Annotated in this window: 104 protein-coding genes, 1 other RNA gene and 5 pseudogenes; 56 read left to right on the plus strand and 54 right to left on the minus strand. The window is 70.3% G+C overall.

The window, feature by feature from the left end; genetic code table 11:
• Both MFF21_RS17320 and MFF21_RS17325 read left to right on the plus strand, forming a co-directional pair.
• Positions 1 to 209, plus strand: a pseudogene (locus MFF21_RS17320) (porin family protein); the annotation flags it as partial.
• A gap of 302 nt (positions 210 to 511) precedes the next feature.
• Positions 512 to 1,267: a DUF2076 domain-containing protein gene (locus MFF21_RS17325; protein WP_238312549.1), complete on the plus strand. Its 756-nt coding sequence runs from the start codon at positions 512 to 514 to the stop codon at positions 1,265 to 1,267.
• A 96-nt stretch (positions 1,268 to 1,363) separates the two neighbouring features.
• Here MFF21_RS17325 and MFF21_RS17330 read toward each other — a convergent pair whose 3' ends face one another.
• Positions 1,364 to 2,137 (minus strand): L,D-transpeptidase, encoded by a 774-nt coding sequence (locus tag MFF21_RS17330; protein ID WP_238312550.1) that lies wholly within the window; start codon positions 2,135 to 2,137, stop codon positions 1,364 to 1,366.
• Between the two features lie 222 nt (positions 2,138 to 2,359).
• Here MFF21_RS17330 and MFF21_RS17335 point away from each other — a divergent pair, with 222 nt between their 5' ends.
• Genes MFF21_RS17335 through moaD form a run of 4 tightly spaced genes read left to right on the plus strand, consistent with a single transcriptional unit; the run spans position 2,360 to position 6,097 of the window.
• Complete coding sequence (locus MFF21_RS17335; protein ID WP_238312551.1) at positions 2,360 to 3,070, plus strand: chemotaxis protein; 711 nt, start codon at positions 2,360 to 2,362, stop codon at positions 3,068 to 3,070.
• Between the two features lie 53 nt (positions 3,071 to 3,123).
• On the plus strand, positions 3,124 to 5,175 hold the full coding sequence (uvrC, locus tag MFF21_RS17340) for an excinuclease ABC subunit UvrC (protein WP_238312552.1): 2,052 nt from the start codon (positions 3,124 to 3,126) through the stop codon (positions 5,173 to 5,175).
• A gap of 59 nt (positions 5,176 to 5,234) precedes the next feature.
• On the plus strand, positions 5,235 to 5,834 hold the full coding sequence (gene pgsA / locus MFF21_RS17345; RefSeq protein WP_238312553.1) for a CDP-diacylglycerol--glycerol-3-phosphate 3-phosphatidyltransferase: 600 nt from the start codon (positions 5,235 to 5,237) through the stop codon (positions 5,832 to 5,834).
• Between the two features lie 11 nt (positions 5,835 to 5,845).
• Positions 5,846 to 6,097, plus strand: a complete 252-nt coding sequence (moaD, locus tag MFF21_RS17350; RefSeq protein ID WP_238312554.1) for a molybdopterin converting factor subunit 1 — start codon at positions 5,846 to 5,848, stop codon at positions 6,095 to 6,097.
• 8 nt (positions 6,098 to 6,105) lie between these two features.
• On the opposite strand, the gene MFF21_RS17355 is transcribed toward moaD, so the two are convergent.
• Together MFF21_RS17355 and MFF21_RS17360 are read right to left on the minus strand one after the other, a co-directional pair.
• Positions 6,106 to 7,047, minus strand: a complete 942-nt coding sequence (locus tag MFF21_RS17355; protein ID WP_373325047.1) for a metal ABC transporter substrate-binding protein — start codon at positions 7,045 to 7,047, stop codon at positions 6,106 to 6,108.
• Between the two features lie 69 nt (positions 7,048 to 7,116).
• Positions 7,117 to 8,655 carry a YifB family Mg chelatase-like AAA ATPase gene (locus MFF21_RS17360; protein ID WP_238312555.1) on the minus strand — a complete coding sequence of 513 codons (1,539 nt, stop codon included), beginning with the start codon at positions 8,653 to 8,655 and terminating at the stop codon, positions 7,117 to 7,119.
• Positions 8,656 to 8,827: 172 nt separating this feature from the next.
• Here MFF21_RS17360 and MFF21_RS17365 point away from each other — a divergent pair, with 172 nt between their 5' ends.
• From MFF21_RS17365 to MFF21_RS17380, 4 genes are all read left to right on the plus strand, one after another.
• Entirely contained in the window at positions 8,828 to 9,091 is a 264-nt protein-coding gene (locus tag MFF21_RS17365) for a PepSY domain-containing protein (RefSeq protein WP_238312556.1), read from the plus strand.
• Positions 9,092 to 9,224: 133 nt separating this feature from the next.
• An RNA gene (gene ffs / locus MFF21_RS17370) (signal recognition particle sRNA small type) lies at positions 9,225 to 9,321 on the plus strand.
• 59 nt (positions 9,322 to 9,380) lie between these two features.
• Complete coding sequence (locus tag MFF21_RS17375) at positions 9,381 to 11,207, plus strand: DNA polymerase III subunit gamma/tau (RefSeq protein ID WP_238312557.1); 1,827 nt, start codon at positions 9,381 to 9,383, stop codon at positions 11,205 to 11,207.
• Between the two features lie 201 nt (positions 11,208 to 11,408).
• Entirely contained in the window at positions 11,409 to 11,732 is a 324-nt protein-coding gene (locus tag MFF21_RS17380) for a YbaB/EbfC family nucleoid-associated protein (RefSeq protein WP_238312558.1), read from the plus strand.
• A gap of 75 nt (positions 11,733 to 11,807) precedes the next feature.
• On the opposite strand, the gene MFF21_RS17385 is transcribed toward MFF21_RS17380, so the two are convergent.
• The 3 genes from MFF21_RS17385 to MFF21_RS17395 all read right to left on the minus strand — a co-directional run bounded on the left by MFF21_RS17385 (position 11,808) and on the right by MFF21_RS17395 (position 15,172).
• A complete protein-coding gene (locus tag MFF21_RS17385; RefSeq protein ID WP_238312559.1) occupies positions 11,808 to 13,424 on the minus strand; it encodes a phosphoenolpyruvate carboxykinase in 1,617 nt (538 codons plus the stop codon).
• Positions 13,425 to 13,700: 276 nt separating this feature from the next.
• A complete protein-coding gene (locus MFF21_RS17390; RefSeq protein ID WP_238312560.1) occupies positions 13,701 to 14,171 on the minus strand; it encodes an opioid growth factor receptor-related protein in 471 nt (156 codons plus the stop codon).
• The gene (locus MFF21_RS17395; RefSeq protein WP_238312561.1) at positions 14,168 to 15,172 is read right to left on the minus strand and encodes an NAD(P)H-dependent glycerol-3-phosphate dehydrogenase; all 1,005 of its coding nucleotides are present in this window, start codon (positions 15,170 to 15,172) and stop codon (positions 14,168 to 14,170) included. Before MFF21_RS17395 ends, MFF21_RS17390 begins: the two co-directional genes overlap by 4 nt.
• 368 nt (positions 15,173 to 15,540) lie before the next feature.
• Between MFF21_RS17395 and MFF21_RS17400 the strand changes: the two genes are divergently transcribed.
• Positions 15,541 to 17,016 carry a methyl-accepting chemotaxis protein gene (locus MFF21_RS17400; protein ID WP_238312562.1) on the plus strand — a complete coding sequence of 492 codons (1,476 nt, stop codon included), beginning with the start codon at positions 15,541 to 15,543 and terminating at the stop codon, positions 17,014 to 17,016.
• Positions 17,017 to 17,073: 57 nt separating this feature from the next.
• On the opposite strand, the gene MFF21_RS17405 is transcribed toward MFF21_RS17400, so the two are convergent.
• Together MFF21_RS17405 and tsaD are read right to left on the minus strand one after the other, a co-directional pair.
• Positions 17,074 to 17,967 carry a GNAT family N-acetyltransferase gene (locus MFF21_RS17405; RefSeq protein WP_238312696.1) on the minus strand — a complete coding sequence of 298 codons (894 nt, stop codon included), beginning with the start codon at positions 17,965 to 17,967 and terminating at the stop codon, positions 17,074 to 17,076.
• A gap of 50 nt (positions 17,968 to 18,017) precedes the next feature.
• Positions 18,018 to 19,067, minus strand: a complete 1,050-nt coding sequence (tsaD, locus tag MFF21_RS17410) for a tRNA (adenosine(37)-N6)-threonylcarbamoyltransferase complex transferase subunit TsaD (protein ID WP_238312563.1) — start codon at positions 19,065 to 19,067, stop codon at positions 18,018 to 18,020.
• 121 nt (positions 19,068 to 19,188) lie between these two features.
• On the opposite strand from tsaD, the gene MFF21_RS17415 reads away from it, so the two are divergent.
• The 4 genes from MFF21_RS17415 to MFF21_RS17430 all read left to right on the plus strand — a co-directional run bounded on the left by MFF21_RS17415 (position 19,189) and on the right by MFF21_RS17430 (position 25,061).
• Complete coding sequence (locus MFF21_RS17415; protein WP_238312698.1) at positions 19,189 to 19,899, plus strand: uroporphyrinogen-III synthase; 711 nt, start codon at positions 19,189 to 19,191, stop codon at positions 19,897 to 19,899.
• A gap of 141 nt (positions 19,900 to 20,040) precedes the next feature.
• Entirely contained in the window at positions 20,041 to 22,128 is a 2,088-nt protein-coding gene (locus MFF21_RS17420; RefSeq protein WP_238312564.1) for a hypothetical protein, read from the plus strand.
• Between the two features lie 135 nt (positions 22,129 to 22,263).
• Positions 22,264 to 23,802, plus strand: a complete 1,539-nt coding sequence (locus MFF21_RS17425) for a heme biosynthesis protein HemY (protein ID WP_238312565.1) — start codon at positions 22,264 to 22,266, stop codon at positions 23,800 to 23,802.
• 197 nt (positions 23,803 to 23,999) lie between these two features.
• A complete protein-coding gene (locus tag MFF21_RS17430; RefSeq protein ID WP_238312566.1) occupies positions 24,000 to 25,061 on the plus strand; it encodes a hypothetical protein in 1,062 nt (353 codons plus the stop codon).
• A gap of 9 nt (positions 25,062 to 25,070) precedes the next feature.
• On the opposite strand, the gene MFF21_RS17435 is transcribed toward MFF21_RS17430, so the two are convergent.
• From MFF21_RS17435 to MFF21_RS17445, 3 genes are read right to left on the minus strand one after another with little or no spacing between them, the layout of a single operon-like run.
• Positions 25,071 to 25,412 carry a DUF1491 family protein gene (locus MFF21_RS17435; protein WP_238312567.1) on the minus strand — a complete coding sequence of 114 codons (342 nt, stop codon included), beginning with the start codon at positions 25,410 to 25,412 and terminating at the stop codon, positions 25,071 to 25,073.
• 46 nt (positions 25,413 to 25,458) lie between these two features.
• A complete protein-coding gene (locus MFF21_RS17440; protein ID WP_308445688.1) occupies positions 25,459 to 26,148 on the minus strand; it encodes a peptidoglycan-binding domain-containing protein in 690 nt (229 codons plus the stop codon).
• A gap of 58 nt (positions 26,149 to 26,206) precedes the next feature.
• The gene (locus tag MFF21_RS17445) at positions 26,207 to 28,096 is read right to left on the minus strand and encodes a sensor histidine kinase (protein WP_238312568.1); all 1,890 of its coding nucleotides are present in this window, start codon (positions 28,094 to 28,096) and stop codon (positions 26,207 to 26,209) included.
• Between the two features lie 360 nt (positions 28,097 to 28,456).
• Between MFF21_RS17445 and MFF21_RS17450 the strand changes: the two genes are divergently transcribed.
• Positions 28,457 to 28,729: a hypothetical protein gene (locus MFF21_RS17450; protein ID WP_238312569.1), complete on the plus strand. Its 273-nt coding sequence runs from the start codon at positions 28,457 to 28,459 to the stop codon at positions 28,727 to 28,729.
• A 178-nt stretch (positions 28,730 to 28,907) separates the two neighbouring features.
• Positions 28,908 to 29,951 (plus strand): cytochrome d ubiquinol oxidase subunit II, encoded by a 1,044-nt coding sequence (gene cydB, locus MFF21_RS17455; protein WP_238312570.1) that lies wholly within the window; start codon positions 28,908 to 28,910, stop codon positions 29,949 to 29,951.
• 119 nt (positions 29,952 to 30,070) lie between these two features.
• Here the strand turns inward: cydB and dgcA are convergent.
• Positions 30,071 to 31,055 (minus strand): annotated as a pseudogene (dgcA, locus tag MFF21_RS17460) (N-acetyl-D-Glu racemase DgcA).
• Positions 31,056 to 31,063: 8 nt separating this feature from the next.
• The gene (gene dgcN, locus MFF21_RS17465) at positions 31,064 to 32,077 is read right to left on the minus strand and encodes an N-acetyltransferase DgcN (RefSeq protein ID WP_238312571.1); all 1,014 of its coding nucleotides are present in this window, start codon (positions 32,075 to 32,077) and stop codon (positions 31,064 to 31,066) included.
• Positions 32,078 to 32,256: 179 nt separating this feature from the next.
• On the opposite strand from dgcN, the gene maiA reads away from it, so the two are divergent.
• The 5 genes from maiA to MFF21_RS17490 all read left to right on the plus strand — a co-directional run bounded on the left by maiA (position 32,257) and on the right by MFF21_RS17490 (position 36,360).
• Positions 32,257 to 32,901: a maleylacetoacetate isomerase gene (gene maiA / locus MFF21_RS17470; RefSeq protein WP_238312701.1), complete on the plus strand. Its 645-nt coding sequence runs from the start codon at positions 32,257 to 32,259 to the stop codon at positions 32,899 to 32,901.
• A gap of 116 nt (positions 32,902 to 33,017) precedes the next feature.
• On the plus strand, positions 33,018 to 34,349 hold the full coding sequence (locus MFF21_RS17475) for an NAD(P)/FAD-dependent oxidoreductase (RefSeq protein WP_238312572.1): 1,332 nt from the start codon (positions 33,018 to 33,020) through the stop codon (positions 34,347 to 34,349).
• A gap of 10 nt (positions 34,350 to 34,359) precedes the next feature.
• Positions 34,360 to 34,554, plus strand: a complete 195-nt coding sequence (locus tag MFF21_RS17480) for a DUF1192 domain-containing protein (protein ID WP_238312573.1) — start codon at positions 34,360 to 34,362, stop codon at positions 34,552 to 34,554.
• 121 nt (positions 34,555 to 34,675) lie between these two features.
• Complete coding sequence (locus tag MFF21_RS17485) at positions 34,676 to 35,602, plus strand: ABC transporter ATP-binding protein (protein WP_238312574.1); 927 nt, start codon at positions 34,676 to 34,678, stop codon at positions 35,600 to 35,602.
• Positions 35,599 to 36,360: an ABC transporter permease gene (locus MFF21_RS17490; RefSeq protein ID WP_238312575.1), complete on the plus strand. Its 762-nt coding sequence runs from the start codon at positions 35,599 to 35,601 to the stop codon at positions 36,358 to 36,360. Before MFF21_RS17485 ends, MFF21_RS17490 begins: the two co-directional genes overlap by 4 nt.
• Before the next feature lie 6 nt (positions 36,361 to 36,366).
• On the opposite strand, the gene MFF21_RS17495 is transcribed toward MFF21_RS17490, so the two are convergent.
• Entirely contained in the window at positions 36,367 to 37,143 is a 777-nt protein-coding gene (locus MFF21_RS17495; protein WP_238312576.1) for an alpha/beta fold hydrolase, read from the minus strand.
• A gap of 90 nt (positions 37,144 to 37,233) precedes the next feature.
• On the opposite strand from MFF21_RS17495, the gene MFF21_RS17500 reads away from it, so the two are divergent.
• Entirely contained in the window at positions 37,234 to 38,070 is an 837-nt protein-coding gene (locus MFF21_RS17500; RefSeq protein ID WP_238312577.1) for an FkbM family methyltransferase, read from the plus strand.
• Here MFF21_RS17500 and sfsA read toward each other — a convergent pair.
• On the minus strand, positions 38,057 to 38,773 hold the full coding sequence (gene sfsA / locus MFF21_RS17505; protein WP_238312578.1) for a DNA/RNA nuclease SfsA: 717 nt from the start codon (positions 38,771 to 38,773) through the stop codon (positions 38,057 to 38,059). The two genes, MFF21_RS17500 and sfsA, sit on opposite strands and share 14 nt — an antisense overlap.
• Positions 38,774 to 38,797: 24 nt before the next feature.
• A pseudogene (locus MFF21_RS17510) lies at positions 38,798 to 38,941 on the minus strand (IS481 family transposase); the annotation flags it as partial.
• Between MFF21_RS17510 and MFF21_RS17515 the strand changes: the two are divergent.
• A pseudogene (locus MFF21_RS17515) lies at positions 38,937 to 39,561 on the plus strand (IS5 family transposase); the annotation flags it as partial. The pseudogenes MFF21_RS17510 and MFF21_RS17515 overlap by 5 nt on opposite strands.
• 99 nt (positions 39,562 to 39,660) lie before the next feature.
• On the opposite strand, the gene MFF21_RS17520 reads toward MFF21_RS17515, so the two are convergent.
• The gene (locus MFF21_RS17520) at positions 39,661 to 40,560 is read right to left on the minus strand and encodes a transporter (protein ID WP_238312579.1); all 900 of its coding nucleotides are present in this window, start codon (positions 40,558 to 40,560) and stop codon (positions 39,661 to 39,663) included.
• A 218-nt stretch (positions 40,561 to 40,778) separates the two neighbouring features.
• Entirely contained in the window at positions 40,779 to 42,026 is a 1,248-nt protein-coding gene (locus tag MFF21_RS17525) for an acyl-CoA dehydrogenase family protein (protein ID WP_238312580.1), read from the minus strand.
• Positions 42,027 to 42,229: 203 nt separating this feature from the next.
• Here MFF21_RS17525 and MFF21_RS17530 point away from each other — a divergent pair, with 203 nt between their 5' ends.
• Complete coding sequence (locus tag MFF21_RS17530) at positions 42,230 to 43,249, plus strand: helix-turn-helix domain-containing protein (RefSeq protein ID WP_238312581.1); 1,020 nt, start codon at positions 42,230 to 42,232, stop codon at positions 43,247 to 43,249.
• A gap of 476 nt (positions 43,250 to 43,725) precedes the next feature.
• On the opposite strand, the gene MFF21_RS17535 is transcribed toward MFF21_RS17530, so the two are convergent.
• Both MFF21_RS17535 and MFF21_RS17540 read right to left on the minus strand, forming a co-directional pair.
• Positions 43,726 to 43,935 carry a hypothetical protein gene (locus MFF21_RS17535; protein WP_238312582.1) on the minus strand — a complete coding sequence of 70 codons (210 nt, stop codon included), beginning with the start codon at positions 43,933 to 43,935 and terminating at the stop codon, positions 43,726 to 43,728.
• 101 nt (positions 43,936 to 44,036) lie between these two features.
• Positions 44,037 to 44,314: pseudogene (locus MFF21_RS17540) on the minus strand (IS630 family transposase); the annotation flags it as partial.
• Between the two features lie 94 nt (positions 44,315 to 44,408).
• On the opposite strand from MFF21_RS17540, the gene MFF21_RS17545 reads away from it, so the two are divergent.
• Both MFF21_RS17545 and MFF21_RS17550 read left to right on the plus strand, forming a co-directional pair.
• Positions 44,409 to 45,143, plus strand: a complete 735-nt coding sequence (locus MFF21_RS17545) for a competence/damage-inducible protein A (RefSeq protein WP_238312583.1) — start codon at positions 44,409 to 44,411, stop codon at positions 45,141 to 45,143.
• Between the two features lie 85 nt (positions 45,144 to 45,228).
• Positions 45,229 to 46,107: a formate/nitrite transporter family protein gene (locus tag MFF21_RS17550; protein ID WP_238312584.1), complete on the plus strand. Its 879-nt coding sequence runs from the start codon at positions 45,229 to 45,231 to the stop codon at positions 46,105 to 46,107.
• 16 nt (positions 46,108 to 46,123) lie between these two features.
• Here the strand turns inward: MFF21_RS17550 and MFF21_RS17555 are convergent, their stop codons facing one another.
• Entirely contained in the window at positions 46,124 to 47,635 is a 1,512-nt protein-coding gene (locus tag MFF21_RS17555; RefSeq protein ID WP_308445689.1) for a glucosamine inositolphosphorylceramide transferase family protein, read from the minus strand.
• A 269-nt stretch (positions 47,636 to 47,904) separates the two neighbouring features.
• Between MFF21_RS17555 and msrA the strand changes: the two genes are divergently transcribed.
• Complete coding sequence (gene msrA, locus MFF21_RS17560; RefSeq protein WP_238312586.1) at positions 47,905 to 48,567, plus strand: peptide-methionine (S)-S-oxide reductase MsrA; 663 nt, start codon at positions 47,905 to 47,907, stop codon at positions 48,565 to 48,567.
• An 81-nt stretch (positions 48,568 to 48,648) separates the two neighbouring features.
• On the plus strand, positions 48,649 to 49,152 hold the full coding sequence (locus MFF21_RS17565; protein WP_238312587.1) for a TIGR00645 family protein: 504 nt from the start codon (positions 48,649 to 48,651) through the stop codon (positions 49,150 to 49,152).
• A gap of 227 nt (positions 49,153 to 49,379) precedes the next feature.
• Here MFF21_RS17565 and mepA read toward each other — a convergent pair whose 3' ends face one another.
• A complete protein-coding gene (gene mepA, locus MFF21_RS17570) occupies positions 49,380 to 50,309 on the minus strand; it encodes a penicillin-insensitive murein endopeptidase (protein ID WP_238312588.1) in 930 nt (309 codons plus the stop codon).
• Positions 50,310 to 50,406: 97 nt separating this feature from the next.
• On the opposite strand from mepA, the gene MFF21_RS17575 reads away from it, so the two are divergent.
• Positions 50,407 to 50,787: a PRC-barrel domain-containing protein gene (locus MFF21_RS17575; protein ID WP_238312589.1), complete on the plus strand. Its 381-nt coding sequence runs from the start codon at positions 50,407 to 50,409 to the stop codon at positions 50,785 to 50,787.
• Positions 50,788 to 50,806: 19 nt separating this feature from the next.
• Here MFF21_RS17575 and MFF21_RS17580 read toward each other — a convergent pair whose 3' ends face one another.
• Positions 50,807 to 51,154, minus strand: coding sequence for a PetM family of cytochrome b6f complex subunit 7 (locus MFF21_RS17580; protein ID WP_238312590.1), 348 nt, complete (start codon positions 51,152 to 51,154; stop codon positions 50,807 to 50,809).
• Between the two features lie 179 nt (positions 51,155 to 51,333).
• On the opposite strand from MFF21_RS17580, the gene MFF21_RS17585 reads away from it, so the two are divergent.
• Together MFF21_RS17585 and MFF21_RS17590 are read left to right on the plus strand one after the other, a co-directional pair.
• On the plus strand, positions 51,334 to 52,044 hold the full coding sequence (locus MFF21_RS17585) for an HAD family hydrolase (RefSeq protein ID WP_238312591.1): 711 nt from the start codon (positions 51,334 to 51,336) through the stop codon (positions 52,042 to 52,044).
• Between the two features lie 383 nt (positions 52,045 to 52,427).
• Positions 52,428 to 52,679, plus strand: coding sequence for a hypothetical protein (locus MFF21_RS17590; RefSeq protein ID WP_238312592.1), 252 nt, complete (start codon positions 52,428 to 52,430; stop codon positions 52,677 to 52,679).
• A 69-nt stretch (positions 52,680 to 52,748) separates the two neighbouring features.
• On the opposite strand, the gene MFF21_RS17595 is transcribed toward MFF21_RS17590, so the two are convergent.
• The 3 genes from MFF21_RS17595 to argH form a co-directional block, all read right to left on the minus strand.
• Complete coding sequence (locus MFF21_RS17595) at positions 52,749 to 53,438, minus strand: invasion associated locus B family protein (RefSeq protein WP_373325048.1); 690 nt, start codon at positions 53,436 to 53,438, stop codon at positions 52,749 to 52,751.
• A gap of 134 nt (positions 53,439 to 53,572) precedes the next feature.
• A complete protein-coding gene (locus tag MFF21_RS17600) occupies positions 53,573 to 53,872 on the minus strand; it encodes a hypothetical protein (protein ID WP_238312594.1) in 300 nt (99 codons plus the stop codon).
• Between the two features lie 97 nt (positions 53,873 to 53,969).
• Positions 53,970 to 55,361, minus strand: a complete 1,392-nt coding sequence (gene argH / locus MFF21_RS17605) for an argininosuccinate lyase (protein WP_238312595.1) — start codon at positions 55,359 to 55,361, stop codon at positions 53,970 to 53,972.
• A gap of 69 nt (positions 55,362 to 55,430) precedes the next feature.
• Between argH and tlpA the strand changes: the two genes are divergently transcribed.
• The 6 genes from tlpA (at position 55,431) to MFF21_RS17635 (ending at position 60,690) form a co-directional block, all read left to right on the plus strand.
• Positions 55,431 to 56,072, plus strand: coding sequence for a thiol:disulfide interchange protein TlpA (tlpA, locus tag MFF21_RS17610; protein WP_238312596.1), 642 nt, complete (start codon positions 55,431 to 55,433; stop codon positions 56,070 to 56,072).
• Positions 56,073 to 56,321: 249 nt separating this feature from the next.
• Positions 56,322 to 56,942: an acyloxyacyl hydrolase gene (locus MFF21_RS17615; protein ID WP_238312597.1), complete on the plus strand. Its 621-nt coding sequence runs from the start codon at positions 56,322 to 56,324 to the stop codon at positions 56,940 to 56,942.
• 102 nt (positions 56,943 to 57,044) lie between these two features.
• Complete coding sequence (locus MFF21_RS17620; RefSeq protein ID WP_238312598.1) at positions 57,045 to 57,617, plus strand: cob(I)yrinic acid a,c-diamide adenosyltransferase; 573 nt, start codon at positions 57,045 to 57,047, stop codon at positions 57,615 to 57,617.
• A gap of 239 nt (positions 57,618 to 57,856) precedes the next feature.
• Positions 57,857 to 58,606, plus strand: a complete 750-nt coding sequence (locus MFF21_RS17625) for an electron transfer flavoprotein subunit beta/FixA family protein (protein ID WP_238312599.1) — start codon at positions 57,857 to 57,859, stop codon at positions 58,604 to 58,606.
• Between the two features lie 58 nt (positions 58,607 to 58,664).
• Positions 58,665 to 59,615, plus strand: coding sequence for an electron transfer flavoprotein subunit alpha/FixB family protein (locus MFF21_RS17630; RefSeq protein ID WP_238312600.1), 951 nt, complete (start codon positions 58,665 to 58,667; stop codon positions 59,613 to 59,615).
• Positions 59,616 to 59,808: 193 nt separating this feature from the next.
• The gene (locus MFF21_RS17635) at positions 59,809 to 60,690 is read left to right on the plus strand and encodes a 3-hydroxybutyryl-CoA dehydrogenase (protein ID WP_238312601.1); all 882 of its coding nucleotides are present in this window, start codon (positions 59,809 to 59,811) and stop codon (positions 60,688 to 60,690) included.
• A gap of 76 nt (positions 60,691 to 60,766) precedes the next feature.
• Here the strand turns inward: MFF21_RS17635 and MFF21_RS17640 are convergent, their stop codons facing one another.
• From MFF21_RS17640 to MFF21_RS17660, 5 genes are all read right to left on the minus strand, one after another.
• On the minus strand, positions 60,767 to 61,048 hold the full coding sequence (locus tag MFF21_RS17640) for a hypothetical protein (RefSeq protein WP_238312602.1): 282 nt from the start codon (positions 61,046 to 61,048) through the stop codon (positions 60,767 to 60,769).
• Between the two features lie 157 nt (positions 61,049 to 61,205).
• Positions 61,206 to 62,219, minus strand: a complete 1,014-nt coding sequence (locus tag MFF21_RS17645; RefSeq protein WP_238312603.1) for an NAD(P)H-quinone oxidoreductase — start codon at positions 62,217 to 62,219, stop codon at positions 61,206 to 61,208.
• A 163-nt stretch (positions 62,220 to 62,382) separates the two neighbouring features.
• Positions 62,383 to 63,024: a uracil phosphoribosyltransferase gene (gene upp / locus MFF21_RS17650; RefSeq protein WP_238312604.1), complete on the minus strand. Its 642-nt coding sequence runs from the start codon at positions 63,022 to 63,024 to the stop codon at positions 62,383 to 62,385.
• 127 nt (positions 63,025 to 63,151) lie between these two features.
• Positions 63,152 to 64,342, minus strand: a complete 1,191-nt coding sequence (locus tag MFF21_RS17655; protein ID WP_238312605.1) for a flagellin N-terminal helical domain-containing protein — start codon at positions 64,340 to 64,342, stop codon at positions 63,152 to 63,154.
• 193 nt (positions 64,343 to 64,535) lie between these two features.
• Complete coding sequence (locus MFF21_RS17660; RefSeq protein WP_238312606.1) at positions 64,536 to 65,717, minus strand: flagellin N-terminal helical domain-containing protein; 1,182 nt, start codon at positions 65,715 to 65,717, stop codon at positions 64,536 to 64,538.
• A 220-nt stretch (positions 65,718 to 65,937) separates the two neighbouring features.
• Between MFF21_RS17660 and MFF21_RS17665 the strand changes: the two genes are divergently transcribed.
• Positions 65,938 to 66,351, plus strand: coding sequence for a flagellar biosynthesis repressor FlbT (locus MFF21_RS17665; protein ID WP_238312607.1), 414 nt, complete (start codon positions 65,938 to 65,940; stop codon positions 66,349 to 66,351).
• Here MFF21_RS17665 and glgX read toward each other — a convergent pair.
• Both glgX and otsA read right to left on the minus strand, forming a co-directional pair.
• Positions 66,306 to 68,438 carry a glycogen debranching protein GlgX gene (glgX, locus tag MFF21_RS17670; RefSeq protein WP_238312608.1) on the minus strand — a complete coding sequence of 711 codons (2,133 nt, stop codon included), beginning with the start codon at positions 68,436 to 68,438 and terminating at the stop codon, positions 66,306 to 66,308. The genes MFF21_RS17665 and glgX overlap by 46 nt on opposite strands.
• Before the next feature lie 108 nt (positions 68,439 to 68,546).
• On the minus strand, positions 68,547 to 69,968 hold the full coding sequence (gene otsA / locus MFF21_RS17675; protein ID WP_238312609.1) for an alpha,alpha-trehalose-phosphate synthase (UDP-forming): 1,422 nt from the start codon (positions 69,966 to 69,968) through the stop codon (positions 68,547 to 68,549).
• A gap of 477 nt (positions 69,969 to 70,445) precedes the next feature.
• Between otsA and MFF21_RS17680 the strand changes: the two genes are divergently transcribed.
• From MFF21_RS17680 to MFF21_RS17705, 6 genes are read left to right on the plus strand one after another with little or no spacing between them, the layout of a single operon-like run.
• Positions 70,446 to 70,919 carry a hypothetical protein gene (locus MFF21_RS17680; RefSeq protein WP_238312610.1) on the plus strand — a complete coding sequence of 158 codons (474 nt, stop codon included), beginning with the start codon at positions 70,446 to 70,448 and terminating at the stop codon, positions 70,917 to 70,919.
• Positions 70,920 to 70,929: 10 nt separating this feature from the next.
• The gene (locus tag MFF21_RS17685) at positions 70,930 to 71,328 is read left to right on the plus strand and encodes a phage holin family protein (RefSeq protein ID WP_238312611.1); all 399 of its coding nucleotides are present in this window, start codon (positions 70,930 to 70,932) and stop codon (positions 71,326 to 71,328) included.
• On the plus strand, positions 71,328 to 71,795 hold the full coding sequence (locus tag MFF21_RS17690; protein WP_238312612.1) for a DUF3618 domain-containing protein: 468 nt from the start codon (positions 71,328 to 71,330) through the stop codon (positions 71,793 to 71,795). Before MFF21_RS17685 ends, MFF21_RS17690 begins: the two co-directional genes overlap by 1 nt.
• Positions 71,796 to 71,842: 47 nt before the next feature.
• Positions 71,843 to 72,580: a hypothetical protein gene (locus MFF21_RS17695; RefSeq protein WP_238312613.1), complete on the plus strand. Its 738-nt coding sequence runs from the start codon at positions 71,843 to 71,845 to the stop codon at positions 72,578 to 72,580.
• Positions 72,546 to 73,310, plus strand: a complete 765-nt coding sequence (pxpB, locus tag MFF21_RS17700) for a 5-oxoprolinase subunit PxpB (protein WP_238312614.1) — start codon at positions 72,546 to 72,548, stop codon at positions 73,308 to 73,310. The genes MFF21_RS17695 and pxpB overlap by 35 nt, the downstream gene beginning before the upstream one ends.
• On the plus strand, positions 73,307 to 74,323 hold the full coding sequence (locus MFF21_RS17705; protein WP_373325044.1) for a 5-oxoprolinase subunit C family protein: 1,017 nt from the start codon (positions 73,307 to 73,309) through the stop codon (positions 74,321 to 74,323). Before pxpB ends, MFF21_RS17705 begins: the two co-directional genes overlap by 4 nt.
• Before the next feature lie 4 nt (positions 74,324 to 74,327).
• On the opposite strand, the gene MFF21_RS17710 is transcribed toward MFF21_RS17705, so the two are convergent.
• Positions 74,328 to 74,879: a hypothetical protein gene (locus MFF21_RS17710; RefSeq protein ID WP_238312615.1), complete on the minus strand. Its 552-nt coding sequence runs from the start codon at positions 74,877 to 74,879 to the stop codon at positions 74,328 to 74,330.
• Positions 74,880 to 74,937: 58 nt separating this feature from the next.
• Positions 74,938 to 75,159 (minus strand): hypothetical protein, encoded by a 222-nt coding sequence (locus MFF21_RS17715; protein WP_238312616.1) that lies wholly within the window; start codon positions 75,157 to 75,159, stop codon positions 74,938 to 74,940.
• Positions 75,160 to 75,508: 349 nt separating this feature from the next.
• Between MFF21_RS17715 and MFF21_RS17720 the strand changes: the two genes are divergently transcribed.
• Positions 75,509 to 75,751, plus strand: coding sequence for a hypothetical protein (locus tag MFF21_RS17720; protein WP_238312617.1), 243 nt, complete (start codon positions 75,509 to 75,511; stop codon positions 75,749 to 75,751).
• Between the two features lie 33 nt (positions 75,752 to 75,784).
• Here MFF21_RS17720 and MFF21_RS17725 read toward each other — a convergent pair whose 3' ends face one another.
• Complete coding sequence (locus MFF21_RS17725) at positions 75,785 to 77,863, minus strand: putative bifunctional diguanylate cyclase/phosphodiesterase (protein ID WP_238312618.1); 2,079 nt, start codon at positions 77,861 to 77,863, stop codon at positions 75,785 to 75,787.
• A 189-nt stretch (positions 77,864 to 78,052) separates the two neighbouring features.
• Between MFF21_RS17725 and MFF21_RS17730 the strand changes: the two genes are divergently transcribed.
• Positions 78,053 to 78,967 (plus strand): alpha/beta fold hydrolase, encoded by a 915-nt coding sequence (locus MFF21_RS17730; protein ID WP_238312619.1) that lies wholly within the window; start codon positions 78,053 to 78,055, stop codon positions 78,965 to 78,967.
• Between the two features lie 62 nt (positions 78,968 to 79,029).
• Here the strand turns inward: MFF21_RS17730 and MFF21_RS17735 are convergent, their stop codons facing one another.
• The 3 genes from MFF21_RS17735 to purD form a co-directional block, all read right to left on the minus strand.
• Complete coding sequence (locus tag MFF21_RS17735) at positions 79,030 to 79,731, minus strand: SDR family NAD(P)-dependent oxidoreductase (RefSeq protein WP_238312620.1); 702 nt, start codon at positions 79,729 to 79,731, stop codon at positions 79,030 to 79,032.
• Between the two features lie 67 nt (positions 79,732 to 79,798).
• On the minus strand, positions 79,799 to 80,254 hold the full coding sequence (locus MFF21_RS17740) for a nucleoside deaminase (protein ID WP_238312621.1): 456 nt from the start codon (positions 80,252 to 80,254) through the stop codon (positions 79,799 to 79,801).
• Between the two features lie 4 nt (positions 80,255 to 80,258).
• Positions 80,259 to 81,554, minus strand: coding sequence for a phosphoribosylamine--glycine ligase (gene purD, locus MFF21_RS17745; protein ID WP_238312622.1), 1,296 nt, complete (start codon positions 81,552 to 81,554; stop codon positions 80,259 to 80,261).
• Positions 81,555 to 81,742: 188 nt separating this feature from the next.
• Here purD and MFF21_RS17750 point away from each other — a divergent pair, with 188 nt between their 5' ends.
• Complete coding sequence (locus MFF21_RS17750) at positions 81,743 to 81,898, plus strand: hypothetical protein (RefSeq protein WP_238312623.1); 156 nt, start codon at positions 81,743 to 81,745, stop codon at positions 81,896 to 81,898.
• Positions 81,899 to 81,965: 67 nt separating this feature from the next.
• Positions 81,966 to 83,621 (plus strand): exodeoxyribonuclease VII large subunit, encoded by a 1,656-nt coding sequence (xseA, locus tag MFF21_RS17755; protein WP_238312624.1) that lies wholly within the window; start codon positions 81,966 to 81,968, stop codon positions 83,619 to 83,621.
• Between the two features lie 22 nt (positions 83,622 to 83,643).
• Here the strand turns inward: xseA and MFF21_RS17760 are convergent, their stop codons facing one another.
• Positions 83,644 to 84,843 carry a patatin-like phospholipase family protein gene (locus tag MFF21_RS17760; protein WP_238312625.1) on the minus strand — a complete coding sequence of 400 codons (1,200 nt, stop codon included), beginning with the start codon at positions 84,841 to 84,843 and terminating at the stop codon, positions 83,644 to 83,646.
• A 308-nt stretch (positions 84,844 to 85,151) separates the two neighbouring features.
• Here MFF21_RS17760 and MFF21_RS17765 point away from each other — a divergent pair, with 308 nt between their 5' ends.
• The 4 genes from MFF21_RS17765 to MFF21_RS17780 all read left to right on the plus strand — a co-directional run bounded on the left by MFF21_RS17765 (position 85,152) and on the right by MFF21_RS17780 (position 87,666).
• Positions 85,152 to 85,640, plus strand: a complete 489-nt coding sequence (locus tag MFF21_RS17765; RefSeq protein WP_238312626.1) for a ComEA family DNA-binding protein — start codon at positions 85,152 to 85,154, stop codon at positions 85,638 to 85,640.
• A 93-nt stretch (positions 85,641 to 85,733) separates the two neighbouring features.
• Positions 85,734 to 85,949, plus strand: coding sequence for a hypothetical protein (locus tag MFF21_RS17770; RefSeq protein ID WP_238312627.1), 216 nt, complete (start codon positions 85,734 to 85,736; stop codon positions 85,947 to 85,949).
• A complete protein-coding gene (locus MFF21_RS17775; RefSeq protein WP_238312628.1) occupies positions 85,946 to 86,449 on the plus strand; it encodes a DUF3016 domain-containing protein in 504 nt (167 codons plus the stop codon). The genes MFF21_RS17770 and MFF21_RS17775 overlap by 4 nt, the downstream gene beginning before the upstream one ends.
• A gap of 392 nt (positions 86,450 to 86,841) precedes the next feature.
• Positions 86,842 to 87,666 carry a metallophosphoesterase family protein gene (locus MFF21_RS17780; protein WP_238312629.1) on the plus strand — a complete coding sequence of 275 codons (825 nt, stop codon included), beginning with the start codon at positions 86,842 to 86,844 and terminating at the stop codon, positions 87,664 to 87,666.
• A gap of 9 nt (positions 87,667 to 87,675) precedes the next feature.
• Here MFF21_RS17780 and MFF21_RS17785 read toward each other — a convergent pair whose 3' ends face one another.
• The 5 genes from MFF21_RS17785 to MFF21_RS17805 all read right to left on the minus strand — a co-directional run bounded on the left by MFF21_RS17785 (position 87,676) and on the right by MFF21_RS17805 (position 95,233).
• The gene (locus MFF21_RS17785) at positions 87,676 to 91,140 is read right to left on the minus strand and encodes a YhaN family protein (protein ID WP_238312630.1); all 3,465 of its coding nucleotides are present in this window, start codon (positions 91,138 to 91,140) and stop codon (positions 87,676 to 87,678) included.
• 15 nt (positions 91,141 to 91,155) lie between these two features.
• A complete protein-coding gene (locus tag MFF21_RS17790; protein WP_238312631.1) occupies positions 91,156 to 92,403 on the minus strand; it encodes a metallophosphoesterase family protein in 1,248 nt (415 codons plus the stop codon).
• Positions 92,404 to 92,590: 187 nt separating this feature from the next.
• Positions 92,591 to 93,373, minus strand: coding sequence for a VOC family protein (locus tag MFF21_RS17795; protein ID WP_238312632.1), 783 nt, complete (start codon positions 93,371 to 93,373; stop codon positions 92,591 to 92,593).
• Positions 93,370 to 94,296 (minus strand): SMP-30/gluconolactonase/LRE family protein, encoded by a 927-nt coding sequence (locus MFF21_RS17800; RefSeq protein ID WP_238312633.1) that lies wholly within the window; start codon positions 94,294 to 94,296, stop codon positions 93,370 to 93,372. Before MFF21_RS17800 ends, MFF21_RS17795 begins: the two co-directional genes overlap by 4 nt.
• 4 nt (positions 94,297 to 94,300) lie before the next feature.
• Positions 94,301 to 95,233, minus strand: a complete 933-nt coding sequence (locus tag MFF21_RS17805; RefSeq protein WP_238312634.1) for a DoxX family membrane protein — start codon at positions 95,231 to 95,233, stop codon at positions 94,301 to 94,303.
• Positions 95,234 to 95,381: 148 nt separating this feature from the next.
• Here MFF21_RS17805 and MFF21_RS17810 point away from each other — a divergent pair, with 148 nt between their 5' ends.
• Positions 95,382 to 96,962: a GMC oxidoreductase gene (locus tag MFF21_RS17810; RefSeq protein ID WP_238312635.1), complete on the plus strand. Its 1,581-nt coding sequence runs from the start codon at positions 95,382 to 95,384 to the stop codon at positions 96,960 to 96,962.
• Positions 96,963 to 96,968: 6 nt separating this feature from the next.
• On the opposite strand, the gene MFF21_RS17815 is transcribed toward MFF21_RS17810, so the two are convergent.
• From MFF21_RS17815 to MFF21_RS17855, 9 genes are all read right to left on the minus strand, one after another.
• The gene (locus MFF21_RS17815) at positions 96,969 to 97,622 is read right to left on the minus strand and encodes an NrsF family protein (protein ID WP_238312636.1); all 654 of its coding nucleotides are present in this window, start codon (positions 97,620 to 97,622) and stop codon (positions 96,969 to 96,971) included.
• Complete coding sequence (locus MFF21_RS17820; RefSeq protein WP_238312706.1) at positions 97,615 to 98,190, minus strand: RNA polymerase sigma factor; 576 nt, start codon at positions 98,188 to 98,190, stop codon at positions 97,615 to 97,617. The genes MFF21_RS17815 and MFF21_RS17820 overlap by 8 nt, the downstream gene beginning before the upstream one ends.
• Before the next feature lie 105 nt (positions 98,191 to 98,295).
• Complete coding sequence (locus MFF21_RS17825; RefSeq protein WP_238312637.1) at positions 98,296 to 98,538, minus strand: hypothetical protein; 243 nt, start codon at positions 98,536 to 98,538, stop codon at positions 98,296 to 98,298.
• Between the two features lie 135 nt (positions 98,539 to 98,673).
• Complete coding sequence (locus tag MFF21_RS17830) at positions 98,674 to 100,056, minus strand: class II 3-deoxy-7-phosphoheptulonate synthase (RefSeq protein WP_238312639.1); 1,383 nt, start codon at positions 100,054 to 100,056, stop codon at positions 98,674 to 98,676.
• Positions 100,057 to 100,484: 428 nt separating this feature from the next.
• On the minus strand, positions 100,485 to 101,894 hold the full coding sequence (gene chrA, locus MFF21_RS17835) for a chromate efflux transporter (RefSeq protein ID WP_238312641.1): 1,410 nt from the start codon (positions 101,892 to 101,894) through the stop codon (positions 100,485 to 100,487).
• Between the two features lie 2 nt (positions 101,895 to 101,896).
• Entirely contained in the window at positions 101,897 to 102,727 is an 831-nt protein-coding gene (locus tag MFF21_RS17840) for a chromate resistance protein ChrB domain-containing protein (protein ID WP_238312643.1), read from the minus strand.
• A 533-nt stretch (positions 102,728 to 103,260) separates the two neighbouring features.
• Positions 103,261 to 103,554 (minus strand): RNA polymerase sigma factor region1.1 domain-containing protein, encoded by a 294-nt coding sequence (locus tag MFF21_RS17845; protein WP_238312644.1) that lies wholly within the window; start codon positions 103,552 to 103,554, stop codon positions 103,261 to 103,263.
• Positions 103,555 to 103,613: 59 nt separating this feature from the next.
• Positions 103,614 to 105,920: an FdhF/YdeP family oxidoreductase gene (locus MFF21_RS17850; RefSeq protein WP_238312645.1), complete on the minus strand. Its 2,307-nt coding sequence runs from the start codon at positions 105,918 to 105,920 to the stop codon at positions 103,614 to 103,616.
• Between the two features lie 89 nt (positions 105,921 to 106,009).
• Entirely contained in the window at positions 106,010 to 106,804 is a 795-nt protein-coding gene (locus MFF21_RS17855) for a hypothetical protein (RefSeq protein ID WP_238312647.1), read from the minus strand.
• Positions 106,805 to 107,020: 216 nt separating this feature from the next.
• Between MFF21_RS17855 and mprF the strand changes: the two genes are divergently transcribed.
• On the plus strand, positions 107,021 to 109,669 hold the full coding sequence (gene mprF / locus MFF21_RS17860; protein WP_238312648.1) for a bifunctional lysylphosphatidylglycerol flippase/synthetase MprF: 2,649 nt from the start codon (positions 107,021 to 107,023) through the stop codon (positions 109,667 to 109,669).
• Complete coding sequence (locus tag MFF21_RS17865) at positions 109,666 to 111,054, plus strand: AcvB/VirJ family lysyl-phosphatidylglycerol hydrolase (protein ID WP_238312650.1); 1,389 nt, start codon at positions 109,666 to 109,668, stop codon at positions 111,052 to 111,054. The genes mprF and MFF21_RS17865 overlap by 4 nt, the downstream gene beginning before the upstream one ends.
• The last annotated feature ends 34 nt before the right edge of the window (positions 111,055 to 111,088 follow it).

Here is a 111,088-nt window from a genome sequence, read left to right on the forward strand (position 1 = left end):
CGTCCGCCGTGACGCTGAAGGTGGAAGGTCTGTACGTGAACCTCGACCGCGGCTCGGCCGGCAACGGCGCCTTCGCGACCGACACGATCGGCCGCACCGTCAGCGTCACCAGCCCGGGCGTCGTGCTCGTCAGCGGCGGCCGTCAGGTCCGCGATACCGAGTTCGCGGTCGTCCGCGCCGGCATCAACTACAAGTTCGGCTCGTACTGAGCCGAAACGACGAGAAACGATCCCCGCGCGACCGCGCCCGATCCGTTCGGTCGCGCGCACTTCCAGAGAAAGCCCGGCGAGAGCCGGGCTTTTTTCGTTCCGATCCTGCTCCGCCGGCGCAGGAGACGGCTTCCGGCGCTTCCGGGGCCAAGTCCCGCTCTCTCGCAGCAAAAAAATTTCGGTTGGCCGGGCGCTCCGCCCCCGTCGAAAACGCTCAAGCCCCCTGACAATTCGCCCTGCTCCCCCCATCTCCTGATCCGACGCAGGGTGGCGCGGCCGCCTGCCTTCAGGAGGAAGGGTCGATGAACAGCGAAGAACGCGAGATCATCAACGGCATCTTTCAGCGGCTCGAGCAGGCCTCGAACCAGCCGCGCGACGCCGACGCCGAGCGCTTCATCGCCGACAAGCTGCGAAGCCAGCCCTACGCGCCCTACGCGATGGCGCAGCTGATCTACGTGCAGGAAGAGGCGATCAAGAGCCTCAACCAGCAGCTCGAGGAGGCGCGTCGCGCCCCGCAGCCGCAATCGTCCGGCGGTGGCGGTTTCCTGTCCAGCATCTTCGGCGGCGGCTCCCGTCCCGAGCCGCAGCAGCAACGGCCGGCCGGCCAGCCCTGGGGCAATCAGGGCGGCTACGGCGCGGCTCCTCCCCCCGGCTACGGCCCGCAGGGTGGCTATGGCGGCCAGCCCGGCTATCCCCCGCAGGGCAGTTATGGGGGGCCTCAGGGAGGCCCATGGGGCGGCCAGCCGCAGCAGCCGGCCCGGGGCGGCGGCTTCCTCGCCACCGCGCTTCCGATGGCGGCCGGTGCCGCGGGCGGCATGCTGCTCGGCAGCGCGCTCTCCAACGCCTTCGCCGGCGGCCATTCCCAGCTCGGCAGCGCGTCCGCCGCAGGCTTGGCGGGCGGGGGCGAGACCATCGTCGAGAACAACTATTTCGGCGGCGGCAGCGACCAGGATCTCGGTTCCGCCCTCGGCGGCGGCAATGACGGCTTCCAGGACGCCTCCTTCGACGATCCGGGCGCCGATTTCGGCGATGGCGGCGGGGACGACGACTGGGTCTGATCTGGTCTCGCCGCTCGCAGGCGTCCGATGAAGAAAACCCCGCCGCCGGTTTCCCCGGCGGCGGGGGTTTTCGTCGGTCCGTAGAGTCCGGACGGGTCAGAGCACCTCGACCCGCGTGCCGACCGGCGTACGCTCGTAGAGGTCGATGACGTCCTCGTTCATCATGCGGATGCAGCCCGAGGAGACGTTCTGGCCGATCGTGTGCGGCTCGTTGGTGCCGTGGATCCGGTAGAGCGACGAGCCGAGATAGAGCGCCCGGGCGCCCAGCGGGTTCTCGGGGCCGCCCGCCATGTGCCGCGGGAGATCGGGGCGGCGCAGGATCATCTCGGCCGGGGGCGTCCAGTCCGGCCATTCCCGCTTCTGGCTGATCGTCTTGGTGCCCGTCCAGACGAAGCCAGGCCGGCCGACCCCGATTCCGTAGCGGATCGCCTGCCCCCCGGACTGGACGAGGTAGAGGAACTTCGCCTCGGTATCGATCACGATGGTGCCGGGACGCTGCCGGCCCTCGAAGGCGACCACCTGCCGGGCGAAGCGTGCGTCGGGCGCGCGGGCGATTCGTTCCTCGCCCGCCATGTCCGGCGGCAGGGCGGCCATCCGCGTGCGACGGGGCTCGGGCATCGGCCGATACGGATCCGCCGGGTCGGCGGCCGCGTAGCGTGGTGCACCCGGGCCGCCGTAGCCGTAGGCGGCCGAATGGCCGGGCAGTACGCCGTCATCCGGCACCCGCGGGCCACCGCGATAGGCCGGGGCCGGACCGCCGCCCGTCATCAGGAACTCGATGAAGCCGCCGCCATATTGACCCGCGGTCTGCGCCTGCGCGCTCCCGCCCACCAAGAGAAGGGCGAGGGCCGCCCCCACACCTGCACGCATCGCCTTCGCTCCGCTCGTCTTCCGACGGGAGCATCGATTCGGCCTGGCCTCGAAGCGGTGAAGGAACGTGGTGAATCGGGCCGAGGGGCACCCGGCGGATCGGGGATTCGAGATTTTCGTCAACGATGCATGAATTCACACTTCCTCGCCGCGCCTTCAGCAAATCGAAAGCACTCTGCGCGAAGTCTGCGTGTCGACCGCTCTTCGCTCGGGCCGCCTGCCATGATGAACAAACGCTATCGGATCGAAGACAGCCTCGGCCTCGGCACGCCCTCGCCTTCCGGCAGCAACGGCAGTGACCCGCGGGTCGGCGAGATCCTGACCGCCATTCAGGATCTCCGGAAGATCACCCTCTCGAGTGCCGGCGAGACCATCGACGCCTGCCGGCGAGAGCTGAACGAGGCCTTCGCGATGCGGGGCGAGCTCGACCTGATGAAGGAGGCGATCACCCGCACGAAGAAGGAGATCGCGACGCTCCACCGCTCCGAGAGCAACGGCAAAGGCATGCGCCGCGTTGCCGGCGAGCTCGACGCCGTCGTCGAATCGACCGAGCGTGCGACCTCCACGATCCTTGGAGCCCTGGAGGAGATCGAGAACAACGCCAGCATGCTGCGCAGCGCCCGGCTGACGAGAGCGCACCAGGGCAACCTCGACGTCATCCTCGATCGTGTGATCATCGCCTACGAGGCCTGCAACTTCCAGGATCTGACCGGTCAGCGCATCAACAAGATCGTCAACGTGCTCAAGTTCATCGAGGAGCATCTCGACCGGATGATCGAGGCCTGGAGCGGTCTCGACAGCTTCCGCGAACTCCTCGACGTCACCGAGGTCGCCCCCGCCATCGACGACGAGAGCTCCCTCCTCAACGGGCCGAAACTCGCCGAGGACCCGGGCCACGTCGATCAGTGTGATATCGACGCCCTGTTCGACTGACCGCAGCGCGACAGGCTCTTCCAAGCGGATTCGCCGAGCCTTACATCGGCGGCATGAGCCGCGTTGCGCCCCGATCCGCCCACGGAGACGTCCCGCCGGAGAATTTCGACGAGCGGGACGACGAGGACCAGGAAGCCCCTGCCCTCGACGAGGCGCCCGAGATCGACTTCGATTTCGAGCCCGGCGCGGTCAAGGCCGGGACGGAGGTGATCCGGCGGTTCTGGTCGACGCTGCCGCCCTCCCCCGGCGTCTACCGGATGTTCGACGCCAAGGGCGACGTGCTCTACGTCGGCAAGGCCAAGAACCTGAAGGCGCGCGTCGCCTCCTATACCCGCGGCACCGGGCATGTGAACCGGATCGCCCGGATGATCGCCCAGACGGCGGCGATGGAATTCGTCACCACGGCGACCGAGACGGAAGCGCTGCTGCTCGAGGCCAACCTCATCAAGCAGCTCAAGCCGCGCTTCAACGTGCTGATGCGGGACGACAAGTCGTTCCCCTACATCCTGCTCACCGCGGACGGGGACGCGCCCCAGATCGTGAAGCATCGCGGCGCCCGCCGCCGCAAGGGCAACTATTACGGCCCGTTCGCAAGCGTCTGGGCGGTCAATCGCACGGTGAACGCCCTGCAGCGCGCCTTCCTGCTGCGCACATGCTCCGACAGCTACTACGAGAATCGCACGCGGCCCTGCCTGCTCTACCAGATCAAGCGCTGTTCCGGCCCCTGCACGGGGGAGATCTCCCTGGAGGATTATGCCGGGCTCGCCGAAAGCGCCCGGGGCTTCCTCTCGGGCAAGTCGAACGCGGTGAAGGACCGCATGCGCGAGGAGATGGAGAACGCGGCCGAGGCGCTGGAATTCGAGCGCGCGGCCCGCTTCCGCGACCGCATCGCGGCGCTCTCCGCGATCCAGGGCACCCAGGGCGTGAACACGCAAGGAGTCGAGGAGGCCGACGTCTTCGCCCTCGACGAGCAGGCCGGCCAGTTCTGCATCGAGGTGTTCTTCTTCCGGAACTACCAGAACTGGGGCAACCGGGCCTATTTCCCGAAGGCCGACCGGACCATGAGCCCCGACGAGGTGCTCGCCTCCTTCATCGGCCAGTTCTACGACGACAAGCCGGCGCCCCGCACCGTGCTCGTCAGCCACGCCATTGAGGATGCGGAACTCGTTGCCGCCGCCCTGTCCATGCGGGTCGAGCATCGCGTCGAGGTCCACAGGCCGCAGCGGGGCGAGCGCAAGGCGCTCGTCGACTACGCCCAGCGCAACGCCAAGGAGGCGCTGGGCCGGCGCCTCGCCGACACCGCCTCACAGGGCAAGCTGCTCGTGGCCCTGGGCCAGTCCTTCGGCCTCGACAAGGCCCCGCGCCGCATCGAGGTCTACGACAACTCCCACATAATGGGCACGAACGCGGTCGGCGGGATGATCGTCGCCGGTCCCTCGGGCTTCATGAAGACGCATTACCGCACCTTCAACATCAAGTCGGAGGAGTTGGTGCCGGGGGACGATTTCGGGATGATGCGCGAGGTTCTCACCCGTCGTTTCAAGCGCTTAGCCAAGGAGGCGCCGCGGGCGGGCCTCGAAGCGGCTGAGGGCGCCCTCGAAGCCGCCGCCCTGCCCGCTCCGGCGGAGCCGGAGGATCCCGACGCCTTCCCCGCCTGGCCCGACCTCGTCCTGATCGACGGCGGCAAGGGACAGGTCGAGGCGGCCCGCACGGCGCTCGCCGAGATCGGGGTGAGCGACGTGCCCCTCGTCGGAATCGCCAAGGGACGCGACCGCGATGCCGGGCGCGAGACCTTCTTCGTGCCGGGCAAGGCCCCCTTCAAGCTGCCGCCGCGGGACCCGACCCTCTATTTCGTGCAGCGGCTGCGGGACGAGGCCCACCGCTTCGCCATCGGCACGCACCGGGCCAAGCGCAAGCGCGAGATGGTGAGGAACCCCCTCGACGAGATCGCCGGCATCGGGCCTTCCCGCAAGCGCGCGCTGCTCCATCATTTCGGGACGGTGAAGGCGATCCAGCGGGCGGCGCTGGAGGACCTCGCCAAGACGCCCGGCGTCAATGCGGCCACCGCGCGCGCCGTGTACGACCACTTCCATGCCGGGAACTGAGCGCAGCCCGGTCAACGCCGCTGTTGACGCTCCTTTCCGCCCATGATTTCACCCCAGCGATGAACGCCGTCCTTCCCCGACCCCGCTCGCAGGCCTGGACGGTCGCGAATTGCCTCACCTACGGGCGCGTCGCCGCCGTGCCGGTGCTGGCGGCCCTGTTGTTCTGGCCCGACGACGTGCGCCTGCGCTTCGCCGCCTTCGCGGTCTTCGTGGCGGCCGGCGTCACCGACTATCTCGACGGCTATATCGCCCGGGCCTACGCCCAGAGCTCGGCCCTCGGCCGCATGCTCGACCCGATCGCCGACAAGCTCCTGGTCTCCGCCTGCCTGCTGATGCTGGCGGCGGACCACACCATCTCCGGCTTCTCCCTCTGGGCGGCGATCGTGATCCTGTGCCGGGAGGTGCTGGTCTCCGGCCTCCGCGAATATCTCGCCGAGCTGAAGGTCGGCGTGCCGGTGAGCAAGGTCGCCAAGTGGAAGACCACCGTGCAGCTCCTCGCCCTGGGCTTCCTGGTGGCCGGGCCGGCGGGCGAGACGATCCTGCCCGGCACCACGGTCGCCGGGCTGGTCCTGCTGTGGATCGCCGCGGCCCTCACGCTCTATACCGGCTGGGATTACATGAGGGCGGGCATCAAGCACGTCATCGACGACCCGCGCTGAGACCTTTTGCGATGAAGCTCGTCTATTTCGCCTGGGTGCGCGAGCGCATCGGCCGTCCGGATGAGACGGTCGAGCCGCCGCCGGAAACCCGCACCGTCGCCGACCTGGTGGCCTGGCTGAAAAGCCGGGGCGAGGAATATGCCTACGCCTTCGAGAACGAGGCCGTGATCCGCGCCGCCATCGACCGGGTGCACGCCAAGCCCGACAGCCCCATCGCCGGGGCGGGCGAGATCGCGTTCTTCCCGCCGATGACGGGCGGCTGAGTCCCCGTTCAACTCTGTCCGAGGGCCTCGCGGAAGGCCTTCAGGTTGGCGCGCATCATGTCGAGATAGGTCGGCGCCGGGCCGTCCTTCGTCGACAGGGCGTCGGAATAGATCCGGCCGCCGATCCGGGCGCCGCTCTCGCGGGCGATCTGCTCCATCAGGCGCGGATCGGCCACGTTCTCCAGGAACACCGCCGGGATCTTCTCCTGCCGCACCTGGCGCACGATGCGGGCGACGTCCCGCGGGCTCGCCTCGCTGTCCGTCGAGATGCCCTGGGGCGCGATGAAGCGCAGGCCGTAGGCCTCGCTGAAATAGCCGAAGGAATCGTGCGTCGTGATGATCCGGCGCTGCGTGGCCGGGATCGCCGCCACCGCCGCGCGGATCTCGGCATTGAGGGCGTCGAGCTTCGCGAGATAGGCCGTCGCGTTCGCCGCGTAGTCGGCGGCATGGGCGGGATCGGCCTTGGCGAGGCCATCGCGGATGCGCGCCACATAGACCTTCACATTGGCCACGTTCTGCCAGGCATGCGGATCCGCATGCGCCTCCCCGCCATGGTCGTGCCCGTGATCGTGACCCGGCTCATGGCCATGGTCGTGCTCGGGATTGGCGGGCAGCGTCCGGATGCCGTCCGAGGCGGTGACCACGGGCGCCTTGGTGCCGGAGGCCTTGATCAGGCGCTCGATCCAGCCCTCGAAGCCGAGACCGTTGGCGAAGACGATGGCCGCACCGGCGAGCGCCCGCGCATCCTCCGGCGTCGGGTTGTAGCCATGGGCGTCGGCATCCGGGCCGACGAGGCTGCGCACGCTGACATGGTCTCCGCCGACCTGGGACACGAGGTCGCCGAGGATCGAGAAGGTCGCCACGGCTTTCGGCTTGTCCTGGGCCGCGGCCGGCGCGAGCAGGGCCGCGAACAGGGCCAGGGACGCGGCCAGTGCGGTGAGGGAACGAATCGGCAAGGGAATCTCCGCGCCAGTGGGGAGGGCGAGCGTGTAGCGGCCTCCAGGGGACGCGGGAAGCGGTCAGGCCGCGGCGGCCGGCTTGTCCCCGCGCGATCGGTAGGACAGGGCCTCGGCCAGGTGCAGGCGGCGCACCTCGGCCTCGCCGTCCAGATCGGCCAGCGTGCGCGCGACGCGCAGCGTCCGGTGGAAGCCCCGGGCGGAGAGGCGCATCGTCTCCGCCGCCTGCCGGATCAGAGCCGTTCCCTCCGCATCGGGCCGGGCGACCTCCTCGATCAGGGTCGCGGGGCAGCTCGCATTGGTGACGGCGGCCGGCAGGCCGCGCCCGGCATAGCGCTCGCCCTGGCGCCGGCGTGCCGCGGCGACCCGGGCGGCGACCTCCGCCGAGCCCTCCGCCGGCGGCGGCAGGATGAGATCGGCGGCCGTCACCGCCCCGACCTCGAGGACGAGGTCGATCCGGTCGAGGAGCGGCCCGGAGATGCGGGCGCCGTATTGCGCCATGCAGCGCTCGTTCGGCCCGCGCCGGCAGGCATAGCCGGGCTCCAGCGCCTGCCCGCAGCGGCAGGGATTCATCGCCGCCACCAGCTGGAAGCGGGCCGGATAGGTGACGCGATGATTGGCCCGGGCGATCATCACCTCGCCCGTTTCCATGGGCTGGCGCAGGGAATCGAGCACCTGCGGCGTGAACTCGGGCAATTCGTCGAGGAAGAGCACGCCGCCATGGGCGAGGGAGACCTCGCCCGGCCGCGCGTTCAGCCCGCCGCCGACCAGGGCCGCCATCGAGGCGGAATGGTGCGGCTGGCGGAAGGGACGGCGGTTCGAGAGGGCGCCCCCCTTCAGGATGCCCGCCACCGACTGGATCATCGAGACTTCGAGCAGCTCCCGCGGCCCGAGCGGCGGCAGGATCGAGGGCAGCCGCGCGGCGAGCATCGACTTTCCGGCCCCCGGCGGCCCGTTCATCAGCAGGTTGTGGCCGCCGGCCGCGGCGATCTCCAGGGCGCGCTTGGCGCCTTCCTGGCCCTTGATGTCGCGCAGATCCGGCATCGGGCCGTCGAGGGAGGCGACCGCGGGCTCGGGCCGCGCCATCATCTGGCTGCCCTTGAAATGGTTGGCGAGCTGGATGAGCGAGCGCGGCGCCAGCACGTCCATGTCCCCGGCGGCCCAGGCCGCCTCGGGGCCGGTGGCGGCCGGGCAGATCAGGCCGAGTCCCCTCTCGTTGGCCGCCATGGCCGCCGGCAGCACCCCGGCCACTGCCGTGATCGTCCCGTCGAGGGCGAGCTCGCCGAGAACGCAGTAGCCCGCGAGCGCATCCGCCGGCAGCGCGCCGATGGCGCCCATGACGGCCAGCGCGATGGGCAGGTCGTAATGCGAGCCCTCCTTCGGCAGGTCGGCCGGAGCCAGGTTGACGGTGATGCGCTTGGCCGGCAGCGCCGGCCCCGAGGCGATCAGGGCGGAGCGCACGCGCTCCCGCGACTCGGCCACCGCCTTGTCGGGCAGGCCGACCACGGTGAAGGCGACGGCGCCGGGCGCGATCTGGACCTGGACGTCGACCGCCCGTGCCTCGATCCCCTCGAACGCGACCGTCGCGACCCGCGTGACCATGTGCCGAACGATCCCCGCCTTCCCAACAAAGGTTAAGCGGGGCCGGGCCGCCTGTCACAGGGGATGGCGGCCAAGCGCGGGCTTTTCCCAAGCCGGCGCCTCGGCAGTGCAACTGGAACCGGAAACCGCGATGGCCGTTCGCCCGCCAGTTCTATCGTAGAGGAGATCGACCATGACCTTGCGCCCCCTTGCCCTCGCGGTTCTCGGCCTCGCGCTGGCCGCGGGCGGTCCGGCCCTCGCCGACCAGAAGCTTCCGCCGGACCAGCAGGCCAAGGTCGAGGCGCTGCTGAAGCAGGAAGGCTTCACCAAGTGGGACGAGGTCGAACTCGACGACGGCATGATCGAGGTCGACGACGCGATCGACAGCTCGGGCAAGAAGGTCGACCTGAAGATCGACCCGAACACCATGGCCATCGTGAAGCGCAAGGCCGAGTAGGTCGCCGGCGCTCAGCGCCGCGAGGCCGAGCCCCCGCCGCTTTTGGGCGCGGAGGACGAGCGGCGGGTGCGGACCCGGCAACCGGGCCAACGCCCCGCTTGCATCGCCGCGCGGCTGCGGCCATATACGGCGCGGGAGGTTGGCGAGGGACGTTTCACTCGCCAACCGGGTCAGGTCCGGAAGGAAGCAGCCCTAACGAGACCGAGCGGGTCTTTGTCCAGCCTCCCACCTCTCGCCTTGCAGCGAGCGGCCGCTTGAAGCGGCGCCTCCACCCGACATCCGAGCCGGCATGGACGAGACTCGCGGCACGCTGATCGACGAGCCGGGTCTTCCCGGCATGCCGGCTCCCGCTGCGGCGCCGACACCCTATCGGGTGCTCGCCCGCAAGTACCGGCCGCAGACCTTCGACGATCTGATCGGCCAGGGCGCCATGGTGCGCACCCTGGCGAACGCCTTCCGGGCCAACCGGATTCCCCAGGCTTGGATGCTCACCGGCGTGCGCGGGGTCGGCAAGACCACCACGGCCCGCATCCTGGCCCGCGGCCTGAACTATGTCCGCGCGGGCGCGCCCGACAGCGGACCGACCATCGCCATGCCCGAGCTCGGGCTGCACTGCCAGGCGATCATGGAATCCCGGCACATGGACGTGCTGGAGATGGATGCCGCCTCGCATACCGGCATCGACGACGTGCGCGCCATCATCGACGGCATCCGCTACGCGCCGGTCTCGGCCCGCTACAAGGTCTACATCGTGGACGAGGTCCACATGCTCTCGGAGAAGGCGTTCAACGCCTTCCTGAAGACGCTGGAGGAGCCGCCGCCCCACGCCAAGTTCGTGTTCGCCACGACCGAGATCCGCAAGGTCCCCGTCACCATCCTCTCGCGCTGCCAGCGCTTCGACCTGCGCCGCGTCGAGGCGGACACGCTCTCCGCCCATCTGCGCAAGATCTGCGCGGCGGAAAGCGTCGCGATCGAGGACGAGGCGCTCGCGGCCCTGACCCGCGCGGCCGAGGGCTCGGTGCGCGATGCCCTCTCCCTGCTCGATCAGGCGATCGCCCACGGCGCAGGCGCCGTCACCGCGGCGGGGGTGCGCGACATGCTCGGCCTCGCCGACCGCGCCCGCATCGTCGACCTGTTCGAGGCGGTGATGAAGGGCGACGTGCCCGCCGCCTTCGCGGAGCTGCGCGCGCAATACGATGCCGGGGCCGATCCGGCGGTGGTGCTCTCGGATCTCGCCGGCTTCACCCATCTCGTCACGCGCCTGAAGCTGGTGCCGGCGGAGGCCGCCGCGGACCCGACCCTGAGCGAGGCCGAGCGCACCCGCGGAGCCGCCTTCGCGGGCAAGCTCTCGGTGCGGGTGCTGTCGCGGGCCTGGCAGATCCTGCTCAAGGCGGTCCCCGAGGCGCAGATGGCGAGCCGGCCCCTCGCCGCGGCGGAGATGGCGCTGGTGCGCCTCGCCTATGCCGCGGACCTGCCGACGCCCGACGAGACGCTGCGGCGCCTGAAGGGCGAGGCCCTGAGCGCGCCCGCGCCGGCCCCCGTCGCACCCGCCGCCCCCCGCGAGGAGCCCGTCGCGGTCATGCCGCCGCGGATGGACGTGCCGCCCCGGCCGGCCCTGGTCGCCACCAGCGCGGCGCCGCGGGCCATGGCCGAACCCGCCCAGCGGGCGCCGGAGCCCGCCGGCCCGCAGATCCGCCGGTTCGAGGACCTCGTCGCCCTGGCCGACCAGCACCGGGATATCGGGCTGCGGACGGCGCTGGAGCGGGATTGCCATCTCGTCCGCTTCGAGGATGGGCGCGTCGAGTTCCGCCTCGCCCCCGGCGGCCGCCAGACCCTCGCCAACGACCTCGCCCGGGCCCTCGACGCCTGGACCGGGCGGCGCTGGATCGTCGCCCTCTCCAAGGAAGAGGGGGCGCCGACGCTCGAATCCCGGGCGCGCAGCGCACAGGAGACGCGGCACCAGAACGCCGCTGCCCATCCCCTCGTCCGCGAAGTCCTCACCCGCTTTCCCGGCGCCCAGATCGTCGACGTGCGCGAGAAGGTGGCCGACGAGCCTGCGGAACCGGATCTCGGTGCCCTGTCCGATGGGTCCCCCCCCGAGGAGGAGGACGCGTAGGAGGCATTCCGACGCGGTGGCTCAGCTCCGCGCGTTTCGGCAACGATCCGGCCGCGCCTTGGATTCGGGCGGCCCTGCGGTCATGTGAGGGATCGGGATCCCCGCGAGCCGCGGCAAGAACCTTTTCTGCGACGCGCTTCCCGACGCCGGCCGGCGTCTCGTCCCGGGAAGCGACCACGACAGCACCGGAGCGGTCACGACATGCGCGACATCATGGGCATCATGAAGCAGGCCCAGGCCATGCAGGAGAAGATGGCCTCGCTTCAGAGCGAGCTCGACCATGTGGAGGTGGCCGGCAGCTCCGGCGGCGGGGCCGTCGCGGTGCGGATGACCGCCAAGGGGCAGCTCAAGGGCATCACCCTCGACCCCTCCCTGATGAACCCGGACGAGCGCGAGATCCTCGAGGATCTGATCGTCGCCGCCGTGAACGACGCCCGCGCCAAGGCGGAGGCGACCGCCCAGGAGAAGATGGCCGAGCTCACCAAGGGCCTGCCCCTGCCGCCCGGCATGAAGCTGCCCTTCTGATCCTCCGGGAGCACGGAACGGAAACGGCGGCGAGAGGCCCCGCCGCCGTCCTCGGACAGGTCGACCGAAGGCGTCTTACGCCGCGATGGAGGTGGCCGGCTCGGCCGCCTTCACGTCGGCATCGACATGGCTCTCGAAGCGCTTGAAGTTGTCGCGGAACATGCCGACGAGGCGTTCCGCCGTCTCCGCGAAGGCGGCCTTGTTGGCCCAGGTCTTGACCGGGGAGAGGATGTGCGGCTCGACGCCCGGCACCGCGACCGGCACCGCGAAGCCGAAATACGGGTCCCGGCGGAACTCGGCCTTCGACAGGGAGCCGTCGAGGGCGGCGGCGAGCAGCCGCCGGGTCACGCGGATCGGCATGCGCCGGCCGGTGCCGACCCCGCCCCCGGTCCAGCCGGTGTTGACGAGCCAGCAATCGACGTCGTGCTTGGCGATCAGCGCCCGCAGCAGGTTGCCGTAGGTGCTGGGATGGCGCGGCATGAAGGGCGCGCCGAAGCAGGTGGAGAAGGTCGCCTCCGGCCCCGTCAGCCCCCGCTCCGTCCCGGCGACCTTGGCGGTATAGCCGGAAATGAAGTGGTACATCGCCTCGGCGCCGGTGAGCTTGGCGATCGGCGGCATCACGCCGAAGGCGTCGCAGGTCAGCATCACGATGTTCTTCGGGTGCCCGGCCCGGCCGGTCGCACTCGCATTGGCGATGAAGTCGAGCGGGTAGGCGCAGCGGGTGTTCTCCGTGCGCGAGGCATCGTCGAAATCCGGGCGGCGCGTCATCGGATCGATCACCACGTTCTCCATCACCGTGCCGAAGCGCTCGGTGGTGGCGTAGATCTCGGGCTCCGCGTTGCGCGACAGGCGGATGGTCTTGGCGTAGCAGCCGCCCTCGAAGTTGAAGATGCCTTCCGGGCTCCAGCCATGCTCGTCGTCGCCGATCAGCTGGCGCGAGGAATCGTTCGAGAGCGTGGTCTTGCCGGTGCCGGAGAGGCCGAAGAACAGGGCCGAGTCGCCGGCCGCGTCGAGGGCGGCATTGGCCGAGCAGTGCATCGGCATCACGCCCGCCCCGGGCAGGATGTAGTTGAGGTAGGTGAAGACCGACTTCTTCATCTCGCCGGCATAGGCGGTGCCCCCGATCAGGACGATCTTCTTCGAGAAGTCGATGGCGATCACGGTCTTGGTGCGGCAGCCGTGCCGGGCCGGATCCGCCTCGAAGCTCGGCAGGTCGATGATCGTCAGCTCGGGCACGTAACCCGCGATCTCCTCGCGCGCCGGCCGGATCAGCAGGTTGCGGATGAAGAGGGAGTGCCAGGCGAATTCGGTGAAGACGCGCGCCTTCACGCGGTGGGCCGGATCGGCGCCGCCGTAGAGATCCTGCGCGAACAGCTCCCTGCCCTCGGCATGGGCGAGGAAGTCTCGATGAAGCACCGCGAACTGCGCCGGCGTGATCGCGCCGTTGTTCTCCCACCAGATCTCGTTCTCGGTGGACGCGTCGCGCACGACGTACTTGTCCTTGGGCGAGCGGCCGGTATGGCTCCCCGTGGTGGCGACCAGCGCGCCGCCCTGGGCGAGCTCCGCCTCGCCGCGGCGCAGGGCCTCCTCGTAGAGGCGCGGCGCCTCCAGGTTCCAGTGCACGGCCTTGAGATGGCGCAGGCCGGAGGCCTCGGCCCCGTGGCCCTGGTTGAATTCGCCGGTATTGGTCACGTTCGCTCTCCCTGGGCCCCTGATCGCGCCGGCCGGCCGCCGCTCCCGGCGTCGGTCTCGTTCGATGAAGGCGTCCACGCGGTCGTTCAGGACCGCCGCGCGCAGGTTCACCGCCTCATCGCCACAACCGGGATATCGGACCGACCTTAGCCGTCAACCGAACTTTGGACGGAGATCCGATCGCGCCGAACCCAATCGAGGTAGAATTTTTGGACGAGCGGCCCTGTCTGTCACCTGAACAAAATTTCACGCCATCCATTAGCCCAGGCTCGAAAATTAGTTTTGAGGAACGTCGAGGGTCCTCCGCCAGAAATCCAGGCTCTCAGGATTGACGGGAGCGCCCGCCTCTCGGTTCCGCTCGGTCACGAACACATGGAATCGCTGCGCCCGCTGAAGGCCGGCCAGCGCGCGGGTGGCGGCGAGGATCCGCGTGATGCGCAGGTGATTGTGGTCGTAGGCGCGCAGCCAGCCCTGCGTGTCGCGATAGAAGCGCGTCATCCGCTCGAGGGCGGCGTCGAGCCCGGCCAGGGCCTGCGGATCGGCGCGGATCGCCTCCGCCTCCTCCGCTCCCAGCACGGGGGCGCCGGGCACCGCCCGGCTCGCCTCGGGCAGCGGGAAGCACCACTGGATGAAGTCGTGCACGCCCTCGATCCGCGCATCGTCGAAGGCGAGCACATCGGCGAGGCGGCGCCCGCTGCCGTCCTTGCCGGATCCCGAGAGAAAGGCGTGGATCGGACCCGCGCTCATTCGAACTCTCCCTTGAGGGGACGCGCCAGCAGGCGGGCGATCACGTCGTCGACGCCCGCCGCGCCCGTGACGATGGCGGCGACGGCCTCGGCCACCGGCATCTCGACGTCCCGGGCACGGGCGAGGCCGACCAGGGCCGCGGCGGTGAAGGCGCCCTCCGCGAGCTTGCCGCCCGCGGCCTCCTCCGGCGAGGCGCCGCGGCCGAGCCGCTCGCCGAAGGCGAAGTTGCGCGATTGCGGCGAGGAGGCGGTGAGCACGAGATCGCCGAGGCCGGACAGGCCCATCAGCGTCTCCGGGCGGCCGCCATAGGCGCGGGCGAAGCGCATCAGTTCGGCGAAGGCCCGGGCGATCAGGGCGGCCCGGGCGCTCTCGCCGAGGGCCCGCCCGGCGACGATCCCGGAGGCGATGGCGAGCACGTTCTTGCCGGCGCCGCCGATCTCGACCCCGCGCACGTCGTCCGTGTGGTAGAGCCGGAAGCTCGGCCCGGAGAGCAGACCCGCGAGCCGCGCGGCCAGCGCCCCGTCCTCCGCCGCGAGCGTCACCGCGGTCGGCAGGCCCCGGGCGACGTCGGAGGCGAAACTCGGCCCCGACAGGACGGCGATCCGGCGGCCCGGCCCCAGGGCCTCCGCGGCGACGGCGCTCATGAAAGCGTCGGAGCCGCGCTCGATCCCCTTGGCGCAGAGCACGAGCGGCGCATCTTCCCGCAGGGCGCCTTCCAGGCGCCCGAGGACGCTCCGCAGGGTCTGGGCCGGCACCACCGACAGGACCGTCCCCGCCGTCGCGAGATCGCCCTCCGCCGCGGTCGGCCGCACGCCGTTCCGCAGCGTCACACCGGGCAGGTAGCGTTGGTTCACCCGCGTCCGCGCCATCGTCGCGGCGGCCTCCGGGTCGCGCAGCCACAGGATCACGTCGCGGCCCGCCGCCGCGGCAGCGTTGGCCAGCGCCGTCCCCCATGCGCCGCCGCCGATCACCGCCACCTGGTTCGCGGCTTCACCCGACATCGCCATTCCGAAACTCCCTGACGCGATCGACCCCCTTTTCGCGTAAGGGGCGCCGGCCGGCCAGAGCGTTCCGCGCGGCCTGCGGGCCGGAGCGCCCGAGAATCACCGCGCGTTTCCGCATGCATCGTTCGTGTGCGGTCGCTCGAAGCGCCCCAAATGTTAGCGAGATACGACATATATTGGTTTAGTTCATCGGGCCGACCGGTTGCATCAGCACTGGTTCATCGTTTCGGCTGAGTTCAGTGACAACAATCACACAGTCCGCCTCAGCTCGCCCGTTCTCAAATTTTTCGGTCGTTCACAAAAAAATAAGCAATCTAAATCAAGACCGGTTGTGCACCATTGAGTGCGAGGAATGGGGGGCGCCGGTGGTATTCTTCAATTCGGACCACGACGCGGTCCTGCGCGCGATCGATCGGTCGCAGGCCCGCATCAGCTTCTCGCGGGACGGCGAGGTGCTCTCGGCCAACGAGAATTTCCTGAAGCTCGTGGGCTACGGCCTCGACGAGATCCTGGGCCGCCACCACAGCATGTTCGTGCCGCCGGCCGAGCGCGAGAGCAAGGCGTATCGCGCCTTCTGGACGAGCCTGAAGGCGGGCGAGGTCCAGTCGCGGGAGTTTCGCCGCATCGGCAAGGACGGCCGCACCATCTGGATGCAGGCCTCCTACAATCCCGTGCTCGATGCCAGGGGCCGGACGGCGAAGATCGTGAAGATCGCCGTCGACATCACGGCGCAGAAGCTGGAGAACGCCGCCCACGAGGCGCAGATCGCGGCGATCAACCGGTCGCAGGCGGTGATCCACTTCGCCCTCGACGGCACCATCACCGACGCGAACGAGAATTTCCTCAAGACGGTGGGCTACAGCCTCGAAGAGGTCCGGGGCCGGCACCACAGCATCTTCGTGACGCAGGCCGAGCGCGAGAGCGCCGCCTATGCCGCGTTCTGGCAGACCCTGGGAAGCGGCAGTTACCACAGCGGCGAGTTCAAGCGCTTCGGCAAGGACGGCCGCGAGGTCTGGATCTACGGCTCGTACAATCCGGTGTTCGACGAGGACGGCAAGCCCTGCGCCGTCGTGAAGTTCTGCAGCGACGTGACCCAGCGCGTCGCCGACCGCCTCCGCCGGGCCGAAGGCCAGCGCGCGATCGAGGCCGATCTCGGCGAGATCACCGTGGCCATGACGGATGTGAGCCGCCAGGCGATCGCGGCGGTGGAGGCGGTCTCCACCGCCTCGGACAACGTGCAGGCGGTGGCCGCCGGCACGGAGGAATTCGCAGCCTCGATCTCCGAACTGAGCCGCCACGCCAGCCAAGCCAAGAACGTCTCGGACGAGGCCGTGATGAAGGCCGAGCAGGCCGGCGCCATCGTCTCCAGCCTGACCTCCGCGGCGGAGCGCATCGGCGAGGTGATCTCGGTGATCCGCTCGATCGCCGATCAGACCAACCTTCTCGCCCTCAATGCCACGATCGAGGCCGCCCGCGCCGGCCAAGCCGGCCGCGGCTTCGCCGTCGTCGCCTCGGAGGTGAAGGCGCTGGCGGGCCAGTCGTCCCGCGCGACCGAGGATATCGGCAAGCAGATCTCCGCCGTGCAGGAATCGACCGGCCAGGCGGTGAGCGCGATCGAGGCCATCGCGGCGACCATCGGCAGTCTGAGCGAGATCTCGATGAGCGTCTCCTCCGCGGTCACCGAGCAGGCGGCCGTGACCCAGGAGATCTCGAGCAACATGCAGATCGCGGCACGCAACGTCGACACCGTGCGCACGAATATGGGGGGCATCGCCCGGGCGGCGGGCGCGGTCGACGAATCCGTGAAGAAGGTCGCGCAATCGGCCCGCGCCATCGCCTGAACCGACGCGACGTCTCGGCACGAACGGGCGTCCGGCGCGAGCCGGGCGCCCATTTCGTCAGGCGGGTGCGAGGGTGAGCCTGTAGAGCACGTGCCGGCTCAGGGGCGAATCCGGCGCCAGGGCCGGATGGTCGAAATCCTCCTCCGGGGCGCGCTGCATGCCGAGGCGCTCCATCACGGCCCGCGAGGGCTGGTTGCCCTCCGCCGTGTAGGCGACGACGGCGGCGATGCCGCAGCGTTCGCGCAGATCGGCCAGGGCGAGCCGGGCCCCGCGCGTGGCGAGGCCGCGGCCCCAGGCGTCCCGGGCGAGCCGCCAGCCGATCTCCACCGTGTCGCCCGGCCGGGCGCCGCCGGCGAAGGGCATGGCCCGCATCACCCGCATCCCGCCGACGAACCCGGCGAAGGGCAGCCCGCCCGCGATCTCGACCGCCCAGGGGCCGAACCCGTCCGCCTCGAAGCGGCGATCGAGGGCGCGCGCCTCCGCCACGCTCTCGTCCCGGCCGCGCAGGGCCGGGAAGAAGCGCATCACCGCCGGATCGGCATTGAGCGCGGCGAAGGCCTCGTCGTCCGCGCGCCGCCAGCGCCGCAGGATCAGATCTCCCGCGCGCAGGACCTCCGGCGCGGCGGGCAGCGGCCGCTTGTGGCGCCAGGCCAGGGAGCGGTCGTTCAGGAGCCGGAGATCCGCCCGTCCTTCGAGCACCGCCTCGCCAAGCTCCAGCGCCAAAGTGAGCCGGTCCTCCGGCATGTTGGCCCAGGCCGGGGGCGCCACGCTCTCGCGCCAGGGGGCGCCGCAGGCATTGTCGAGGAGGATGCGCGCGAAGCAATGGTCGAGGCGCACCGGCCAGTCCGGGCGCGTGCGGGCCGCCTCCGGCAGGCGCCGGTCGACGAGGTCGCGCCAGCGGGCCCGGCGCTCCGCCTCGGTTCCCGGCGCCGGGGGCTCCGGCTCGGACAGGCGCAGGTCGGGCAGGTTGCCGCGACCGTAACGGTAGCGCGGCCGCTGCTTCAAGCCGCGGCCTGCGGCGCGGCCAGCGGCCAGCGGGCCCGGGCGGGCGCCGTGATGTCGTCGACCAGGCCGAGGCGCAGGCGCTCCAGGCCGGCCCAGGCGATCATGGCGCCGTTGTCGCCGCAGAGATTCAGGGGCGGCGCCACGAAGTCGAGCCCGACCTCGCCGGCCTGGGCCGCGAGCGCCCGGCGCACGGCGCCGTTGGCCGCCACGCCCCCCGCCGCGACCAGGGCGGTCGGATGCCCGGCGACGGCGCCGAAGCCGCGCAGGGCCACGCGGACGCGGTCGACCACGACGTCGACCACCGCGGCCTGGAAGCTCGCGCAGAGATCGGCCACGTCGGCGCCCGCGAGCGGCGTGAGCTTCTCCGCCTCGATCCGCAGGGCGGTCTTCAGCCCGGAGAGGGAAAAGTTCGCCTCGCGCCGCCCGATCATCGGCCGCGGCAGGGCGAAGCGCTCCGGGTTGCCGCTCTCGGCGAGGCGCTCGACCTCGGGGCCGCCGGGATAGCCGAGGCCCAGGAGCTTGGCGACCTTGTCGAAGGCCTCGCCGATGGCGTCGTCGATGGTGGTGCCGAGGCGGACATAGTCGCCCACCCCCTTCACGGCGACGAGCTGGGTATGACCGCCCGAGGCCAGGAGCAGCAGGTAGGGGAAGGCGATGCCGTCGGTGAGGCGCGGGGTCAGCGCATGCGCCTCCAGATGATTGACGGCGAGCAGGGGCTTGCGCGTGACGAGGGCGAGCGTCTTGGCCGTCACCAGCCCGATCAGGACGCCGCCGATCAGCCCCGGCCCGGCCGCGACGGCGATGCCGTCGAGATCGGACAGGCGCGTGCCCGCCCTGTCGAGGGCGCGGGCGATCAGCCGGTCGAGCACCTCGACATGGGCGCGGGCGGCGATCTCCGGCACCACGCCGCCATAGGCCGCATGCTCGGCGATCTGGCTCAGCACCTCGTTGGCGAGGATGAGGCCGGGAGCCTTCTCCCCCTCCCCCGGCGAGACGATCGCTGCGGCGGTCTCGTCGCAGGTGGTCTCGATGCCGAGGATCTTCATGACGCGCGAAACCCTGACTTGGAATCCGGACGCGCCGCCTCCGGGATTGCCGGCCGGCGCGGCCCCGGTTTACGGCTTTTCGCGCGGGGGCGACAGGGCCCGCGGCGGCGCGGAGGGCGGCATGCGCATCTGGGTGGCCCGGCCGGAACCCGGCGCGTCGCGCACCGCCGCGCGCCTGACGGAGCTCGGCCATCGCCCGCTGATCGCACCGGTGATGCGGGTCGCCCCGACCGGGGAGAGGCCGCCGGAAGGCCCCTTCGACGCGGTGCTGCTGACGAGCGCGAGCGCGGCCGAGCCCCTCGCCGCCCTCGGCGCGACGGCGGCCCTCCCGGTCTTCGCCGTCGGCCGCCGCACCGCGGAGGCGGCGCGCAGGGCCGGCTTCGCGGAGGTCGTGAGCGCGGACGGGGACGCGCAGGCCCTCGCCGCCCTGGTGGGGCGGACCTGCCCCCCCGGCGCGCGGCTGCTGCACCCGGCCGGGGCCGACCGCAAGGCGGAGCCCGGCGCCACCCTCGCCGCGGCGGGTTTCCGCGTCGCCGTCTGGACGGCTTACGCGGCCCGCGCCGTCGATCGCTTGCCGGCAACGGTTCTCGCCGCGCTCGGGGGCGAAGAGGGTGGACTCGACGGCGTGCTTCACTATTCCCGGCGCAGCGCCGAGACGGCGACGAAGCTTGCGGTAGCCGCGGGCGCCGAGGCGCGCTATCGGGCGCTCCGGCACTTCTGCCTGTCGGCCGACGTGGCCGTGCCTCTGGTCGAGAGGGGGGTCGCGGCCCATTTCGTGGCAGCGCGGCCGGACGAGGACACGCTCCTCGCCGGCCTCGCGCAGGCGCGCTGAGGGCCGCGTTCCGGTCTCGCCGGGGCCGGCGGCGCGACGGGTGTTTCATCAGGCGGCCCCTGGGGCCGCGGGATCGGCGTGCGCGTCGGCGGGTCCTCGGACCGGCCAGGGGCGGCAGCCTGGGAGAAGGACGACAGGTCGGTGACCACGCCCAGCAACGACGGTTCGAAGTCCGGCGGAAAGCCCGAGACCAAGTCCGAGACGCAGAAGCCCGAGGCCAACAAGCCGGTTGCGCCCGGCAAGGCCGGCGCCACCGGCAGTAGCGCGATCGCGTCCTCCGAACCCGCCAAGCCCAGCGCCGAGGCGGCCAAGCCGTCGAGCCCGGCCAAGCCCGGCGCCGCCGGCAGCAGCGCCCTCGGCAGCGGCGGCCCGGCCGCGTCCTCTCCCGCGGTGTCCTCCCCGGCGGCCCCGGAGGCGGGCAAGCCCGCGCCGGCCGCGAAAGAGCCGGTCGAGCCGGTGAAGACGGCCTCCGCCCTCGGCGGCGCCAAGGTCGAGGAACCGGCCAAGGCAGGCTCTACCGGCAGCAGCGCGGTTCCGCCCTCGGCCAAGCCCGGCACGAGCGAGCCGGCGAAGCCCGAGGGCCCCGTGAAGGCGGGCGCGACCGGCAGCAGCGCGGTGCCCCCCATCGGCGGCGCCTCGGCCAAGCCCGCCTCCGGCCCCGAGGCCGCGAAGGCGACGCCTGGCGGCCCCACGCCCGGCGCGGCGAAGGACCGGACCGGCGAGGCGATCACCGACGGACCGATCATCGACCTCAAGGCCAAGCGCATCCCCGATCCGGCCGAGGCCGCGAAGACGGGGCAGAAGACGGCCGACAAGCCGGCGGAGAAGCCCTCCGAGAAGCCGACCGCAGCCGCGGCAGCCCCGGCGGCCTCCAAGGGCGGCGCGGGCTTCGGCTCGATCGCCGCGGCGGGCCTGCTCGGCGGCGTGATCGGCGCGGGGCTCCTGTTCGGCGCGGCCCAGACCGGCCTCCTCGTCCCGCAGGGGCAGACCTCCCGCCTCGACGGGATCGACCAGCGGCTCGCCACCCTGGCCCCCGCCGACCAGCTCGCGGCCTTGGGCAAGCGCGTCGGCGCCAACGAACAGGCCCTGAAGGCCGTGCCGGAGGCGGTCGCGGCCGCCAAGAGCGCGACGGAGAAGGCGGACGAGGCCCTGAAGAAGGCCGGTTCGGCCCCGGCGCCCGCCGCGGGCGAGGCAGCCCCCGCGGCCCCGGCCGACCTCGTGGCCCGGCTCGATGCCCTCGACCAGCGCGTCTCCGCGCTTCAGGAGGAGCCGGGCAGGGACCAGCCCGCCGATTCGAAGCTCGGTACCGCCCAGAGCGGCGAGGCGGCCGGGCAGATCGCGGCGCTCGACACCCGCCTCAAGACCCTCGAAGGGCGCCTGGAGAATGGCGGCCCGAACCCGAGCGATCTCGATGCCCGGATCAAGGCCAATGCCGAGGCCGACAAGTCCCTCGGCCAGCGCCTCGACAGCCTGGAGCAGAGCGTCGACGAGCAGATGAAGTCTGCGAGCAACGCGATCCAGTCCGTCACCCGAGCCATCCGGCAGACGGCCGAAGCCGGCAAGACCCAGGCCGAGGAGAACCTGAAGGGTCTCGACCGCCGGCTTCAGGAGCAATCCGAGAAGCTCGCCGCCCTCGGCCGCACCGTCGACGACAGTGCGAAGGCCGCGACCGTCCAGGCCGCCCTCCGGGTGGTCGCCGCCGACCGGATCGTGAGCGCGCTCTCCACCGGCGCCCCCTATGCGGACGCCCTCGGGACGCTGCGCGGGAACGATGCCGGCAACGGGGCTGCCCTCGAGCCGCTCGCGCCCTTCGCCGACAGCGGCGCTCCGACCGCGGCCGCGCTGGCCGATGCCTTCCGGCCGGTCGCCGACAAGATCACCGCGGCCCGCAAGGCCGCCAAGGCGCGCAGCGTCGCGGAGACCGGCAGCGTCGGCGACCGCCTGTTCAGCATGGCGGAATCCCTGGTGCAGGTCCGCCGGGTGGGCACGCCCTCCGATGCGAGCGGCAGCGGCGACGCTGCCGGCAGCGTCGAGGCCGTGCAAGCGGCCCTCGACCGCGGCCGCATCGCCGAGGCCGCGAAGGCATTCCAGGCCTTGCCGCAGGACGAGCAGGCTCAGGCCGGCGATGTCGGCAGCCGTCTCAAGGCGCGGGCCGCCGCGGATGCCGCCGCGCAGGCGGTCCTGGCCGATGCCTTCAAGGGCCTGTCCGCGCCGGGTACTGGCCGCTGACCATGGCGGAAGGCCGGACGCTCATCGCCGCCCTCCCCGGCGGCCATCGTTTTCGCGAAGGCGTTGCGACGCCGTCGTTTCCCGTTCGGAGCGGGGGCGCCCTGACCGGCGCATCCGCGAGGAGGTTCTGAGACCATGTGGCGCGCCCTGATCTTCCTGGCACTCCTCGCGGCGGCGGCCTACGGCGCCGTCTGGATCGCCGATCACCCGGGCACGGTGACCATCGTGTGGGGTGGCAACGCCTACGAGATGGCCCTCGCGGTGGCGCTTGCCGGCGTGCTGGTGGCGGCCATCGTTGTCGGCCTCGTCTTCGCCATCGTGCGCGGCACGCTCGGCCTGCCGGGGGCGCTCAGCCGCTCCTCGCGGGAGCGGCGCCGGGCCAAGGGCATGACCGCCCTGTCCCGCGGCATGATCGCCGTGGGCTCGGGCGATCCGCTCTCCGCCCGCCGGCACGCCAGCGATGCCGAGCGCCTGCTCGGCGAGCAGCCCCTGACCCTGCTCCTGAAGGCGCAGGCCGCCCAGATCTCCGGCGACCGCGACGCGGCGGAGCGCGCCTTCGAGACCATGGCGAACGAGCCCGAGACCCGCGTGCTCGGCCTGCGCGGCCTGTTCGTCGAGGCCCGCCGCCGGGAGGACGAGGCCTCCGCCCGCGCCTACGCGGCGGAAGCCGCCCGGCTCGCCCCGAGCGTGACCTGGGCGAACGAGGCCGTGCTCGAGGCGCAATGCGCCGACGGCGACTGGTCGGCTGCGGTGGAGACCGTGGAGCGCCGCGCCTCCCTCGGCCTGATGGACCGCAACGCGGCCCGGCGCCAGCGCGCCGTCCTCCTCACCGCCGCCGCGCAGAGCCGCGAGGCGGGCGAGCCGGAAGCGGCAGCGGAGCAGGCCCTCAAGGCCGTGAAGCTGGCCCCCGACCTCGTGCCGGCGGCGGCCATTGCCGGGCGGCTGCTCGCGCGCCGGGCGGAGGTGAAGAAGGCCGCCAAAATCGTCGAGGCCGCCTTCAAGGCGAACCCGCATCCCGATCTCGCCAAGGTCTATCTCGGCCTGCGCACCGGCGACACCGCCCGCGACCGGCTCGCCCGGGCCGAGGCCCTGGCCCGGCTCTCCTCCTGGCATCCGGAGGCCCGCATCGCCATCGGCCAGGCAGCCCTCGACGCCCGGGAATTCGGCAAGGCCCGCGAGGCCCTGGCGCCGCTCCTCGCCGACCGCCCGACGGTGCGCGTCTGCGCGCTGATGGCGCGGATCGAGGAAGCGGAGAACGGCTCCGGCGGCCGCTCCCGGGAGTGGCTCGCCCGCGCGACCCACGCCCCGCGCGACCCGCTCTGGATCGCGGACGGCATCGCCTCCGAGCGCTGGGCGCCGATCTCGCCGGTCTCGGGCCGCCTCGACGCCTTCGTCTGGAAGACGCCGCCGGAGATCCTCGGCGGCCCGGCCGAGGACGAGGCACCGGCCACCCCCGCGGCCGAGCCCGCCCCCCTGGCGGTGGTCAAGGAGGAGGCCAAGCCGGCGCCGGCCGCGCCCAAGACCCCGGTCTCAAATCCCGCCGCCGCCAACCCCGCCGCGTCCAAACCGGTCAGCCCGATCACCGGCGGCAGCCCGACCCCCGTCGTGATGCCCGCCCCGGGTGCCCCGACTCCGGCCGAGGCCGCGGAGGCCCAGGCCCGCAAGATCGCCTGAGGCCGCTTCCGGCCGAGCGGGTCGAGCCGAACCTCCTTTCCCCGCATGCGGGGAGAGGAAAATCCGTCTCGACCCGATCGATCATTCTGAAACAGCACCGGCGCGATCGGGACAGCCGGAGACGGGGCCGCTTAAAGGTCGATTCACGCCGATCCGTATAATCTGCGGATCCCGAGTACCGCGTAAATCGAGCGGCCATGCCCCTCAGAGAAGATGCCGCGCCGGATCTGTCCGGCCTCATCGAGCTGTCCCGCGATCCGGCCCTCGATCTGAAGCCGGTGGTGCTTCGGGTGCAGACGGACCTGTTCGTCGCCGCGCCGCATCGCGATCGGGTCACCCTGCAATCCTTCTCCGCCCTCGCGACCGGGCTCATCCCGATCGTCGACGAGGAGACGGCCCTCATCGTCGCCCACAAGCTGCGGGCCTGCCCGGACACGCCCGAAACCGTGCTCGAGGCGCTTGCGGCCCGCGGCGGCGCCATCCGTGACGCCGTCCGTGCGCCCGCGCCGGGGGCGCAGCCCGCTGCCCCGGCCGCGAAAGCCGGCGGCAACGCCGCGCCCGCCGCCGACGTCGCGGCCGACCTCGCCCTCCTGGAGGATCCCGGCCGTCTCCTGCGCGGGACGTCGCTCAACCGGATGATCGCCCGGGCCCGCCGCGACGGCGCCCTGGCGCGGCGGCTCCTGGCCCGCGCCGAGCTGCCGCCGGCGGAGCTGGCGCCGCTCTTCCTGCATGCCGATCCCTCGATGCGGGCGGCGATGCGCGACGCGGTCGCCATGACCGCCGGCCTGCGCCCCGCCCCCGCGGCCCCGCGGGATCTCGGCCCGCGCCTCACCGCGGCCTCCGAAGAGAAGGACGTGGCGACCTTCGTCGCGACCCTGGCGGAGAGCCTCGGCATCCAGAAGACCTTCCTCGCGGCCGCGCCCGACGCGCAGGGCCGTTACGACCTGCTGACCCTGTGCCTGCGGGCCGCCGGCCTCACCGAGGAAGAGGCGGTCTTCGTCTTCCTCACCCTCAACGAGGCGGTGGCGCAATCGGTGGAGCGGGTCTTCGCCCTGACGGAGCTGTTCCGCTCGACCAGCCGCGCCGCCGCCCGGGACCTCGTCTCCGCGATCCTCGACCAGCCGCTTCCCGAGCGGACGGGCGGGGAGCACGTGCCCTATCACGGCCCGGAAAGCGCCAAGTCCCGCGGCGCGGCTCCGGCCGCCGAGCGGGCGCCCGTGCGCACGACTCTGCCCAGCCGGCCGCGCCGGACCGTCTGACCGGTCGCCTCACTCGGCGAGATCGAGGCGGTGGCGGCCCTCGCGGTCGTCGATCTCCACGATCCAGAGATCCCCGTCGAAGCGGATCTCCTTGGCGATGCGCGCCTCGACATCCGGGCTGTCCGCCCGCTCCATCAGGGGCGCGAAGCGGCGCTCGCCGGAGGTTTCCTGATCGAACAGGGCCTGGGGCGCGGGGCCGTAGAGATCGGCCGTGCCGTCGAGGCGATCCACCTTCACGAAGATCGCCCCCGCCTCCGGCGAGCCGCGACGGCGCTGGACCGCGGGGATACCCTCGACGTCGAGACGGCGCAGATGCGCCGACACCCAGAAATCCGAACGAAGCCGTGCCATGCGCGGCTTGTAGCGGCTTCGTGGCGTTTTGGGAGCTTGGAGAATCCTATCCCTGCGGGAGGCCCGCCTTGGCGGCGAGCTCGCGCAGGGTCTTCCCCGCCGGCTGGCCGGTGACGGCGAGCTTGCGGTCGCGCTCGAACTTCTCGATCGCGGCCCGGGTGCCCGGCCCCATCAGCCCGTCCTCCTTGAGGGGGCCGTAGCCGAGCTTGACCAGGGCGCGCTGCGCCCGGGCGACCGCGGGATCCGCCTTGGGCGTGACCGAGGCGGTCGTCTCGGGGCGGGTCTTGATGATCTCGCCGATCGCGTCGTGCGGGACGGGCTTCGCGGCCTCCGCGGCTTCCTTCGGCCGGGGCGGCTCGGCGGCTTTCACCGCCGCAGGCTCCTCGGGGGCGGCCTTGGCGGGGGGAGGCGCGGCCTTCTTCGGCTCCGCCTTGGCCACGGCCTGGGGCAGGATCGGCGCCGGGTGGCGGCCGACCTGGAAGCCGAGGGCGTTCAGGGCGACGTAGGCCGCCGCCGCCAGCGCGGCGAGGGTGCCCAGGGTCTCGCCGGGATGCGCGATGCCGATGCGGCCGAGCTTGGCGGCGAAGGCGAGCATGCCGCCGGAGGCACCCGCCGCCTGCGTCCGGGGCAGGGGTCGGCGGCCGGGCGGCTTGCCGGCGGCGGGGCGGCTCGCCCGCATGTCACCGGGGACGACGATGTCCCGCTGGTCCCGACGCGGCGTCGGCTCGCGCATCATCTCGCTCCGAGTTCGGGGAAGGCGCGGCCCCGGGAGGCGGCGGTCTGGGACATCCGCTTCACCCCGCGCGCCGCAGGGGCACCGCGCCCTGCCAGTCGTTCAGGGGCGCGGCATCGAACAGGCCCGCCGGGATCCGGGGCACCGCGGGCTCGGCGAAGGGCGCCTGCCCGCGCAGGGTCGCCCGGATCGGAGCCGGCTGGGCCGGGTCGCGGACGCGCCCGCAAGCGAGGGGCAGCGTCACCGCCACCGTGGTGCCCTGGCCCGGCGCGCTCTCCACGGAGACCGAGCCGCCATGCAGGCCCGCAAGCCCGCGCACCACGGAGAGGCCGAGGCCGGTCCCCTCGTGGCTGCGGCCGTAGCCGCCATGGGCCTGGAAGAAGGGCTCCCCGAGGCGCGGCAGGTCGGCCTCGGCGATGCCGACGCCCTCATCGGACACGACGAGATCGAGATAGCCGCCGCCACGGCGCACGAGCACCTCGACGCTGCCGCCGCGGGGCGTGAACTTCACCGCGTTCGAGATCAGGTTGATCAGGATCTGGCGGCAGGCCCGGGCATCGGCCACGAATCCGGCCCCCGCGGGCACCGGGCCGCGCACGAGCCGCACCCCGGCATTCTCCGCCTTCAGCCGCATCAGGTCGCAGCAGCCGTCGAGCAGGGCGGCGATCTCGATCGGTTCGGGGGAGAACTCGAAAGTGCCGCTGCGGATGCGCGAGATGTCGAGCAGCGTGTTCACCACCTCGAGGAGGTGACGGCCGGAATGGCCGATGATCGCGGCGTATTCCTGGGCGCGCTCCGGCGAGAGCGTCACGGCGCCCTCCCCCGCCAGCACGTCGGAGAAACCGATGATCGCGTTGAGCGGCGTGCGCAACTCGTGGCTGACCGTGGCGAGGAACTGCGTCTTGGCCGCATCCGCCCGCTCCGCCTCGGCCCGGGCCTGGTCGAGCTCGTCGGCGTGGCGGCGGTGCTCGCTCACGTCCCGGGTCACCGCGACGACGGTCGAGCCTTCGGCGGCGAACGCTCCCTCGATCCGGTGGGCGCGCATCTCCGCGAAGAGGGTGCGGGTGCCGTCGGCCCGGGGCGCGTCGAGATGCAGGCGGAAGGGCACGCTCGCCGGCTGCCCGGAGGCGGCGACGTCGCTCAGGGCCTTCAGCAGGGCCGGCCGGTCGCCGATATGGACCCGGTCGAGCAGACCGTAGCCCTTCAGCCGGGCGGCGTCCGTGCCCACGAAGCGCGTGGCGGAGGCGCTCGCCTCCAGCACCCGGCCGTTGGCGTCGTGCCAGGTGACGAGATCGTCGATCGCCGAGAGCAGCAGCTGGTCGCGGGCCTCGTTGCCGCGCATGGTGCTGCGCCACTCGCTGTCGCGGCGCATATGCTCGATCGCCTGGGCGGCGACATGGCCGATGGCGGTGATGGCGAAGACGGGCGTGGCGATGCTGCTCGGCCAGCCGATCGCGGCCACGTCCGGGCCGAGATGCCCGACCAGCGCGATGGCGAGCGCCCCGAGGGCGGCGATGAGGGAGGCGGCGAAGGTCGCCCGGCGGGAGCCGGAGGCGATGGCCTCCAGCGGCACCGCCACGAGCCAGATCGCCGCGGCGGATTCCGCGCCGCCGGTCAGGGCGGCGAGGCAGACCACGAGCCCGGTCAGGCCGGCGGAGGAGAGGGCATGGGCCAGCCAGAGGCTGCCGGTGCGCGACAGGACCACGGCGGCGACGACGGGCAGCAGGAGGCTCGCGATGGCGAGCGCCTCGAGGCCGCTCGGCACGCCGCGCCAGAGCAGGTAGGGCGGCAGCGCCGCCATCATCACGGCGCCCGTCGCGAGGCGCGAGACCAGAAACCGCTCGTGACGCGAGCGGACGGCCGGCTCGTCGAGAACCGACTCGTGCACGAGGCCCGCGAGGCGGGCATCGAACAGGCTGGCCAAGGTACCGTTGATACGCAACACCGACACGCACAGCGCTCCCGGCCGCCCAAGGAAGGCGGCCACGATCCGCGCTCCCTCAGCTCGTCGCTTCGACTTGGCCGAACCTTCCCAGAGGCGGTTTAAGCGAGGATGAAAGCGATACGGCGCATCCCCGGAATCATGGGCCGGGAAACCGGAATTTCCCGGCTAACGCCAAGGTCGGGCTACCCGCCAAGCCGCTGATTTCACGCCCCTCGTGAATGCGGGGCCTTCAAAGGCAAGGCTTCGTTCACCACGCCTACGCTTTCGGGCGCGAACACGTCTTCAGGTTCATTTCCCGATGCGATCGTGAGCTTCGAAGAGGCTGCCCGGGAACGGTGTGGCCCAAAGTTGTTGCGGATCCTGACGATGTCGTTCCTGCTGCGTGCCAGCCTCGTGATCGGGGTGCTCTCCTATCTCGCCGCCACGCGCGGGGGCGAGGCGCCGGCCCTGCCGAAGGTCAGCCTCACCGCCTCGGACGCGGCCGCCCTTCTGGACGCGGTTCCCGAGGCGACGCGGCAGCGCCTGCTGAAGGAGGGTTCGGCCGAGCTCGCCCGACGCCTCGCCGCGCCCCCCGCCTCGACCGATACCTTGAACGACAACGACCGGCACCCGGCCTGGCGCGGGGTCGTGGGTCACTGAGACGCGGGTCCGCATCCTGGCCAGGGAGCCGCCACGCCCCTAGGTTCGACGGCATCGGCCAGACCCCCGCCTCGTCCGATCCGATCGGTGCGGAGGCTCCGGCTTCTCGTGACGACGCGCTTTCCGTCGACGAACCGCCTTTGCTTCGTCGGAAAGCGCGCCAGGGAGACGGGCGCGCATGTTCGGGTTCGGGACCGAATACGAAGGTCTTGCCTTCTGGCTTCCCCTGGTCTGGTCCGCCCTGCTGGCGCTCGCCGTCGCCATGTACGTGGTGATCGACGGGTTCGATCTCGGCGTCGGCATCCTGTTCACCGCGGCGCGGCCGGGCAACTGGCGCGACCGGATGATGCTCTCGGTGGCTCCGATCTGGGACGGCAACGAGACCTGGCTGGTGCTCGGCGGCGGCGGCCTCTTCGCGGTGTTCTCGGTCGCCTACGCCATCCTGCTGCCGGCGCTCTACCTGCCGCTGATCCTGATGCTGATCGCCCTGATCTTCCGCGGCGTCGCCTTCGAGTTCCGCTTCAAGGCCGAAACCTCGCAGCCGATCTGGGACAACGCCTTCCATTACGGCTCGCTGGTCGCGACCTTCGCCCAGGGCATGGTGCTCGGCGCCTTCGTGCAGGGCTTCCAGATCGAGGGGCGCGGCTTCACCGGGGGCGCCCTCGACTGGCTCACCCCGTTCAGCGTGATGACCGGCATCGGCCTCGTCTGCGGCTACGGGCTCCTCGGCGCGACCTGGTGCGTGATGAAGACCTCCGGCGAGCTGGAGATCTGGTCGCGGATCAAGGCCAAGCAGTTCCTGGCCGGCACCGTGATCTCCATGGCGATCGTGAGCGCCTGGGTGCCCTTCCTCGGCCGCGACATCCAGTGGCGCTGGTTCTCCTGGCCGAACGTCCTGTTCGTGGCCCCCGTCCCGCTGCTGACGGCCTTCGTCTGCTGGCGGATCTGGAAGAACCTGGAGGACGGCCGCACGGCCTCGCCCTTCCTCCAGACGATCGCGCTGTTCCTGCTCGGCTTCCTCGGCCTCGCGATCAGCCTGTTCCCCTATATCGTGCCGCCGTCCATGACGATCTGGCAGGCGGCGAACGCGACCTCGGCGCTGCAATTCGCCCTGATCGGCTATTCCGTCGTCATGCCGATGACGCTCGCCTACACCGCCTATGCCTATTGGGTGTTCCGCGGAAAGCTCGAAGAGAACGTCGATCCGGGGAGCTACCACTGAGCGCGCCGGGCGGAGCGCGGCGCCTGCTCTGGTTCGCCGCCTTCTACGCGGCGAGCCTGATCGTATTCACGGCGCTCGTCTACCTGCTGCGCCACGTCGTGCGCGGTTGACGGGGCCCTTCAGCCCCAGAGGGCCGGCTCCGGCGGATGGATCGTGCTGCCCTCGAAATGCAGGGCCGGATCGCGGTCGCGGGCGAGCAGGAGCGGGCCGTCGAGATCGACATAGGCCGCCCGGTCGGCGAGCAGCATGGCCGGCGCCATGGCGAGCGAGGTGCCGACCATGCAGCCAACCATCAGCGAAAAGCCCCGCGCCCAAGCCTCCTCGGCGAGCAGGATCGCCTCGGTGAGGCCGCCGGCCTTGTCGAGCTTGATGTTGATCGCGTCGTAGCGCCGGGCCAGGGCGTCGAGCCCGGCCCGGTCGTGCAGGCTCTCGTCGGCGCAGATCGGGATGGTGCGGTCGATCTCGGCGAGCAAGCCGTCCTCGCCCGCCGGCAAGGGCTGCTCGATCAGGCCGACCCCGGCCGCCTTGCAGGCGGCGAGATTGGCTTCCATCGTCTCCGGCCGCCAGGCCTCGTTGGCATCGACGATCAGGCGGGATTCCGGGGCGCCCCGGCGCACGGCGGCGATCCGCTCCGGATCGCCCTCCCCCCCGAGCTTCACCTTGAGAAGCGGCCGCTGCGCGGCGGCGCGGGCGGCGGCCTCCATGGAGTCCGGCGTGCCGAGGCTGAGCGTGTAGGCGGTGGTGGCGGGACGGGGCGCGGAGAGGCCGGCAAGGGCCCAGGCCGGCTTTCCGGACCGCTTCGCCTCGAGATCCCACAGGGCGCAGTCGAGGGCGTTGCGGGCCGCACCCGGCTTCATCCGCTCGAGCAGATCGGCCCGGGTCGCCCCGGCCGCGATGACCTGCGCCTGTTCGGCGAGCAGGGCGCTCACGCTCTCCACCGTCTCGCCGTAGCGGGGCATAGGGCACGCATTCGCCCCGGCCGCGCAGAGCCCCCTCCTCCACCGTGGCGACCACCACCACGGCCTCGGTCCGGCTGCCGCGGGCGATGGTGAAGGCCCCCGCGATCGGGAAGCGCTCGACGGCGACGGTGAGGCGGCGGGACATGGAGGGTCTCAGGGCGCGGGGAACGCGGCGGCGATCCGGTCGACGATGGGCTCGACGCCGAAGCGCACGGGATCGGTCGCGGGCAGGTCGTGCTCGGCGGCGAGATCGGCGAGCAGCCGGCGCGCCTCGTCCTCGGAGAGCGCCTGCGTGTTCACAGCGATGCCGACCGGGCGGATGTCGGGATTGGTCAGGCGGCCGCAAAGAACGGTCAGATCGATGACCTGACGGAGGCTCGGCAGGGGATGCTGCACCCCGCGCATCCTGGTGCGGGTCGGCTCGTGGCAGATCACGAAGGCGTCGGCCTGGGCGCCGTGGAGCAGGCCGAGGCTGACGCCGGCGAAGGAGGGATGGAACAGGGAGCCCTGCCCCTCGATCAGGTCCCAATGCTCGGGCGAAGCGGCCGGGGCGATCCACTCGACCGCGCCGGAGATGAAATCCGCCACCACCGCGTCGATGGCGACGCCCCGGCCGGAGATGAACACGCCGGTCTGGCCGGTCGCGCGGAAATCCGCGTCGAAGCCGCGCGCGCGCATGCCGCGCTCCAGGGCGAGGGCGGTGTATTTCTTCCCGACCGAGCAATCGGTGCCGACGGTGAGCAGGCGCCGGCCGGGGCGCCGCGTGCCCTTGCCCGTATCGAAGGTCTCGGTGGTGTGGCGCACGTCGTGGAGCTGGCGCCCGTGCCGCTCGGCGGCGCGCGCGATCTCGGGAACGGCGCCGAGGCGCACGTGCAGGCCGCTCGCCACGTCGAGGCCCGCCTCGAGCGCGGCCACGATCCGGGAGACCCAGTGCTGCGGCAGCCGCCCCCCCGCATTGACCACCCCCACCACCAGGGTGCGGCAGCCCTTGGCCACCGCCTCGTCGAGGGTGAGGTCCGGGATGCCGAGATCGGCGGCGCAGCCCTCCATGCGCAGCTGGCCGACGCACCATTCCGGGCGCCAGTCGGCGATCCCGTAGGCGGTCTTGGCGGCCAGCCGGTCGGGCACGTCGCCCAGGAACATCAGGTAGGGCGTGGCGATCTGCATGCAGCGGCATCCCCGCGACTCGGTCCCGCCCTCGTCTATGCGCGATCCGTGCCCGTCGCGCCACGGGCTGCGACGCGATCACGCTTCGACGATCTCGCTCCCGCAGCACGGTTCGGGCCTTGCGGTCGTGCCAAGGTTGCGCTTGGCTCCCGGCGCATTCGAGGGAGACCATGCGCGCGATGAAGATGTACGGCAATTGGCGCTCGGCGGCCGCGTTCCGGGTGCGGATGGCGCTGAACCTCAAGTGCATCGCCTGCGAGGAGATCTTCATCGACCTCGATGCCGGCGACCAGCACAAGCCGGAATTCCGCACGATCAACCCGCAGGGCGCGGTGCCGGCCCTGTTCGACGGCGACGGGCCGCCCCTGACCCAGTCGCTGGCCATCCTCGACTATCTCGAGGAGACGCATCCGGAGGTACCGCTGCTGCCGCAGAACCCGCGGGAGCGGGCGCGGGCGCGCTCCCTGGCCCAGCTCGTGGCCTGCGACACCCACCCGCTCTACGTGCCGCGGGTGCGCAACTTCCTGATGGAGAATTACGGCCTGTCGCGGGAGCGCATGCTGGAATTCCTGCGCAACGCCTTCACCACCGGCCTCGGCGTCCTGGAGACGCGGCTCGCGCAGGAGCCGGGCACCAGCCGGTTCTGCCAGGGCGACGCGATCAGCCACGCCGATCTCTGCCTCGTCAGCCTCTGGGTTGGAACGGGCATCTTCGGGATCCCGACCGAGCCCTATCCCACCGTGAAGCGCATCGCCGAGGCCTGCCTCTCGGTCGAGGCGATCGCCCGGGCGCACCCCCTGCGCCAGCCCGGTGCGCCGTCATGACGGCTGCGCGGAGAGGATAGGATTAAATTTTTCCAGTCATGATATGAGCGGTGCCGGGCGAAGCAGCGTTGGCGTGAAGACCAAGGCACGAGCTTCAAGGGGTGAGCGGGGCGCGCATGGTTCCGGTTGAAACGGTCACGGACCTCCACAAGATCGTCGTCGTCGGCGGGGGCGCCGCGGGGCTCGAATTGGTGACGAAGCTCGGCAACCGCTATGGCCGGAAGGGCAAGGCCCACGTCACCCTGGTCGACCGCTCGCGCACCCATATCTGGAAGCCGCTCCTGCACGAGGTCGCGGCGGGCAGCCTCGATATCGGCCACCACGCGGTCGACTACCTGCACCACGCCCACGAGCACCATTTCCGCTACCGCATCGGCGAGATGACCGGGCTCAACCGCGCCGACAAGCTCGTCGAGCTCGCCGCGAGCTTCGACGCGGAGGGGCGCGAGGTCACGCCGAAGCGCACCATCGCCTACGACACGCTGATCATGGCGGTGGGCTCCACCACCAACGATTTCGGCACCCCGGGGGTGCAGGAGCACGCCATCGCCCTGGACACCAAGGACCAGGCGGTGCGCTTCCACCAGCGCCTGATCAACGCGATGCTGCGCGTCCACACCCAGGCCGGCCCGGTGCGGCCCGGCCAGCTCCACGTCGTCGTGATCGGCGCCGGCGCCACCGGCACGGAGCTCGCCGCGGAGCTGCACCGCACCACCCGCGAGGTCGCCAAGACCGGCCTCGACCGGATCGACCCGGCCAAGGACCTGAAGATCACCCTGGTGGAGGCGGCCGACCGCATCCTGCCGGCGGTGCCGGAGCGGCTCTCCGGCGAGGTGATGACGCTGCTCTCGAAGATCGGCGTGGATGTCCGCGTGAAGGCGCGGGTGACCGAGGTGCGCGCCGAGGGCGTGCAGCTCGCCGATGGCGGCTTCATCCCCTCCGAGCTGGTCGTCTGGGCGGCGGGCGTGAAGGGGCCGAACTTCCTGCACGGCCTCGGCGGCCTGGAGACGACCCGCAGCAACCAGCTCGTCGTCACCCCGACGCTGCAGACCACCCGGGACCCCGACATCTTCGCCATCGGCGACTGCGCCTATCTGGTCGAGCAGGGCTCGGACCGGCCGATCCCGCCCCGGGCCCAGGCCGCGCACCAGCAGGCCTCCCATCTGCTGAGCCAGATCCCGAACAAGCTCGCCGGCCGGCCGCTCAAGCCGTTCCGGTACCGCGACTTCGGCTCCCTGGTCTCGCTCGGCGAGTACACCACCGTCGGCAACCTGATGGGCTTCATCCAGGGGAAGAACATGTTCATCGCCGGGCTGTTCGCCCGGGTGATGTACCGCTCGCTCTACAAGATGCACGAGATGGCGGTGAACGGCACCTGGAAGACCGCCCTCGACTCGCTCGCGCGGGCGCTCACCCGGCGCACCGTGCCGCGGGTGAAGCTGCATTGAGGGCGGCCCGATGAGCGCCGAGGAGGACGAGGGCCGCCCGAAGCGCGTCGCCCGGCATGAGGTCGGCCAGCGCCTCGACGACCTCTCCGTCGAGGAGATCGGCGAGCGGATCGCGCTGCTGCGCACCGAGATCGATCGCCTGGAGGCGGCCAAGAAGGCCAAGCAGGCCGCCCGCGCCGCGGCGGGGTCGATCTTCAAGCTGTAGAGGTGCGCCTGCGCACGCGGGCGGCGGCGGGAGGCTCGGAAAGCCGGGCGGGCGTGATAGAGGGGCGCCCGCCGGGATCTCGCCAGGGATCCCGAAAAGAAAACAGCACGTCCGAGCCGCGATGCCGCCGATCATCTCGATCCGAGACCTCTCGAAGGTCTACGCCTCGGGCCTCCAGGCGCTGAAGGCGATCAACCTCGACATCCGCGAGGGCGAGATCTTCGCCCTGCTCGGGCCGAACGGCGCGGGCAAGTCGACCCTCATCAACGTCATCTGCGGCATCGTCACCCCGAGCACGGGCAGCGTCACCGTCGACGGGCACGACATCCTGAAGGATTTCCGGGCCGCCCGCGCGCGCATCGGCCTCGTGCCCCAGGAGCTGACCACCGACGCCTTCGAGAAGGTGATCGCCACGGTGAGCTTCACCCGCGGCCTGTTCGGCCTGCGCAAGGATCCCGGCCATATCGAGCGGGTGCTGCGCGACCTCTCCCTCTGGGAGAAGCGCGAGAGCCGGATCATGACCCTGTCCGGGGGCATGAAGCGCCGGGTGCTCATCGCCAAGGCGCTGGCGCACGAGCCGAGCGTCCTCTTCCTCGACGAGCCGACGGCGGGCGTCGACGTGGAGCTGCGCAAGGACATGTGGCGGCTGGTGCGCCGCCTGCGCGACCAGGGCGTCACGGTGATCCTCACCACCCACTACATCGAGGAAGCCGAGGAGATGGCCGACCGCGTCGGCGTGATCCGCAAGGGCGAGATCATCCTCGTCGAGGAGAAGCGGGAGCTGATGCGCAAGCTCGGGCGCAAGCAGCTGACCCTGCACCTCCAGAGCCCCGTCGCGACCCTCCCCCCGGCGCTTGCGGGATACGACCTCGCCCTGTCGCAGGACGGCCAGACGCTGACCTACACCTACGACACCCAGTCCGAGCGCACCGGCATCACCCCGCTCCTGAACGCGCTCTCGGAGGCCGGCCTCGCCTTCAACGACCTGCAGACCAGCCAGAGCTCGCTCGAGGACATCTTCGTCGATCTCGTCAGGGAGCACGCATGAACTGGCCCGCGGTCAAGGCCATCTTCGCCTTCGAGATGGCCCGCTTCTGGCGCACGGCGTTGCAGAGCATCGTCGCGCCGGTCATCGCCACCTCGCTCTATTTCGTGGTCTTCGGCGCGGCGATCGGCGCGCGGGTGACGGCGGTGGACGGGATCGCCTACGGCGCCTTCATCGTGCCGGGGCTGATGATGCTCTCGCTCCTGACGCAGAGCATCTCCAACGCCGCCTTCGGCATCTACTTCCCGCGCTTCGCCGGCACGATCTACGAGCTGCTCTCGGCCCCGGTCTCCGCCTACGAGATCGTGGCGGGCTATGTCGGCGCGGCGGCGACGAAATCGATGGTGATCGGCCTGATCATCCTCGCCACCGCCGCCCTGTTCGTGCCGCTGCACATCGCGCATCCGTTCTGGATGGTGTGCTTCCTGGTGCTGACGGCGGTGACCTTCAGCCTGTTCGGATTCCTGATCGGGCTCTGGGCGGACGGATTCGAGAAGCTGCAGCTGGTGCCGCTGCTGATCGTGACGCCGCTCACCTTCCTCGGGGGCAGCTTCTACTCGATCGAGATGCTGCCGCCCTTCTGGCGGACGGTGAGCCTCGTCAACCCGGTCGTCTACCTGATCAGCGGCTTCCGCTGGAGCTTCTTCGGCAAGGGCGACGTCAGCGTCGGCATCAGCCTGACGATGACCTTCCTGTTCCTGGCCCTCTGCCTCGCAGCGGTCGCCTGGATCTTCAAGACAGGCTACCGGCTGAAGAGCTGAGCCGGATCAGGGCCGCGCGTCGAGGAAGTCCAGCACGCCCTTGCGGTGCAGCCGGTCGCCGACCGCGGTGGAATGGTCGCGGTTGGGCAGTTCCAGCATCTGCGCGTTGGGGATGAGCGCGGCGAGGCCCGGGCCGGAACCCGCCACCGTGTCGAGGGTGCCGACGGAGACGAGGGTCGGCACCTCGATGCCGGACAGCTCCGCCCGCGACAGGGTCTGGCGCGAGCCGCGGATGCAGGCGGCGAGCGCCCGCAGGTCGCTCTTGGTCTGCTCCGCGAAGGTGCGGAAGGCCGCCGCGGTCGGGTCGGCCGCCGGCGTGCCGGCCGGCGCTTCCAGGGCGTCGGCGATGCCCTGCGGCAGGCCCCGGCCCTCGACGAGATGCATGCCGATGCCGCCGAGCAGGGCCGAGCGCACCCGCGCCGCATGGTCGAGGGCGAGGAACGCGGTGATGCGCGCGCCCATGGAGTAGCCCATCACGTCGGCCCGCTCGATGCCGAGATGGTCGAGAAGGCGCACCGCGTCGGCGGCCATCAGGTCCGTGCCGTAGTCGCCCGGATCGTAGAGCTTGCCGCTCTGGCCGTGGCCGCGATTGTCGAGGGCGATCACCCGGCGGCCCGCCTCGGAGAGGGTGCGCACCCAGAGCGTGTTCACCCAGTTCACGGCATGGTTCGAGGCGAAGCCGTGGATGAGCAGGATCGGCTCGCCCGAGCTCCCCTTCGCCGGCTCCTTCGGGGCCACGTCGATATAGGCGATGGAGACGCCGTCGGAATCGAAGCTCTGCATGGGAAGCCTCTTGCCGCGAGCGGCGTGCAAAAGTCAAAGCTGTGCGAAATGCTTGCGGGGCCGCCCGCGCGCTGGCATCACGCGGCCGCGATGACAGACCTCCAGCCCTACGGCACCTACGCTCCCACCGGCCTCGTCGCGCGCATCGCCGCGCATACGCAGACCCTCTCCCCCCAAAGCTGGCGCGGGCGCCGCACCGCCATGCTCCTGCGCCGCATCGCGATCTCGATGCTGCGGGGCAAGCCCCTCGACGTGGAGCGCTACGGCGCCCGGATGCGGCTGCACCCCTACAACAACAATTGCGAGAAGAAGGTGCTGTTCACGCCGCAATTCTTCGACCCGGAGGAGCGGGCGCTGCTCAAGGCCCGCCTGCCCGAGAATGCGGTGTTCCTCGATATCGGGGCCAATATCGGGGCCTACGCCCTGTTCGTGGCGGCCTTTGCCGGGCGGAAGGCCCGCATCCTCGCCGTCGAGCCGCAGCCCGACGTGTTCGACAAGCTGATCTACAATATCGGCCAGAACCCCTTCGGCACGATCAAGGCGGTCGCCTGCGCCATCGCCGACAAGGCCGGCGAGCTGACCCTGTTCATCGATCCGCGCAACCGCGGCGAATCGAGCGTGAAGATCGTCGGCACCAACCAGGGCGCGGAGATCCGCGTGCCGGCCATGACCCTGCTCGGCCTGTGCCAGAGCGAGGACATCACCCACATCGACGCGATCAAGCTCGACGTGGAGGGGGCGGAGGACCTGATCCTGGAGCCGTTCCTGCGCGAGGCGCCGGGCAGCCTGCACCCGAACCTGATCGTGGTGGAGAACGGCACCGACCAGTGGCAGCTCGACCTGCCGAAGCTGCTGGAGAGCTACGGCTACCGGCGCATCGCCCAGACCCGGCTCAACCTCGTCTTCGAGCGCGTCAGTCAGGGCTGACGATCGGGATCTCCTCCGCGATCGCGACGCCCTCCGGCCCGACCGCGCAGACATAGGCATGGGCCTCGACACCCGCCGCGCGGGCGGCACGGAAGGCCTTGTCGAAGGCCGGGTCGATGTCGCGGGCGACGTCGAAGGCCTCGGCCCGCATCTGCACGACGACGATCAACAGGGCCCGGCCGCCCTGGGCCACCACATCGGCGAGCTCGGCCATGTGCCGGGCGCTCCGCGCCGCCTTGCAATCCGGGAACTCCGCGAGGCCGGCCCGGCGCATCAGGTGGCAGTTCTTCACCTCGACATGGCAGGGCGGTCGCCCCTCCCCCGTGGCCAGGAAGTCGACCCGGCTGGCCTTGCCGTAGGCGACCTCGGGGCGGAAGCCCACATAGCCCGCGAGCGGCGCGAGCCGACCCTCGCGAAAGGCTTCCGCCACCAGGGCATTCGGGCGGCTCGTGTTGATGCCGACCCATTGCGGGCCGCCCGGCAGGTCCGCCTCCACCAGCTCCCAGGAATGGGCGAGCTTGCGGGCCGGGTTGGTGGAGCGGGAGAGCAGGACCCGGCTGCCCGGCGCGTTGAGCCCGAGCATCGCGCCGGGATTGGCGCAATGGGCCGTGATCAGGCTGCCATCGGCGAGTTCGACATCGGCGAGGAAGCGCTTGTAGCGCTGGACGAGGCGGCCCTCGGTCAGGGCTTCGGGGAAACGCATCGGGATACCTTGGCTTTGCCGCGCCTAGCTGTGGATGGTCAACAGGTTGTCCTCGCTTGGACCGAGGCGGCTGATGGGTGTTGTGCTGTTGATGCCACCGTGTGGGCGGTGCCAGTTGTAGCGCAACAGGAAGGCGGGCCGGTCTGCGCGGCGCTGCTCCGAGGTGTCGAGCCGCTTCTACCGCTGGCGCAAGGCCGGTTTGATCGACCGGGGGCTGCAGGCGCAGGCGGATGCACGTGGGGATCTCGACGGGGACCTGCATTGTGGACGCCACGATGGTGCGCGCCCATCAGTACGCCATCGGGAAACGCCGGTCCGGCGCCATCAGGGGGTAAGGCAACGGTCGAGGGCGTGGGCGAGACGCTCGGGCACAGCCAAGGCGGGTTCTCGACCAAGCTGCATCTGCGCGCCGAAGCCGGGGGCAAGCCGATGACGGCGGTGCTGACGGCGGGCGAGCGCCACGCGCCGTTTGCGCTGGATGCTCTGATGGACCGGGGTGCGGTGCCCCGCACCTGCGGCCGCGACGGACGGCAGGTGATCGGGGCTATTCCAGTCCGCCGGCCCGTCGCCGCCTCGGAAAACGTCGGATCGAGCCGGTGATACCGATATGCAACGACCAGCCGCGTCAACCCGACTTCGACAAAGCCGCCTACCGCGAGCGCAGCGAGCTCGAGCGGCTGATCGGCCGGCTCGAGCAGTATCGCCGCATCGCCACACGCTACGAGAAGCGGGCGGCCAACTACCTCGCCATGGTCACGCTTGGCATGACCATGCTCTGGCTCATATGACTTTGCAGAAACGCCCTGGTCTTCATCTTCCAAAGCCCCGGCGAAACGGTCAATTAATCTGGTCCAAAACATCCCCCATTTGGCGGGCCCCTATACTGATTAAAACAATTTCAGAATACGGATTGTTCCGCGAAAATCTTCCTTAAAGCCTCCGCTCGCCGCGATGTCATGCTGTACCATTCCCAAAATCTGCCAATCAGGCGCTACAAATTTCGAGACTTCGAAGCGAATTTGATCGGCACGAGTTGCCGAACCATTCAGAATTCCGTCGAGCCTTTGGGCTCCGCCCATCAATTTCGAGTAACCAATTGCAAATCGCCAAGTCTGATCGCTTGGTGGAGAATAAGAAATCCAAGTCTGAAATTGGTAGCTTTGACTTTGGGTAAGCCTGCCAATGCCGCGCGTGAGTGCGTCTGAATTGGTGCCATACCACATTACATCGCCAGCAAGCTGCCAATTGAAATCTTTCAAAAATTGCTGTTGAAGGCCCGCCTGGAGATCAAACTTCCAGCGGTTTTCGCCCATATTAAGCACCCTGCCAAAATCGTAATTGCCCACCGGGGCGAATAGATAGGGGGTTATGGCAAAGGCTGTTCCAGCTTGCTGGTTGTTTACGAGCCAGACAGGGGCTGCAAAGATCAGATCGGCAACCCCCCATGTTGACCGAATTGGCTGGCCGCCGATTTTGGCATCAAAAAGACTACCGACGGGGATAAGCACTTGCGGAGCAATTGTCACTCCCCCAATATCCATATAGTGAACAAATCGAAATATTTCAACAGATGAGTCTAGGCTTGTTCCGTTCTTGATCTCCTGCCCGCCGATGGCTTGGTACGTGCTTCGTTGTGTGAAAGTCGTATAAAACGCCGCTATGGAAGTTCCATCAGGGGCGGGGATATAATCCATAGAGTTGAGATCGACGGCTTTGGCCGGCGTCGTTAAATGAACTGCAGACAACAATAGCCCACAGGTCAGCAGTTTTTTGATAGCGTATCTCATTTATACCCCCGAAGATTGTCGACAAATCGCAAGCGCTATCGCTTAAGATTCTCGAAGCATCTGCTTATCGAGCGAGTCCGCCTCCCAAGGAGGCGGCATTTTGTAGTATTGTGATAGAATGGGAATTTATTCAGTCGCTATCGAGCGGATAACCACTCGAATCTTATTGAAGCAACGCTAGCGACAGAGGGATGCTGACCCTGCGACGTGCTAGGATATCAGCCTCGTGCTTCAGCCGACTCCATCGGGTCGTAACCGCTGCTGCGGAAGAGTGTATGGAGCTGCCGGCGACGGACTCCCATGTTCCCGCCATCGTATAGCGGGAAGCAAATCGCGTCTTGCAGAAGACCCGCGAGAGGAAACATGTCAGTATAACTATCTATGCCGACAAGTCGCATCGCGTCATATACTGCCTGAACGCAAAGCTCTGAGGCATACACCTTTGTTATAATTGCAAGTTCTTGACTTTTTGTGCCAGAATGATCGAATTGGTGGCAGGCTTTCCAAGTCAGGTAGCGCGCCGCTTCAATTTTCATTTTTATGTCGGCCAACATGTAGCCAACATTTTGGTATTCGATCACCGGCACGCTGCCTGAGCGTTTGTCCGTCTTGGCGAATTGCAGCGCAACGTCGAAGGCGGTCCGCATGACGCCAACGCAGGCGGAGCCAATCAAAGCTGCTGTCCAAGAAAAGGCCGTCTCGACGATCTTGGCTCCCTCGCCGGGCTTTCCGATGATGTTGCTGGCCGGCACGCGCACACCATTGAAGTGCATTCGCGGCGAGTTGGTCGCGCGGTGTCCCATCGTATCAAGGATCCCCGCCACCTCGATCCCCGGAGCATCACCCGGCACGAGAATGACGGCGAGCGACTCATTGGGAGGAAGCGTCGGGTCGGTGCGACAGACCACGCTATAGAGATGGGCACCAGAACCATCCCAGCCCGACCCGTTGGTGGTGTAATGCTTCTTGCCGGTAATGACCCATGAATCTCCATCGCGGTGCGCGAAAGTCTGCACGCCAGCTGATGGATCGGGGCAGTTGTAGTTGGAGCCCCCCGTAACCTCGGTGAAGGCAAGCGCGGCGAGACGGGAGCCGTCTTCCGCGAAGTCGGGGAGGAAGCGCTGCTTCTGTTCCGGTGTTCCGAACCGCAAGAGAGGCTGAAGCCCGAGGCCGGTGCCAAGGAGTGCCGTGGGTGTGTTGATGTCGACGGCCGCTAATTCCTCGGCGGCGATTGCGAAATCGAGTGTGCTGACATTGGTGCCTCCAAACTCCTCCGGCAATAGTGCTTTGACAAATCCTGCCTCAACCATTGCCTCATAGAACGGGCGGATTGCGTAAAAACGGCGATCAGGCTCGGCAATCTTTGCAATGGTGGGCCCGACGCGGCGCAGAACGTCCGCGCCGAATGTACGTGCTCCGCTTTGAAGCGCCTTCTGCGTATCGCTGAGTGTGAAATCGATGGCCACCGTTCACCTCCCTGAGAGGCGGGATATCCGCCCGCTCGAGAAAGCTAGGCGCCTGACGAACGCGGCGTCTTGCACATTCGTGCAAATGTCGTTGCCGATATGTGCAGATAAACCGCCTCAAAGCAGCCGAAACCACATTGGCACGATCGTTGCTGAAAAAGACACAATGATTAAACGTCTTTATTACTACTTGAAAGTGTGCGATGAAGACATGGACAACTCAGGGTGAGCCCCTACATCATCAATTTGGCTTCTGGCGAGAGGTTCTCTGTGAAGCCTTCGTTGCCCTCGACCCAGTGCGCAAGACCAATGAGGCTGGCTTTCGCGGAATGGTCAGCTCTCGGGTATTGAGGGACACGCTGCATAACGACATCATGTCGGATGCTCAGTTCGTTAATCGAGGAATGAAAGAGATCCGCAGAGATCCGTGTGAGTATTATTTTGTAAATTTTCAGATAGATGGCTGTTGTATTGTCGAACAGGATGGAAAAGTATGCGAGGTTCGATCTGGTAATTTCGCCATCGTTGACACCACAAGACCATATTTTCTGGATATGCGGGATCAGTGGAGAATCCGGTCGTTTCGCATCCCCCGCCATCAACTCTCTCCGAGGTTAGCCAACCTCCGTCACTCAACAGCCCGCTGCATATCAGGAGCATCAGGGGCAGGATTGATTGCGGCGCAGTTCATGCGGTCGTTAGACATTATTGAAGAAAACTCTAGTCTAGACGTCCAAGACAATTTGAATCAATCATTGATTGCAGTCATAGCTGCCGCGTTAGGCTCTGCTCTAGAATTTGAGAATCGAGATTGTACACAGTCTCGCTTGGCAGTGAGACGCTCGATCGAGCGCTTTATCAGCGACAATCTGGCAGATCCATCGCTGTCACCGGATAAAATTTCGGCTAAATTCAAGATATCTCGACGACACCTTTACATGATTTTTGCTGATGATCCTAGCTCAATCAGCGAGACCATTCGTAAAATGCGCCTGGATCGATGCGCGCGCGATTTGACATATTATAAAAATGCCAATGTATTCGATATAGCCTTGCGGTGGGGCTTCAATGAGCCATCTCATTTTTCACGCATATTTAAGAGACAATTTGGAATGTGCCCAAAAGACTATGCATCAAGCCTGAAAACGACTAGAGCGGCATCCGATCAGCGCGCCGAGGAGCATACGCGATGCGGACGGGATCAAGTTACAAGGGATGACTGACTAGTGGCGGCCATGGGTAGCCGCCACGGGTCGCGCATACGCTTCGCTTATCATGTCGGCCGTTCTTGGCGCCAGAAAGCTACACCCAGAAGGCGAGCGCCGGGACCAAAAAGGACGATGTGCCAAGCAGGGTCACAACGGAGAAGACGATCATTCGCTTTATCCTCGTAATCTAGGGTAATTGCTTGAGAGAAAGCCGCTGATATCCGGCAAAATCCGTATACGCCCTTAGGTGCTTTGTGGACGTGCCGAAAGACACAATTTCCCACCAAGATGCGTCAGCCTGCGTCATCGACTCAACAACGAGGCGACCATCGACCGAGGCTCAGGCCAGCGGTGCTGCGCGACGTGCTCACCCGACGAGAAAGAGCATCCAACAAAGTGTCTTTACACACGCCGAGAATCGGACAAGGCGAGATATTCAATCATCAGGCCCCTCGCCAGATGCGCTGGCACGGCCGCAAAGCAGGATTGGTTCAAATTTTACCAATTAATGACATGACGATGGAGCCGACATGAAGCTCACCGTTCTTGCTGCCGCAGTCAGCATGGCAGCTTTCAGCCCAGCCCCCTCCTTCGCTCGGATTCTGCCAATATCGTTCGACGACGATGATTCGAAACAGACCATCAGAAGCGAACTGATCCAGAGGCAGAGTGAGGCGAAAATCTCGAAGGAAGTGGATCAAAAGAATCTCTTTGGACGTTTTATTTCCGCGAAACCAATCGCAACGGATATTTGCCCTAGCACAGAATAATATTCATCTCGACGTGGTGAAGTCCGGGCTGTAGGCGGCAGGTAGAGTAGCTTGGCCGCAATGGCCCCGCGCGCACCGGCCACCCTATGAGCCTGCCGGTTGTCGAGGGTGACGGTGTCGCCGGGTCTGAGCACGGGCACGAGCATGTCGGTGACGTAGGCCCGGAAGCAGGCACCGTTGGTCGCTCCATCAAACAGGGTGGTGGCACACGGGCCATCGCTGCGCAGGGCGGCGGGGCCCGACCGTGGCGGCGCGCCATGTCGGTGGCCGCCGCCGTCGCGTGGAGGAAGACCGGCCTGTCGGGATCGAGGGCGTCGGCACCCCGTTGCGCACCGGCAAAGGCTGGTGGCGGCCGGCATTTCCGCTAGCTTCTGCGGCGATCGTCCTCCACCTCAAGAGCCCCGATGCCCGACACCCTCGTTACCGCCGCCATCCTCGTCATCGGCGACGAGATCCTGTCCGGGCGCACCAAGGACAAGAACATCGGCGCCATCGCCGACCGCCTGACCGAAACGGGCATCGACCTGCGCGAGGTGCGCATCGTCCCCGACGAGCAGGCGGAGATCGTCGCCGCGGTGAACGCCCTGCGCGCGCGCTACACCTACCTGTTCACCACCGGCGGCATCGGCCCGACCCACGACGACATCACCGCCGACAGCGTCGCCGCCGCCTTCGGGGTCGGGATCGATGTCGACGAGCGCGCCCGGGCCATGCTGCTGGAGCGAATCAAGCCGGAGGACCTCAACGAGGCGCGCCTGCGCATGGCCCGCATCCCCTTCGGGGCCGACCTCATCGCCAACCCGATCTCGAAGGCGCCGGGCTTCCGCATCGGCAACGTCTTCGTCATGGCCGGCGTGCCGCAGATCATGAACGCCATGCTCGACGAGATCGTCCCGACGCTGACCTCGAACGCGCCGGTGATCTCGCGGACCCTCGAGGCCGCCAACACCCCAGAGGGCACCTTCGCCGGGGCCCTGGCGCTGATCGCCAAGGCCCATGCCAGCGTCTCGATCGGCTCCTATCCCTCGATGACGCCGCAGGGCTTCCTGAACCGCATCGTGGTGCGCGGGCGCGATGCCGCCGCGGTCGAGGCCGCCGCCACGGCGGTCGAGGCGATGCTGGCCGGGCTGACGCGATGAGTTAGGCGAAAATTCTTCCCTCTCGGAGCGGACGGGTCCTTTGTCGCGTTGAGGGGCACGCCTCCCCCCCCCCCGAGAGAGAACCATGGACGACGAGGAACGCGCCCGCGCCGCCGACAAGCGTCAGCACCAGGAGGAGGAGGTCGCCGGCGCCCACCGTCCCGATGCCCTGATCCTGCACGAGATCATCCGGCGCGAGGGCGAGGAGGAACTTCGGCGCACGGCGCTGGCCCTGTCCCTCTCCGGCTTCGCCGCCGGGCTCACGATGGGCTTCTCGCTGATCGTGCCCGGCGTGCTCAAGGCGCATCTGCCGGAATCGCCCTGGGCCGAGCTGGTCTCCAGCTTCGGCTACTCGATCGGCTTCCTGATCGTGGTGCTGGGGCGCCAGCAGCTCTTCACCGAGAACACCGTCACCCCGATCCTGCCGCTCCTGAACGAGCGCAGCCTCGGCAACCTCGCCCGGGTGGGGCGGCTCTGGGCCATCGTGCTGGCGACGAACATCGTCGCGACCTTCGTCATCGCCTCCGTGCTCGCCCATACCGACGCGTTCAAGCCGGAGGTGCGCGAGGCCTTCTCCGAATTGAGCCGCCACGTGGTCGAGTCGTCCTTCGTCACGACCCTGATCAAGGCCGTGTTCGCCGGCTGGCTGATCGCGCTGATGGTCTGGATCCTGCCCGCCACCGGCTCGGCGAGCCCCTTCGTGATCCTGCTGATGACCTGGCTCGTCTCGATGTGCGGCCTCGCCCACATCGTCGCCGGCTCCGTGGACGCCTTCTACCTCGTCCTGACCGGCGAGGCAGGCTTCGGAGACTATGCCTGGAGGTTCTTCCTGCCGACGCTGCTGGGCAACGTCTTCGGCGGCGTGACCCTCGTCTCCGTGCTGAATTACGGGCAGGTCGCGCCGGAGGTGGAGGAGAAGGAGAACCAGGACCGGATGCAGGCTTCCGCCGAGCGCGGCGCCTGAGGCGCTCCCCTCCCGGTCAGGCGCGCGCGCGCAGCAGCGGCAGGCGGGGAACGCGGGCCGAGCCGTCGATGAACTCGTAGCCGCCGGCCGCGCTCAGGGTGTGGAGGCGGGTGCCCGCCCAGAGCGGCCCCGCGGCGATCCGGGTCTCCACCGTCTGGCTGAACCCCTCCAGGTCGAGCCGGTCGATCCGCGCCAGCGCCAGGGCGTTGCCGTAGCCGAAGGTGCAGTCCTGGATCGGGCGGATCAGCTTGCCGCCGCGGGACACGATCGGCCCGGCCGGGCGGGCGGAGGCGATGTCGATGAGCACCGGGTTCTTCGGATGCGGCGTCCACGGCCCGCGGAAATCCGGGGCGGTCCAGAGATGCAGCGTGTCCGAGTAGGAGCCGTGCCCCGCGGGCGCGGTGGCGGGGGCGTGCCGGACGGTGGCGAAGAGCCACCAGCGGCCCCCATGCTCCAGCAGGGTCGCGTCGCTCGCCGCCACGCCCTCCACCAGCGTGCCCTGCTTGACCCAGCCGCCGGGGAAGGCCGTCGCCCGGTAGAGGTCGATGGTGCCGTTGGCGCAGCTCTCCGGCACCATCCAGTGGGCGCCCTCCCGCGCGAAGACGAAGGGATAGGAGAGGTGGTGGGGCTCCTCCAGCACCGGCTCCGGCCGCCCGACCGGCCCCTCCGGGCCGAAGCGCAGGGCGGAGATCACCGCCTTCCCGGTCGCGTGGATGTAATCCTCGACGAACAGGACGCAGCCGTCCCCCTGCGCCACGGCGAAGGGATCGGCGTAGAAGCGCAGCCCGTCATCCGGCAGGTCGGTCCAGCCGGTCCCGGGATGCCGGCGCAGGTCGATCAGGTCCGGGCCGTCCCGGAGGCGGCGCCAGCCCACGCGCCAATGCGGCGCCCGGTAGCAGAGATGATAGAGCCGCCGCGCGAGGCCCCGGGCGAGCATCCGCCCGCCCCGGCGGGCGAGGTCGAGCCGGGTGAGGTGGATCGGCGGCGGGGGCGGCGGCCGGGCGTCGAGGGTCGGTCCATGGCCCGCCACCGCCGCCTGGATCAGGGTGACGGTGCGGGCGAGCCCGTCCTCGAAGGCGGTGAGGATCAGGCCGCGCACCTCCGTCCCGAGCCGGCCGGCGCAGCGCGGGCGCTCCCCCTCGAACAGGGCCACCACCGGCACGCGATTGTCGAGGAGGCTCGCCAGCAGCCCGATCTCGCCGGGCATCCCGTCGAAGGCGAGGCGCCACACGGCCGGCGCGGCCTCGTCCGGCACGTCCCCGCACAGGTCGAGGATCACGTCCGGCGCTTCGGCCCCGGCCCGGGGCCATGGCGTGGCGACGGCCGGATCGAGACGCGCGGCGGGGCCGTCGGCGGGGATCCCGTTGAGCAGCGCTTCCAGGCGGAACAGCAGGTCGGCATTGCCGGGCCAGTCCTCGGCGGAGGGGCGCGGATCGATCTCCACCCGCAGGCCGGGCATGGCGGCGAGACGTGCGACGAGCTGCGCATGCCAGCGGCGGGGGCGGCGGCCGTCGTACCGAAGTCTCACTCGCACGGCGCGCCACTCACCCTTGCCACGACTCCCGTCCGCTGTCCGTCCTCCCCCGCCGCGCGGGGCGCACCGGGCAAGCGGCCGGAGACGCGCTCGGCAAGCCGCTCGCGGCAGGAATCCACCCTATGTCCGGCGAGTTACGATTTTGCTGAAGTGCGTCATGCGGCAAGGCTCGTCCCCGTGCCGCATCGCGGGCGGGCAGGCGCGACCCCATATAGGCGGGAGCCCGCCCCCACGCCCTCCAACGACGCAGGAAGGACGCCGCCATGCTGCTGTTCCGCAAACGCCCCGAGATGCCGAGCCCGGCCGAGACGCTTCCGGGCCGGCCGCAGCCGATCCCCACCAGCGAGCGGCATTTCGTCAACGGCAACCCGCTGAAGGGCCCCTACCCCGAGGGCATCGAGACGATCGTGCTCGGGCTCGGCTGCTTCTGGGGCGCCGAGCGCAAGTTCTGGCAATTGCCCGCGGGCGTCTACGTTACCGCGGTGGGCTATGCCGGGGGCACCACGCCCAACCCGACCTACGAGGAGGCCTGCTCGGGCCTGACGGGTCATACGGAGGCGGTCCTCGTCGCCTTCGATCCCGCTGTGCTGCCCCTCGAATCCGTGCTCAAGACCTTCTTCGAGAGCCACGACCCGACCCAGGGCTACCGCCAGGGCAACGACGTGGGCACCCAGTACCGCTCCGGCATCTACACCGCCGACGAAGCCCAGGCTGCGACCGCGCGGCGGGTGCGCGACGCCTATGCGACGGCGCTCGCCGCGAAGGGCTACGGGCCGATCACCACGGAGATCGCGCCGCTCGACCGGTTCTACTTCGCGGAGGGGTATCACCAGCAATATCTCGCCAAGAATCCCGGCGGCTATTGCGGCCTCGGCGGCACCGGCGTGTCCTGCCCCGTCGGCTCGGGAGTCGCGGCCGCGGAATAGGCGGTTCCAAGCTTCGCCGTCTTGCGGGCGGGCGAACCGTCTGCCACATCCCCCGCGTCCGACGCGGGGGATCACAAAAAAATGATCGAGCGCATCTTCGAGCGGTTCCTGTTCGCCTGCCGCTGGCTGCTGGCGCCCTTCTACGCGGCGCTGACGGTCGGCCTGTTCGTGCTCCTGGTGAAGCTGATCCAGGAGATCGGCCACTTCCTGCTGCACGCCTGGGAGTGGAACGAGTCGCAGACCATCCTGAGCGTGCTGACGCTGGTGGACCTTTCGTTCACCGCCTCGCTGCTCATCATCGTGATGTTCTCGGGCTACGAGAACTTCGTCTCCAAGTTCGACCATACGGACCATAAGGACTGGCCCGAATGGATGGGGACGATCGACTTCACCGGCCTCAAGCTGAAGCTGATCTCCTCGATCGTCGCGATCTCGGCGATCCAGCTGCTCAAGGCCTTCATGGACGTCACCAACAACTCCGACCGCGACCTCGCCTGGTATGTCGGCATCCACATGGTCTTCGTGGTCTCCGGTCTCCTCATGGCCCTGACCGACCGGATCTCGGCGGGGCATCACGAGAAGTGAGCGATGGCGCGGGGCCCGGTCCGGCCGGGTCGGGCCTTCCGCCATGATTTCGCTTCAGCGCGCTTCTTCGTATCCGTTTGCCCACGGAAAGACGGCGAGCCTCCATCCCGTCTCGGGCGAGCCGCATGGCCCAGGTCCAGCCGGGAAGGCTTCGCCAACGCCGCGATCGGAACCGCCCAGGCTTCGCTGATGACCCGGCACCGGACTTCCCCGGGTGCCGACGATCCTCACCGCGCGTGCAGCACGGCCCGGCAGGCATCGGGAAGCGCGGCCATCGTCATCGGGGGGCGGGGCTTGGGCGGGGTTTTGGGCTTGGGCGGGTTCATCACCGCGGGGCTGAACCAGTAGGCGAGCTCGGCGCCGCAGCCGTCGCCGGGGGGCGGCGGGGCCTGGTCGTCGCAGGATTCCTCGCCCCGCGGGCAGCTCAGCCGGATATGGTAATGGTAGTTGTGCCCGTACATCGGGCGCACCTTGTTGAGCCAGGCCCGGTCGCCCCCCGCCTCCCGGCAGAGCGCCTTCTTGATCGCCGGGTTGACGAAGATGCGCGCCACCTCCGGCTGGCGGGCGGTCATGCGGATCAGCGCCGTGTGCTGCGGCGTCCAGACATCGGGATCGATGTCGAGGCGGTCGGCCCGGACCACGTTGGTCGCCGAGGTCTCCTCCCGCTCCGCCCGGCTCAAGCGGCGGTCGGGCATCGGCGTCAGCCACACGTCCACGTCGAGGCCGAGCTGGTGCGAGGCGTGCCCGGTGAGCATGGGGCCGCCGCGGGGCTGCGACATGTCGCCGACGAGCAGGCCGGGCCAGCCGGCCTCCGGCGCCCGGGCGGCGAGCCGCTCGATGAAGTTCACGAGATGGGGCATCCCCCACATGCGGTTGCGCGAGGGGCGCATCACCTGCCAGGTCGCCCCGTCCATCGGCAGGGCCTCCCCGCCGGCGAAGCAGCCCTTGGCATAGGAACCGAAGGATTGGGGCGTGCCCCCCGTGGGCCCGGTCACCCGGCCGAACAGGGCCTTGGCCGGGGTCGAAGGATCGTCGGGATTGGCGAGCGGCGGCAGCGGTTTCGGATGGAGGCTGCCCTTGTCCTGGGCGGCCGCGCCCCCGGAGGCGGCCGCGAGCAGGGCGAGGGCGAGGAGAGCCGGTCGGGCGGGATGCGGCATCGTGGGAAGTTCGTCTCGCAGGCTGAGCGGGTCGCCGGAAACTGGCGCAGGGCTTGGAAGGTTTTAAGGCAGAGCCTCCCTGAATAGCGAGAGAGCCATGGAACCGCAGGCCCCGGAACCCGCCCCGCAGAACCGCCTGATCGCCAGCGACCGCGTCGTCGGCGCGGAGGTGCGCCGGCCCGACGGCAGCAAGGTCGGCCGGATCGAGCGGCTGATGCTCGACAAGCTCTCCGGCCGCGTCGCCTATGCGGTGATGAGCTTCGGCGGCTTCCTCGGGCTCGGCGAGGATTACTACACCCTGCCCTGGGGCATGCTGCGCTACGACCTGTCCTCCGAAGCCTATCTCGTCGACATCAGCGAGGAGCAGCTGCACAGCGCGCCGATCCGCTCGCCGGAGGGCGGCGACCCGGCCGACGAGCGGCAATGGGAGGAGCACGTCCACCGCTATTACAACGCCGCCCCGTATTGGGGGATCTGAGACGGCGTTCGCGGGCGGCTCAGGGCCGGGTCAGGAAGCCGATCGGCTCGCGGGCGGGCTGGCCGAGCCAGAGTAGGAAGGCGCCCAGGGCCAGGGCCACGGCGGCGGCCGGCGCGAGGGTGAGCGGCAGCACCAGGATCTTCCAGACGAGCGGGGCCGCCCCCTCCACCGCCTGCTGCAGCAGGGCGGATTTGTCCTTGGCGAGCGCGATCAGCAGGTCGCTCACCGAGGTGACACGGATCGTGTTGTTGGCGATGGAGCGGCTGCCGTCGTAGCAGGCCAGCACGAAGCCCCCGGCCAGCGACAGGTAACCCAGCGCCCGGGCGAGGAAGGGCAGCCCGAGGAAGTGGATCAACGACCGGAGCATGGTATCGGGCCTGGTCCCTTCCTGGCGGGGCTTCTGGCAAGGCGTCGGTGGCGTCCCAGGGTCTAGTGCGCTCGCCCCGGAAGGGAAAGCCGCTTCGGCACAGGCGGGTGAGACACCCTGACCATTGCCTAGCCGCCCGGCCCCGTGCCACGAGGCGGCCCATCGCGGCGGGGCTCGGCATGCACGGAAACGAGGGAGCGCGGCGGGGCGGGCCGGCCCTGGTGGTGTTCGATTGCGACGGCGTCCTCGTCGACAGCGAGCCGATCAGCCTGGCGACGCTCACGCGGGCTCTCAACGGGATCGGCCTCGCCACCGACATCGACCAGGTCCGCGAGCGCTTCGCCGGCACCTCGATGCGCTCGATCATGGAGCGCGTGCGGGCCGAGGACGGCCTGTCCGCCCCCGAGGGCTTCGTGGAGCGGGTGAAGGCGGAGACGCTGCGGGCCTTCGATGCGGAGCTCTCCGCGGTGGCCGGCGTCGCGGCGCTCCTGCGCGACCTCCCTCTGCCGTTCTGCGTCGCCTCCAGCAGCGACCCCGTGCGCCTGCGGCACAGCCTCGGGCTCACCGGCCTGCTGCCCTTCTTCGAGGGGCGCATCTTCTCCTCGACGGAGGTCGCCCGCGGAAAGCCCTTCCCGGACCTGTTCCTGCACGCCGCCGGCCGGATGGGGGCCGCCCCGGAGGCCTGCCTCGTGGTCGAGGACAGCGTGCCCGGCGTCCAGGCCGCCCGCGCCGCCGGGATGCGGGTGATCGGCTTCACGGGGGGCGGCCATTGGGGCCACGACCGCGGCGGCGCCGCCCTCTCGCAGGCCGGGGCCGATCCGGTCGTGGCGGATCATCCGGCGCTGGCGGCCCTGCTCGCGCCCGCCCGAACCGTCACGGTCGGAAGATGATCCTGAATCTCGACCGTCGACGTCCGAAGGATTTCCTTTTGCCGGAGAAGTTAGGAAGATCGTTCCGTTGATTTTCCGTTGCTGAAAGCGCACCTTATGACCGTGCAGCAGGCGCTGCGCCGCGGTGATTTGAAATGCATAGATTGCGCCGCGTCATCAAACGCTAAAGCATCACGAGGCCTCTGTGCATCGTGGTCCTTCATCGGCAGGAGGACTAACTTTGACCCATTCCAGTGACAGTTTTTCTTCAAGGCACCTTTCGATCGCCCTGCCGCTCCTGCGCATGCGCTGTTGTCGACCCTGATGCTGCCCGGTCGAACCCGGGCCCTGCTTCCCCCATCACATCGACAACCGGACCGATGCGTCCGCAGGAGTTCTTCACCATGCCCCGCAGCCAGGCCGCAGAGCCGACCCCGACCTTCGATCCCCTCTATGCCACCCGCCCGCCGCGGGTGATCGAGATCGGCGAGATCACCGCCGGCATCGCCGTGCCCGAGAATGGCGGCGTGCGCTTCTATTCCTCGGAGCGCAGCTTCGACGGGCTCGACGGCGCCCTGTTCCGCAGCGTCGAGCAGGCCGCCCGCGCCGCCCGCGAGCGCAGCCGCGCGCCCCGCGCCCGCCTGCGCGCCGCCTGAGCCTTCAGACCGGAGCGGGAGACAGCCCGGCGCCTCGGCGGCGCCGGGTTTTTTCATGCGCCGCGGGGGTCACTTGCACTCGTCGCGGGCGCGCTTCAGGGCCTCCGCGAAGCCGCCGAGGGCATATTCGTCGTTGGTCGGATTGCCGCGGGCGGAGGTGGTGCGGACATTGGCGACCTGCGCCCGGCCCAGATCGGTGACGATCTTGGCCTCCTCCGCCTGGTTCTGCACCCAGGCGTTCTCGTCCTTGACGACGAGGCCGTAACGGGTCGTACCGACCGTCAGGTAGGGGTCGCTCGGGGCGGCGGCCGCGCCGGCCTTGAGCTGGCTCGCCGCCGGCTTCGGCTTGAAGCCGAACATCACCGCGATCTCGCCCTGCGCGTTGACGCCCTTGTGCATCGTCACAAACAGGAAGCCGGTGTCGCGCTTCAGGGTCTTGGGCACCCGCGTCGAGGGCTGGGCGATGGCGTAGCAGAGCTTGTCCTTGCCCTGGAGGCTGGTGAACACGTTCCAGTCGCCGAAGGTCGCGAGCGGCATCGCCTGCTGCATGCCCGGCGGCGTCGCCGGCGCCGTCTCCTTCTTGGCCCGGCGGCCGCGCCGCTTCGAAGGCGAGGCCGGCTCCGCCTCGGGGGCCTGGGCCAGCTCCTGCGCCTTAAGGCCCTGGACCGAAACGGTCAGCCCCAGGCCGCCAAGCGGCAGGAAACCATACACAACAAGCGCGGCAGCCGCGCGACGGGAGGCACGAAGCGTCAAGGGGATCCTCTGGCTGTCTCGTGACGAGCGGATCCCCGCAGATATGGCAAAGATTGCGACCGATCGGGGGCGGCCGGGACCGCAACCGACCCGATCGGTTGCATTTTTGACGATTGCCCCCCTCAGAGAGAGGGAACGGCTCAGACCGCGTGCATCTCCGCCAGAACGGCGGCAGCGGGGATCGCGGCGAGCGGAACCTCCGGCAGGTCCTTCTCCGGAAGCGAGACGCTCGGCGGCGGCGCCTCGGCGGGCTTCACGGGCTTCGGGCGCTCCCGGGGAGCCGGATCGTTGTAGGGGGTGTTGTAGGCCTTGCGGATCGAGGCCCAGAAGGCCGCCCGCTCCGCATCGGTGAAACGGGCGAGACGCGTGTTGATCACCTCGGTGGCCTCCTGCGCCAGGGAGGGGGTTTCCTCGGGCGTGATCCAGCTCTCAACGGTCATCGACGGGTCTCCGTAGTTCGGGCCATCCGATAGCCAAGCTCACCTAGCTGGATCATGAACGCCGCATGGTGCAGTGCGTTCCCACCCCGGCGCGCGCCTACTTCTCCACAGGCGCGAGCTTGACGAGCCAGGCTTCGGCCTGGGCGCGCACGTTCTCCGGCGCCGTGCCGCCGTAGCTGACGCGGCTCGCCACCGAGTTCTCGACCCCAAGCACGGCGTAGATCGCGTCCGTGATGCGCGACTCGACCGCCTGCATCTCCTCGAGCGACAGCTCCTCCAGCCCGATCCCACGGGCCGAGGCCGCGCCGACGAGGCGGCCGGTGACGTGATGCGCCTCGCGGAAGGGCATGCCGAGCTCGCGCACGAGCCAGTCGGCCAGGTCCGTGGCGGTGGCATAGCCGGAGCCTGCGGCCTTCTTCAGCACCTCGGACACCGGCTCGAGGTCGCGCACCATGCCGGTCATGGCGGCGAGGCAGAGCGAGAGGGCCTGGAGCGCGTCGAAGGTGCCTTCCTTGTCCTCCTGCATGTCCTTCGAATAGGCGAGCGGCAGCCCCTTCATCACGATGAGCAGGCCGGTGAGCGCGCCGATGATGCGGCCCGCCTTGGCGCGGACCAGCTCCGCCGCGTCCGGGTTCCGCTTCTGCGGCATGATCGAGGAGCCGGTGGTGAAGCGGTCGGACAGCTTCACGAAGCCGAACTGCGCCGAGGTCCACACCACCAGTTCCTCCGCGAAGCGCGAGAGATGCACGGCGCAGATCGAGGCGGCGGAGAGCGCCTCCAGGGCGAAGTCGCGGTCGGCCACCGAATCGAGGGAATTGGCGGTCGGCCGGTCGAAGCCCAGAGCCGTGGCGGTAGCGTTGCGATCGATCGGGAAGGAGGTGCCGGCGAGCGCAGCGGCGCCGAGCGGACATTCGTTGAGCCGGGTGCGGGCGTCGCGGAAGCGGCCGCGGTCCCGGGCCAGCATCTCGACATAGGCGAGGCAATGGTGGCCGAAGGTGACCGGCTGGGCCGATTGCAGATGGGTGAAGCCCGGCATCACCGTGGCGGCGTGCTTCACGGCGGTCTCGGCCAAGGCCTTCTGCAAATCGGCGACCTGCTCGTCGAGGCCGTCCAGGGTGTCGCGCACCCACAGCTTCATGTCGGTGGCGACCTGGTCGTTGCGGGAGCGGGCGGTATGGAGCCGCCCGGCCGCCGGACCGACGATCTCGGTGAGCCGGCTCTCGACGGACATGTGGATGTCCTCGAGCTCGCGCTTGAACACGAAGGTGCCGGACTCGATCTCCGCCTGGACGCTCTTGAGGCCTTCCTCGATCGCTGCCACATCGGCAGCCGGCAAGATGCCCTGGCGTCCCAGCATCGCGACATGCGCCAGCGAGCCGCGGATGTCCTGGGGCGCGAGGCGCTTGTCGAAGCCGATCGACGCGTTGATCTCTTCCATGATCTCGGCGGGGCCGCTGGCGAAGCGGCCGCCCCACATCCGATTGCTCATGTCTGCTCTCACCTTCCCGTCGCGGCCCGGATCGAGGCCCTCGCCGCCCCCGCGGGGGCACGCGCGCTGATGGCCACCCGCACGATTCTCGCCGCAGGCGGCGCCCTCGCCGCCGTCGCGATCGTCGGGGTCGCCCTATACGGGAGCGGTTCCGGCCTCGGCAACCTCGCCGGCCTCGGGGCGGCCGCCCCCTGCGCGGAGGCCGCCCCCGTCGCGGCACGGCTCGACCCCCTCGCCCGTGGCGAACTCGCCGCCTTCCAGGCCTCCACGCGCCCGAAACCGGCCCCGGCGATCGCCTTCGACGGGCCGGACGGCCAAGAGACGGACCTCGCCGCCTCGAACGGGCGCACGCGGCTCGTGAATCTGTGGGCGACCTGGTGCGCCCCCTGCAAGGCGGAGATGCCGGCCCTCGACCGGCTCCAGGCCGAACTCGGCGGGTCGGATTTCGAGGTGCTGACGATCAATGTCGAGACGCGCAACCTCGACAAGCCGCCGGCTTGGCTCAAGGCGAACGGCATCGCGACTCTCGCCTATCACGGCGATCCCAAGGGCCGGGTGCTCCCGGTGGTCCAGTCGGCAGTCGGCTCCACCGGCCTGCCCACGACTTTGCTGATCGATCCGCGCGGCTGCACCCTCGGCGTGATCAAGGGACCGGCGGACTGGGCAAGCGCCGAGGGCAAGGCCCTGATCCGGGCCGCGCTCGGTCGGTAGCGGCCCACATGCCTTGAGCCCCGTGCGCCCTCCTCTCTCGCCCCTCCCTGCCAATGGGCGCAAAGTGGCGCGCGAGAAATCGAAAAACGCTTCGGGGCCATGCGGGGCGGCCCCAAGATTTCGTCACGAAGCCGTGAAGTGTGGCTTGGCGGCAGCACTAGGCGACCATCAGTTCCGCCCGGGATGAATCCCCGGGCCGGCGGTTGCAAGCCGTGGTAGTCCACTGCCGGATCAACCGGATCGGTCGAGATGAACAAGAAGCGCGCAAAGATCCTGGCCGGCGTTCTCGCCCTGTCCTCCACCACGGCCCTCCAGGCCGCCGATCTCGGCAGCCGCGCCCCGGCTCCGGTGCCCTACGTGGCCCCCGTTCAGCCCTACAGCATCGTCTCCGAGATCCGCATCGGCGGCGCCGTCCAGGACCCGGGCAGCGCCGAGCGCGACACCCAGAACATCAACGGCGAAATCCTGTTCAACAAGCCAGTGGTGAGCCTCGACCCGTTCTGGCAAGCCTTCGTGCCGCGCGCGACCGTCGGCGGCAGCTACAATTTCGGCGGCCGCACCAGCTACGCCTATATCGGCGCGACCTGGACCGCCGACCTCTTCCCCGAGACCTTCGACCGCCGCGTCTTCATCGAAGGCTTCTTCGGCGGCGCCGCCCATAATGGGCATACCGGGCCCAAGACCCTCGAGAACCTGACGCTGAACGCGCTCGGCTGCTCGCCCCTGTTCCGCGAGGCGGCCGCCCTCGGCTTCCGCCTCACCGAGCACTGGAGCATCATGGCCACCGTCGAGCACATGTCGAATGCCGGCCTGTGCGTGAACAACCGTGGCCTGACCAATTTCGGCGGCAAGATCGGCTACACCTTCTGATCGAAGGCAGTTTCACCGCTTGAAGGCCTGCGGAGCGCGTGAGATCAGCGCCCCGCGGGCTTTTTCATGCCTGCTTCGCAAAAGCCGCAGGGAGGCACCGCCTTGGTCAAGCTGAACCGCATCTACACGCGCACCGGCGACAAGGGCACGACCGGCCTCGCCAACGGGGAGCGGCGCTCCAAGGACGACCTGCGGGTCGAGGCCTACGGCACGGTCGACGAGACCAATGCCTGCATCGGGCTGGCCCGCCTGCATGCGGAGCCGAAGCTCGACGCCCTGCTCGCCGCGATCCAGAACGATCTGTTCGATCTCGGCGCCGATCTCGCCACGCCGCCGAGCGAGGAGCCCCTCGGCTACGAGCCCCTGCGCATCGTCCCCTCGCAGGTGACCCGGCTCGAGACCGAGATCGACGCGCTGAACGCCGACCTCGCCCCCCTCAAGTCCTTCGTGCTGCCCGGCGGCTCCCCCGCTGCGGCGGCCCTGCACCTCGCCCGTACGGTCTGCCGGCGGGCCGAGCGCCTCGTCGTGTCGCTGAGCGCGATCGAGTCCGAAAAGATCTCGCCGGAAGCCCTGCAATACCTCAACCGGCTCTCGGATTTCCTGTTCGTGGCGGGGCGAGTCGCCAACGGCAACGGCGCCGACGACGTGCTCTGGGTGCCCGGCAAGAACCGCTGACGCGACCTCGCGCGGCCGGGCCTGGATCCGGAAAAGTTCCAAGTCTGCGAAGCGGATAACGAATGCAATTCCGCCCTCCGCACAGGGGCTGCCCTCTCGGTCCAACGCTGCGTTGACAAGCGGGAAATCGCGTCGCTACGGTCCCGCCGCCTTGAACACCGAAGTTTGATCGCCGCTGATCGAAGGGCCGCCCGATGCAGGGCGCGGTCCGCCCTCGCGGCGCGGAGGAAGCGACCGTCATGAAGGTTCTGGTGCCCGTGAAGCGGGTTGTCGACTACAACGTCAAGATCCGCGTGAAGGCGGACGGATCGGGCGTCGAACTCGCCAACGTCAAGATGTCGATGAACCCCTTCGACGAGATCGCCGTCGAGGAGGCGATCCGCCTGAAGGAGAAGGGCACGGTCACCGAGATCGTCGCCGTCTCCATCGGCCCGCAGCAGGCCCAGGAGACGCTGCGCACGGCGCTGGCCATGGGCGCCGATCGGGCGATCCTGGTGAAGACCGACGTCACCTGCGAGCCGCTGGCGGTGGCCAAGCTCCTCAAGGCCGTGGTCGAGAAGGAAAGCCCGCAGCTCGTCATCCTCGGCAAGCAGGCGATCGACGACGATTCCAACCAGACCGGCCAGATGCTCGCCGCCCTGCTCGGCTGGCCACAGGGCACCTTCGCCTACAAGATCGAGACCGCCGATGGCAGCCTCGACGTGACCCGCGAGGTCGATGGCGGCCTGCAGACGGTCACCCTCAAGCTGCCGGCGATCGTCACCACGGACCTGCGCCTCAACGAGCCGCGCTACGCCTCCCTGCCCAACATCATGAAGGCGAAGAAGAAGCCCCTCGAGGAGCTGGCGCCCGAAGCGCTGGGCGTCGACGTGACCCCGAAGCTCAAGGTGCTCAAGACCGCCGAGCCCCCGGGCCGCTCCGCCGGCGTGAAGGTCGGCTCCGTCGCCGAGCTCGTCGCGAAGCTGAAGGACGAAGCGTCCGTCCTCTAACGCCCCCCGCGCGCTCCCGCGACCGGTCGCAGCGCGCCAACCCCTTCGAGGTCATCCCATGACGACACTGCTCTACGTCGAGCACGCCGAGTCCCAGATCAAGGACGGCACGCTCAAGGCCCTCACCGCCGCCAAGGAACTGGGCGCCCCGATCCACGCCCTGGTGCTCGGCTCCAACAGCAAGGGCGCGGCGGAAGCCGCCGCCAAGCTCGACGGCGTCGAGAAGGTGCTGAATGCCGAGGACGCGGCCTACGATCACGACCTCGCCGAGACCAGCGCCGCCCTGATCGCGGCGATTGCCGGCCCTTACGACGCCATCGTCGCCTCCGCCTCCACCACCGGCAAGAACACCCTGCCGCGGGTGGCCGCGCTCCTCGACGTCGCCCAGGTCTCCGACATCATCAAGGTGGTCTCGGCCGATACCTTCGAGCGGCCGATCTATGCCGGCAACGCCATCCAGACGGTGCAGGCGCCCGCGGGCAAGAAGGTGATCACCGTGCGCACGGCCGCCTTCAAGGCCACCGGCGAGGGCGGCAGCCCGGCCCCGATCGAGACGGTATCGGCCCCCGCGCCGGATTCCCTCGGCGCTGCCTACAAGAGCGAAGAGATCGCGAAGTCCGACCGTCCGGAGCTGGCCTCGGCCAAGATCATCGTCTCCGGCGGACGGGCGCTCGGCTCCTCCGACAAGTTCAAGGAAGTGATCGAGCCGCTCGCCGACGCCTTCGGCGCGGCGGTGGGCGCCTCCCGCGCCGCGGTCGATGCCGGCTACGCCCCGAACGACTGGCAGGTCGGCCAGACCGGCAAGGTCGTTGCCCCCGACCTCTACGTGGCGGTGGGCATCTCCGGCGCGATCCAGCATCTGGCCGGCATGAAGGATTCCAAGGTCATCGTCGCGATCAACAAGGACGAGGACGCGCCGATCTTTCAGGTGGCCGATTACGGCCTGGTGGGCGACCTCTTCACCATCGTGCCCGAATTGAAGGAGGCCGTCGCCAAGGCGAAGGGCTGACACGGGACCGATCCGGCCCGGCGCATCCGCGACGCCAGGCCGGATTTTGTATTTTCAGCCGGAATGGGGGCTTCTTCTCAGCAGGAAATGCTCTACGAAACCGGTTTGACGTGATTGTTGCGGCGCCGCATTCTGGCCGGGCGAGACGGCCGGTCCAACACGGCATCGCCGTAACCGGGGCGCGGATCGGGACATGGGTATCGAGATCAAAACCGTTGGCGTGATCGGCTCCGGGCAGATGGGCAACGGCATCGCCCATGTCTGCGCCGTCGCTGGACTCGATGTCTGCCTGAACGACCGGGAGCCGGAGCGGATCGAGGCCGGCCTCGCCCTGATCGACGCGAATCTCGCCCGGCAGGTCCAGAAGGGCACGCTCACGGACGGGCAGCGCCTCGAGGCCATGGGCCGGATCAAGCCGGCCAAGAGCTTCGGCGATCTCGGCGGCTGCGACCTCGTGATCGAGGCGGCCACCGAGGACGAGAGCACCAAGCGCCAGATCTTCCAGACGCTCTGCAGTTCCCTGCATCCGGACGCGATCGTCGCCACCAACACCTCGTCGATCTCGATCACGCGTCTGGCCGCCGCCACGGACCGGCCGGAGCGCTTCATCGGCATCCACTTCATGAACCCGGTGCCGGTGATGCAGCTCGTGGAGCTGATCCGCGGCATCGCCACCGAGGACGCGACCTACGAGTCGGCCAAGGTCTTCATCGGCAAGCTCGGCAAGACGCCGACCATGTCGGAGGATTTCCCGGCCTTCATCGTCAACCGCATCCTGCTGCCGATGATCAACGAGGCGATCTACACGCTCTACGAGGGCGTGGGCTCGGTCGAGGCGATCGACACCGCCATGCGGCTCGGCGCCAACCACCCGATGGGGCCGCTCCAGCTCGCCGACTTCATCGGCCTGGATACCTGCCTCTCGGTGATGCAGGTGCTCTACGAGGGGCTGGCCGATTCGAAGTATCGTCCCTGCCCGCTCCTGGTGAAATACGTCGAGGCCGGCTGGCTCGGCCGCAAGACCAAGCGCGGCTTCTACGATTATCGCGGCGAGACCCCGATCCCGACCCGCTGATGGTTCGACACCCTCTCGAAAAGAAACGGCGCGCGGGTCGGACCCGCGCGCCGTTCTCGTTCGAGCGGTCCCGCGCCTACTGCGCGTTCGGCTTGGCTGGGACCGGGTTGGCCGGGTTCTCCGCCGGGGTGGCCGTGGGAGCCGGCGAGGACTTGTTGCCGTTGACCGAGCCCGTGGTCAGTTCCCGGGCCGAATCCTGGCTCTGGGAGGCATGGTCCTTCGTGGCGTCGGTGCCGGACCATGTCAGCATGCCGACCATGTAGATCGCGAGCAGCGCCAGGCTGCCGATCAGCACGTAGAGGACCGGGCGGCCCCGCCGCCCCTGGCGCGCCTCGGTCGTGGTCTCGATTTCAGCCATCTCTACCTCATCCTGCGAAGCCACCGTGCCGGCCGAGCCGACACGAAATCGTGATGTTCGGCCAACGTATGGCTTCGCAGGAGAGTTCCGGCTCGCGGCCTGTTCGCGAAAGGTGGCCGACGACTTTCGCCAAGATGCGGAAAGATCAGCCGCTGCCTCAGCGGCCGGTGACGAGGAGGATCTTGCCGAGATGCGCGCTCGTCTCCATGAGCGCATGGGCCTTCTCCGCCTCCTCCAGAGGGAAGGTGGCGTGGATGACCGGCTTGACCTTGCCCGCCTCGAGGAGCGGCCAGACATCCTTGCGCAGGCCCTCGGCGATCGCCGCCTTGGCCTCCTTGGCCTGGGCCCGGAGCGTCGCGCCGGTGAGAGTGAGGCGCTTGAGCATGATCGGGGTCAGCGTCAGGCTGTCGACCTTGTAGCCCTTCATGAAGGCGATCATGACGAGGCGGCCCTCCACCGCTAGCGAGGCGACGTTCTTCGGCAGGTAGGCGGCCCCGACCATGTCGAGGATCACGTCGACCCCCCTCCCCTCGGTGAGCCGCTTCACCTCCTCCGCGAAATCCGCCTCGCGGTAATTGATGGCGGCATCCGCGCCGAGCGCCTCGCAGAAGGCGCATTTCTCCGCCGAGCCCGCGGTGGTGATGACCTTGGCCCCATGCGCCTTGGCGAGCTGGATCGCGGTCGAGCCGATGCCGCTCGAACCGCCATGCACGAGGAAGGTCTCCCCGGGCTGCAGGCGGGCGCGCTGCATCACCGTGCTGTAGACGGTGAAGAAGGTCTCCGGCACGCCGGCCGCCTCGATCAGCGACAAGGGCTTGGGCCTGGGAAGGCACTGGCCGGCTTCGGCGACGGCGAACTCGGCATAGCCGCCGCTGATCACCAGGGCGCAGACCTCCTCGCCCTGCGAGAAGCCGCCCACGCCCTCGCCCAGGGCGACGATGCGCCCGGCGACTTCGAGGCCTGGGATCTCGGTGGCGCCCTTCGGCGGCGGATAATGGCCCTGACGCTGCATCACGTCCGGCCGGTTCACCCCGGCGGCGGCGACCTCGATCAGCACCTGCCCCGGGCCGGGCCGCGGCACCGGGGCCGCCTCGACGCGGATGACCTCCGGGCCGCCCGCCTCCGCGAAGCGGATCTGGCGCATGGTCTCGGGCAGCGGGTTCGACGGCATCGGGTGTCCTCCTCCGAGGCCCGCAGCCGTGCCCGAGCCTTCGAGGCGGGACGCGTCTCCGGGCCTTCGTTCTGATGCTCTCGCGCGCGCCGGATCGGCGTCCGGTCCGGCGGAGAACGTTCTCGTCGCGGCCTATGATCCGCTTGGCAAGCCCGGCGGGGTCTCAGCGCGTGCCGTACATCCGGTCGCCGGCATCGCCCAGTCCGGGCGTGATGTAGCCGTGGTCGTTGAGCCGATCGTCGATCGCGGCCGTCCAGAGCGGCACCTCGGGATGGGCCTCCTGCAGGCGCGCGATGCCCTCGGGCGCCGCGAGCAGGCAGACGAAGCGCAGATCTTTGGCCCCGCGGCTCTTCAGCCGGTCGATCGCCGCGACCGCGGAATTGGCAGTGGCGAGCATGGGATCGAGCACCAGCACCGTGCGGTCGGCGAGATCGGAAGGCGACTTGAAATAGTACTCGACCGCCTGGAGCGTGTCGGGATCGCGATAGAGCCCGACATGGGCGACGCGGGCCGAGGGCATCAGCGAGAGCATGCCGTCGAGGAAGCCGACGCCGGCCCGCAGGATCGGGGCAAGGACGAGCTTCTTGCCGGCGATCTGCCGGCCCTCCATCGGCTGGAGCGGCGTCTCGATAGTCACGGGCTCCAGGGGCAGGTCGCGGGTCACCTCGTAGGCGAGCAGCATCCCGATCTCGTTGAGGAGTTCGCGGAACCCCTTGGTGGAGCGCGAGACGTCGCGCATCAGGGTCAGCTTGTGCTGGACCAGGGGGTGATCGACCACCGTCACCTTCGCCGCAGCTGCCGTCATCGCCCGCTCCTTCTCTGCCCCGCCTTCCTACGCCAGGGCCGGGCGGAACTCCAAAGCCGGCGCCGCTTCTCCAAAAGAAAAAGCCGAGGCAAAGCCCCGGCCGTTTCCGCCTGCGGAGAAGGAAGGATCAGCGCAGGAGCTGCAGGATGCCCTGCTGCGCCTGGTTGGCCAGCGACAGCGCCGAGATGCCAAGCGACTGGCGGGTGGTCAGCGCCTGCGAATTCGCCGCTTCCTCGTTCAGGTCGGCGTTCGTCAGGTTCGACGCGCCGGTATCGAGGATGTTGACGAGCTTCTTGGTGAAGTCCTGACGGTTCTGCACGACCGAGAGGTTCGAACCGAAGGTCGAGCTCGCGGCACGCAAGGTATCGGAGGCCGTGCCGATGGCGGAGAGCGTCGACTTGATGTCCGCGTCGAGCAGGAAGCTGCCACGGCCGACATTAGTGCCGGAATCCGGGCCGATCGCCGTCAGCTTGAGGCCGTCGGAGGTCAGGTCCTGGCCCTGGATGTCGAGGTTCGCCGTGTCCTTCTCGTTGAAGGCGATGTGCAGCTTGTTCGAGGGGTCGCCGTTGCTGATCAGGTTGATGCCGTTGAAGCTCGCATCCTTGGCGAGCTGCGTGATCTGCACCAGAAGGCTGTTGTACTGCTCGGCGAGCTTGGCGCGGGTATCGACGCCGGCCACCGTCAGGTCGGAGCTCTTCCCCTGGACGGCGTTGCCAGTGCCGTACTTGGCCGCCGTCGAGCCGGTGCCCGCTGCGAAGCCAAGCGTGGTCTGGTCGGTGTTCGTCGCGAATTCCACGTCGGCGCTGGCGTTCAGCACGATCTTCTTGCCGGAGACGTCCTTCGAGAACATCGTGGAACCGGCGGCAGTGTTGAGCGTGGCGATGGCCGTGTCGATCGTGTCGCTCGTGGTGAGCGACGCGGACTTCACGGCGCCGTTCACGTAGAACTTCACGGTGGTGTTGGCAGACGGGGTCGCGAAATCCGTCGAGGCCGTACCGGTGGTCGAGAGCTGCGTCGAGAGCGCCTGGTTGGCGGTCGACTTGGCCGAGTCGATCAGCTTCTGGATCGAGGTGATGCCCTGGTTGGCCGCCTGGATCGTCTGAACGCCGTTCGAGATCGAATCGAGGAGCGCGCTCAGGTCGCCGGACCGGCTGCTGAAGCTCTGGGCGGTGAAGAAGTTCACCGGATTGTCCAGCGCCGAGGAGACCTTCAGGCCGGTACCGAGACGGTTCTGGGTCGTCGCGGTGAGCGTAGCCGTGTCCTGAAGGGAAAGAAGGTTCTGCCGGGTCGCAGCTGAGAGGGTGACGCTGGATGACATGGGATGCAATCCGTGGTGAGCACATGCCTATGTCGGCATTAGGGTTAATGCACCACGACTTGGTTTCCCGCAGGTTAACGCAACTTCGAATTTTGCTTGCCGTGCCGGGGTCTTGGCCCAAAATCACCGCGTCACGAACGAAACGGCCGGGTTTCCCCGGCCGTCTCTTCGAGATCTTCCGCCTCTGCCCGGATCAGCGCAGGAGCTGCAGGATGCCCTGCTGCGCCTGGTTGGCCAGCGACAGCGCCGAGATGCCAAGCGACTGGCGGGTGGTCAGCGCCTGCGAATTCGCCGCTTCCTCGTTCAGGTCCGCCGCGGTCAGGTTCGACGCACCCTGGTTGAGCACGTTGATGACCTGCTTGGTGAAGTCCTGACGGTTCTGCACGACCGAGAGGTTCGAACCGAAGGTCGAACTCGCGGCACGCAGGGTGTCCGAGGCCGTGCCCAGGCTCTTGATGGTCGAGTTGATGTCGGTATCGAGCAGGAACTTGCCCGTGCCGCTGCTGCCGAGGGTGATCGAGCTCAGCTTGAGGCCGTCGGAGGTCAGGTCCTGGCCCTGGACGTCGAGGTTCGCCGTGTCCTTCTCGTTGAAGGCGATGTGCAGCTTGTTCGACGTGTCACCGTTGCTGATCAGGTTCACGCCGTTGTAGCTCGAATCCTTGGCGAGCTGCGTGATCTGGGTCAGCAGGGCGTTGTACTGGTCGGCGAGCTTGGCGCGGGTATCGACACCGGCCACCGTGAGATCGGCGCTCTGGCCAACGGCGTCGTTACCCGTGCCGTACTTGGCCGTCGTGGAGGAACCGGTGCCGGCCGTGAAGCCGAGCGTGGTCTGGTCGGCGGTCGTCGCGAATTCCACGTCGGCGCTGGAGTTCAGCACGATCTTCTTGCCGGTGGTGTCCTTCGAGAACATCGTCGAGCCGGCCTGCGTGTTGAGCGTCGCGATGGCCGTGTCGATCGTGTCGCTCGTGGTGAGCGAAGCGGACTTCGCGGTGCCGTTCACGTAGAACTTCACGGTGGTGTTGGCAGACGGGGTCGCGAAAGCCGTCGAGGCCGTGCCGGTGGTCGACAGCTGCGTCGAGAGCGCCTGGTTGGCGGTCGACTTGGCCGAGTCGATCAGCTTCTGGATCGAGGTGATGCCCTGGTTGGCCGCCTGGATCGTCTGAACGCCGTTCGAGATCGAATCGAGGAGGCCGCCGAGATCCGAGGCGCGGTTCGACAGGGAGCGGGAGGTGAAGTAGTTGACCGGGCTGTCGAGGGCAGAGGCCACCTTCAGGCCCGTGGACAGGCGGTTCTGGGTCGTCGCGGTCAGCGAGGCGGTGTCCTGCAGCGAGAGCAGGTTCTGGCGGACGGCGGCGGTGAGGTTGACGGAAGCCATGGTGGGTAGATCCTTCTGATCTGATGCACCCCGTTCTGGAGTGACCCGACTTCAAGCCGCCGCGGCCTTCCGAAACCTTACTTCGATTGTCAGGATTTGCCGGGACCCCGGCTTCGTCTTCGATGTGGTTGACCGGTTCTTAGCCGATGTGGTTGACCGCTTCTTAATGGGCGTCGGGCCATATTCGGTCTCCACGACACGCCTTGCGAGATCCCCTGCGATGCCCCTCAGAATCGATCTCAAGCCCAACGAGCGCCTGATCATCGGCAATGCCGCGATCCGCAACGGCGACCGCCGGGCGAGCTTCGTGCTGGAGACCAACACCAAGTTCCTGCGCGAGAGCGACATCATCACCGAGAGCGAGGCCGACACGCCTTGCAAGAAGCTCTACGTGCTGCTGCAGGTGATGTACTTGGTCGACAACCCGTTCGAGGCTGAGAACCAGTTCGTGGCCTTGGCCAACCAGCTGATGGACGCCGCCCCGAGCCTGTCGCCCTACATCGCGGCGATCGACGCCGTGCGTGCCTCCGGCGACAGCTACAAGTCGCTCAAGCTCGGGCGCGAGCTGATCGCGGCCGAAGCCGCCCTCTACGCCCGGGCGAAGGAATCGGCGGAGGCCGGCGAAACGGCCTGATGCCGGGCCGGCGATTTCAGCACCAGCAGGCTGCGGCCGGGCATCGGCACCACCGCCTCCGCGCCGAAGGGATCGCGATGGCCGGGGAGCACCTTGCCCTCGGGCAGGGTGGTGTCGAAGACCGGCCGCCAAGGGCCGGCGATCACCGGCGCGAGGGCGAAGCCGCAATCGGCCTCGGCGGCGTTGATGAGGACGAGCACGCGCTCGGTGCTGCCGGCATCGTTGCCCATCTGCATGCCGAAGGCCCTGCGCTCGCCCTCGCCCCAGGCCTCGCCCTCCATCTCCGTGCCGTCCGGCGAGAGCCAGTGCACGTCCTTGAGCCCGTCGCCGTCGACCGCCGCTCCGACGAGGAAGCTGCGCCGCCGCAGGGCCGGGCAGGCCCGGCGCAGGGCCGCGAGATTGGACACGAAGGCGGCGAGCGCCGGATCGGGATCGGTCTCCCAGTCCATCCAGCTCGCGGCGTTGTCCTGGCAATAGGCGTTGTTGTTGCCGCCCTGGCTGCGTGAGCGCTCGTCGCCCATCAGCAGCATCGGCACGCCCTGGGCGAGGAAGACGGTGGCGAGCATATTGCGCTTCTGGCGCGCACGCACCGACAGGATCGCGGCATCGTCGGTCGGCCCCTCGACCCCGTAATTGCGCGTGAGGTTGTGGTTGTGGCCGTCGCGGTTCTCCTCCCCGTTGGCCGCGTTGTGCTTGTCCTCGAAGCTGACGACGTCGGCCAGGGTGAAGCCGTCATGGGAGGCGACGTAGTTGATGCTGGCGAGCGGCGAGCGGCCGGACGGCGCGAAGATCTCCCGCGAGCCTGACAGCCCCTGCGTCAGCTTGGCGAGCGCGCCGGCATCGCCGCGCCAGAAGGCGCGGAGATTGTCGCGGAACTGGTCGTTCCATTCGCTCCAGCCATAGGGATAGCCGCCGAGGCGGTAGCCGCCCGCACCCACGTCCCAGGGCTCGGCGATGAGCTTCACCCGGGCCAGGACCGGATCCTGCGCCACCGCCTGGAAGAAGGCGGCGCGGGGATCGAAATCGTGCGGCGCGCGGCCGAGGCTCGAGGCGAGGTCGAAGCGGAAGCCGGCCACCCCGTAGCGCAGCACCCAGTGGCGCAGGGAATCGAGCACCATCTGCATCACCCGGGGGTGGGACACGTCCAGGGTGTTGCCGCAGCCGGTGCAGTCCAGGGTCTCGCGCGGATCCTCGGGCCGGAGCTTGTAGTAGCTCGCGTTGTCGAGGCCGCGGAAGGAGAGGGTCGGCCCGGTGCGGTCGCCCTCCGCGGTGTGGTTGTAGACCACGTCGACGATGGTCTCGATGCCCGCGGCGGCGAGTTCGCGGATGGCGAAGCGCAGGCTGCCCATGCCCCCCTCCCCGCGGTAGCGCGGCTCGGGCGAGAAGTAGTTGTAGGGCTGGTAGCCCCAGAAATTCACGAGCCCCTTCTCGACCAGGAAGCGGTCGTCGGCGAAGGCCTGGATCGGCAGGAGCTCCAGGGCGGTGACGCCGAGCTTGAGCAGGTGCTCGATGATCGCCGGATGCGCAAGGCCGAGATAGGTGCCGCGCTCGGCCGGCGACAGGGCCGGATGCGTCATCGTCAGCGCCTTCACATGCGCCTCGTAGATCACCGTGTCGCCGAGCGGCCGGTTGAGCGGCAGGGCGGTGGGATCGGCCGTCTCCGGCTGGGTGACGACGCCGCGGGGCATGTAGGGGGCGCTGTCGCGCCGGTCGATCTGGTCCTCCCGCGGGCCGCCGCGGCGATGGGCGTAGAGGGAATCGTGCCAGCGGATCCGGCCCCGCACCTCGCGGGCATAGGGGTCGATCACGAGCTTGGCCGGATTGAAGCGGTGGCCCGCCGCCGGATCCCAGGGGCCGTGCACCCGGTAGCCGTAGAGCTGGCCCGGCAGCAGCCCGTGCAGGTAGCCGTGGAAGATGTCGTCGGTCCGGCAGGGCAGCAGGAATTTCTGCCGTTCGATGCGGGAATTCGGATCGAACAGGCAGAGCTCGACCGCCGTGGCGTTCTGCGAAAAGACGGCGAAGTTGACGCCGCGTCCGTCGAAGTGGGCACCGAGCGGGGCGGGCACGCCCTCTTCGATCGCGATCATGCAGCCTCGTCGTCCAGGATACGCAACGGCCTCGCCGCGTCCCGGACGCGAAACCCGGGCCGACGGTCGAGGTTTACCGATTCTCGATACGGCGGAAAGGCGCGGCAGCTACTCGGCCGCCGCCGCAGTCCTCGGCGGCTGGCGCTCGACCGTGCGGAAGGCCTCCAGCTCCGTCATGAAGTTGCGCGCCCACCAATCCACATCCTCGCGGGCCATGCGCTCCATCATCGGCTTCCAGCGCTCCAGGCGCTCGGTCCGGGGCATGTAGAGCGCCTGCCGGATCGCCTCGGCCACCTCGAAGCGGTCGTAAGGGTTCACGAGCAGCGCCTCGGGCAATTGCCGGGCGGCACCGGCGAACTTGGAGAGGACGAGGACGCCCGGATCCTCCTCGCTCTGGGCCACCACGTATTCCTTGGCCACGAGGTTCATGCCGTCGCGCATCGGCGTCACGAGGCCGACCCGGGCCGCCCGGTAGAGCCCGGCCAGCACCGGGCGCGGATAGGCCTTGGTGACGTACTGGATCGGCGTCCAGGCCGGCTCGCCGAGCGTGCCGTTGATGTCGCCGACCTTCTCGTTCACCTCGCGGGAGAGCTGCTCGTATTCCGGCACCTCGCTGCGGGATTTCGGCGTGATCTGGATGTAGACGACGTTGCCGCGCTGGTCGGGGTTGGAGGCGAAGAAGCGGTCCACCGCCTCCATGCGCTCGGGCACGCCCTTCGAGTAGTCGAGGCGATCGACACCGATGAGGAGCTTGCGGGTGCGCAGGCCCGCCATGGTCTCGCGCACCACCTTGTTGGAGCCGGCCTTGTCCGCCGCCTCCTTGAAGCCGGCGACGTCGATGCCGATCGGGAAGGCGCGGATGCGCGTGCGCCGGCCGTCGACCATGAGCGAGCCGCCGCCGAGGGGGATCGCGCGCATCGTGTCGATGAAATTGCGCGACAGATTCTGGACGTCCGGCTCGGTCTGTAGACCGATCAGGTCGTAATCGGCCATGGCGCGCAGGAGTTCGCTGCTCGCCGGCAGGGTGTTGAACACGTCCGCGGCCGGCCAGGGGATGTGGTGGAAATAGCCGATCGGGTTGGCGATGCCCTGGCCGCGCAGCTCGCTCGCCAGCGGCATCAGGTGGTAGTCGTGCACCCAGATCAGGTCGTCGGGCTCGACGAGCTTGGCGAGCGCCCGGGCGAAGGCCTGGTTGACGCGCTGGTAGCCGGAATAATCGGAGCGCGAATAGGCGCCCAGCCCGATGCGGTAATGCATGATCGGCCAGAGCGCCCGGTTGGCGAAGCCGGCGTAGTATTCCTTGTGGTCCTGGGGCGAGAGATCCATCACCGCGTACTGGATCGACCCGCGGTCGATCAGGGTCGGCTCCGGATCGGGATCCTCGACGATGTTGCCGCTCCAGCCGAACCAGAGGCCCTCGTAGCTGGAGAACGCTTCCTTCACGGCGACGGCGAGGCCGCCCGCCGAAACCGCGTCCTTGCCCTCGGCCGGGACGGCGACGCGGTTCGAAACGATGATGAGACGTGCCACGAACGCGGGCTCCGGTCCTCGGTCGGGAGCGCGGGAGGCCCGCGCTCGCAATTGACGTTTACGTGAGAGGAAACGCGCGGAAGCCGAGCGCGATCCGTCGTGACGACAGCCAAGCGCGACCTTACCCGCGGGTCAAGTCTGGAATGCGTGGCGGTTCGGGTGCCGCTTTCGCAGGGGGCATCCGGAAACGCCGCGATCCCGCCTGCCCGGAACCTTGGCCGTCGCGCCTCGAAGGAGCCGGTTTCGACAGTGCGGCGCGACGAGGCCCCTTGTGCCGTGCCGAAGCTGAACGGCCGCTGACGCGGGGGCCGGCGCGGGGGGCGGCCCCGGCCGATCCATCCACATGAAATGGTCACGCTTTCGTACACCGCGAGCGGAACCCGGTCGTTCGCTCGATGTTTCTCGGACGAGATCCAACGCGGTGGAGGTCCGGCCCCGGTCGCCCCCGCCCCCACGCTTTCGAGGAGCTGCCCCGCAATGCCCGCATCCGATGCCGCAGGCACCGCAACCGGTCCGGAGACGGGACGTCCTGCCGACCTCCAGGACGTGAAGCACGAGGTCGAGGACTTGGCCGATACGGCGGTCGAGCGCGGCCTCGGCTTCGCGGCGGCCCTGCGCAGCAACGCGATCAGCTACGCCGAGGGCAAGAAGGGCGAGGCCTCGCAATCCGTCGCCAGCGTCGCCGCCTCCCTGCGGGACTCGGGCAAGAGCTTCGAGGACAAGCCCAACCTCAAGGCCTTCTTCGACACCGCCGCGGAAGGGCTGGACGACCTCGCCGGCTCCATCGAGCAGCGCAGCTTCGCCGACCTCTATACCGAGGCCGAGACCTATGCCCGCCGGGCGCCGGTGACGGTGGCCGTGGCGACCTTCGCGGCGGGCTTCCTGCTGTCGCGCTTCGTCAAGGCGACGAGCCGGCCGGAGACCGACACCTATGACGGTTACCGGGCCTGAGGAGCCGTACATGTCGGGCTCATCCCTTCAAGGCCTCGTCGCCGAGGCGCTGCGCGAGGCGAGCGACCTCGCCCGCAAGGAAATCGCGCTCTTCCGCACGGAGATGACGGAGAATGTCCGGAGCCTCTTCATCGGGCTCGGGATGATGGTCGCCGCGGCTGTGTTCGCGGTCACCGCCCTGTTCGTGCTGATCGGCGCCCTCGTGAAATACGTGGCGACGCTGGTGAATTCGGAGTGGCTCGCCGCGCTGATCGTGGGCGGGGCCCTTCTCCTCGTCGCGGTGATCCTCGCCCTCGTGGGGGCAAAGGCGATGTCGGTCTCGAACCTGGCGCCCACCCGCACGAGCCGGCAGGTGCGACAGGACGCCCGCGCCCTCTCGGAGCGGGTCTCGGCGGAGCGCGTGGCGTGATGAGTGAATCGATCTCCGATCTCGAACGGGACATCGAGGCGAGCCGCGCCCGGCTCGACGAGACCATCGATAAGCTGCAGGGGCGCCTCTCGGCTTCGAGCCTCGTCGATGAGATGCTGGGCTCGGCCCGGCGTACCCCGACCCTGAACGGCCTCTACGACAACGCGCTCGCGGCGGTGCGCAAGAACCCGGTGCCCGTGCTGCTGATCGCGGCGGGCGTCGGCATGCTGATGAGCCGGATCTCCGGGGAGGCCCGGCGCCCATACCGGAACGGCGCGATCGTGCCGGCCGAGCCGGTGATGCCGAAGGCGACGATTCCGACGCTCACGGAGACGGATGCGGCGCGCAAGCCCGCCTCCGTGGCCGTGGCGGAGCCTGTGCCCGGGCCGGGCGCGAGGCCGGGTCCGAAGACGATCAACCCCGGCCTGCCCCCGGAAGCGCCCCCCGGAAGCGCCGGGATCGCCTGAGAAACGCGACGAGGACGACGATGTCATTGACAGATCGGAGCAGCGCCATGGGTGGACAGAACAAGCCGGGCGACGATGGACGCTCCCTCACGGACGATCTCGCGGCCCAGGCGGGCATGCCCCGCGGCACCGGCCGGGGCGGAAGCCTCGACGAGGCCGCCCGGCGGATCGACCGGGAACAGGAAGAGGCTCTGACGGCGGCGCGGGAAGCGTCCCATGCCGCCGCCGAGCGGGTGCGCGAGACGGGCGCGCAGGCGGCCGATGCAGCTGGCTCAGCCTACGAGCGGGCACGCGACACGGCCACGGACACGGCTGCCGATCTCAAGTCGCGCGTCGGCGATGCCGCCCAGGAGGCCCGGCGGCGCGCGGAGAATGCCTATGACGACGCCCGCGACTGGGCCTCGGAGCGCTACGACCACCACCGCGCCCAGGCGGCGGACCTCGCCGACCGCGGATACCAGCGGATCCGGGAGGGACGCACGGCCACGGAGGCCTTCGTGTCCGAGAACCCGCTGCTCGTGGGCGTGGTCGGCCTCGCCGCGGGCCTGCTGCTCGGCGCGCTGCTGCCGCGCACCCGGCAGGAAGACCAGACTCTCGGTCCCTACGCGGACGATCTGCGCGACCAGGGCCTGCGCTACGCCCGCGACATGACCCATCGCGGCCGCGTCTTCGTGGAGCAGGCCCTCGACCCGGACAATCTCGACGCAGCCCTGCACCGCAGCGGGGCGACGGGCGGCGAGGCGGAGGTGTATGAGGGGACGGAGCGCAAGATCCACACCCTCTAGGAGTCCCGTGCCGGACGAACCACGGCTCCTGCCGCAGGGCGACACCGCCTTCACCATCGAGTTCGGCGACACCATCGATGCCGACCTCAACGCCGCCGTCCTCGCCCTCGATGCCCGCCTCACCGGCGCGCGCCTCGAGGGCGTTCGCGAATCCGTGCCGACCTACCGGTCTCTCACCGTCCATGTCGATCCGGTCCTGGCCGACCCCGTCGCCCTCGGGGCGCAGGTTCTGGCGCTGGCGCGGGGCGACCTGCCGGAAGCGGCCCGCCAGCGGTCCTGGCGGATCCCCGTAGTCTATGGCGGGGATTTCGGCATCGATCTCGAAGCGGTCGCCGCCCATCACGGCCTCCGCCCGGACGAGGTGATCGCCCGCCATTGCGGCGCGACCTACCGGGTGGCGATGCTCGGCTTCCTGCCCGGCTACGCCTATCTGAGCGGGCTCGACCCGAGCCTCGCCCTCTCACGCCGGCCGAGCCCCCGGCCGCAGACGCCGGCAGGGACGATATCCATCGGCGGGGCCCAGGCGCTGGTCGCCAGCATCGCCGCGCCGAGCGGATGGCATCTCCTCGGCCGCACGCCGATGCGCAACTTCATGCCAGGCCGCGCGCCCTTCGTGTTGCTGGAGCCCGGCGACACCGTGCGCTTCGAGCCGGTGGAGCCTTCCGCATGGGAGGCCCTCGACCGCGCCGCCGCCGCCGGGGAGCCGGTGGCCGAGCGGATCGACCCGTGAGCGGGCATCTCCTCGTTCTGGAATGCGGGGCGGCCATGACCCTGCAGGATGGCGGCCGGCGCGGCTTCGCGCGCTACGGCCTCTCCGCCTCGGGGCCGATGGATCCCCTGGCGCATGCGGCGGCCAACCTCCTCGTCGGCAACGAGCCGGAGGCCACGGCTTTGGAGCTCGGCCTGTCCTCCGGTCGCTTCCGAGCCGAGGGCGGCCCGGTGCGCGTGGCGGTGACGGGGGCGCTCTGCCGGCTCGACCGCGACGGCGAGGCCGTGGGCCAGGACGGCAGCCTCACCCTGCAGGAGGGAGAGACCCTGCGGATCGAACGTCCCCGCGCCGGTGTCTACGCCGTGCTTGCGCTGGCCGGGGGAATCCGGGCACCCGCGGTGATGGGCAGCGCCGCCCTGCATCTGCGGGCGGCCATCGGCGGCCTCGACGGACGCCCGTTGCGCGAGGGCGACCGGCTTCATCCGGCCGCCGAGCCCGGCCTCGGCGGGACCGAACGCGGCCTCGACCCGGTCCCGCTCGACCGGGAGGCACCGATCCGGGTGGTGCTCGGCCCGCAGGCCGATCATTTCACGCCGGAGGGCCTCGACACGCTGCGCCACGGCCGCTTCACGGTCTCGCATCGCGCCGACCGCATGGGCTGCCAGCTCGACGGCCCCCGCATCGCCCATGGGCCACAGGGATTCAACATCGTGTCGGACGGGACGGTGGCGGGCTCGATCCAGGTGCCGGGGGCCGGCACGCCGATCATCCTGCTCGCGGACCGTCAGACCACCGGCGGCTATCCGAAAATCGCCACCGTGATCTCGGCGGATCTGCGCCGGGTCGCCCAGCGCCGGCCGGGGGAGGCGCTGCGCTTCGAGGTGGTCACCGTCGAAGAGGCGGTGCGCCTCGCCCGGGAGCGGGCGGCCCTGCTCGCCGCCCTGCCCGACCGGCTGCGCCCGGCGTTGAGCGAGGCGGAACGCCTGAGCGCGGCCAATCTCGCGGGCAATGCGGTCGACGCCTTCGCGGGCTGACGGATCAGTCCTCGCCCGGCTCGACGGGGACGCGGCGCAGGCGGCCGTTGCGCTTCTCGTAGCGGAAGATCGAGGTGAGGGCGTCGCCGGTGCCGTCCGGCAGGGCGGCCGGCGCGGCGGGCTCGACCGGAGGCGCCGGAAGCGGCACGGCCGCCTTGCGGGCCTGGCGTTCGAGGGCGCCGCGGGCGATGGCCGCATCCCGACGGATCAGAGCCGCGGCCTCCCCCGGCAGCAGGGCGACCACGGTCGAGCCGTCCGCGAAGCCGATCTCGACCGGAGAGGCCTGGAGATCCGGGCGCAGCCCGTCCTCGATCAGGCCCAGGCCCGCGCGCACGGTGGAGAGGGCGAGGCGCAGGGGCAGCGAACGCGGGCCGCCCTGGCCGAGGGCCTGCCGAAGGTTGCCCGCCGCTTCGCCGGCCCGCTCCAGCCCGTCGGGGCCGGTTCCCCGGGCCTGCACCCGGACCACCTCCTCGACGCCGCGCACGACACCGCCCGGCAGGCTCAGCAGGCCATCCGCGTAGCGGCCGAGGCGGTGACCGCCCTCGGAATCGTCCATGCTGCCCTCCGCGCGCCGCCGCACCGCTCCGGTGCGCAAGCCTCGGGGAAAACCCGCGTCAGAAGCCGCGGTTGCCGATCGTCGGCAGCGTCGGCTGCGTGTAGAGCCGGTTCACGTCCGGGCGCCGCTGGGTGCCGTTGGTGTCGTTGGACCGGCGGTAATTGTCGGTGTTGAAGGTCTCGGACAGGCCGGGGCCACCCGAATGCGTGCTGCTGCAGGCACCGAGGCCGCAGGCGAAGGTCGCGGCGAAGGCAGCGAGGACGAGGTGCGGCAGGCGCATCGGTGATCTCCCGGGACGACGCCGGAGGCCGGCGCTTGCGGCGACCTGCGGTTGCCGGACCCGTTCCGTCAAGCACGCGGCGCCGGCGGCGCGCCGTCGCGGCGCGGCGCGTCACGGGCGGAGACCTTCGCCGACTCAGTGGCTTACCGCGTCCCGCGGCCCGGCGCGACGCCTCCGAGGACTGACGAATCCTGTTCCGATTGGCGCGAAGGTGATGTCCGGCGGCCACTAAAAACTCACCACGCTCCACGGGAGGTTGTCATCCGCGCCACAGCGGTGGCGCATTCATGTGGAGAGGGGCGCACGCACGGGTGGCGCGAAGCCGGGAAATCCGTGAAAGCTGGCCGCGATGAGCAACGTCGTCCCCTTCCGCCGTCCCGATCCCCGGCGCGCGCCCGCGGGCTGCGATGTCGTGACCATCGCCGACGACCTCTTCATGGTTCTGGAGGAGCTCCAGTCCGTCGCCGAGCGCGCGGCCCTGATGGACCGCCCGGCGCTGGAGGTCGAACGCACCGTGCAGAAGCTCCTCGACGCGATCGGCACGGTCGAGGCCGCCCTCGATTGCCTCGGCGAGGGCAGCACCCCCGCCTGACCCGCCGGCCCGGCGGGTTCGTCCGGCCCGCGCTCAGGCCGCCGCGGCGCCCTTCTTCCCGTCGGCGAACAGTACGTCGATCTCGCTCGCCGGGCGCGGCGGGCTGAACAGGAAGCCCTGCATCTCCTGCGCGCCCTCCGCTCGCACGGCGGCGAGCTGGGCCTCGGTCTCGACGCCCTCGACCAGGGTGGTGATGCCGAGGCTGGTCCCGAGGCCGACGATCGCCCGGATGATCGCGTTCGATTCCGCCCGCTCGCCGGCATCCCGCACGAAGGAGCGGTCGATCTTGATCTTGTCGAAGGGGAAGCGGCGCAGGTAGCTGATGCTCGAATAGCCCGTGCCGAAATCGTCCATGGAGATGCGCACACCGAGGCGGCGCAGGGCGTGCAGAGTCTCGAGATTGGCTTCCGTGTCGTCGAGCAGGACGCTCTCGGTGATTTCGAGCTCGAGCCGCGTCGCCCTGAGGCCACTCGTCGCCAGGGCAGAGAGCACGGCCGCCGCGAAGCCGCGATGGCGCAGTTGCAGGGCGGAGACGTTGACGGCGATGCTGACCTCCTCGGGCCAGCCCACCGCATCCCGGCAGGCCTGCTTCAGCACCCATTCGCCCAGCGGCACGATGAGGCCGGTCTCCTCGGCCAGGGGAATGAACAGAACGGGGCTGATGAGGCCCCGTTCGGGATGCCGCCAGCGCACCAGGGCCTCCAGGCCCTTCACCCGGTCCTCCGCGAGGTCGACGAGGGGCTGGTAATGCACCTCAAGCTGGCCCAGCGCCAGGGCTTCGCGCAGCTCCCGCTCCAGGCTCAGCCGTCCCTGAGCGGTGGCGTCCATCTCCGGCTCGAACACGCGATAGGTGCCGCGGCCCATCGCCTTCGCCTCGTAGAGCGCCAGGTCGGCGTCCTTGAGGAGCCGGTCGATGTCCACCCCCTCCCCCTCGGCCAGGGTGACGCCGACGCTCATGCCGATCTCGGCGGTGAGCCCGTTCAGGCTGTAGGGCGCGCTCACGACGCCGATCAGCCGCTGGGCGAGGCCGACCGCGCCAGCGAGATCCTCCACCTGGGAGAGCACCGCGAACTCGTCGCCGCCGAGGCGGGCCACCACGTCGCGCCCGCGCACATGCTGACGCAGGCGCTCGGAGACCGCCCGCAGCAGCATGTCGCCGGTGCCGTGGCCGAAGCTGTCGTTGATCGGCTTGAAGCGGTCGAGATCCAGGCACAGCACGGCGAGGCGCAGGCTCGGCGCGGCCTTGCCCTGCTCCAGAAGGTCGATGGCGAGCTCCCGCAGGGCTGTGCGGTTCGGCAGGTCCGTGAGCGCGTCGTGGCGCGCCATGTGGACGATGCGCGCCTCGTTGCGCCGCCGCTCGGTCACGTCCTCGAAGGTGGCGACCCAGCCGCCGCCCTCCATCGGGCGATGGGTGGCGGCGATGACCCGGCCATCCGCCAGCTCCCGCAGCACGGATTTGGCGTTCGCGTTGACGAGGGAGGTGCGGGTGCCCTCGCAGAGCGAATCCACGGTGGCGCCGGCCTTGTAGCGCTGGAGGCCGACCAGGATCTCGACGATCTCGCGCTGGCTCATGCCCACGCGCAGATGCCCCTCGGCGAGGTCGAACATGTCCTGGTAGCGGCGGTTCCAGACCAGCAGCCGGCTCTCGGGATCGAACAGGCACAGGCCCTGGGTCATGTTCTCCAGGGCGGCGTCGAAGCGGCGGTTCTGCTCGATCAGCTGGGCATGGGCCTCGGCGAGGGCCATCCGGGTCCGATGCTGGTCGCTGACGTCGTTGCCGACGCCGCGATAGCCGGCGAAGCGGCCCTGGGCGTCCTGGCGCGGCTTGCCGCTCAGCTCGAACCAGCGCGGCGTGCCGTCCGGGTGACGATAGGCGTAGACCAGATCCCGGAACGGGCGGCCCTCGGCCATCGCCACGAAGCATTCGGGCTGGCGCCCAGACCCATCCGTCCAGGCCAGCTCCGTGCGGGTGCGGCCGATCATGTCGGAGGCCGCGCGGCCGGTATAGCGCTCCACATCCGCGGAGAGGTGGACGAAGCGCCCGTCCTCATCGGTCTCCCAGAACCAATCGGACGCGATCCGGGCGACTTCTTCGAAAGCTTGGCGAGGCATGGGCTACAACCGATCGGAACAACCTATGATGACCGGATCGCCTTAATAAATTGCATGCCTGTCGATTGAGCAATTTGATCAATTTATACGTTTCTCAAAGAGTTGCCGCCTTCGTGAATCGTCCCGCACCCGCGGAGCCGCCGCCGGGTTCGATGGTTGTCGTCGCGCCCCTCCGAACGGGAGACCCCGATGCCGGATCCGACGCCCGACGCCCTGTTTCCCGGCTTCGACCCGCTCTGGGTCGAGGGGCCGGGCGGCCGCGTCTTCGCTCAGGCCGGGGGCGACCCGGCGGCACCCGCGCTGCTGCTGCTCCACGGCTTCCCGCAGACGCACGCGATGTGGCACCGCGTGGCCCCGGCGCTGGCGCGCGGGCACCGGGTGATCTGCCTCGACCTCAAGGGCTACGGCTGGTCGCAGGCGCCCGACGACGGGGTGGAGGCCTATGCGAAGCGGGTGCTGGGTCGGGAGATCGTGGCCCTGATGGAGCGGATCGGCCATGTCCGCTTCACCCTCGCCGGCCACGACCGCGGCGCCCGGGTCGGCTACCGGCTGGCCCTGGACGATCCCGGCCGGGTCGAGCGCCTGGCCCTCCTCGACATCGTGCCGACCCTGATCCAGTGGGAGCGGATCGAGGCCCGTCCCGGCATGAACCCGCACTGGCCGTTCCTGGCCGGCCCCGCCCCCGAGCCGGAGACCGCGATCGGGCGCGATCCGAACGGCTATTTCGAGGGGCTGCTGCGGGACTGGACCGGGGCCAAGGACCTCTCCGCCTTCGACCCGCGGGCGCTTGCCCTCTACCGCCAGAGCTGGAACGTGCCCGAGCGTATCCACGCCATGTGCCAGGATTACCGGGCCGGCGGCCCGGATGGGCCGGACCGCGCGGCCGATGCCGCGGATCTCGCCGCCGGGCGCAGGCTCGGCATGCCGGTGCTGGTGCTCGCGAGCCGCGACTATCTCGACAAGGACAAGCCCGAGAGCGCCCTCGACACTTGGCGACGGACCTTCGCGCCGAAGGCGGAGGGCGTCTCGATCCCCTGCGGCCATTTCCTGGCGGAGGAGAGCCCGGCGGAGACGCTGACGGCTTTGGAGCGGTTCTTCGGGTAGCGTCGCAGGGCGCTCCCCGTGGAGTAGGGCAAGCCGCGACACGTCGGAATCTCGTCCGGCCGTCAGAACCGCTCCACCCAGGGCCGCACCGCGATCTCGGTGGCCCAGGCGCTGCGGTCCTGCCGCAGCAGGCCGAGATAGGTTTTCGCGATGGCGTCCGGGTCGAGGGTGCTGTTGGGCGCGTCCTCCGGCTCGAGCCGGGCGGCGCTGCGGATGGCGCCGTCGATCACGACATGGGCGACGTGGATGCCCTTGGGCTGCAATTCCCGGGCGAGGCTCTGACCGAGGCCGCGCAGGGCGAACTTGCCCATGGCGAAGGGGGCCGAGCCGGCAAAGCCCTTCACGCTCGCAGAAGCGCCGGTGAGCAGGATCGCCCCGTGCCGGTGGGGCAGCATGCGCCGGGCCGCCGCCTGGGTCACCAGGAACCCGCCATAGGCGCTCACCATCAAAGCCTGGGCCACGGCCTCCGGATCGAGATCGGCCACGGGCCCGCGCAGGCGGTCGCTGGCGTTGTAGACCACCACGTCCGGCGCCCCGCCGAGGAAGGGCTCCATCCGCGCGAACAGCGCCTCCACCTCGGCCGGGTCGGTGGCGTCGCAGGCCTGGGCGGCCGCCCCGGTCTCGCGGGCTAGGTCGTCGAGCTTGCCCACGTTGCGGGCGGCGAGCCCGACCCGCATTCCCTCCGCGGAGAACAGCCGCGCGAGGGAGCCGCTGAGGCCCGGCCCTGCCCCGACGATGAGCGCACGCTGATAGCTCGGCACCATGGACACCTCTCGCCTCCGGCATTCTCCGTGAAGAGCGAGATAGGGCAGCGCTCCGGCGGAAGCGGGCTCAGTCCCGCCGCTCCCGGAAAAAGTCGCGCAGCAGGGCGGCCCCCTCCGCTTCGCGCAGGCCGCCATAGACCTCCGGCGCGTGGTGACAGGTCGGCTGGTTGAAGACCCGGGGGCCGTGCTCGACGCCGCCGCCCTTCGGGTCCGCGGCGGCGTAGTAGAGCCGGCGGATGCGGGCGAAGGAGATCGCCCCGGCGCACATCGGGCAGGGCTCCAGCGTCACGTAGAGGTCGCAGCCCGTCAGGCGCTCGTCGTCCAGGGCGGCGCAGGCGGCGCGGATCGCCAGGATCTCCGCATGCGCGGTCGGGTCGCGCAGGGCCCGCGGCCGGTTGCCGGCGACCGCCAGGACCGTCCCGTCCCGCACGATCGCGGCGCCGACCGGCACCTCGCCGGCTTCGGCCGCCTCGCGCGCCGCCGCGAAAGCGAGGCTCAGGGGATCCGGGCCGGGTGCCGCCATGGGATCAGGCCGAGACGGCCTCCTCGCGGGCCACCGCCCGGTCGCCGATGTCGCGTCGGCAGAACCCCTCCGGCCAGTCGATCCGGGCGACGGCCTCGTAGGCACGGGCCTTGGCCTCGCGCACGCTGGCGCCCAGAGCCGTGACCGCGAGCACGCGGCCGCCATCGGCGACGAGCCGCTCGCCGTCCTGGCGGGTGCCGGCCTGGAAGACCAGCACGTCGCCGGCGGTCACCGGCGCGACGCCCCTGATCGTCGAGCCCTTGGTCACGGGGCCGGGATAGCCCTCGGCCGCCAGAACCACCGTCAGAGCGACGCGGGCGTCGTCGTAGCCGATGGCGACGCCGGAGAGATCGCCCTCGGCCGCCGCCAGCAGGGCCGGGACGAGATCGCCGGTGAGGCGCGGCATCAGCACCTGCGCCTCGGGATCGCCGAAGCGGGTGTTGTACTCGATGAGCTTCGGTCCCTCGGCGGTCAGCATCAGCCCGGCATAGAGGATGCCGGCAAACGGCGTGCCCCGGGCCTTCATGCCGGCGAGCGTCGGCGCGATGATGCGCGCCATCACCTCCTGCTCAAGGGCGGGGGTGAGGATCGCCGCCGGGGAATAGGCGCCCATGCCGCCGGTGTTCGGGCCCTTGTCGCCGTCATAGGCGCGCTTGTGGTCCTGGGCGGTGCCGATCGGGATCGCCCGCGTGCCGTCGCAGAGGGCGAAGAAGCTCGCCTCCTCGCCGAACAGGCATTCCTCGATCACGAGGGCCGCGCCCTCCGATCCGTCGAGGATCGCCCGCACCGCGGCCTCGGCCGCCTCCGGCGTCTCGGCCACGGTGACGCCCTTGCCGGCGGCGAGCCCGTCCGCCTTCACCACGATCGGCGCGCCACACGCGGCGAGATAGGCGAGCGCCGGCTCCAAGGCCGTGAAGCGGGCGTAGGCCGCGGTCGGGATGTCGTGCTCGGCGCAGAGATCCTTGGTGAAGCCCTTCGAGCCTTCGAGCTGTGCGGCCGCCCGGGTCGGCCCGAAGGCCCGGATGCCCGCCGCCTGCAAGTCGTCGACGAGGCCCGCTACCAGGGGCGCCTCGGGGCCGACCACGACGAGGCCGATCCCGTTCTCCCGGCAGAAGGCGACGACCGCGGCGTGATCGCCCACGGGAAGGTCCGGCCGATTCTCGCCGTGCTGGGCCGTGCCCGGATTGCCGGGCGCGATGAAGAGTTTCGCGCAGAGCGGCGACTTGGCAAGGGCGAAGGCCAGGGCATGCTCGCGGCCGCCCGAGCCGATCAGCAGGAGGTTGAGGGAAGAGCTGGTCATGGCACCCTCCAAACCGCAAAACGCGCCGCCGGGGAAGGGCCATTCGAACGCGGCCGCCTCGATCCGGGGCACGGCGACTTCCTCCGCGAGCGCGCGGAACGCGAGCGGTGCCATCGACGTTGTTGAAAGCCATGCCGCTCTGCCGCAACACGACCCACCTTCCTCCGGCTCCGCCGCAGATCAGGCGTGTGACGCTTTCGGACTACGTGGTGAGCCGCCGGCCGACCTTCCGGGCCGTGAACGACAACCGCCGGCCGCGGCGGGCGCATCGGTGGCAATGGGCCGTCGGCATCGCCGTCGCGCCGACCCTGACCGTCGCCCTGATTCTCGCGGCCCTGCTCTGAGCCTCCCCGCTCGCGCGGCATCGTTCCGGCTTTACCTGGCCGGACGAGCCCCCTAGCGTCCCGCGCCATGGCTCTCGTCCCACCGCCCCGGCCTGCCCCCCCGCCCCTGAGCGGCGACACGCCGTCCTCCAGCGTGCTTGCGGGCAATGCGCCGGAATGGTCGGTCGGCGACCTCGCCGCCGCCCTCAAGCGCACCCTGGAGGACCGCTTCGGCCATGTGCGCCTGCGCGGGGAAATCTCCGGCTATCGCGGCCCGCACGGCTCCGGCCACGCCTATTTCTCGCTGAAGGACGGGGCCGCCAAGATCGACGCGGTGGTGTGGAAAGGCGTGCTCGGCCGCCTGCGGCAGAAGCCGAAGGAGGGCCTGGAGGTCGTCGTCACCGGCAAGATCACGACGTTTGCCGGCAAGTCCTCCTACCAGATCGTCGTCGACACGATGGAGCCCGCCGGCATCGGCGCCTGGATGGCGCTGCTGGAGGAGCGCAAGAAGCTGCTCGCCGCAGAGGGCCTGTTCGCGTCCGAGCGCAAGCGGCCGATCCCCTATCTCCCCCGGGTCGTCGGCGTCGTCACCTCGCCGACCGGCGCGGTGATCCGCGACATCCTGCACCGGCTGGAGGACCGCTTCCCCCGCCCGGTTCTGGTCTGGCCGGTGCGCGTGCAGGGCGAGGGTGCCGCCGAGGAGATCGCGGCGGCGATCGGCGGCTTCAACCAGCTTCAGCCCGGCGGCATCCTGCCCCGGCCCGATGTGCTCATCGTCGCCCGCGGCGGCGGCTCGATCGAGGATCTCTGGGCCTTCAACGAGGAGATCGTGGTCCGCGCCGCCGCCGCGAGCGCGATCCCCCTCATCTCGGCGGTGGGGCACGAGACCGACACGACCCTGATCGACTTCGCCGCCGATCGGCGTGCGCCGACCCCCACCGGCGCCGCCGAGATGGCGGTGCCCGTGCAGGCGGATCTGCTCGACCTCGTCGCCGATCTCGGCCGGCGGCAGGCGGGCACGATGCTGCGCCGGGTCGAGCGCGAGCGGGCGGATCTGCGCGCGCTCCTCCGCGCCATTCCCAACGCCGAGTCTTATCTCGGCTTCAAGCGCCAGCGGCTCGACCTCGCCGAGGCACGGCTCGGCCCGGCGCTGGCGGCCAATGCCCGCGATGCCCGCGAGCGCCTCGGCCTCGTCGCGGAACGCCTCGCCCGCCGCTCGCCGGCCCTCGCCCTGTCGCGGGCCCGGGAGCGACTTGCGCGGATCGGCGAGGCGCCGCGCCTGGCGCTCCGGCACTTCACCCTCGCGAAGTCGCGAGAGCTCGGCTACCTCGCCGGGCGCCTCGCCCTGGCCCGGGGGGCGACCCTGGAGCGGGCCCGGGCGGTGGAGGCGCGACGGGCCGACCGGCTCGCCACCCTCCGCAGCCTTCTGGAGAGTTCGGGCGCCCGCCTGATCGAGCGCCGCCGCGACCATCTCGCCGCGCAGGGAGCCCTGCTCTCCTCGCTCAGCTACCGCGCCGTGCTCGCCCGGGGCTATGCGCTGGTGCGCGACGAGGCGGGCCAGCCCCTGCGCGACGCGGACGCGGCCCGCCGGGCCGCCATCCTCTCGCTGGAATTCGCCGACGGCCTCGTCCGGGCCCGGCCGGAGGCGGCGCCGGAACCGCCGCCACGCCCGAAGCCGGCGCCCCGGCGCAGCCCCGCGAGGGCGCCCACGGCGGCGCGGCAGGGCAGCCTGTTCGAGGCGTGAGCCGCAGGCCGGGCAGGCGCCCTCACTGACCCGCCAGGGCCTCCTGCACCACGGTCTTCACCAGCGGCGCGGCGGGGACGCTGCGCTGCCAGAGATGGCCGCTGCGGCCCTTCTCGTAGCCCTCGTTGTAGAGCTGGCGCATATAGGCGGTGTCGAAGCCGCGGGCGGTCGTGGTCTGGGGCGCGCTGCTGTCGATATAGGTGAGGTTGAAGCCCATGCCGTTGCGGCGGGAGAAGGCTTCGGTCGCCACCAGCGTCGCCCGGGAGCGGGCGCGGCTCGCCGTGGTGAAGGACTTCTCCACGATCGAGAGGGTGTTGTTCCGGGTCACGTCGAATTCCGGCTCCAGGCGGCCGTTGATCACGACGTAGATGTCGGCCTTGCCGGCCCGGCGCACGCGCCCGTCCTGCAGCAGGAAGGACTGCGGCAGGGTGAAGACCGGCGTCACCACCGAGCCGTCGACATGCATCTCCTGGAAGGCGCGGTTGTTCGCCTGCACGTCGAGGAGCTGCGGCGGGAACACCGCCGGGATGCTGGCGGAGGCCGTGAGCACGTCGGCAAAGAGCGAGACCGCGTTCGGCGCGCCGCTCGCGGCGATGGCGCCCATGTTCCAGATCACCGCCCGCTGGGTATCGAGGTTGGTCGTCACCACGAGCAGGCGGCGGCCCTTGGCATGCTCCTCGGCCACGGCGTTGAGCAGGTCCGCGCTGACGTAGCGGCCGATCAGGTTGCGCAGGCGGCCGTCTCCGAACAGGCCGGAGCCGAACAGCACATTGGCGACGCTCGGCGACTGCACCAGCGTCTCGGCGATGCCGCTCGTATAGATCTCGGTGAGGTAGGAATCGTAGGCCGGCCCGAGGAAAGCGAAGGGCGCGATCAGGGCACCGGTGGAGACACCGGAAACGATCGAGAATTCCGGCCGGGTGCCCGAAGCCGTCCAGCCGTTGAGCACGCCCGCACCGTAGGCGCCGTCGCCGCCGCCGCCCGAGAGGGCGAGATAGCTGAAGGCGGCGCGCCGGCGCTCCGCGTGGCCGGCCATGGCCACGAAATCGGCGGCGGAGGCATCGGCATTGGCCCGCACGCCGGCCATGCCGGGTACGGTCGCCGCCTCGGCCTCGGCCTGGCTGTAGGGGGTGCGCGGCAGGGAGGAGCAGGCCGCCACGGACCCGGCAAGGGCCGCCGCCAGGAGCACGTGCGCGACGCGAAGACGACGGAGAATCGACATGACCTGACCGGCTCGGAGCAATGGCTCAGCTTAGCACGTAACGAGCTTGGCCGTTTCCCGTTCCCGCGGCAAGCGCGAGCAATCCCCGCGGGTGGCGCTTCCGCAGCCGGTTGTGGCTCCTGCGCATCAGGGGTGAAGGCCGCGCCACCGCTGTGGATGGTGAACGACCCGTTGATGGGGAGCCTCTGGTCGGCCTCTCGAAAGCTCCTAAGATGCCGTGAGGGCGGCGCTTTCCCGCGGCCGCCCCAAGACGCGGCGCCATGGGGTTCGCCCGGGGCGAGGGAGGCCGCGAAACCGGGAGGTTCCGGATGATCAGCGGATCGGCAACCCTGCGCGTCGGCCTGCTGATCGTGGTTGCGGCCGCGCTCGCGGGCCTCGCCAGCCTCTACTGGGCCCCCGCGACGCCGCTGCCCGCTCCGGCCGAGCTGGCGAAGGCGCCCCCGGCGGAGCCGGCCCCGAAGGTAGAGGCCCCGCCCCCGCCCGCCCCTGTGCCGGCCCCGCCCCCCGTGCCCGAACCCGCGCCGCCCCCTGCACCGGTCGCAGCCGAGCCGCCGGCCCCGGAGCCCCCGCCGAGCGCCTCCGAGCAGGCCGCGGAGAACGCGCCCCCTGCGGCCACGGAGCTCGTCGATCTCAACACGGCGAGCCTCGCCGACCTGAACAAGCTCAGGGGCGGCGGGGCCATCGGCCGGGCGATCATCCAGCACCGGCCCTATAGCGCCGTCGACCAGCTCCTGTCGAAGCGGGTGCTCACCCGGGCGACCTACCAGCGCATCAAGGACCAGGTGACTGTCAGGTAATCGGTCGAGGGATTGGCATCGCCGATCTGGCGCAGGCGGGGAACAGGGCCTAGGGTGCCCCGACAAGTGAGTTCGAGAGCCGAGGCGAAGCCCATGCATACGACGAGCGGCGCACCGATCCTTCGTTCGGATCTGGGCGTCGAGGAGACGATTGAGTCTGACAACGTGGTGCGTTGGGACGGCGAGCGCCTCTATGTCGAGCAGGACATCTTCCACAACGGCCAGCTCGTCCACCGCAAGTACCGCCGCACCATCACCGAGCCCGTGGCCCGTGCCCTTCTCGCGGTGATCAACCGGACGAAGCAGTGAGGCGCGCCGCGGCCCTCGCCCTGCTGGCGGTTCTCTCCGCTGGCCCGGCGGGGGCCGAGGCGCCGCTCAGCCTGCGCTTCGTGGCCCCGGAGCGCTACACCGATGCCGAGAGCCGCTACGGCTCCGGGCCGAGCCTGCGGGTGACGCTCGGCGAGATCGAGCGGATCTTCCGCTCCTTGAGCGCGCGCACGCTCAGGCCCGGGGAATCCCTCTCCGTCGACGTGCTCGACATCGATCTCGCGGGCTACGAGCGGCCCGGCCTCGCCATCCCCAACGGCCTGCGCGTGGTCACCGATGTCGGGCCGCCGCGCTTCCGCCTGCGCTACGCCCTGAAGGAGCGCGGGCGCACGGTGCTCGCAGCCGAGGAGACGGTGTCCGACCTCAACTTCCTGCTGCGCTCCGCCCGGCCCGGTGCGACCGGCGCCTTCCATTACGAGCAGGAACTGCTCCGGGACTGGTTTCGCACCCGCATCGCCGACCGCCAGCCGCCACGGGGGTGAGGGAGACAGGCTCGCGGCGGCACACTTACCGCCGCTGTCACACCGCCCCGCGCAGACCGTGTTCGTCGCCAATGCCGCATCGGGCGCCTTCACCGACGGCTTCTCGGCCGAGGTGATCCGGCAGAAGGGAGTGGCTGCGGGTGCGGCTCATCGCCGTGGTCAGCTTTGGAGGCGCAACGGAGGGAACAAGCAGGGTCGATAGCGGGCCGCTCGCACTCTACATCGCCCGCAGGCTGCCGCCGTGGCGGCTCGCCCCGCATCGGCGACAGGCTTCGTGCTCGTCCGGAGCCTGTGCGAGTGATGAACGATGGGGAGATCCGCTTGATCGCTTCGCTCTTGCGCTACCATATCTGGCCCGGCGCCCTCACGGTGATCGTGCCGGGACCGGCCCGATGAGGCGGCTCGCGCATATCTCCGATCTGCATTTCGGCCGCACCGACCCGGCCGTGGTCGAGGGGCTGGTGGCGGAGCTCAACAGGGACAGGCCCGACCTCATCATCGCTTCGGGCGATTTCACCATGCGCTCCCGCCGCCGGGAATTCGGCGAGGCCCGCGCCTTCCTGAACCGACTGGAAGCGCCCTGGATCGCAGTGCCGGGCAACCACGACATCGCCTATTTCAAGCTGTTCACGCGCTTCTTCCACCCGTTTCGGCGCTACCGGCGCTGCATCGCCGAGGAGACCGAGCCGGTCTATCTGGACGGGGAGATCGGCATCGTCTGCTTCAACACCGTGCGGACCTGGGCGCCGGAGACCGACTGGTCTCAGGGCAAGATCACCCGGGCGCAGATCGCGAAAGCCGAGGCGACCCTGGCGGGCTTTCCCGCCGACGTCTTCCGCATCGTGGTCGGCCATCATCCCTTCATGCCGCCGCCCTGGGACGAGGAGGCGCGGCTGGTGGGACGGGCGGACGAGGCGCTCGCCGCCTTCCGCCGCCAGGGCGTCGGGCTGACCCTCGCGGGGCATCTCCACCGCCACTATGCCCGTTTCGCGGAGGCCGAGGATGTCGGCGCCGAGCCCCGCCGCGTCGCCGTCGACCAGGGCAGGGCCGAGGTGCCGCGCCAGCGCCTGCTGGCGGTGCAGGCGGGCTCGGCCACCTCGACCCGCCTGCGCGGCAACGAGCCCAACGCCTACAACCGCATCCGCATCGAGAACGGTGCGGCGACGGTGACCGTGCGGATCTGGAACGGCGCGGCCTGGGAGGATGCGGGCGGCTGATCTCAGCGCCTAAAGCGGCACCACGTCCACCGCCGCGCCGAGCCGTGCCTGCGCGATCTCCGCGAGCCGGGCATGGTGGGTGAACAGGATCGGCTGCACCGTCTCCCCGATCGCCGCCAGGGCGTCGAGGCCGTGGCCGGTGCGGGTATCGTCGAAGCTCGCGAAGATGTCGTCGCCGACGAAGGGGGCGGGCTCGGCGTTGCGGGCGAAGTCCTCGAGATAGGCGAGGCGCAGGGCCAGGAAGAGCTGGTCGCGGGTGCCCTCGCTCATCGCCTCCACCGCGACCGGCCGCTCGCTGCCCGCGCGGCGGCCCCGCAGGACGGGCTGGTCGTCCTCGTTGAAATCCTGGTCCAGGCCGACGAAGGCGCCGCCGGTCAGGCCGGAGAAGAGTTCCGCCGCGCGGGCGAGGAGCGGGTCCTGCTGGCCGGCGCGATGGCGCTCGATGGCCGAACGCAGGAGCAGGCCGCCCAGGCGGAGCACGACGTAGCGCCGGGCCGCCTCGCGCAGTTCCGCCTCGACGCCGCGCTTGACCGCCGCCGCCTTCTCGGCGCCGGTGCCGCCCTCGATCCGGCGGCGCTGCGCCTCCAGCTCTCGTTGGCGGGCATAGGCCTCCTTGCCGTCCTGGACGAGGCGCTGCTCCTCCTCGGCGAGTTCCGCCAAGCGGCCTTCGAGGGCGTCGGGTGGCAGGGCGTCGAGCTCGGCGCGCAGGGTCTCCTCGGGTACGCCGTCCCCGATCCGGGCCAGCTCCTCGCGGGCGCGGACGACGGCCTCCTGCAGGGCGGCGCGCCGGGCGAGCCGAACATGGAGGGCCGCCACGTCCTCCTCCGGGGGGAAGCCGTGGCGCAGGAGCAGGGCCTGCTGGCGGCTTTCCACGAGGGCGAGGGCATCGGCGGCCTCGTCGCGGGCCTTCGCCCGGGCGGCGAGGTTGCGCTCCAGCGTCTCGTGGCGAACCTGCGCCTCGCGGGCGGCCTGGATGCGGCCCTGGAGGCGGCGCACGCCCTCGGGGATGGATAGATCCGCGCCGGGCAGCAGGGCCGCGAGCAGGCGCAGGGCCTCGTCCTCGTAGTGGCGGATGTCCCGCCGCATCCCGGCGACGCGGCCCGCCCGGTTCGCCTGTTCCCTGATGAGGGCCGGCACCCGGTCCCAGGCGTCGAGCGCGGCCTCCGCCTCCTCGCGGCTCGCCTGCGCCTGCAGCGACAAAGCGGGAAGGGCTGCCGCCCACTCGGCTCGCCAGGCGGATTCCACCTCCTCCGCCTGAAGACGGGCCGCCTCGGCGCGGGCCAGAGCCTGCTCGGCGAAGCGGAGTCGGGTCTCATCCTCGCGGGCGGCCTCCCAGCGCTCCGAGGCGAGACGCAGCCGTTCGGCCACGCGGGTGCCGACCAGCGCCACGTCGAGATCGGAGAGGCCGGGCAGGTCGAGATCGGCGGCCAACGCGAGAAGCGGCGCGCGCAGAGCCTCGAGCCGGGCCGCGAGCGCGGCCTGCTCCGCCCGCCGCGTATGGAGCGCCGTGGCGCGCTCGATCAATCGTCCGGCCTGGGCGAGCCAGACCGCCATCTCGGCAGGCGGCAGGGGCGCGAGCCCGGCCGGCTGCCAGAGGTCGTGCCAAGCCGTGTCCCAGGCCGCGAAAGCGGCCTCGATCTTGGAGAGCTCGTCGCCGGCCCGCTCCGCGGCGCGCTCGGCCGCGGCCAGCTTCTCCGCATCCGCCGCCTGCTCGGCGACGCGGCCCGCCTCCTGCGCGAGGCGGTCGGCGAGCGCGTCGGATTCCGTCAGCATCCGGCCAAAGGCCTCGGTCTCCCCCTCGCGGGCGGTGTCGGCCTGACCGAGGGCGGCGGCGCGCAGGGCGGGCCATAGGCCGTCGCGCGCGGCACGCAGGGCGAGGAGGGCCGCGCGGTCGGGCAGCGCCCCGTCGGCCCGGCGGCGGGCGATCCGGCGGGCGAGCATCTCCCGCTCCGCCGAGGCCGTGTCCAGAACCTCCCGGACCCGCTCCCGCCGTCGTTCGAGCTGGCCGCGCTCCTCGGCGAGGCGGCGCAGGGTCTCCGGCCCCGGCAGGGCGGCGGCGGCGAGCGCTTTCAGAGAGGCGGGCGTCGGCGAGAGGCGCCGCACCTGATCCTCCAGCACGGCCTCCTCCCGGCAGATCTCGGCGGCGAGCTCGTCCCGCTGGCGCGCCTCGCGCAGGACCGGCGCCAGGGTCTCGAAGCGCTCGCGGAAGGGGGCGGGATCGAAGGCCGGCGCACGCCCGGCCCGGGCCTCCTGCAGATCCCGCAACTCCGCCTGCCGCTGGGCCTGCTCGGCGCGGGCACGGTCGAGATCGCCGCCGCGCTCCCGCCCCTGGGCGATGAGCTTGCGGATGCGGATGCGCACCATGTCGGAGGGCTGCGCGGCGGCCACCGCCTGCGCGTCGGGGAGTCCGAGCCGGATCGCGATGGCCTGAAGGCTCTCGGCGAATTCCGCGGCCTCGCCCTCGATGCGGGGCAGGTCGCGCAGGGATTTTCCGTGGTCGCCCGCGCCCCGCACCAGCTCCTCGACCTCCTCCGCCAGGGCGAGCGCCTCGGGGTCGCGGGCAATGCCGTCCCGCTCCGCCTGCGCCCGCGCCCGGGCGGCTTCGGCCTCCGCGAGGCGCTCGGCGGCGCCCGCCTGCGCCTCCCGCAGGCGGCCGAGATCCTCCACCGCGCCCGGCTCCATGGCGACGAGGCCGCCGAAGGCGTCGAGATCGCCGGCCAGGGCGGCGAGGCGGTGCAGGATCGGCGCGGCGGTCCTCAGCCGCCGCAGCCGGGCGGCCTCGGCGGCATTGGCCCGGCGGCGCTCGGCGATGCCGGCATCCTCGGCGATCGCGCTCTCGACTTCCGTGTTGAGCGAACGCCAGGCCTCGGTGCCGAGACGGTCGGCGGAGAGGGCCTTGCGGGCCTCGTCGTAGCGGGCGACGAGCTGGTTGAGCACGCGCAGGCGGCCCTGCGGCACGTAGATCTGCCCGGCCTCCTCGTCGAGCTGGCGGGCGGTGTCGCGCAGGCCGCGCAGGCCGGACGCCGCGGCGAAGAGGCTCGCGCCGACCTCGCCGTCGCTGCGCAGCATCTCCTCGCCGCCGCTGCGCAGGGCGCCGGCATCGAGGCCGAAGGCGTTGCAGAAGACCGGCCGGCTCAGGCCCCCGAGGAAGCCGGCGAGGGCATCGTCGGGAATCGGCGCTCCCGCGGAATCGGTGAGCAGGTTCTTGCGGCCCTTGCGGCGGCGGAAGCCGAGCCGACGCCCGTCCCGGGCCGCGATCTCGGCCCCGAGCCAGAGTTCGCTGGGCTCGTGCAGGAAGGCGAAACGGGTGCGCTCCTCGATGCCGAAGAGCAGGTCGGTGACCGCGGCGAGCGCGCAGCTCTTGCCCGCCTCGTTCGGCCCCAGCACCACATGCACCCGCGCATCCGGCCGGAAGTCGAGGCGGCGGCCGGTGAAGGGGCCGTAACGTTCCAGGTCGAGCGAGAGCAGGCGCATGTCGTCGCGCTCCGCCTAGCAGCCGCGGCCGCCGAGGCGGGCGAGCACCAGTGCCTCGGCCTCGGCGCAGAGGGCGTCGAGCTCCTCCGACAGGTCCGGCCCGTCGACGGCGCTCATGCCGCCGGGCAGCTTGTTGCGGATCTCGGCGATGATCGCCTCGGCCCGGGCGCGCACCTCCGGCTCCCGGTCGATGGCGTGCAGCAAGGCGGCGGGATCGAGCAGGCCGGCGCGGTCGGCGAGCGCCTGGGCGGGGCGGCTCGTCCCGATGCGCAGGCTCTCCAGCCAGATGTCGTCGCGGATGCGGTGGGCCGCGGCCTGCACCTCGGCGGCGATGCGCTCGCGGTCGCCGGCCCAGGCATCGTGCAGGGGAGTGGTGCCGCGCAGGCTCACCCGCAGGGCGAGGAGCCTTCCCTGCGCCTCGACGGCATGGGGGCGCAGGGCGGCGCCGACCCGCTCCAGGGCCTCGGTCTCGTCCTCGGCGCCGGACAGGTCGATCTCGGCATGGGCCCAGCGGGCATGGTCGAGCACGATGCGGCGCAGGCCGGCGATCCGCCCATCCGCCACGTCGACCGCCACTGCGCCCTTCGGCCCGCATTCGCGCACGCTGCGCCCCTGCAGGTTGCCGGGGAAGACGATCGGCGGGTCCTCCCACACCTGCGCATATTCGTGGACGTGGCCGAGCGCCCAGTAATCGTAGCCGCGGGCGGCGAGCTCCGCCGGCGCGCAGGGGGCGTAGGTCGCGTGGGCGGCGTAACCGTCGCAGGAGGTGTGGAGCAGCCCGATATTGAGCCAGCCGGGCACCGGGTCGGGATAGGAGCGGGCGAAGCTCTCGTCGGGCACGGCGCGCTGCGCGAAGCTGCGCCCGTGCAGCGCGACCCGGTGGGCGTCGAGCCGGCGCGTCTCGGCGCGGGCGGCCGAGAAATTCAGGACGTTGTCGGGCAGCGTGATCGAACGGGTGACGACGCTCTCGGCGTCGTGGTTGCCCTTCACGATCGCGACCGGGATGCCGGCATTCGCGAGGCGCCCGAGCTGCTGGGCGAAGAACAGGCCGACGCTGAGATCCTGCCAGTCGCCGTCATAGACGTCGCCGGCGATCAGCAGGAAGGCGGCCCGGATCTCGATGGCGTGGGTGACGAGATCGGAGAAGGCGCGGCGGCCGGCGGCTGCGAAGCGCTCGGCGATCTCCGCGTCCTTCGCCGCGAGCCCGGCCAGCGGGCTGCCGAGATGCAGGTCGGCCGCGTGGAGGAACGTGAAACTCGACACCGACGCAGGGTCCCATACGCGGCCCGCGCGGGATCGTTGCAGGGAAGCGGGCCGGTTACGGTGTGGCATCCGCCGGCCCGGAAGGCCAGCCGCCGGGGCCGGAAGGCCCTTGAAAGGTGTGGTTGAGCCGCCGACACGCCATCCGCCGGCCCACGGGGACGCCCCCCACGCCCCTGCGAACGGGAGCCTACGAGAAGACGAGGCGGTGCCCGTCCGGGTCCTCGGCGCAGCGCTCGGCGACCGCGGACCAGCGCGAGAGGCGCAGGACGATGCGGCTCGCCAGCACCGCGTCCTCCGCCAGCGGATGCAGGAGCGGTCCGGGCGTGCGGTAGCAGAGCAGTTCCAGATGCGGCGTCGCGCCGCCGGGGGGCGTCAGGCCCGTCACCTCGACCACGGGGTCGGCCACCGCATCCATCCGCGCCTGCTCCGCGCCCCGGTTCAGGCCCCGGCTGACGACCGTGAAGCCGAGGGCTTCGTAGAACGCGACCGAGGACGCGGTGTCCGAGACGGTGATGGCCGTGTGGTCGATGCCGAGGAAGAGGCCGGGCCGGTCCCGCCAGGGCGAGGGCGCGGGCTCCGGGAAGGCGAGGAGTTCGAGGGGGTGCCCGTCCGGGTCGCGGAACTTGAAGGCCGCGACGCCGCCCGAGGCGGCCGGCAGGCGCTCGGGGCCGGCCTGCGAGATCGGCGTCCAGCCCGGGACGGTGCGCAGATGGGCATAGGCCGCTTGCATGTCGGAGACGACGATGGCGCAATGCTGGAAGTCGGTGCCGTTGGAGGGCGCCGGCGGCCCAGGCGTACGCGGGGTCGGGACCAGCTGGACGACCTGCGCGCCGAGGCTCACCGCGATCCCGGGCCCGTCATGCGCGACGCAGCCGCCGAAGGCCGCCGCGTAGAAGGCCGCGGTGGCGGCGGGATCCGGGCAGAGCAGCCGGATCGCGGCGATGCGGAGCGCGCCGACAGGAACGCTCACTGGCCCGCCCCCGGCAGGGGCGCACCGCGCCGGTTGAGGAAGATCGAGACGACCCGCTGCGAGGCGGCGATGAACAGGCGGTTCCGGTGGACGCCGCCCCAGGTCAGGTTCGAGACCCGCTCGGGCAGCCTGATCTTGCCCAGGAGCCGGCCCTCCGGCGACAGGCAATGCACGCCGTCGGCGGCGCTCGACCAGACATTGCCGTCCTCGTCGACCTTCATGCCGTCGCAATAGCCGGGCTCGATTTTGTGGAAGACGTCGCCGCCCGACAGCGTCCCGTCCGCGGCCACGTCGAAGATGCGGATGTACTGGCGCGGGGTCGGATGGGTCTGGTCCCCGGTCTCCGAGACGTAGAGCCGGCGTTCGTCCGGGGAGAAGGCGAGCCCGTTCGGCCCGTCGAAATCGCCCGCCGCGACGCGGATCTCCCCCGTTTCCGGATCAAAGCGGTAGAGAGCGGGCGGCTGCTCGGAACACTGCCGGCCGCCCTCGTAATCGTTGGAGATGCCGTAGACCGGGTCCGTGAACCAGATCGTGCCGTCCGATCTCGTGATCACGTCGTTGGGTGCGTTCAGCCGCTTGCCCGCATGCCGGTCGACCAGAGTGACGACCCGGCCGTCATGCTCCGTGCGATAGAGGCAGCGTCCGTGATGGGAGCAGGCGATCAGCCGGCCCTGCCCGTCGCGGGTCTGGCCGTTCCCGTAATCCGAGGGCGCGCGGTAGACCGACAGGCCCTCGCTCTCGCTCCAGCGCATGGTGCGGTTGCGGGGCAGATCCTGGAACAGCAGGCAGTTCCAGTCGCCCATCCAGACCGGCCCCTCGACCCAGCGGAAGCCGGAGGCGATCTCCTCCAGCCCCGCATTGTCGAGCACGTAGCCCCGGAAGCGGGGATCGTGGATCTCGAAGGTGTCGAGCGGATCGGCCATCGCCTCACCCGAACCGGCAGGGCGGGGTCGTCTCGCGCTTGGTGTCGAACTGGACCACCATCAGCACCGCGGGCTCGTCGCCGATCGTGCCCGATTTGTGCCCGGTCCTGCCGTCGAGCGTGCGGCAATTCTGATCCTCGCCGAAGGAGATCTCGCCGGGTCCCATTTCGACGCGGGTGCCATCCATGGATTCCACGTACCAGCGGCCCTTGAGCGGGATGATCCATTGCGGGGCCGGGTTCTCGTGCCACGTCCCCTCCCAGCCCACCGGCTGGACCGTGATCATCGTGGTCATGCCGTCACGATGCTTCGGGCCCTGCCATTGCGGCGAGGCGGGAGGCTTCATCGAGGCGAGGTGGAACTCCGTCATCTCGCAGCGGACCTGCCGGCTGATGCCGTCCGCGTCGGTATAGAGGTGCCAGTAGGGCACGACGGGCTTGTCGGTCTCTTCGCTCATCGCGAGGGCTCCGGTCGGGTTGCGGGCATAGGGATGGGTCGATCCGAAGGGATCGTGCAGGAAGGCCCTGACGCCGGCCGCGCTCGGACCGCTCCAGGCCACGGCCAGGAAGCCGCCCGCAACGGCGAAATTCTTCAGGAAATCCCAGAAGGTCTCGCGACCCTGGCTCGGGCCGCGCAGGCGGAAATCGGGCTTGGTCCAGAAGCGCTTCCACAGGAGCGCCGTGACCGCGCAATAGCCGGCCAGCACGAAGGCGGCGAAGCGGTCGGCAATGCCGGTGAGCACGCCGAGCGACATCACCACCTCGACGAAGAGGCCCGTCAGGATCAGCCCCTTCGCGAGCCCCCGCGAGGCGGTCGCCTGTCCGGCCTGCCCCACGGCAGCGTCGAAGTTCAGCACCTTGTCGAAGGCGCTGAAGGGCAGGAACAGCAGCACCAGCGACAGCCGTGCCGCGAAGGCGGCGAGCACCTCGATCGTCATCGCTCCGGTCCCGACGGCCCAGCCCGTCAGGCCATCCAACACGTCAGATCCCGGCCGGTTCATCCGCCGGCCTATCCGGGCTGCAACCCGGACGCGCCGGAACAGGCGGCGCGCGAAGCAGTTGCGCACCAGCACGGAGCGGTTTCGGATGCGCGACGACAGCTACGACGTGATCATCATCGGCTCGGGGCCCGGTGGCGGCAGCGCCGCCTGGCGGCTCGCCAAGACCGGAAAGCGCGTCCTCGTGATCGAGCGGGGCGACTACCTGCCCCGGGAGCGCGAGAACTGGGACACGGACGCGGTCTTCCGGAAGGGTCGTTACCAGGCCGACGAGACCTGGGTCTCCTCGGACGGGGCGCGGTTCAAGCCGGGGCTGCACTACTTCGTCGGCGGCAATTCCAAGGTCTATGGCGGGGTGCTGTTCCGCTTGCGCGAGAGCGACTTCGAGGCCGTGCGCCATCCGGACGGGAGCTCCCCCGAATGGCCGCTGAAATACGACGCCTTCGCGCCCTGGTATCAGGACGCCGAGGAGCTGTTCCAGGTGCACGGCGCCCGGGGCGAGGACCCGACCGAGCCGCCGGCCGAAAAGCCCTATCCGAAGCCGGCGATCAGCCACGAGCCGCGCATCCAGAAGCTCTCGGACGACCTCGCCCGCGCCGGCTTCCAACCCTTCCACCTGCCCATGGGCGCGCTGATGGAGGAGGATGGCAGGGGCGGCACCACCCCGCATTCGCCCCTGCTGCGCTGCGACCCCTTCGACGGCTATCCGAGCCTCACCAACGGCAAGGCGGATGCACAGATCATCTGCATCGACCCGACGCTCGCCGCCCATCCCAATGTCACGCTCCTGCGCAACGCCTATGCGGAACGGCTCGTCACCGAGGCCGGGGGCGGGCGCGTCACCGGCGTCGAGGTGGTCCTCGAAGGCCGGCGGCACCGGCTGTCGGCCGACATCGTGGTCGTGGCCTGCGGCGCCCTCTCCTCGGCCTTGCTGTTCCTGCGTTCCAGCTCCGACGCCCATCCGAACGGGCTTGCCAACGGCTCCGGCCAGGTCGGGCGCAACTACATGCGCCACAACAACACCACCGTGCTCGCGATCTCGAAATCGCGGAACCCGACGCAGTTCCAGAAGACGCTCGGGCTCAACGACTTCTATTACGGGCACGATCGAAGCCCGCGGAACGACTGGGAATTTCCCCTCGGCCATATCCAAATGGTCGGCAAGTCGGACGGCATGCAGATCGAGGCAGAGGGCCTGCCCGGCTTCCTGCAATGGCTGCCGACCCGGCCCTTCTCCTACATCGCCGAGCACTCGATCGATTTCTGGCTGACCTCCGAGGACCTGCCCAGGCCGGAGAACCGGATCTTCTACCGCGACGGGCTAGTCCATCTCGATCTCGCCGTCACCAACGGCGCGGCGCAGGCGCGGCTGCGCGACAAGCTGCGGGCGATGTGCGACGACCTCGACATCCACCCGCATCTGTTCGACCGCACGCTGTATCTGGGCAAGGACACGCCGATCGGCGGCACGGCCCATCAGGCGGGCACCCTGCGCTTCGGCCCCGACCCGGCCACGAGCGTGCTCGACCTCGATTGCCGGGCGCATGGCATCGACAACCTCTACGTCACCGACGCGAGCTTCTTCCCCTCGATCGGCGCCGTGAACCCGACCCTCACCATCATCGCCAACGCCCTGCGGGTGGCGGACGGGATCGCCGGGCGGCTGTGACAGCGGCTAGCGTCGCGGCTCCAGCAGGCGCCCGCCGGCCAGCCCGTTCAGGCCGACGATCAGGGCGACGGCGGCGAGATGGATGGCGAGATCCGTCGCCGTGGCGTCGTGGGGATGGAACGGCACCAGCAGGGCCGCCGCCGCGGCGGAGGCGGCGAGCCCGCCCAGCGCCGCGGTGAGGCCCGGGCGCAGGGGGCAGGCCCGGCGCAGCATCCAGACGAGCAGGGCCGAGAGCGGCAGCGAGACCCCCATCAGGAAGACGAAGCAGCCGCGCATCTCCCCGGCATCGGGGATGTCGGCCCCCGGGGCGATCCAGGCCCGCAGGCAGCCGAGACCGCTCGCGCCGATCCAGAGCAGGAGGGGCGGCAGGGGCAGCAGGGCCCAGGCGGCGGAACGCCCGGGCACGCTGGTCTGGAAGGCGGCATAGGCCGCGGCGACGGCCGTCAGCAGCGCGCCGAGGCCGGCATAGCGCAGATCCGCCACGCCGAGGCGCAGCTCGAGCCCCGCCGTGTCGGCGAAGGGCAGGATCAGGAGGCCGAGGGCGAGCGCCGCGCCGCACCAGGCCAGCGCCCGGCGCCCGGGCGGGGCGAGACGGCGCACCGGCACGAGGCCGGCGGCGAGATCCTCGACGAGGCTGTCGTGACGGGCGGGCTCAGACATCGCCGCGATCCTTGTCGGGTGAGAGCGCGGCGCGCAGGGTCTTCAGGGCGCGGTGCAGGTTGACCTTGAGCGCCCCCTTGCTGCGCCCGGTCAGCGACGCGGCCTCCTCGAGGGAAAGCTCGCGCAGGGCGAGATGCTCCACCGCCTGGCGCTGGCCCTCGGGCAGGGTCGCCACCGCGGCGGTGAGGCGGGCCGCGCTCTGGCCGGCCTCGACCCCGTGATCCGCCCGCCGCCCCTCGTCGGGCCGGGCTTCGTAGGCGGCGGGGTCGTGCACCTCCCGCGGCCGGCGGGCGCCGTGGCGCAGGGCGTCGATGGCGCGGCGCTGGGCGATGGCGTTGAGCCAGGGCAGGAAGGGCCGGGCCGGGTCGTAGCTCGCCCGCGCCCGGTGGAGCGTCAGCAGGGTCTCCTGCACCACGTCGTCCACCCCTGCGCCCCGCACGCCCTGGGCCCGGGCCATCCGGGCGATGGCCGGCACGCAGTCCCGCAGCAGCCGGCGATAGGCGTCGGCGTCGCCGTCCTGGGCCGCCCGCATCGCCTCGGCGAGGGCGGTTTCGCCGGAAGCTGGCATCGCGGTGGCGCCCATGGGGGCTGAGCGGGACGGCCGGGCGGCGGCCGGAACCGGCAGGGGAAACGGAGGGCCGAGCGGGGCCATCCGGAACGTCGCCATCGCAGGCTACTTCGTCATCGGGTCCTTGGCCATGGCGCCCGGCGCCCTGGTGTTCCGGTGCATCGCATCCCGATGCATGGCGTCCTTGGGCATGGCATCGCGATGCGCGCCGTCCCGGTGCATGGCATCGGTCTGCATCGTCGCCTCGGCGGCCCCGGGCTTGCCCGCCGGCTCCATCGCGCAGGCGGGGACCACCGCGGCGACGAGGGCGAGGAGCAGGGCGGATGTGAGATGGAACAGCGGGCTCATGGCGAATGTCCTCCGGGTCGTGCCGTGAGGGGCACTGCCGGATCATTCGGCCCGCATCCGCGGCCGGTTACAGGGCCGCGCGGGATTTCGCCGATGCGAGGGTCCCGGCGGCAGCGCCGGGACCCTCGTTTGATTTCACTCCGCCGCGTCGAGGCGGGGATGCTCGATCTCGGCCCGCTCCCGGCGGACGAGCTCGGCGGTCAGGAAGGCCACCTCCAGCGCCTGCTCCGCGTTGAGGCGCGGGTCGCAGTAGGTGTGGTAGCGGTCCTGCAGGTCGTCCGCCGTCAGCGCCCGGGCGCCGCCGGTGCATTCGGTGACGTCCTTGCCGGTCATCTCCAGGTGGATGCCGCCGGCGATCGTGCCCTCGGCGCGGTGAACGCCGAAGAAGCCCTCGATCTCCTGCATCACCCGCTCGAAGGGCCGCGTCTTGTAGCGGCCGGCCGCGATGGTGTTGCCGTGCATCGGATCGCAGACCCACACCACCGTGCGGCCCTCGCGCTCCACCGCCCGGATCAGGTTCGGCAGATGGTCGCCGACCCTGTCCGCGCCGAAGCGGCAGATTAGGGAGAGGCGGCCGGCCTCGTTCTCCGGGTTGAGGAGATCGATCAGCCGGATCAGTCCCTCGGGCGTGGTCGAGGGGCCGCATTTGAGCCCGATCGGGTTCTTGATGCCGCGGGCATATTCCACATGGGCGTGGTCCGGCTGCCGGGTGCGGTCGCCGATCCAGAGCATGTGGCCCGAGGTGGCGTACCAGTCGCCGCTCGTCGAATCGACGCGGGTCAGGGCCTCCTCGTAGCCGAGCAGCAGGGCCTCGTGGCTGGTGTAGAAATCCGTGGTCCGCACCTCCTGGTGCGTCTCCGGATTGATGCCGATGGCCCGCATGAAGTCGAGGGCGTCCGACATCCGCTGCGCCACGTCCTGGTAGCGCGAGGATTGCGGGCTGTCCTTCACGAAGCCGAGCATCCAGCGATGCGCGTTCTCGAGATTGGCGTAGCCGCCGGTGGCGAAGGCGCGCAGCAGGTTCAACGTCGCCGCCGATTGCCGGTAGGCCTCGAGCTGGCGGCGCGGATCGGGCACGCGGGCCTCCTCCGAGAAGCCGATGCCGTTGATGATGTCGCCGCGGTAGCTCGGCAGGGAGACGCCGTCGAGCGTCTCCGTCGGCGAGGAGCGCGGCTTGGCGAACTGCCCGGCGATGCGCCCGACCTTCACCACCGGCGAGCCGCCGGCGAAGGTGAGCACCATCGCCATCTGCAGGAAGACGCGGAAGAAATCGCGGATGTTGTCGGCGGAATGCTCGTCGAAGCTCTCGGCGCAGTCACCGCCCTGGAGCAGAAAGGCCTGGCCCGTGGCGACGCGGGCGAGCGATGCCTTCAGCTTGCGGGCCTCGCCTGCAAAAACCAGCGGCGGAAAGCTCGCGAGCTGCGACTCGACGGTCTGGAGCGCGGCCGCGTCCGGATACTGGGGCACCTGCTGGATCGGCAGGTTGCGCCAAGATTTCGGGGTCCAACGCTCGGCCATGACGGTACTCCGCACACCTCATCGTGCGATCGGCGCGGGCAAGGGCACCCGCGCGAGGAGCCGGCTTGTAGGACCGATTCGAGCAGAAAGCGAGCGGTCGCACCGGCGGGCAACCGAATGTGCGGACGCGCTGTCACCGAAGCAACCGGTTCCGCGGGTGACGCGGGGCGGGAAAGGGCGACGGTGGGCCAGGTCCGTCGGCCAAGTCCGTCACCCCTTGCACCACGCCCCCGCCGGTCTTCTTCCTCCATCAGGAGGCCGACAGATGCTGCTCCGGAAGATCCCGATGTCGCGGGTGGAGGACACGCCCCGCGCCTCGACGGCACCCAGAAGCGTGCGCGGCACGCGCAACAGGCTCAACGGCGCCGCATCCCGCTCCGGCTCGAACGAGACGGGCCTGAACGGGAGGACGTCGAGATCCGGCAGCCCTACACAGCGCCGACGACGTGCAGGACAACGCCGACCGCCGCACTGGCCAACAGGGCCTCAACCATGCCGATCTTGAATCGGAACACCGCCAGCACCGCCGCGGCCGCCAGGGCGAGCGCCCACGGGTTCAGGCTCGACGGCACCGGCACGTCGAAACGGACCGGCCCGGCCGCGAACGGGCGCGTCTCGGCGAAAACGGTGTGAAGAGCAAACCAGACGGCGAGGTTGAGGATCACGCCGACCACCGCCGCGGTGATCGCCGAGAGCGCGCCGGCTAAGGCCCTGTTGCCGCGCAGGCGCTCGACGTAAGGCGCGCCCACGAAGATCCAGAGGAAGCAGGGCGCGAAGGTCACCCAGGTGGTCAGAAGCCCGCCAAGCGTGCCGGCGACCAGCGGCGGCAAGGCGCCGGGGTTCCGGAACGCCGCCATGAAGCCCACGAATTGCGTGACCATGATGAGCGGACCGGGCGTGGTCTCGGCCATGCCAAGGCCGTCGAGCATCTCGCCGGGCTTGAGCCAGCCGTAGTGTTCCACCGCCTGCTGGGCGACGTAGGACAGCACCGCGTAGGCGCCCCCGAAGGTCACCATCGCCATCTTGGAGAAGAACACCGCGACCTGGCTGAAGACGTCGCCCGGCCCGAGGGCGAGGAGGATGGCCGCGACAGGCACCAGCCAGAGCGCGCCCCAGGCGAGCAGCATCCGCAGCGTGTGCCCGGCGGCGGCCCGCTCCTGCGGGAGTTCGTGGTCGTCGAGCAGGAAGGGGCCATCCACCCCCTTGCCGCCGGCCCCATGCCCGCCGGTCTTGAACTGCGGCAGTCCAGCCAAGCCGCCGAGGTAGCCGATGACGCCGGCCGTCAGCACGATCAGCGGGAAGGGTACGCCGAGGAAGAAGATGGCCACGAACGCCGCCGCGGCGAGGCCGACCATCACGGGGCCCTTGAGTGCCCGCTTGCCGATGCGGATCACGGCCTGGAGGACGATGGCGAGCACCGCCGCCTTGAGGCCGAAAAACAGGCCGGCGACAAGGCCGACATTGCCGTAGAGCGCGTAGACCCAGCTCAGCGCCATGATGGCGACGACGCCCGGCAGGACGAACAGCCCGCCCGCGACGAGGCCGCCGCGGGTGCCGTGCATCAGCCAGCCCACGTAGGTGGCGAGTTGCTGCGCCTCCGGTCCCGGCAGGAGCGTGCAGAAGTTCAGGGCGTGCAGGAAGCGGTTCTCGGAGATCCAGCGCTTCTCCTCGACCAGGATGCGGTGCATGACCGCGATCTGCCCGGCCGGCCCGCCGAAGGAGAGCGCGGCGATGCGGGCCCAGACCGGGACGGCCTCGGCCAAGGTCACGGGCAGCGGCGCTTCCGGGGCGGCCACGCCGGTCTCCGGCGCGGTCTGGATACGTGCGGTCGCGGCCATGGTCAGGCTCTCGCCTTGGGCTTGTTGGTGGGCCAGTTGTGGGTCTCCTCCGTCGCGTCCCGGCACCACCGGTAGAAGGCGTCATAGAGGAGCATCCCGGCATCGAGCTGTGCGAGGTCGTCCGCGTAAAGGCGCGACAGGCCGAGCGAGGCGGCGAGAAGGCCGGCGGCCTCCGGGGCGAGATCCGGCCGGGCCGTGTCGGCTCCTCGCACCAGGGTCGCGAGGTGCAGGAGTGGCGGCGTGGCGAGGCCAAGCTCCTCGACCATGACGTCGAAGGTGCACAGCTCGCCCCGGTGGCTCCAGAAGATGCCCGGGTCGTCGATGTCGAACGGAGCAGCCTCGAACCGGTCCGCGACGCCGGCCACCTCGCCCGGCGGCACGAACAGGAAGACCGCGTCCGGGTCGACGAAGCGGCGGATGAGCCAGGGGCAGGCTATGCGGTCGACCTTGGGCCGGGCGCGCGTAACCCAGACGGTGCGGCCCTGCTCGTCGCGGTTGCGGATCTTGTCGGCTGGAACCATCGGCAGTTCGGCGGCCGCCCAGTCCGCGATGCCACCCTGCAGGGCCTCGGCATTCACCCCGGCGCTACGCAGCCACGCGGCGACGCCGTGGCTGTTCCGACGCCCATCCTCACAGACGACCACGACGGACCTGCCGCGCAATCCCGGTGCCCACTCGGCGACCCGGTCGGGCGCCCGGACAAGCGCGCCGGGCACGTGGCGTTGGTCCGCGAGGAATTCCCGGTCGGTGCGCACATCGATGACGGCCGGACAGCCTGGAGTGCCAATCAGGCGCGCGAGTTTTTCGACGGAGATGGTGTTGGGCGTAGCCATGGCGCGTCCTTGCAACACGTGCAGAAGGGACGCGATACTTTGGCCTTAGCCTCATGAGGAGATCGCCTTCCCCATCAGCCGTATGGGATACCGGCGACACAGGCGCTGTCAAGCGCGGCCTGGGCGGGCTGCGCCAGCTCCATATCGTCCGCTTTCTGTCCCGGCCGGTCGTCTGCCCTTGCCCGCTTAAAGGTCCGGGAGGGTCGGAAGTTCACATTCCGATATCGCACCGAAGGCGCGCTTTGCGGGCAAGCATCCGACGACCTTCGAAGACTTGAGGCTAGCGCCTCTCCTCGCCCTCCGGGCGAGTTAGGGACCGCGCGCAACGCGGTGGCGCAGGTGCGCGGGCGCGTGAGGCCGGTATCCCCGATACCGGCCCCTCCGTCCGCTTCGCGGCGACACCTCTCAAAGGTGAGGAAAAACGCGCCGCGACCGAGCCGATCAGCCGGGCACGAGATGAGAGGTGCGCATCCGATCACCGCGTGCGGGGCAAGGAGGAATGCGCGACACCCGCTCGGGTCATCCCGAGAGGCTCACTCGTCCTCGTCCACCTCGATCCCGTATTCCGCCAGCACCCAGAAGATCGCCTCCAGGTCGTCGGCCGTGACGTCGCGGGGCGGGAGGGCTTCTTCGAGGTCGTCGTAGGTCAGGGAGCGGCGGCGCTCGGCATCGGCCTTGGCGAGGAGCCGGTCGATGGTCATGCGGATGTCGGCGGGCAGGGCCTCGTGGCTCGGCAGCGCCAGACGCCCCGGGGGGGTCGTGGCGTCGCGCAGCAGGCGATCGATGATCGCCTGTCGTCGCGCGTGGGCTGCGTCCTTTCCGTCCATGCCCAGCGCATATGGATTGCGCGGCGCATCCGTCGAGGGCTGCGCCGCATCAAAGCCGCTCACGCGGCGGCGACGGGCTCCGCCGCGCGGGTGACGCGCACCGGGATCGCCTTGGCCGCCGGGGTCTTGGCCTGCACGTCGTGGTGCCAGAGCGGGATCAGCACGTTCAGCTCCGGGTAGTAGCCGGCGCAGTTCCCCTCCGGGATCTCGTAGCGGACGATGCGCAGGCCCCGCACCGCCCGGGTGATGTCGTCCGAGGCGTCGGTGACCACATCGACCTCCTCACCGTCGGCGAGTTGCAGGCGGGCGATGTCGTTCTCGTTCATGAACAGCACCCGGCGGGTGCCGGAAATGCCGCGGAAGCGGTCGTGATAGCCGTAGACCGTGGTGTTGAACTGGTCATTGGAGCGCAGGGTGATCAGGTCGAGCACGTCGCGGCTGCGGATCGGCATGTCGGGATCGGCTTCCAGCCCGTCCGGGGGCAGGAGGAAATTGGCCTTGCCCGTCTCCGTCTCCCATTTGCGCTCCCGTGCCGGCAGCGGCTTGTGCAGGCCGCCGGGCTCGAACAGGCGCTTGTTGAAGTCCTTGAATGTGTCCGGATAGGTCGTCTCGATCGCGTCGCGCACCTTGGCGTAGTCGCCGACCCAGGCGTCCCAGTCGACCTTCGGATTCGGCGGCAGCACCGCCTTGGCGAGTTCGGCCACGATCCAGGGCTCGGAGCGGACCTGCTCGCTCACCGGCCGCGCCACGCCGCGGGAGCCGTGGAAACAGGAGGTCGAGTCTTCCATCGACACCGCCTGCGGCCCGCTCGCCTGCTGGTCGATCTCGATGCGGCCGAGACAGGGCAGGATATAGGCGATCTCGCCATGGACGAGATGCGAGCGGTTGAGCTTGGTCGAGACCTGCACGGTCAGGCGCAGGGAGCGCCAGGCTTCCTCCATGCGCTGCGTGTCGGGGATGGCGCGCACGAAGTTGCCGCCCAGGCCGACGAAGGCCTTCACCTCGCCCGCGAGCACGCCCTCGCAGGTCTCCACGGTGTTGAGGCCCTTCTCCCGGGGCGGCTCGAAGCCGTAGAGCTCCTTGAGCTTGTCGAGGGGCACCAGCGAGGGCTCGTCGGCGATGCCGACGGTGCGCTGGCCCTGGACGTTGGAATGGCCGCGCACGGGGCAGATCCCGGCGCCGGGCTTGCCGAGGTTGCCGCGCAGCAGCAGCAGGTTGACGAGCATCTGCACCGTCTCGGTGCCGCGGCGGTGCTGGGTCAGCCCCATCCCGTAGATGCCGATCACGGCGCGCGCCTGGGCGTAGACCGCGGCGGCGGCCTCCAGGCCCTCGCGCTTCAGGCCGGAGCGCGCTTCGAGGGCGGCCCAGTCCTGGCCGTCGCAGAAACGGACGAAGGCCTCGAAGCCGTGGGTGTGCTCGGCGATGAAGTCGACGTCGAGGAGGCGCGGCCGGCCCTCTTCCTGCGCCGCCCGGTCGGCGGCGATCAGCGCCTTGCAGATGCCGGTGATGGCGGCGATGTCGCCCCCGGCCTTCACCTGGTGGAACTGCGTCGCGATCTGCGTCGAGGACTTGGTCAGCATCTCGACGGGGGATTGCGGGTTGGTGAAGCGTTCCAGCCCGCGCTCGCGCAGGGGGTTGAAGGAGAGGATCGGCACCCCGCGCCGGCGCGCCTCCTGCAACGGATGCAGCATCCGCGGCGAATTGGAGCCCACGTTCTGGCCGAAGAACAGGATCAGGTCGGTGGTCTCGAAATCCTCGAGAACCGTGGTGCCCACCGGCACGCCGATCGATTGCGGCAGCGCCTTCGAGGTCGACTCGTGGCACATGTTCGAGGAATCGGGGAGGTTGTTGTTGCCGTACATCCGCGCGAACAGCGCGTACATGTAGCTCGTCTCCAGCGAAGCCCGGCCCGAGGAGTAGAACACCACCGATTTCGGGGCGAAGCCCTTCAACTCGCGGCCGATCTCCGCGAAGGCCGATTCCCAGCTCACCGGCAGGTAGCGGTCGCTTTGGGGGTCGTAGCGCAGGGGATGGGTCAGCCGACCCTTCTCTTCCAGGTCGTAATCCTCCCAGGCGAGCAGCTCGGTGACGCTGTGCCGGGCGAAGAAATCCGGCCCGACGCGCTTGCGGGTCTGCTCCCAGGCGGTCGCCTTGGCGCCGTTCTCGCAATATTCGAAGGTCGAGGGCTTGGCCGGCTTCGCCCAGGCGCAGGACACGCACATGAACCCGTCCGGCTTGTTCTGCTTCATCAGCATGGCCGCGCCGGAGGCCGGGATCTGCTCGCGGGTCAGGATGTCGAACAGGGAGCGGGCGGAGCCCCAGCCCCCGGCAGGATCCTCGTAGGCTTCGATCTTCACGTCGCTCATCGCCGGCTCCGCCGAGGGTTACGCTCGGTGCAACCCCTTCGCGGAATCGGCGGTTCCTGCGGCGTTCCGCGCAGAGCCGCGGCCCGCTCTCACCCGGGCCGGAAATCCGGATAGCCCGAGACGGGGTGGAGCAGGCGCCGGCCCGGCGGCCCCTCGCCGAAGGGGGCGAGCTCCCAGACCCAGCGGCGCGCCGGCACCGGCAGGCCGACGCCGTAGAGCAGATCGAGCCGCTCCTGCGCGCGGCCGTCCCGCTCCTCCTCGATCTCCTCCGTGTCGGTGACGAGGCAGATCCGGGCGGAGAGCGCACCCAAGGCGGCGAGGTGCCCCGCCACGATGGCGCGCCCGAGGGCGTCCCCGTCCTCCGGCGCGTAGCCGCCGAGGGGCCGGCGCGACGCCTCCAGCCGCTCCACAGGACGGATCGGCAGCTGCGAGAGCAGGTTGACCGAAACCACGAGCCCGGTCTCCGGCGCGGCGCAGATGGCCGGCAGCATGGCCCCGAGCCCATCCCGGCGCCCGAGCAGCAGCGCGAAGCTGCCGCTCAGGTCGGCCGTCAGCAGGGTGACGTTGCCCCGCACCCGGGCCGCCCGGCGCGCGGGCAGCGGATGCACGGCATCGATCAGCACCACCCGGGCGAAGGCGCCGGCGAGGTCGTCGAGGGGCACGTCGTCGAGATGGCCCGAGCCCAGCACCACTGCGGTGCCGCGCGTCTCCGTGCCGTCGATCGCCGCACGGATGACGCTCCGGGTCGCGGCGAGATGCGGCGCCCAGGCGGCCGCGCAGCGCCGGGCGCGGGAGCCGGTGCGGATGCTGTCGCCCACGCAGCCGAGCCGGCGATGGTCGCGGGGCGCGGGCGTGGCCAGGACGCGGAGAAGGTCGAGCAGCATGAGGTGGAGCGACGGGTTTCGCGAGGCTCCCTCTATCGCCATCCGGCGCGGCCGACGCCAGAATTTCGACAAACCGACCGGCAATAGGCGCCATACGCGCCACACCTGCCTCCGGTTTGTTCAGCCTGTGTTGGGGGATTTCGGGTGAGAAGCGGCATTCGCGCGTGCCCCGCCGACTCAGGCGGTGCCCGCGCAGCCAGGACCGATCACGTCGACATGACCACGCGCATCGAGACGCCGACCGAGCAGAGCCCCGCCTCCGAGTCCAGCGCAACCGTGGCCGCAGCGGCCGTCGCTCCCACCCGCGGGCTGCTGCCCCAGGGCCTCGTGCTGCTGCGCCGCGCCCTGCCCCCGGCGGTCGGCCTCGGCGTCAGCCTGCTCGCCATCCTGGTGATCCACCGGATGCTCGGCACCGTGACCCTGGAGGCGATCTCCCAGGCCTACGACCAGATTCCCGATCCGCTGCTCGGGCTCGCCGTGCTGTTCACGGCCGTCAGCTTCGCGGCCGTGGCAGTTTACGATCTCGTCGCGGTGGAGACCGTGGCGCCGGGCCGGATCCCCCGCGGGCTCGCCGCCGCGGCCGGCGCCGGCGGCTACGCCGTCTCCAACGCCCTCGGCTTCCCGCTCTTCACCCAGGGAGCGCTCCGCTACCGGATCTACGGCGACCGGGCCGGCGGCCTCGCCGATGTCGGGCGCATCCTCGGCGCCTCCTGGTTCGCCCTGCTCGTCTCCCTGGTCACCATGGCGGCGGTGGCCCTGATGCTCGGGCCGAAGAACCTGCCGGGGCTCGCCCGCTACCATCCCGAGCTCGATGCCGCCGCTGGCGCCGCCGTGCTCGCCCTGGTCTTCGGCATGGTGATCTGGCTCGGCCGCAGCGAGCGGCCGGTGCGGGTCGGCCGGGTCTCGTTCCGCCTGCCGACCTCCCGGGCGGCCATGGTCCAGATCGCCGCCGGCATCGTCGATCTCACCGCAGCGGCGGCCACCCTCTACGTGCTGATGCCGCAGGACGCGGTCGGCAACTTCCCGGCTTTCCTGCTGATCTACGTCGCCGCGACGGTGATCGGCATCGTCAGCCACGCCCCCGGCGGCCTCGGCGCCTTCGAGGCGACCCTGATCGCGAGCCTCGGGCTCGGCGGGCGCGCCGATGTGCTGGGCAGCCTGCTCGCCTACCGGGTCATCTACACCCTGATGCCCTTCGGCGTGGCCCTGCTCTGGCTCGCCGGCCTGGAGAGCTGGCGCCGCCGCGCGGTCTTCGCCGGCCCGGCGCGGATCCTCGAGCCGATGGTGCCGCGACTGGCCGCCGGCACCGCCCTGTTCGGCGGCGCCATGCTGCTCGCCTCCGGCGCGACGCGGGACCTCGCCGTGCGGGTCGACATGCTCTCCGACATCGTGCCGATGCCCTTCATGGAGGGCTCGCATTTCGCCGCCGCCCTGGTCGGCGTGGCCCTGCTGGTGCTCGCCCGGGGACTGAACCGGCGGCTCGCCCGGGCCTGGAAGGCGGCGCTGATCCTGCTCGTGCTCGGGGCCGGCTTCTCCCTGGGCCGCGGGCTCGACTGGGAGGAGGCGACTCTGCTGCTGGCCATTGCCGGGCTGCTCGCCGTCACCCGCAACTCGTTCTACCGTAGCCAGAGCCACAACCCCTTCGTGGTGAGCCGGCGCTGGTTCGCGGGCGTGGCCGCCCTCGTCCTGGTCTCGGCCGGCCTCGGCTTCATCGACTGGAACCACCTCGCCGATGCCGATGCCCTCTGGTGGCAGGTCTCGTGGAGCGGCAACGCGTCGAGCGCACTGCGCCTGTCCTTCGCCCTCGGCGTGGGGCTTGCCGCCATCGGCCTCGACAGCGCGGTCTACCGGCGCCGGCACGATCATCGCCGGGCCCGCTTCCCCGTACCGAAGGCGGTGGTCGAGGCCGTGGCGCGCTCCCCGCACGCGGCTTCCGCCCTGGCGCTGCTCGGCGACAAGCGCTTCCTGATCGGCGACGAGGGCCAGGGCTTCGTCATGTACGCCCAGTCCGGCCGCAGCCTCGTGGCGTTGGGCGAGCCGGTCGCCCCCGCCGCCCGGGTCGCAGAGCTGGCCTGGTCCTTCCGCGAGCATGCGGACCGGGCCGGGGCGCGACCGGTCTTCTACGGGGTCGGACCGGAGAACCTGCCGCTCTTCCTCGATATGGGGCTCACCGCCCTCAAGCTCGGCGAGGTGGCGCGGGTGCCGCTGGCCGATTTCTCCCTCAAGGGCGCGAGCCGTCACGACCTGCGCTACGGTCAGCGCCGGGCGGAGAAGGAGGGGCTGACCTTCGAGATCCTGCCGCAGGCCCGGGTGCGGGCCGCGATGCACGAATTGCGCGCCGTCTCCGATGCCTGGCTCGCGATGAAGCAGGGCGGCGAGAAGCGCTTCTCCCTCGGCTATTTCGACGCGACCTATCTCGCCCATTTCGACATCGCGGTGATGCGCAAGGCGGGCCGGATCGTGGCCTTCGCCAATCTCTGGCGGGGCGCCGAGAAGCACGAGATCGCCATCGACCTGATCCGCTACGCGCCGGACGCCTCCAAGGTGATCATGGACGCGCTGTTCGCGAACCTGCTCCTCGCCGCCAAGGCGGAGGGCTATCGCTGGTTCAACCTCGGCGCGGCCCCCCTCTCGGGCCTCGTCGACCGGCGCCTCGCCTCCCGCTGGAATCGCTTCGGCGCCTTCCTCTACCGGCGCGGCGCCGACCTCTACAGCTTCGACGGGCTGCGCAGCTTCAAGCAGAAATTCGATCCCGTCTGGACGCCTTACTACCTGATCTGCCCCGGCGGCCTGCAGACGCCCAAGACCCTGATCGACGTGGCGACGCTGGTGAGCGGCTCGCCCCTGGGGCTGATCCGCCGGTGACGGCCCCGAACGCCGCTCCGAAGCCCGCCCGGCGCCGGCGCCTTCTGGCGGCGGCCGCCCTGATCCTCGCGGCCGGCGGGGGCGCCTTCGCCCTGAAGGTGCTGCGGCCGAGCCCGACGCTGATCGCCGCGGCCACCCCGGTGAAGGCCTCCTCCGGGCGCATCAAGGACGTGTCCGTCGACCTGCCCGACCACGATCCGACCGGGCTCGCCATCCTGATCTCCGACCGGGATGGGATCGGGGCGCGGGAGAAGGCCGTCGAGGCCGCCCTGCGCCACCGCGGCCTGATCGTGATGAGCCTCGACCTCGCCAGGGTAAAGCAGGGCCTGGCCAAGGAGGCGGGGGCCTGCGTCAATCCTTATTCGGACATCGAGGAGCTCTCGAAGGAGGCGCAGAGGGAGCTCGGCGCCCAGCGCTATTTCCATCCGGTGGTGATCGGCCTCGGCGAAGGCGGCACCATGGCCCGGGCCATTGCCGGGCAGACGCTGGCCGCGACCCTGGCCGGGGTGGTGGCCCTCGATCCCGCGCCCGTCCTCGCCATGCTGCGCCCGGCCTGCGGCCCCTCCGCGCCGGCAGAGGGCGGCTTCGCCTATCCCCGCGCCGAGCACCTGCAGGCGCCGCTGACCGTGATCGCCGCCGAGGCCGCGCCCGCGGACCCGACCGTGCCCGGTGCTGGCCCCTTCGCCCCGGAGCAGCACGCGGAGGCCGAGGCCGGCCAACGCCAGGCCCAGGCCATCGACGCCGTGGCCGCCATGGCGGCGCAGGATTCCGGCACGGACAGCCTTCCCCTCGTCGACCTGCCTGCGAGCGGCGCCCCGAAGGCGCTGGCGGTGTTCTTCTCCGGGGACGGCGGCTGGCGCACCATCGACAAGGTGATCGGCGAGCAGCTGGCGCAGGACGGCATCCATGTCGTCGGCGTCGACGCCCTGCGCTACTTCTGGGCCGATCGCAGCCCGCAGACGGTGGCCGCCGACACCACCGCGATCGTGCGCCAGGCCGATCCGAGCGGCCGCCTTCCGGTGATCGTGCTCGGCTTCTCCTTCGGCGCCGACGTGTTCCCCTTCTCCTGGCCGCACCTGCCCGACGCCCTGCGCAAGCGCGTGAGCCTGATCGGCCTGCTCGGCCCGGGCCGCTCCACCGGCTTCAGCGTCTCGGTGAAGGGGTTTCTCGGCATGGGCGGCGCCCACGAGGTCGTGCCGCAGATCGCCGGCCTGCCGCCGCAGAAGGTCCTCTGCGTCTACGGCTCCGAGGAAAAGGCCCCCGCCTGCACCGATCCGAGCCTCGCGGGCGTGGCCAAGGTGCGCCTCGAAGGCGGCCACCATTTCGACGGCGACTACGCCGCCATCGCCCGCCGCCTGATCGAGGCGGCGCGGATCTCGGGGTAGGTGCTTCGGCGGCGATTGGATATCCGGTCGCGCG

This window comes from Methylobacterium organophilum, assembly GCF_022179465.1.
Classification (GTDB): Bacteria; Pseudomonadota; Alphaproteobacteria; order Rhizobiales; family Beijerinckiaceae; genus Methylobacterium; species Methylobacterium organophilum.

Coding starts and splice junctions, on each gene's coding strand:
- MFF21_RS17325 (WP_238312549.1), top strand. CDS start 512: ATGAACAGCGAAGAACGCGAGATCATCAACGGCATCTTTCAGCGGCTC.
- MFF21_RS17330 (WP_238312550.1), bottom strand. CDS start 2,137: ATGCGTGCAGGTGTGGGGGCGGCCCTCGCCCTTCTCTTGGTGGGCGGG.
- MFF21_RS17335 (WP_238312551.1), top strand. CDS start 2,360: ATGATGAACAAACGCTATCGGATCGAAGACAGCCTCGGCCTCGGCACG.
- uvrC (WP_238312552.1), top strand. CDS start 3,124: ATGAGCCGCGTTGCGCCCCGATCCGCCCACGGAGACGTCCCGCCGGAG.
- pgsA (WP_238312553.1), top strand. CDS start 5,235: ATGAACGCCGTCCTTCCCCGACCCCGCTCGCAGGCCTGGACGGTCGCG.
- moaD (WP_238312554.1), top strand. CDS start 5,846: ATGAAGCTCGTCTATTTCGCCTGGGTGCGCGAGCGCATCGGCCGTCCG.
- MFF21_RS17360 (WP_238312555.1), bottom strand. CDS start 8,655: ATGGTCACGCGGGTCGCGACGGTCGCGTTCGAGGGGATCGAGGCACGG.
- MFF21_RS17365 (WP_238312556.1), top strand. CDS start 8,828: ATGACCTTGCGCCCCCTTGCCCTCGCGGTTCTCGGCCTCGCGCTGGCC.
- MFF21_RS17375 (WP_238312557.1), top strand. CDS start 9,381: ATGGACGAGACTCGCGGCACGCTGATCGACGAGCCGGGTCTTCCCGGC.
- MFF21_RS17380 (WP_238312558.1), top strand. CDS start 11,409: ATGCGCGACATCATGGGCATCATGAAGCAGGCCCAGGCCATGCAGGAG.
- MFF21_RS17390 (WP_238312560.1), bottom strand. CDS start 14,171: ATGAGCGCGGGTCCGATCCACGCCTTTCTCTCGGGATCCGGCAAGGAC.
- MFF21_RS17395 (WP_238312561.1), bottom strand. CDS start 15,172: ATGTCGGGTGAAGCCGCGAACCAGGTGGCGGTGATCGGCGGCGGCGCA.
- tsaD (WP_238312563.1), bottom strand. CDS start 19,067: ATGAAGATCCTCGGCATCGAGACCACCTGCGACGAGACCGCCGCAGCG.
- MFF21_RS17415 (WP_238312698.1), top strand. CDS start 19,189: ATGCGCATCTGGGTGGCCCGGCCGGAACCCGGCGCGTCGCGCACCGCC.
- MFF21_RS17425 (WP_238312565.1), top strand. CDS start 22,264: ATGTGGCGCGCCCTGATCTTCCTGGCACTCCTCGCGGCGGCGGCCTAC.
- MFF21_RS17430 (WP_238312566.1), top strand. CDS start 24,000: ATGCCCCTCAGAGAAGATGCCGCGCCGGATCTGTCCGGCCTCATCGAG.
- MFF21_RS17435 (WP_238312567.1), bottom strand. CDS start 25,412: ATGGCACGGCTTCGTTCGGATTTCTGGGTGTCGGCGCATCTGCGCCGT.
- MFF21_RS17440 (WP_308445688.1), bottom strand. CDS start 26,148: ATGATGCGCGAGCCGACGCCGCGTCGGGACCAGCGGGACATCGTCGTC.
- MFF21_RS17450 (WP_238312569.1), top strand. CDS start 28,457: ATGTCGTTCCTGCTGCGTGCCAGCCTCGTGATCGGGGTGCTCTCCTAT.
- cydB (WP_238312570.1), top strand. CDS start 28,908: ATGTTCGGGTTCGGGACCGAATACGAAGGTCTTGCCTTCTGGCTTCCC.
- dgcN (WP_238312571.1), bottom strand. CDS start 32,077: ATGCAGATCGCCACGCCCTACCTGATGTTCCTGGGCGACGTGCCCGAC.
- maiA (WP_238312701.1), top strand. CDS start 32,257: ATGAAGATGTACGGCAATTGGCGCTCGGCGGCCGCGTTCCGGGTGCGG.
- MFF21_RS17475 (WP_238312572.1), top strand. CDS start 33,018: ATGGTTCCGGTTGAAACGGTCACGGACCTCCACAAGATCGTCGTCGTC.
- MFF21_RS17480 (WP_238312573.1), top strand. CDS start 34,360: ATGAGCGCCGAGGAGGACGAGGGCCGCCCGAAGCGCGTCGCCCGGCAT.
- MFF21_RS17485 (WP_238312574.1), top strand. CDS start 34,676: ATGCCGCCGATCATCTCGATCCGAGACCTCTCGAAGGTCTACGCCTCG.
- MFF21_RS17490 (WP_238312575.1), top strand. CDS start 35,599: ATGAACTGGCCCGCGGTCAAGGCCATCTTCGCCTTCGAGATGGCCCGC.
- MFF21_RS17495 (WP_238312576.1), bottom strand. CDS start 37,143: ATGCAGAGCTTCGATTCCGACGGCGTCTCCATCGCCTATATCGACGTG.
- MFF21_RS17500 (WP_238312577.1), top strand. CDS start 37,234: ATGACAGACCTCCAGCCCTACGGCACCTACGCTCCCACCGGCCTCGTC.
- sfsA (WP_238312578.1), bottom strand. CDS start 38,773: ATGCGTTTCCCCGAAGCCCTGACCGAGGGCCGCCTCGTCCAGCGCTAC.
- MFF21_RS17520 (WP_238312579.1), bottom strand. CDS start 40,560: ATGAGATACGCTATCAAAAAACTGCTGACCTGTGGGCTATTGTTGTCT.
- MFF21_RS17530 (WP_238312581.1), top strand. CDS start 42,230: ATGAAGACATGGACAACTCAGGGTGAGCCCCTACATCATCAATTTGGC.
- MFF21_RS17545 (WP_238312583.1), top strand. CDS start 44,409: ATGCCCGACACCCTCGTTACCGCCGCCATCCTCGTCATCGGCGACGAG.
- MFF21_RS17550 (WP_238312584.1), top strand. CDS start 45,229: ATGGACGACGAGGAACGCGCCCGCGCCGCCGACAAGCGTCAGCACCAG.
- msrA (WP_238312586.1), top strand. CDS start 47,905: ATGCTGCTGTTCCGCAAACGCCCCGAGATGCCGAGCCCGGCCGAGACG.
- MFF21_RS17565 (WP_238312587.1), top strand. CDS start 48,649: ATGATCGAGCGCATCTTCGAGCGGTTCCTGTTCGCCTGCCGCTGGCTG.
- mepA (WP_238312588.1), bottom strand. CDS start 50,309: ATGCCGCATCCCGCCCGACCGGCTCTCCTCGCCCTCGCCCTGCTCGCG.
- MFF21_RS17575 (WP_238312589.1), top strand. CDS start 50,407: ATGGAACCGCAGGCCCCGGAACCCGCCCCGCAGAACCGCCTGATCGCC.
- MFF21_RS17580 (WP_238312590.1), bottom strand. CDS start 51,154: ATGCTCCGGTCGTTGATCCACTTCCTCGGGCTGCCCTTCCTCGCCCGG.
- MFF21_RS17585 (WP_238312591.1), top strand. CDS start 51,334: ATGCACGGAAACGAGGGAGCGCGGCGGGGCGGGCCGGCCCTGGTGGTG.
- MFF21_RS17590 (WP_238312592.1), top strand. CDS start 52,428: ATGCCCCGCAGCCAGGCCGCAGAGCCGACCCCGACCTTCGATCCCCTC.
- MFF21_RS17600 (WP_238312594.1), bottom strand. CDS start 53,872: ATGACCGTTGAGAGCTGGATCACGCCCGAGGAAACCCCCTCCCTGGCG.
- argH (WP_238312595.1), bottom strand. CDS start 55,361: ATGAGCAATCGGATGTGGGGCGGCCGCTTCGCCAGCGGCCCCGCCGAG.
- tlpA (WP_238312596.1), top strand. CDS start 55,431: ATGGCCACCCGCACGATTCTCGCCGCAGGCGGCGCCCTCGCCGCCGTC.
- MFF21_RS17615 (WP_238312597.1), top strand. CDS start 56,322: ATGAACAAGAAGCGCGCAAAGATCCTGGCCGGCGTTCTCGCCCTGTCC.
- MFF21_RS17625 (WP_238312599.1), top strand. CDS start 57,857: ATGAAGGTTCTGGTGCCCGTGAAGCGGGTTGTCGACTACAACGTCAAG.
- MFF21_RS17630 (WP_238312600.1), top strand. CDS start 58,665: ATGACGACACTGCTCTACGTCGAGCACGCCGAGTCCCAGATCAAGGAC.
- MFF21_RS17635 (WP_238312601.1), top strand. CDS start 59,809: ATGGGTATCGAGATCAAAACCGTTGGCGTGATCGGCTCCGGGCAGATG.
- MFF21_RS17640 (WP_238312602.1), bottom strand. CDS start 61,048: ATGGCTGAAATCGAGACCACGACCGAGGCGCGCCAGGGGCGGCGGGGC.
- MFF21_RS17645 (WP_238312603.1), bottom strand. CDS start 62,219: ATGCCGTCGAACCCGCTGCCCGAGACCATGCGCCAGATCCGCTTCGCG.
- upp (WP_238312604.1), bottom strand. CDS start 63,024: ATGACGGCAGCTGCGGCGAAGGTGACGGTGGTCGATCACCCCCTGGTC.
- MFF21_RS17655 (WP_238312605.1), bottom strand. CDS start 64,342: ATGTCATCCAGCGTCACCCTCTCAGCTGCGACCCGGCAGAACCTTCTT.
- MFF21_RS17660 (WP_238312606.1), bottom strand. CDS start 65,717: ATGGCTTCCGTCAACCTCACCGCCGCCGTCCGCCAGAACCTGCTCTCG.
- MFF21_RS17665 (WP_238312607.1), top strand. CDS start 65,938: ATGCCCCTCAGAATCGATCTCAAGCCCAACGAGCGCCTGATCATCGGC.
- glgX (WP_238312608.1), bottom strand. CDS start 68,438: ATGATCGCGATCGAAGAGGGCGTGCCCGCCCCGCTCGGTGCCCACTTC.
- MFF21_RS17680 (WP_238312610.1), top strand. CDS start 70,446: ATGCCCGCATCCGATGCCGCAGGCACCGCAACCGGTCCGGAGACGGGA.
- MFF21_RS17685 (WP_238312611.1), top strand. CDS start 70,930: ATGTCGGGCTCATCCCTTCAAGGCCTCGTCGCCGAGGCGCTGCGCGAG.
- MFF21_RS17690 (WP_238312612.1), top strand. CDS start 71,328: ATGAGTGAATCGATCTCCGATCTCGAACGGGACATCGAGGCGAGCCGC.
- MFF21_RS17695 (WP_238312613.1), top strand. CDS start 71,843: ATGGGTGGACAGAACAAGCCGGGCGACGATGGACGCTCCCTCACGGAC.
- pxpB (WP_238312614.1), top strand. CDS start 72,546: ATGAGGGGACGGAGCGCAAGATCCACACCCTCTAGGAGTCCCGTGCCG.
- MFF21_RS17710 (WP_238312615.1), bottom strand. CDS start 74,879: ATGGACGATTCCGAGGGCGGTCACCGCCTCGGCCGCTACGCGGATGGC.
- MFF21_RS17715 (WP_238312616.1), bottom strand. CDS start 75,159: ATGCGCCTGCCGCACCTCGTCCTCGCTGCCTTCGCCGCGACCTTCGCC.
- MFF21_RS17720 (WP_238312617.1), top strand. CDS start 75,509: ATGAGCAACGTCGTCCCCTTCCGCCGTCCCGATCCCCGGCGCGCGCCC.
- MFF21_RS17725 (WP_238312618.1), bottom strand. CDS start 77,863: ATGCCTCGCCAAGCTTTCGAAGAAGTCGCCCGGATCGCGTCCGATTGG.
- MFF21_RS17730 (WP_238312619.1), top strand. CDS start 78,053: ATGCCGGATCCGACGCCCGACGCCCTGTTTCCCGGCTTCGACCCGCTC.
- MFF21_RS17735 (WP_238312620.1), bottom strand. CDS start 79,731: ATGGTGCCGAGCTATCAGCGTGCGCTCATCGTCGGGGCAGGGCCGGGC.
- MFF21_RS17740 (WP_238312621.1), bottom strand. CDS start 80,254: ATGGCGGCACCCGGCCCGGATCCCCTGAGCCTCGCTTTCGCGGCGGCG.
- purD (WP_238312622.1), bottom strand. CDS start 81,554: ATGACCAGCTCTTCCCTCAACCTCCTGCTGATCGGCTCGGGCGGCCGC.
- xseA (WP_238312624.1), top strand. CDS start 81,966: ATGGCTCTCGTCCCACCGCCCCGGCCTGCCCCCCCGCCCCTGAGCGGC.
- MFF21_RS17760 (WP_238312625.1), bottom strand. CDS start 84,843: ATGTCGATTCTCCGTCGTCTTCGCGTCGCGCACGTGCTCCTGGCGGCG.
- MFF21_RS17765 (WP_238312626.1), top strand. CDS start 85,152: ATGATCAGCGGATCGGCAACCCTGCGCGTCGGCCTGCTGATCGTGGTT.
- MFF21_RS17770 (WP_238312627.1), top strand. CDS start 85,734: ATGCATACGACGAGCGGCGCACCGATCCTTCGTTCGGATCTGGGCGTC.
- MFF21_RS17780 (WP_238312629.1), top strand. CDS start 86,842: ATGAGGCGGCTCGCGCATATCTCCGATCTGCATTTCGGCCGCACCGAC.
- MFF21_RS17785 (WP_238312630.1), bottom strand. CDS start 91,140: ATGCGCCTGCTCTCGCTCGACCTGGAACGTTACGGCCCCTTCACCGGC.
- MFF21_RS17800 (WP_238312633.1), bottom strand. CDS start 94,296: ATGGCCGATCCGCTCGACACCTTCGAGATCCACGATCCCCGCTTCCGG.
- MFF21_RS17805 (WP_238312634.1), bottom strand. CDS start 95,233: ATGACGATCGAGGTGCTCGCCGCCTTCGCGGCACGGCTGTCGCTGGTG.
- MFF21_RS17810 (WP_238312635.1), top strand. CDS start 95,382: ATGCGCGACGACAGCTACGACGTGATCATCATCGGCTCGGGGCCCGGT.
- MFF21_RS17815 (WP_238312636.1), bottom strand. CDS start 97,622: ATGTCTGAGCCCGCCCGTCACGACAGCCTCGTCGAGGATCTCGCCGCC.
- MFF21_RS17820 (WP_238312706.1), bottom strand. CDS start 98,190: ATGCCAGCTTCCGGCGAAACCGCCCTCGCCGAGGCGATGCGGGCGGCC.
- MFF21_RS17825 (WP_238312637.1), bottom strand. CDS start 98,538: ATGAGCCCGCTGTTCCATCTCACATCCGCCCTGCTCCTCGCCCTCGTC.
- MFF21_RS17830 (WP_238312639.1), bottom strand. CDS start 100,056: ATGGCCGAGCGTTGGACCCCGAAATCTTGGCGCAACCTGCCGATCCAG.
- chrA (WP_238312641.1), bottom strand. CDS start 101,894: ATGGCCGCGACCGCACGTATCCAGACCGCGCCGGAGACCGGCGTGGCC.
- MFF21_RS17840 (WP_238312643.1), bottom strand. CDS start 102,727: ATGGCTACGCCCAACACCATCTCCGTCGAAAAACTCGCGCGCCTGATT.
- MFF21_RS17845 (WP_238312644.1), bottom strand. CDS start 103,554: ATGGACGGAAAGGACGCAGCCCACGCGCGACGACAGGCGATCATCGAT.
- MFF21_RS17850 (WP_238312645.1), bottom strand. CDS start 105,920: ATGAGCGACGTGAAGATCGAAGCCTACGAGGATCCTGCCGGGGGCTGG.
- MFF21_RS17855 (WP_238312647.1), bottom strand. CDS start 106,804: ATGCTGCTCGACCTTCTCCGCGTCCTGGCCACGCCCGCGCCCCGCGAC.
- mprF (WP_238312648.1), top strand. CDS start 107,021: ATGACCACGCGCATCGAGACGCCGACCGAGCAGAGCCCCGCCTCCGAG.